At 57.9% G+C, this 107,149-nt stretch carries 92 protein-coding genes and 1 pseudogene (1 of these 93 running past the window's edge); 46 read left to right on the top strand and 47 right to left on the bottom strand.

Features of this window, described 5'->3' with window-relative positions:
- Positions 1-597 precede the first annotated feature (597 nt).
- Genes minC through minE form a run of 3 tightly spaced genes read left to right on the top strand, consistent with a single transcriptional unit; the run spans position 598 to position 2,441 of the window.
- Entirely contained in the window at positions 598-1,341 is a 744-nt protein-coding gene (minC, locus tag JNB85_RS26610; RefSeq protein WP_220337419.1) for a septum site-determining protein MinC, read from the top strand.
- Between the two features lie 30 nt (positions 1,342-1,371).
- Positions 1,372-2,187 (top strand): septum site-determining protein MinD, encoded by an 816-nt coding sequence (minD, locus tag JNB85_RS26605; protein ID WP_220337418.1) that lies wholly within the window; start codon positions 1,372-1,374, stop codon positions 2,185-2,187.
- The gene (minE, locus tag JNB85_RS26600) at positions 2,184-2,441 is read left to right on the top strand and encodes a cell division topological specificity factor MinE (RefSeq protein WP_220337417.1); all 258 of its coding nucleotides are present in this window, start codon (positions 2,184-2,186) and stop codon (positions 2,439-2,441) included. Before minD ends, minE begins: the two co-directional genes overlap by 4 nt.
- Before the next feature lie 79 nt (positions 2,442-2,520).
- On the opposite strand, the gene JNB85_RS26595 is transcribed toward minE, so the two are convergent.
- From JNB85_RS26595 to JNB85_RS26570, 6 genes are all read right to left on the bottom strand, one after another.
- A complete protein-coding gene (locus tag JNB85_RS26595; RefSeq protein WP_220337416.1) occupies positions 2,521-3,408 on the bottom strand; it encodes a MurR/RpiR family transcriptional regulator in 888 nt (295 codons plus the stop codon).
- Between the two features lie 38 nt (positions 3,409-3,446).
- A complete protein-coding gene (locus tag JNB85_RS26590; protein WP_220337415.1) occupies positions 3,447-4,493 on the bottom strand; it encodes an ABC transporter ATP-binding protein in 1,047 nt (348 codons plus the stop codon).
- Positions 4,490-5,239 carry a glycerophosphodiester phosphodiesterase family protein gene (locus JNB85_RS26585; RefSeq protein ID WP_220337414.1) on the bottom strand — a complete coding sequence of 250 codons (750 nt, stop codon included), beginning with the start codon at positions 5,237-5,239 and terminating at the stop codon, positions 4,490-4,492. The genes JNB85_RS26590 and JNB85_RS26585 overlap by 4 nt, the downstream gene beginning before the upstream one ends.
- Positions 5,240-5,262: 23 nt before the next feature.
- Positions 5,263-6,072: a carbohydrate ABC transporter permease gene (locus JNB85_RS26580; protein ID WP_220337413.1), complete on the bottom strand. Its 810-nt coding sequence runs from the start codon at positions 6,070-6,072 to the stop codon at positions 5,263-5,265.
- Positions 6,062-6,931, bottom strand: coding sequence for a carbohydrate ABC transporter permease (locus JNB85_RS26575; protein WP_220337412.1), 870 nt, complete (start codon positions 6,929-6,931; stop codon positions 6,062-6,064). Before JNB85_RS26575 ends, JNB85_RS26580 begins: the two co-directional genes overlap by 11 nt.
- A 63-nt stretch (positions 6,932-6,994) precedes the next feature.
- The gene (locus JNB85_RS26570) at positions 6,995-8,254 is read right to left on the bottom strand and encodes an ABC transporter substrate-binding protein (RefSeq protein WP_220337411.1); all 1,260 of its coding nucleotides are present in this window, start codon (positions 8,252-8,254) and stop codon (positions 6,995-6,997) included.
- Positions 8,255-8,583: 329 nt separating this feature from the next.
- Here JNB85_RS26570 and JNB85_RS26565 point away from each other — a divergent pair, with 329 nt between their 5' ends.
- Positions 8,584-9,648 (top strand): acyltransferase family protein, encoded by a 1,065-nt coding sequence (locus tag JNB85_RS26565; protein WP_220337410.1) that lies wholly within the window; start codon positions 8,584-8,586, stop codon positions 9,646-9,648.
- Between the two features lie 456 nt (positions 9,649-10,104).
- Here the strand turns inward: JNB85_RS26565 and JNB85_RS26560 are convergent, their stop codons facing one another.
- Positions 10,105-11,283 carry an acyltransferase family protein gene (locus JNB85_RS26560; RefSeq protein WP_220337409.1) on the bottom strand — a complete coding sequence of 393 codons (1,179 nt, stop codon included), beginning with the start codon at positions 11,281-11,283 and terminating at the stop codon, positions 10,105-10,107.
- Positions 11,284-11,958: 675 nt separating this feature from the next.
- On the opposite strand from JNB85_RS26560, the gene JNB85_RS26555 reads away from it, so the two are divergent.
- On the top strand, positions 11,959-13,080 hold the full coding sequence (locus tag JNB85_RS26555) for an acyltransferase family protein (protein ID WP_220337408.1): 1,122 nt from the start codon (positions 11,959-11,961) through the stop codon (positions 13,078-13,080).
- Entirely contained in the window at positions 13,080-13,709 is a 630-nt protein-coding gene (locus JNB85_RS26550) for an SGNH/GDSL hydrolase family protein (RefSeq protein ID WP_220337407.1), read from the top strand. The genes JNB85_RS26555 and JNB85_RS26550 overlap by 1 nt, the downstream gene beginning before the upstream one ends.
- An 80-nt stretch (positions 13,710-13,789) precedes the next feature.
- Here JNB85_RS26550 and JNB85_RS26545 read toward each other — a convergent pair whose 3' ends face one another.
- The 3 genes from JNB85_RS26545 to JNB85_RS26535 are packed head-to-tail and all read right to left on the bottom strand — an operon-like array spanning position 13,790 to position 16,790.
- Complete coding sequence (locus JNB85_RS26545) at positions 13,790-14,338, bottom strand: serine O-acetyltransferase (RefSeq protein ID WP_220337406.1); 549 nt, start codon at positions 14,336-14,338, stop codon at positions 13,790-13,792.
- A 19-nt stretch (positions 14,339-14,357) separates the two neighbouring features.
- On the bottom strand, positions 14,358-15,794 hold the full coding sequence (locus JNB85_RS26540; protein WP_220337405.1) for an oligosaccharide flippase family protein: 1,437 nt from the start codon (positions 15,792-15,794) through the stop codon (positions 14,358-14,360).
- 51 nt (positions 15,795-15,845) lie between these two features.
- Positions 15,846-16,790 carry a glycosyltransferase family 2 protein gene (locus JNB85_RS26535; RefSeq protein WP_220337404.1) on the bottom strand — a complete coding sequence of 315 codons (945 nt, stop codon included), beginning with the start codon at positions 16,788-16,790 and terminating at the stop codon, positions 15,846-15,848.
- A gap of 389 nt (positions 16,791-17,179) precedes the next feature.
- On the opposite strand from JNB85_RS26535, the gene JNB85_RS26530 reads away from it, so the two are divergent.
- Positions 17,180-18,037, top strand: a complete 858-nt coding sequence (locus tag JNB85_RS26530) for an alginate lyase family protein (RefSeq protein WP_220337403.1) — start codon at positions 17,180-17,182, stop codon at positions 18,035-18,037.
- Between the two features lie 11 nt (positions 18,038-18,048).
- On the opposite strand, the gene JNB85_RS26525 is transcribed toward JNB85_RS26530, so the two are convergent.
- Both JNB85_RS26525 and JNB85_RS26520 read right to left on the bottom strand, forming a co-directional pair.
- Complete coding sequence (locus tag JNB85_RS26525; protein WP_220337402.1) at positions 18,049-18,543, bottom strand: acyltransferase; 495 nt, start codon at positions 18,541-18,543, stop codon at positions 18,049-18,051.
- The gene (locus JNB85_RS26520; protein WP_220337401.1) at positions 18,488-18,766 is read right to left on the bottom strand and encodes a hypothetical protein; all 279 of its coding nucleotides are present in this window, start codon (positions 18,764-18,766) and stop codon (positions 18,488-18,490) included. Before JNB85_RS26520 ends, JNB85_RS26525 begins: the two co-directional genes overlap by 56 nt.
- A gap of 32 nt (positions 18,767-18,798) precedes the next feature.
- Here JNB85_RS26520 and JNB85_RS26515 point away from each other — a divergent pair, with 32 nt between their 5' ends.
- The 4 genes from JNB85_RS26515 to JNB85_RS26500 all read left to right on the top strand — a co-directional run bounded on the left by JNB85_RS26515 (position 18,799) and on the right by JNB85_RS26500 (position 25,704).
- Positions 18,799-19,728 (top strand): endonuclease/exonuclease/phosphatase family protein, encoded by a 930-nt coding sequence (locus tag JNB85_RS26515; protein ID WP_220337400.1) that lies wholly within the window; start codon positions 18,799-18,801, stop codon positions 19,726-19,728.
- A 157-nt stretch (positions 19,729-19,885) separates the two neighbouring features.
- The gene (locus JNB85_RS26510; protein ID WP_220337399.1) at positions 19,886-22,264 is read left to right on the top strand and encodes a calcium-binding protein; all 2,379 of its coding nucleotides are present in this window, start codon (positions 19,886-19,888) and stop codon (positions 22,262-22,264) included.
- Between the two features lie 362 nt (positions 22,265-22,626).
- Positions 22,627-24,399 carry a type I secretion system permease/ATPase gene (locus JNB85_RS26505; RefSeq protein ID WP_220337398.1) on the top strand — a complete coding sequence of 591 codons (1,773 nt, stop codon included), beginning with the start codon at positions 22,627-22,629 and terminating at the stop codon, positions 24,397-24,399.
- Between the two features lie 48 nt (positions 24,400-24,447).
- Positions 24,448-25,704: an HlyD family type I secretion periplasmic adaptor subunit gene (locus JNB85_RS26500; RefSeq protein ID WP_262928194.1), complete on the top strand. Its 1,257-nt coding sequence runs from the start codon at positions 24,448-24,450 to the stop codon at positions 25,702-25,704.
- 173 nt (positions 25,705-25,877) lie between these two features.
- Here JNB85_RS26500 and JNB85_RS26495 read toward each other — a convergent pair whose 3' ends face one another.
- Together JNB85_RS26495 and JNB85_RS26490 are read right to left on the bottom strand one after the other, a co-directional pair.
- A complete protein-coding gene (locus JNB85_RS26495; RefSeq protein WP_220337396.1) occupies positions 25,878-27,131 on the bottom strand; it encodes a glycosyltransferase family 4 protein in 1,254 nt (417 codons plus the stop codon).
- A 68-nt stretch (positions 27,132-27,199) separates the two neighbouring features.
- Entirely contained in the window at positions 27,200-28,465 is a 1,266-nt protein-coding gene (locus JNB85_RS26490) for a nucleotide sugar dehydrogenase (protein ID WP_220337395.1), read from the bottom strand.
- A gap of 834 nt (positions 28,466-29,299) precedes the next feature.
- Here JNB85_RS26490 and JNB85_RS26485 point away from each other — a divergent pair.
- The 3 genes from JNB85_RS26485 (at position 29,300) to JNB85_RS26475 (ending at position 33,737) form a co-directional block, all read left to right on the top strand.
- Positions 29,300-30,154: a calcium-binding protein gene (locus tag JNB85_RS26485; RefSeq protein ID WP_220337394.1), complete on the top strand. Its 855-nt coding sequence runs from the start codon at positions 29,300-29,302 to the stop codon at positions 30,152-30,154.
- A gap of 540 nt (positions 30,155-30,694) precedes the next feature.
- A complete protein-coding gene (locus JNB85_RS26480; RefSeq protein ID WP_220337393.1) occupies positions 30,695-31,894 on the top strand; it encodes an O-antigen ligase family protein in 1,200 nt (399 codons plus the stop codon).
- A gap of 511 nt (positions 31,895-32,405) precedes the next feature.
- Positions 32,406-33,737: an SGNH/GDSL hydrolase family protein gene (locus JNB85_RS26475; RefSeq protein ID WP_220337392.1), complete on the top strand. Its 1,332-nt coding sequence runs from the start codon at positions 32,406-32,408 to the stop codon at positions 33,735-33,737.
- 205 nt (positions 33,738-33,942) lie between these two features.
- On the opposite strand, the gene JNB85_RS26470 is transcribed toward JNB85_RS26475, so the two are convergent.
- The 3 genes from JNB85_RS26470 to JNB85_RS26460 all read right to left on the bottom strand — a co-directional run bounded on the left by JNB85_RS26470 (position 33,943) and on the right by JNB85_RS26460 (position 38,256).
- Positions 33,943-35,259, bottom strand: a complete 1,317-nt coding sequence (locus tag JNB85_RS26470; protein ID WP_220337391.1) for a UDP-glucose dehydrogenase family protein — start codon at positions 35,257-35,259, stop codon at positions 33,943-33,945.
- 102 nt (positions 35,260-35,361) lie between these two features.
- Complete coding sequence (locus JNB85_RS26465) at positions 35,362-36,789, bottom strand: mannose-1-phosphate guanylyltransferase/mannose-6-phosphate isomerase (RefSeq protein WP_220337390.1); 1,428 nt, start codon at positions 36,787-36,789, stop codon at positions 35,362-35,364.
- A gap of 42 nt (positions 36,790-36,831) precedes the next feature.
- On the bottom strand, positions 36,832-38,256 hold the full coding sequence (locus JNB85_RS26460) for a phosphomannomutase (RefSeq protein WP_220337389.1): 1,425 nt from the start codon (positions 38,254-38,256) through the stop codon (positions 36,832-36,834).
- Between the two features lie 301 nt (positions 38,257-38,557).
- Between JNB85_RS26460 and ung the strand changes: the two genes are divergently transcribed.
- From ung to JNB85_RS26445, 3 genes are all read left to right on the top strand, one after another.
- Complete coding sequence (gene ung, locus JNB85_RS26455; protein ID WP_183743487.1) at positions 38,558-39,250, top strand: uracil-DNA glycosylase; 693 nt, start codon at positions 38,558-38,560, stop codon at positions 39,248-39,250.
- A gap of 129 nt (positions 39,251-39,379) precedes the next feature.
- Positions 39,380-40,312: a VOC family protein gene (locus JNB85_RS26450; protein ID WP_220337388.1), complete on the top strand. Its 933-nt coding sequence runs from the start codon at positions 39,380-39,382 to the stop codon at positions 40,310-40,312.
- A gap of 14 nt (positions 40,313-40,326) precedes the next feature.
- Positions 40,327-40,935, top strand: coding sequence for an alpha/beta hydrolase (locus JNB85_RS26445; RefSeq protein WP_220337387.1), 609 nt, complete (start codon positions 40,327-40,329; stop codon positions 40,933-40,935).
- Positions 40,936-40,995: 60 nt separating this feature from the next.
- On the opposite strand, the gene JNB85_RS26440 is transcribed toward JNB85_RS26445, so the two are convergent.
- Complete coding sequence (locus JNB85_RS26440; RefSeq protein WP_220337386.1) at positions 40,996-43,269, bottom strand: polysaccharide biosynthesis tyrosine autokinase; 2,274 nt, start codon at positions 43,267-43,269, stop codon at positions 40,996-40,998.
- Between the two features lie 571 nt (positions 43,270-43,840).
- Here JNB85_RS26440 and JNB85_RS26435 point away from each other — a divergent pair.
- Positions 43,841-44,674, top strand: a complete 834-nt coding sequence (locus JNB85_RS26435) for a metallophosphoesterase family protein (RefSeq protein ID WP_220337385.1) — start codon at positions 43,841-43,843, stop codon at positions 44,672-44,674.
- A gap of 14 nt (positions 44,675-44,688) precedes the next feature.
- On the opposite strand, the gene JNB85_RS26430 is transcribed toward JNB85_RS26435, so the two are convergent.
- The 4 genes from JNB85_RS26430 to JNB85_RS26415 form a co-directional block, all read right to left on the bottom strand.
- Positions 44,689-45,459, bottom strand: a complete 771-nt coding sequence (locus tag JNB85_RS26430; RefSeq protein ID WP_220337384.1) for a hypothetical protein — start codon at positions 45,457-45,459, stop codon at positions 44,689-44,691.
- 149 nt (positions 45,460-45,608) lie between these two features.
- Positions 45,609-46,163: a hypothetical protein gene (locus tag JNB85_RS26425; protein WP_223216614.1), complete on the bottom strand. Its 555-nt coding sequence runs from the start codon at positions 46,161-46,163 to the stop codon at positions 45,609-45,611.
- A gap of 237 nt (positions 46,164-46,400) precedes the next feature.
- Positions 46,401-47,612, bottom strand: a complete 1,212-nt coding sequence (locus JNB85_RS26420; RefSeq protein WP_223216613.1) for a polysaccharide biosynthesis/export family protein — start codon at positions 47,610-47,612, stop codon at positions 46,401-46,403.
- 251 nt (positions 47,613-47,863) lie between these two features.
- Entirely contained in the window at positions 47,864-49,297 is a 1,434-nt protein-coding gene (locus JNB85_RS26415) for an O-antigen ligase family protein (protein ID WP_222858799.1), read from the bottom strand.
- Between the two features lie 334 nt (positions 49,298-49,631).
- Between JNB85_RS26415 and JNB85_RS26410 the strand changes: the two genes are divergently transcribed.
- Positions 49,632-50,225 (top strand): transglutaminase-like cysteine peptidase, encoded by a 594-nt coding sequence (locus JNB85_RS26410; protein ID WP_220337381.1) that lies wholly within the window; start codon positions 49,632-49,634, stop codon positions 50,223-50,225.
- Positions 50,226-50,319: 94 nt separating this feature from the next.
- Here JNB85_RS26410 and JNB85_RS26405 read toward each other — a convergent pair whose 3' ends face one another.
- Complete coding sequence (locus JNB85_RS26405; protein WP_220337380.1) at positions 50,320-51,366, bottom strand: substrate-binding domain-containing protein; 1,047 nt, start codon at positions 51,364-51,366, stop codon at positions 50,320-50,322.
- Positions 51,367-51,653: 287 nt separating this feature from the next.
- On the opposite strand from JNB85_RS26405, the gene JNB85_RS26400 reads away from it, so the two are divergent.
- From JNB85_RS26400 to JNB85_RS26375, 6 genes are all read left to right on the top strand, one after another.
- Positions 51,654-52,688, top strand: coding sequence for a Gfo/Idh/MocA family protein (locus JNB85_RS26400; RefSeq protein ID WP_220337379.1), 1,035 nt, complete (start codon positions 51,654-51,656; stop codon positions 52,686-52,688).
- A gap of 11 nt (positions 52,689-52,699) precedes the next feature.
- The gene (locus JNB85_RS26395; RefSeq protein ID WP_220337378.1) at positions 52,700-53,602 is read left to right on the top strand and encodes a sugar phosphate isomerase/epimerase family protein; all 903 of its coding nucleotides are present in this window, start codon (positions 52,700-52,702) and stop codon (positions 53,600-53,602) included.
- Between the two features lie 65 nt (positions 53,603-53,667).
- Complete coding sequence (locus tag JNB85_RS26390) at positions 53,668-54,900, top strand: ABC transporter substrate-binding protein (protein ID WP_220337377.1); 1,233 nt, start codon at positions 53,668-53,670, stop codon at positions 54,898-54,900.
- A gap of 103 nt (positions 54,901-55,003) precedes the next feature.
- Positions 55,004-55,906, top strand: coding sequence for a carbohydrate ABC transporter permease (locus JNB85_RS26385; protein WP_183743004.1), 903 nt, complete (start codon positions 55,004-55,006; stop codon positions 55,904-55,906).
- Positions 55,903-56,730, top strand: coding sequence for a carbohydrate ABC transporter permease (locus tag JNB85_RS26380; RefSeq protein ID WP_183831039.1), 828 nt, complete (start codon positions 55,903-55,905; stop codon positions 56,728-56,730). The genes JNB85_RS26385 and JNB85_RS26380 overlap by 4 nt, the downstream gene beginning before the upstream one ends.
- Complete coding sequence (locus tag JNB85_RS26375) at positions 56,727-57,797, top strand: ABC transporter ATP-binding protein (protein ID WP_220337376.1); 1,071 nt, start codon at positions 56,727-56,729, stop codon at positions 57,795-57,797. The genes JNB85_RS26380 and JNB85_RS26375 overlap by 4 nt, the downstream gene beginning before the upstream one ends.
- 57 nt (positions 57,798-57,854) lie before the next feature.
- Here the strand turns inward: JNB85_RS26375 and JNB85_RS26370 are convergent, their stop codons facing one another.
- The 3 genes from JNB85_RS26370 to JNB85_RS26360 form a co-directional block, all read right to left on the bottom strand.
- Complete coding sequence (locus JNB85_RS26370) at positions 57,855-58,046, bottom strand: hypothetical protein (RefSeq protein ID WP_220337375.1); 192 nt, start codon at positions 58,044-58,046, stop codon at positions 57,855-57,857.
- Positions 58,047-58,152: 106 nt separating this feature from the next.
- Positions 58,153-59,763: a DHA2 family efflux MFS transporter permease subunit gene (locus JNB85_RS26365; protein ID WP_223216612.1), complete on the bottom strand. Its 1,611-nt coding sequence runs from the start codon at positions 59,761-59,763 to the stop codon at positions 58,153-58,155.
- A gap of 1 nt (position 59,764) precedes the next feature.
- Positions 59,765-60,724, bottom strand: a complete 960-nt coding sequence (locus JNB85_RS26360) for an HlyD family secretion protein (protein ID WP_338050360.1) — start codon at positions 60,722-60,724, stop codon at positions 59,765-59,767.
- 57 nt (positions 60,725-60,781) lie between these two features.
- Here JNB85_RS26360 and JNB85_RS30820 point away from each other — a divergent pair, with 57 nt between their 5' ends.
- Genes JNB85_RS30820 through JNB85_RS26350 form a run of 3 tightly spaced genes read left to right on the top strand, consistent with a single transcriptional unit; the run spans position 60,782 to position 62,884 of the window.
- Positions 60,782-61,051 carry a hypothetical protein gene (locus tag JNB85_RS30820; RefSeq protein WP_223216611.1) on the top strand — a complete coding sequence of 90 codons (270 nt, stop codon included), beginning with the start codon at positions 60,782-60,784 and terminating at the stop codon, positions 61,049-61,051.
- Between the two features lie 40 nt (positions 61,052-61,091).
- Positions 61,092-61,541 carry a DUF2231 domain-containing protein gene (locus JNB85_RS26355; RefSeq protein WP_220337374.1) on the top strand — a complete coding sequence of 150 codons (450 nt, stop codon included), beginning with the start codon at positions 61,092-61,094 and terminating at the stop codon, positions 61,539-61,541.
- Entirely contained in the window at positions 61,538-62,884 is a 1,347-nt protein-coding gene (locus JNB85_RS26350; RefSeq protein ID WP_220337373.1) for a PQQ-dependent sugar dehydrogenase, read from the top strand. The genes JNB85_RS26355 and JNB85_RS26350 overlap by 4 nt, the downstream gene beginning before the upstream one ends.
- Positions 62,885-62,955: 71 nt before the next feature.
- Here JNB85_RS26350 and JNB85_RS26345 read toward each other — a convergent pair whose 3' ends face one another.
- Both JNB85_RS26345 and JNB85_RS26340 read right to left on the bottom strand, forming a co-directional pair.
- Positions 62,956-64,617, bottom strand: a complete 1,662-nt coding sequence (locus JNB85_RS26345) for an alpha-amylase family protein (RefSeq protein WP_220337372.1) — start codon at positions 64,615-64,617, stop codon at positions 62,956-62,958.
- Positions 64,618-64,900: 283 nt separating this feature from the next.
- Positions 64,901-65,134 carry a DUF6894 family protein gene (locus tag JNB85_RS26340; protein ID WP_220337427.1) on the bottom strand — a complete coding sequence of 78 codons (234 nt, stop codon included), beginning with the start codon at positions 65,132-65,134 and terminating at the stop codon, positions 64,901-64,903.
- 119 nt (positions 65,135-65,253) lie between these two features.
- On the opposite strand from JNB85_RS26340, the gene JNB85_RS26335 reads away from it, so the two are divergent.
- From JNB85_RS26335 to JNB85_RS26325, 3 genes are all read left to right on the top strand, one after another.
- Entirely contained in the window at positions 65,254-65,973 is a 720-nt protein-coding gene (locus JNB85_RS26335) for a Crp/Fnr family transcriptional regulator (protein WP_183831046.1), read from the top strand.
- Positions 65,974-66,019: 46 nt separating this feature from the next.
- Entirely contained in the window at positions 66,020-66,241 is a 222-nt protein-coding gene (locus tag JNB85_RS26330; RefSeq protein ID WP_220337371.1) for a hypothetical protein, read from the top strand.
- Positions 66,242-66,381: 140 nt separating this feature from the next.
- Positions 66,382-66,684 (top strand): hypothetical protein, encoded by a 303-nt coding sequence (locus tag JNB85_RS26325; RefSeq protein ID WP_220337370.1) that lies wholly within the window; start codon positions 66,382-66,384, stop codon positions 66,682-66,684.
- 5 nt (positions 66,685-66,689) lie between these two features.
- On the opposite strand, the gene JNB85_RS26320 is transcribed toward JNB85_RS26325, so the two are convergent.
- A complete protein-coding gene (locus JNB85_RS26320; RefSeq protein WP_220337369.1) occupies positions 66,690-66,932 on the bottom strand; it encodes a DUF6074 family protein in 243 nt (80 codons plus the stop codon).
- A gap of 224 nt (positions 66,933-67,156) precedes the next feature.
- Between JNB85_RS26320 and JNB85_RS26315 the strand changes: the two genes are divergently transcribed.
- The 3 genes from JNB85_RS26315 (at position 67,157) to JNB85_RS26305 (ending at position 70,833) form a co-directional block, all read left to right on the top strand.
- Positions 67,157-67,936 carry a DUF1194 domain-containing protein gene (locus JNB85_RS26315; RefSeq protein ID WP_220337368.1) on the top strand — a complete coding sequence of 260 codons (780 nt, stop codon included), beginning with the start codon at positions 67,157-67,159 and terminating at the stop codon, positions 67,934-67,936.
- 683 nt (positions 67,937-68,619) lie between these two features.
- A complete protein-coding gene (locus JNB85_RS26310) occupies positions 68,620-68,766 on the top strand; it encodes a DUF1127 domain-containing protein (protein ID WP_220337367.1) in 147 nt (48 codons plus the stop codon).
- A 576-nt stretch (positions 68,767-69,342) separates the two neighbouring features.
- The gene (locus JNB85_RS26305; RefSeq protein WP_220337366.1) at positions 69,343-70,833 is read left to right on the top strand and encodes a glycosyltransferase family 39 protein; all 1,491 of its coding nucleotides are present in this window, start codon (positions 69,343-69,345) and stop codon (positions 70,831-70,833) included.
- A gap of 35 nt (positions 70,834-70,868) precedes the next feature.
- Here JNB85_RS26305 and JNB85_RS26300 read toward each other — a convergent pair whose 3' ends face one another.
- Together JNB85_RS26300 and JNB85_RS26295 are read right to left on the bottom strand one after the other, a co-directional pair.
- On the bottom strand, positions 70,869-71,798 hold the full coding sequence (locus JNB85_RS26300) for a transglycosylase SLT domain-containing protein (RefSeq protein ID WP_220337426.1): 930 nt from the start codon (positions 71,796-71,798) through the stop codon (positions 70,869-70,871).
- Between the two features lie 32 nt (positions 71,799-71,830).
- Positions 71,831-72,142: a DUF982 domain-containing protein gene (locus JNB85_RS26295; protein WP_220337365.1), complete on the bottom strand. Its 312-nt coding sequence runs from the start codon at positions 72,140-72,142 to the stop codon at positions 71,831-71,833.
- A 303-nt stretch (positions 72,143-72,445) separates the two neighbouring features.
- Between JNB85_RS26295 and JNB85_RS26290 the strand changes: the two genes are divergently transcribed.
- The 3 genes and pseudogenes from JNB85_RS26290 to JNB85_RS26280 all read left to right on the top strand — a co-directional run.
- Positions 72,446-73,216 (top strand): siderophore-interacting protein, encoded by a 771-nt coding sequence (locus JNB85_RS26290; protein ID WP_220337364.1) that lies wholly within the window; start codon positions 72,446-72,448, stop codon positions 73,214-73,216.
- A 146-nt stretch (positions 73,217-73,362) separates the two neighbouring features.
- Positions 73,363-73,545, top strand: coding sequence for a hypothetical protein (locus tag JNB85_RS26285; protein WP_220337363.1), 183 nt, complete (start codon positions 73,363-73,365; stop codon positions 73,543-73,545).
- 31 nt (positions 73,546-73,576) lie between these two features.
- Positions 73,577-73,786 (top strand): annotated as a pseudogene (locus JNB85_RS26280) (DUF2934 domain-containing protein); the annotation flags it as partial.
- Positions 73,787-73,819: 33 nt separating this feature from the next.
- Here JNB85_RS26280 and JNB85_RS26275 read toward each other — a convergent pair.
- From JNB85_RS26275 to JNB85_RS26245, 7 genes are all read right to left on the bottom strand, one after another.
- Complete coding sequence (locus JNB85_RS26275; protein WP_220337362.1) at positions 73,820-74,194, bottom strand: hypothetical protein; 375 nt, start codon at positions 74,192-74,194, stop codon at positions 73,820-73,822.
- Positions 74,195-74,259: 65 nt separating this feature from the next.
- Positions 74,260-74,478, bottom strand: coding sequence for a hypothetical protein (locus tag JNB85_RS26270; protein ID WP_220337361.1), 219 nt, complete (start codon positions 74,476-74,478; stop codon positions 74,260-74,262).
- Positions 74,479-74,647: 169 nt separating this feature from the next.
- A complete protein-coding gene (locus tag JNB85_RS26265; RefSeq protein WP_220337360.1) occupies positions 74,648-76,651 on the bottom strand; it encodes an aldo/keto reductase in 2,004 nt (667 codons plus the stop codon).
- Between the two features lie 33 nt (positions 76,652-76,684).
- Entirely contained in the window at positions 76,685-77,770 is a 1,086-nt protein-coding gene (locus JNB85_RS26260) for an ABC transporter ATP-binding protein (RefSeq protein WP_220337359.1), read from the bottom strand.
- An 11-nt stretch (positions 77,771-77,781) separates the two neighbouring features.
- Positions 77,782-78,618, bottom strand: a complete 837-nt coding sequence (locus JNB85_RS26255; RefSeq protein ID WP_220337358.1) for a carbohydrate ABC transporter permease — start codon at positions 78,616-78,618, stop codon at positions 77,782-77,784.
- Positions 78,615-79,475, bottom strand: coding sequence for a carbohydrate ABC transporter permease (locus JNB85_RS26250; protein WP_220337357.1), 861 nt, complete (start codon positions 79,473-79,475; stop codon positions 78,615-78,617). Before JNB85_RS26250 ends, JNB85_RS26255 begins: the two co-directional genes overlap by 4 nt.
- Before the next feature lie 80 nt (positions 79,476-79,555).
- On the bottom strand, positions 79,556-80,830 hold the full coding sequence (locus JNB85_RS26245) for an ABC transporter substrate-binding protein (protein WP_220337356.1): 1,275 nt from the start codon (positions 80,828-80,830) through the stop codon (positions 79,556-79,558).
- Between the two features lie 85 nt (positions 80,831-80,915).
- Between JNB85_RS26245 and JNB85_RS26240 the strand changes: the two genes are divergently transcribed.
- Together JNB85_RS26240 and JNB85_RS26235 are read left to right on the top strand one after the other, a co-directional pair.
- The gene (locus JNB85_RS26240; RefSeq protein ID WP_220337355.1) at positions 80,916-81,824 is read left to right on the top strand and encodes a helix-turn-helix domain-containing protein; all 909 of its coding nucleotides are present in this window, start codon (positions 80,916-80,918) and stop codon (positions 81,822-81,824) included.
- Between the two features lie 89 nt (positions 81,825-81,913).
- Positions 81,914-82,198 carry an acylphosphatase gene (locus JNB85_RS26235; protein ID WP_220337354.1) on the top strand — a complete coding sequence of 95 codons (285 nt, stop codon included), beginning with the start codon at positions 81,914-81,916 and terminating at the stop codon, positions 82,196-82,198.
- Positions 82,199-82,201: 3 nt separating this feature from the next.
- Here JNB85_RS26235 and JNB85_RS26230 read toward each other — a convergent pair whose 3' ends face one another.
- From JNB85_RS26230 to JNB85_RS26210, 5 genes are all read right to left on the bottom strand, one after another.
- Entirely contained in the window at positions 82,202-83,182 is a 981-nt protein-coding gene (locus tag JNB85_RS26230; protein ID WP_220337353.1) for an ABC transporter ATP-binding protein, read from the bottom strand.
- 2 nt (positions 83,183-83,184) lie between these two features.
- Positions 83,185-84,009: a carbohydrate ABC transporter permease gene (locus tag JNB85_RS26225; RefSeq protein ID WP_220337352.1), complete on the bottom strand. Its 825-nt coding sequence runs from the start codon at positions 84,007-84,009 to the stop codon at positions 83,185-83,187.
- Positions 84,006-84,869, bottom strand: a complete 864-nt coding sequence (locus JNB85_RS26220; protein ID WP_220337351.1) for a carbohydrate ABC transporter permease — start codon at positions 84,867-84,869, stop codon at positions 84,006-84,008. Before JNB85_RS26220 ends, JNB85_RS26225 begins: the two co-directional genes overlap by 4 nt.
- A gap of 62 nt (positions 84,870-84,931) precedes the next feature.
- Positions 84,932-86,212 (bottom strand): ABC transporter substrate-binding protein, encoded by a 1,281-nt coding sequence (locus JNB85_RS26215; RefSeq protein ID WP_420852295.1) that lies wholly within the window; start codon positions 86,210-86,212, stop codon positions 84,932-84,934.
- 66 nt (positions 86,213-86,278) lie between these two features.
- Positions 86,279-88,612 (bottom strand): alpha-L-rhamnosidase, encoded by a 2,334-nt coding sequence (locus JNB85_RS26210; RefSeq protein WP_220337350.1) that lies wholly within the window; start codon positions 88,610-88,612, stop codon positions 86,279-86,281.
- A gap of 141 nt (positions 88,613-88,753) precedes the next feature.
- On the opposite strand from JNB85_RS26210, the gene JNB85_RS26205 reads away from it, so the two are divergent.
- Together JNB85_RS26205 and JNB85_RS26200 are read left to right on the top strand one after the other, a co-directional pair.
- Positions 88,754-89,773, top strand: coding sequence for a LacI family DNA-binding transcriptional regulator (locus JNB85_RS26205; protein WP_220337349.1), 1,020 nt, complete (start codon positions 88,754-88,756; stop codon positions 89,771-89,773).
- Between the two features lie 463 nt (positions 89,774-90,236).
- A complete protein-coding gene (locus tag JNB85_RS26200) occupies positions 90,237-98,729 on the top strand; it encodes a glycoside hydrolase family 94 protein (RefSeq protein WP_220337348.1) in 8,493 nt (2,830 codons plus the stop codon).
- Between the two features lie 64 nt (positions 98,730-98,793).
- Here JNB85_RS26200 and JNB85_RS26195 read toward each other — a convergent pair whose 3' ends face one another.
- The 3 genes from JNB85_RS26195 to JNB85_RS26185 all read right to left on the bottom strand — a co-directional run bounded on the left by JNB85_RS26195 (position 98,794) and on the right by JNB85_RS26185 (position 101,151).
- A complete protein-coding gene (locus tag JNB85_RS26195) occupies positions 98,794-99,852 on the bottom strand; it encodes an adenylate/guanylate cyclase domain-containing protein (RefSeq protein WP_220337347.1) in 1,059 nt (352 codons plus the stop codon).
- A 125-nt stretch (positions 99,853-99,977) separates the two neighbouring features.
- Positions 99,978-100,424: an SRPBCC family protein gene (locus JNB85_RS26190; RefSeq protein ID WP_220337346.1), complete on the bottom strand. Its 447-nt coding sequence runs from the start codon at positions 100,422-100,424 to the stop codon at positions 99,978-99,980.
- 232 nt (positions 100,425-100,656) lie between these two features.
- Positions 100,657-101,151 (bottom strand): GXWXG domain-containing protein, encoded by a 495-nt coding sequence (locus JNB85_RS26185; protein WP_220337345.1) that lies wholly within the window; start codon positions 101,149-101,151, stop codon positions 100,657-100,659.
- A 299-nt stretch (positions 101,152-101,450) separates the two neighbouring features.
- Between JNB85_RS26185 and JNB85_RS26180 the strand changes: the two genes are divergently transcribed.
- Positions 101,451-101,636: a hypothetical protein gene (locus JNB85_RS26180; protein ID WP_220337344.1), complete on the top strand. Its 186-nt coding sequence runs from the start codon at positions 101,451-101,453 to the stop codon at positions 101,634-101,636.
- Positions 101,637-102,141: 505 nt separating this feature from the next.
- Here JNB85_RS26180 and JNB85_RS26175 read toward each other — a convergent pair.
- Positions 102,142-102,501 (bottom strand): DUF2000 family protein, encoded by a 360-nt coding sequence (locus JNB85_RS26175; protein ID WP_338050358.1) that lies wholly within the window; start codon positions 102,499-102,501, stop codon positions 102,142-102,144.
- A gap of 417 nt (positions 102,502-102,918) precedes the next feature.
- On the opposite strand from JNB85_RS26175, the gene JNB85_RS26170 reads away from it, so the two are divergent.
- The 4 genes in view from JNB85_RS26170 to JNB85_RS26155 are tightly spaced (at most 19 nt apart) and all read left to right on the top strand, a layout consistent with a single transcriptional unit that may run on beyond the window.
- Complete coding sequence (locus JNB85_RS26170; protein ID WP_220337343.1) at positions 102,919-104,613, top strand: ABC transporter substrate-binding protein; 1,695 nt, start codon at positions 102,919-102,921, stop codon at positions 104,611-104,613.
- Between the two features lie 19 nt (positions 104,614-104,632).
- Positions 104,633-105,613 (top strand): ABC transporter permease, encoded by a 981-nt coding sequence (locus JNB85_RS26165; RefSeq protein ID WP_220337342.1) that lies wholly within the window; start codon positions 104,633-104,635, stop codon positions 105,611-105,613.
- The gene (locus tag JNB85_RS26160; RefSeq protein WP_220337341.1) at positions 105,613-106,515 is read left to right on the top strand and encodes an ABC transporter permease; all 903 of its coding nucleotides are present in this window, start codon (positions 105,613-105,615) and stop codon (positions 106,513-106,515) included. The genes JNB85_RS26165 and JNB85_RS26160 overlap by 1 nt, the downstream gene beginning before the upstream one ends.
- A protein-coding gene (locus JNB85_RS26155) for an ABC transporter ATP-binding protein (protein WP_220337340.1) crosses the window boundary here: on the top strand, positions 106,512-107,149 show its 5' portion. Its footprint extends 178 nt past the window's final position; 638 of the gene's 816 nt are visible here — the first part of the coding sequence; it begins with the start codon at positions 106,512-106,514; its stop codon lies off the right edge, out of view. The genes JNB85_RS26160 and JNB85_RS26155 overlap by 4 nt, the downstream gene beginning before the upstream one ends.

Raw genomic sequence — 107,149 nt, 5'->3', positions numbered from 1 at the left:
TTGTTTAACCGAGTCCAGAGAAATTTCGCATCGCAGCAAACTTCGCAGTTGCGTTAAGTTTATGCAAAATCAGGAGTTTTAATTTTCAACCGGGGTTTTTATTAGCAATCTTATGTGCTTGGCCGATTTGGGACGGCAGCCGGGAAGGTGTGATCGCCACGGCCTGCGTCGCGCCAAAACGCGCCATTCCCCGGCAGGTTCACAGCAATCCCGGTCCGGCCGGGATCGAATATGGCGTCTGTTGTGCCGCAATGAGACTGGGCGGATGCCGCGGTCCCCACAGCTGCGAGATGGCGTCGCCCGCATCAAGGCTGTCACTTGGGGCTTGGCGATATCAATGTCGAGGCAGTTGCGGCCGGCCTCGATCCGGCAGTCGCTCGATTCGCACTGCCAATCTATGGGCTGTTGAAGGGACGCAGCGAGTCTCTCACATCGGACTTCAAGCGGCGGCGCTTGCAGGCTCCCGTCGGGTGCTGCGACATATGGTGTCTATGAACAGAAAGACGCATTTTGCGTTAAAGCCGGACCGAATGTTAACGGTTTGTTAACCATGAAGCGGCTAATCCTTTTAAATCGAAATTAACCAAGTTTACTAACGTGTTAACCGACGCACGCTCTATTCGCATCAAAGGCAGATCGTTTCTCGCGGTCGTGCTGACGCCCGATCTGCCGTTCGAGGACTGGCTGGTTCGCCTCGACGACCTTGCTGCGCGCTCCGCCGGGTTTTTTCTCGGCAGGCCAGTAGTTCTCGACGTGACCGAGCTTTCGCTGGATCGTGCCGCGCTAAAGGCGATGGTGCAGGCGCTGGGAGAGCGAGGAGTGCGGGTCATGGGTATCGAAGGCGCGCGACCGTCGCAGCTCGATGCCAGTATGCCCCCTGGCATGGTCGGCGGCCGTCCGGCGGCGGATGTCGACGTGCCGGCCGCAGAGGCCCAGATCGAAGGGCAGGCTCCGCGTAAGGCGGAGGCTGCAAAGGTGCAGGAGGTTGTTGCCCCGGTTGTCCGCGCTGCCCCGCCGTCTCTGGTGTTGCGTGAACCGGTTCGCTCCGGCCAGTCCATTATCTTTCCCGAAGGCGACGTGACGGTCATAGGGTCCATCGCATCGGGGGCAGAAGTGATCGCCGGCGGATCGATCCATGTCTATGGCGCGCTGCGTGGACGCGCGCTCGCCGGATCGGTCGGCAATTCGGCGGCGCGAATCTTCTGCCGCAAGCTTGAGGCCGAGCTTCTGGCAATCGACGGGATCTACAAGACGGCAGACGATCTGCCCGCAGATCTGCGCGGTCAGGCTGCACAGCTATGGCTGGAGAACGACGCGATCATGGCATCGCGACTGACTTAACTGGGTGAATGGTTGAAACAGGAGAGGGATATGGGAAAAGTCATTGTTGTAACCTCGGGTAAAGGTGGCGTTGGCAAGACAACCTCGACTGCAGCGTTGGGGGCAGCGCTTGCGCAAAGGAATGAGAAGGTTGTCGTCGTCGACTTCGACGTCGGTCTTCGCAACCTCGATCTCGTCATGGGCGCCGAACGTCGGGTCGTCTACGACATGATCAATGTCATCCAGGGGGATGCGAAACTCACTCAGGCCCTGATCCGTGACAAGCGACTGGAGACACTATTCCTGTTGCCGGCATCCCAGACCCGCGACAAGGACTGCCTCACCGAAGAGGGCGTCGAGCGCGTCATCAACGAGCTGAAGAAGCATTTCGACTGGGTCATCTGCGATAGCCCCGCCGGTATCGAGCGCGGTGCGACGCTGGCGATGCGCCATGCCGATATCGCCGTCGTCGTCACCAATCCGGAAGTCTCCTCGGTGCGTGATTCCGACCGCATCATCGGTCTTCTGGATGCCAAGACGGAAAAGGCGGAGAGGGGCGAGCGCATTGAAAAGCACCTGCTTCTGACCCGCTACGATGTCACCCGCGCCGAACGCGGCGACATGCTGAAGGTGGATGACGTGCTCGAGATCCTGTCGATCCCGCTGCTCGGCATCATCCCGGAAAGCATGGATGTGCTGCGTGCTTCCAACCTCGGCGCCCCGGTGACGCTTGCAGATCAAAACAGCGCCCCGGCAAAAGCCTATTTCGAAGCAGTCCGCCGCCTCAACGGTGAAGTTCTCCCGGTGACGGTACCAGGCGAGAAGCGCGGCCTGTTCGGCAAGATCTTCGGACGGAGGGCAGCATGAGCGTATTCGATTTCTTTCAGAAAAAGAAAACCGCGCCGGTTGCGCGCGAACGTCTCCAACTGCTTCTGGCGCACGAGCGTATCTCTCCCGGTTCAGATCTCGTGTCTCTTCTTAGAGAGGAAATCCTTGCGGTGATCGCTAAGCATGTCGAAATCGAAGGCGATCGCCTGCAGATTAGGATCGATCGCGGCGAGAACGTCTCGATCCTGGAAATCGACGTCGAGATCCCCGCCAAGGCCGCCCGGGCGGCTTGAGGTTCGAATTGATTTATCCGGGAGATCGAAATGTCTCCCGGGAAATTCTCATATTTCTCACGATGGCGGATTTCTGGCCCTACAGGATCACCGGCGATAGACCGCAGTCCGCACGGAACGCCTTGAAACCACTGAGCGCGCGCAGCGAACGGCCGCCATCGATGGCGGCGAGGTCGAGAATGACAGTGTTGGCGATGGTCATGGGAACGACGAGCGATTGGGATTCGCCGGCTTCACCGCGAGAAACGGAGATCTGACGGTCGGGTGCCGGATCGATGCGGGCGCTGAGCAGATCGGTCAGCGCCAGGACCTTAGCGCCTCTTTCTGCGGCAATCTTCCTGATCTGATGGATGAGCGGCGAGGCCTTGCGGAAGGCGAACAGCCAGACAACGTCGCCAGGCCCCAATGTCGCCAGCACTTCGGCGATCAGATGCATCTGGCTGGCGAGATCGACTGCCGGATAACCCGAGCGATTGAGCCTCAGCGCGACGAGGGAGGCGAGGGCGGCGGAATGGCCACGCCCGAAGACAAAGACCCGCCGGCAATCGAGCAGCACTTCCGAAAAGCCTCTGACATCGGCGTCCGAAACTGCGTTGCGTACCTGCTGGAGGGCTGCAATCTCGCTGCCGAGCACGGAGGAAAGCACGCCGCCGTCCTCCGCGCGAACGAGACGAGCGGCCATGCGGGCGGCCGGGCTTTCGAAATCCCCGCCGCCTTCGATGAGGTTCGCCTGCAGGAAAGTTCGGAACTCGGGATAGCCTTTGAAGCCGAGCCGGCGAGCCAGCCGCACGGCCGAAGCCGGGTGCACGCCGGCGCGGAAGGAAACGGCTTTGCCGTTTTCCATCGCCGCGCGGATCGGGTCCTGCATCATCACGTCGAGAAGGCGCGTGTCGGCCTCTGTGAGCTTCGTCGAGTTGCGACTGATAAGATCGCCAAGAAGCTGCGGGATTTCGGTCTGTCTTTCCATTGTCACTTCTCGCGGAGTCGCTTTTCCCGCCAGGGCGTCTAAATTCTGCGATCTAAGGATGAAAGATCGACGCGGCTCCCGCTCTGGTTATCGAAAAACACCGCCCGGTCAAGGTCGCACATGACCCAGAAGTTATCGGCATCGCGCGGAACATCCTTGCGCGGGCTGGTTAGCGTAATGCGGCCAGCCGGACTGTCGCAATGCAGAATGATATCAGAGCCGGTCATCTCCGACAGCATAAGCCGGACGGGCAGGGCAGGTTCGTGTGGTTCTTCGACACTGATTGCCATGGATTCGGGTCTCAGTCCCGCCGTCAGACCCTGCCGGCCCTGCCAACCGGGAAGGTGTTCGACAGGCAGGAAATTCATTGCGGGAACGCCGAGGAAGCCCGCGATAAAGCGGTTCTGCGGCTGGTCATAGATCGCCTCCGGCGTGTCGAACTGCAGGAGATTGCCGTCCTTCATGACCGCAATCCTGTCGGCCAGTGAAAGCGCCTCGGTCTGGTCATGCGTGACATAGACGACGGTGGCGCCGAGCTGGCGATGCAGCTCCTTGATTTCGGTGCGCATGGCGAGGCGCAGCGCATTGTCGAGGTTCGACAGCGGCTCATCCATCAGGAAGATGGAACTGTTGCGTGCCAAGGCCCTGCCCATGGCCACACGCTGACGCTGACCGCCTGAAAGCGCGCCCGGCTTGCGATCGAGATAGGCTTCGAGCTGCAACGTCTTTGCCACACCTTCAGCCCGTGCATTGCGCTCGGCCTTCGGCATGCCGCGCAGCTCGAGGCCGAAGGCAATATTCTCGCGCACCGTCATGTGCGGATAGAGCGCGTAGTTCTGGAAGATCATGGCGATATCGCGATCCTGCGGGGCAAGATCATTCGCGCGCCGCCCCCAGATTTCCATATCGCCCTCATCGCATCGCTCAAGCCCTGCGATGAGGCGTAACAGGGTAGATTTACCGCAACCCGATGGGCCGACGATGACGATGAATTCGCCCGAGTTGATATCCATGGAGACGCCGTGCAGGACTTGCGGCCCACCGGGGTAGGACTTTTTGATGTTGCGAAGGGTGATGCCGCTCATAGTGGGGCCTCCGCTCCGAAGCCGGTGCGAATGGCAATCGCAAGGCTCGGCCGGTCCGTTGTGAAGACCTTGACGCCGAGCGCCAGCACCTTTTCGATCTGCCGGGCCGAATGGGCGGCCCAGCAACCGAAATCGAGACCGGCTGCCGTAATTTCTGCCATGAGAGCGGAATCGGCGGTATCCACATGGACGCCGATTTCGGGGATGTCATGCGCTTTCGCGACTTCGATCACAGCTCTGGTCCCAAGCTGACGCAACACTGGCGGGCTGACGAGCCAGAGCTTCGGCTGGCTGGTGGCCGCCGACAGCGCATCCTGCGATTCCACCAGAAAGGAAGAGAAGACCGTCCTTTCAAGCATGCCGTGGCGCGCGAGCGTTTCGACGACGCGTGGCACGAAGTTCTCGTAGGGGCGGCCATCGACGCCAGGCTTGATCTCGCAGCGGAAATTTACCGTGCTGTCGGAATAGATCGCACAGAGTTCTTCCAGCGAGATCGGATGTCCGCCGGCCCCATAGTTGATGATAGCGGCTCGGACCTCTGCTTCGCTCATGGCGGCGATCGCGCCGCTGCGATCCGTCGTACCGTCAAGCGTTGCGTCGTGATGGACCATGATCGCGCCGTCGGCTGTCGGATGGACGTCGAATTCCACCTCCTCCAGCGGCATTTTTGCCGTCGCAGCAAAGCCTTGCGGCGTGCTGTCGCCAAATTCCAGAGTGCCGCCGCGATGCGAAGCGATGCGTGTCATTCTATGCTTGTCCTTGTTCATGATTACTTGACCGCGCCGAGCGTGATGCCACGCACGAGATGGCGCTCGACCAGCAGGAAGCCGAGCAACACGGGCAGCATGCTGAGGGTGCAGGCGGCCATGACGAGGGGCCAGTCGACCAGACCTTCGCCAGGATTGATACGATAAAGGCGAGCAAGGCCGATCTGCAGCGTGTAGAGGTCTTCCTTGCCCACGGCCACCAGCGGCCAGATGTAGTTGTTCCATTCGGTGATGAAGATGTAGAGGCCCATCGAGAAGATGGCAGGCTTAGCGATCGGCACGATCACCCGCCACAGCACCTGCAAGGGTGTCGCGCCATCCATATAGGCGGCTTCATCCAGTGCCTTGGGAATGCCCTTGATGTACTGGCGCAGGAAGAAGGCAGCAAAACCGTTCGAGATCGCTGGCAGGATGAGGCCTGTATAGGTGTCGAGCAGGCCGGCTTTGGCAAGCGTCAGATAGTTGGGGATCAGGCTGATGTGGCTGGGGATCATCAATGTGGCAACCGTCGCGCCGAAGAGCAGGTTGCCGCCGCGGAACTGGAAGCGGGCGAAGGCAAAGGCGGCCATGGTGGCGACCGTGATGCCAAGCAGCGTCACTAGGCCGGAAACGATGATGCTGTTCAGAAGATAGCGAGCAAAATTGTATTCGCCGATGGCACGAACATAGTTGTCGAGCGTGAACTCGTACTTGCCTGTGTAATAGGATTGCGCCGTCTCGAAGGACATCCAGATCGAATAGAGCACGGGCGACAGGAAGATCAGCCCGCCGACGAGCGCAAGACCGGTCACGACAGGGTTTTCAAGCTTCATAATGGACTCTCCGGCCGATGACGAAGGATTTGATCAGTGCCAGCGCGATCAGGAAGATGAAAAGCAGAACGGCGAGCGCCGAGCCTCGGCCGATGTCGAAGAGAGTGAAGCCTACGCGATAGAGCAGATTGACGAGCATGTCGGTCGCACCCGCAGGGCCGCCATGGGTCATGATGTTGACGATGGTGAAGACCTGGAAAGCCTCGATTACGGAAATCACCAGCAGGAAATAGGTGGTCGGCATGACAAGCGGGACGGTGACCCGGCGGAACACATGGAAGCGCCGGCCGCCATCGACGGCGGCGGCATCATAAAGTTCCTGCGGTACAGCCTGCAGGCCGGCAATATAGATGACGATGTCATAGCCGAGTTGCTTCCAGGTGTTGACTGTTATCAGCACCCAAAGGGCAAGCTGCGGGTCCTGCAGCCATTGGACCTTGCCGATACCGAGTGAGGTCAGTGCAGCATTGACCATGCCGTAGTCGGTGGCAAAGACCCAGGAGAAGACGACGGCGATCGAGACGGTCGAGGTTACGGAAGGAAGAAAGAGCGCACCGCGCAGAAGCCGCGAGGGTAATGTCTCGCGGACGAGATAGCTCGCGACAGCGAGTGCCAGTGCCAGTCTGATCGGTACTGAAATCAGCGCGAAGATGGCGGTGACTTGCAACGAATTCCAGAAGTCGCGGGAGTTCAAAAGCAGGCGGTAATTCTCAAAGCCGACGAAAGGCATTGTCGGCGACAGGAAGTCCCAGTGCCGGAAGCTGAGGTTCACACTGGCAATGACGGGAATATAGGTGAAGACCGCGATGAAGATCATCAGCGGTGCGACGAGAAGATAGGGTGTGAGTTTGCGCAGCATCAGACCGGTACAGTTGAGACGACGGGCCGTTCAAGACACGCCGTCTTGGCTCGAGGGAGAGGCTCAGTTGCTGGAACGCTTGGCTTCGTCGCGGGTCTGGACGGCGAAATCCTTCATCGTTTCCGTGACATCGCGCTGGCCGAGTGCCATGGCTTCCCACATCTTGTATTCTGTCGAGCGCATCCAGGTGACGACGGGCGGACGGGCACGGCCACGAGCGAAATCGAGCTGCTTGATGGCAACATCGATGCCCTGTTTCTTGGCGAGCGCTTCGGCGGCAACCGGCTGGGCGGCGCTCTTCTTGTTGATCGGCAGGTAGCCGGTTGCGGCAAACCAGAGGGAATTGGCTTCCGGCGAAGCAGCGTAACTGATGAACTTGTATGCGGCATCCTGGACCTCCTTCGGTGAGGTCGAGAGGATGCCGATACCGGCGCCGCCGATCGGAACGGAGCAGACCTTGTTGCAGGGCATCGGACGGACTTCGAGCTTTTCACCGAGCGCCTTCCTGGCGCCACCATAATCACCCGTCGAGTTGAGCGAGATGCCGACCTTGCCGGCGAAGAAAGCGTCGCGGCCGACGTCTTCATCGGTAACGCCATCCGGAGAGGCGACCTTCTGGGCGTGCACGAGCGATGCCATCCATTGATAGGCTTCGATCGTGTTCGGCGAGTCGAGCAGGATATCGCTGGTCTTGGAATCGATGAGCTCGCTGTCATTGGACATGACGAGGCCCCAGCGGGCGAACTGGCCGGGGGCCGCAATGCCGGTGATGCCTTCCGCGCCGAGCCTTTCGGTGATTGTCTTCGAAACGGCAAGAATATCTGCGAAAGTCTTCAGTGACGGTTCCGTCGCGAATCCGGCACGCGTCAGGATGTCCTTGTTATAGTAGAGGACCGGCGTGGAGGAGTTGAACGGAACGATATAGTTCTTGCCGTTATAGACGCCGACTTCGCGCGCGTAGTCGTAAAGGTCGTCCTTCAGCGGATCGGCGTTGAAATAGGGCGTGAGATCGATCAGCGCGCCGCGGTCGGCGAAGAGCCCGTAGCGGGTGACTTCCATAATGACGGCATCAGGCGCACGTCTGGCGGGAATGGCCGCCTGCAGCTTGGCGACGATATCGTTGTAGTCACCGACGAATTCCCCTTCGATATGGATGCCGGGATTGGCGGCTTCGAAGTTAGCGATGATCTTGTTGAGCGCGTCGCCGGAGGTTTTGCTGAAGCTGTGCCAGAACTTCACGGTCGTATCGGCATGTGCCGAACCGACCATGGACATCAGAGCGACAAGGCTGACCGCAGTTGTGTTCTGCAATTTGTTTGTCATAATTTTCTCCTCTGCAAAAGAAATTGCAAACCGTTTGCGACGATTAGCGCGCCCACGAGACAGTTTCTTGAAGGCTGCGTGAAGTTTTGATGACCGAAGGATCCTCGACCGTTCATAAGCATGAGCGGGGATGGATTCCCTCTAGCTGCCATCCCGCGACACTGCGTATGGCGCGTGGAAGAGCGTTCGTGTGGAAAAGGCCGCACCACACGGCAGCTGTTCTCGCCTGGCTTTGTGTGCGCTGCGGTAGATTATGCTTTAAAGGTCGACAGCGACATGATATCCCGCTGTCTGCCCGTCTTTCATCGTCAAGTGCAAACAGAGATCATATGCCCCAGCAAGAAGACACGGCGAATGTGTCGCAGATGAATGCAGCCCAGCAGCCCGCGGTCAGGCCTCAGCGGAAATGGTTGGCTGATATCGAGCGCCTCAAGGGATTGGCTATCATCCTTGTCGTCTGGGGGCATACCTACGACGCCGCTTTCCCGGCGTGGGCCATTGATCTGCGACAGGCAATCTATGCTTTCCACATGCCGCTCTTTATGTTCCTCAGCGGCTATGTCTTCGTCTATGTCGGTGCCCATAAATTGAAGGGTTCGATGGCGACCTATGCGGCGAAACGCGCAAAGCGGCTACTTATTCCGTTTTTCATCATGGCGGCGATCGTCATTTTCGCAAAGTTCTTTGCGGGGCAGTTTGTATCGGTCGATAAGCCCGTCAACGACCTATTGCTCTCGGTTCAGCACGTCTTCATCCATACCGAGCAGAGCCCGTCGATGTTCGTATGGTACCTGATCGTCCTTTTTTACCTTTCGATCGGTACGACGTTTCTCTTCTCGCGCATGAACGTAAGCCTGAATATCTTGTTTGCGGCCTCGATCATCATGTTCGGCCTGCATGTGCTTATGTTCTACAACGATGCGATATTGGACTACATCTACATCAATCGCATCTTCATGTTTTATGCCTTCTTCATGGCAGGCTGCATTGCCTGCCTGCACAGAGATGCCTGGGAGCCATTTGTCGAGCGGTATTTCATTCCGGCGGCCGCCGCCTTCCTCATCCTTCTCTACGTCTCGTTCAATTCCGAATGGCGCTACTTCCTCGTCGGCATGACGTCTCTCGTCGTGTTCCATGGGCTGATCCGCTCCCGGCTTTGCAACCAGAGCCGGTTCCTGGAATTTATCGGCCAGAACGCTTTCGCAATCTATCTGCTGAACACGATATTCGTCGGTTTCGTGAAGGCCGTCTTCGGTCGGTTCTTTTCGGTCAGCGACCAGACGCTGCTGCTTCTCGTGAGCGCGACGATCGCAGGCGTCGCGGGGCCAATCGTCGTCAAATATGTAATCAGTCGCATCGGCTCGCTGCGGCCAATCGCAGCTGCCATGGAATGAGAAGAAGGGCGGGGACGCGATCTGCCGGCATTGGTGCGAGAGCCGAAATCGATTTTCGGAAGTCCGATCCGTAGATTCAAGGAGTTAGAGCCTCCTTTGTGCGCCCGAATGAATACGCGGTGTTCACCACCTTACGGCGCTGAATTCAATTCCCGGTCTTCAGGTCGGTTCCCGGGCTTGTATTCTGCGACTTGCCCGGGAGTAGTTGTCTCAAAGAACAAAAACCATGAGCCTGGCCTCCGCTATAGGCGAGCGTAAAGCTCTCTCAACGGTTCGGCAAAGCCTCGAATGCGCTTCGGGTAATACTCTTGTACGAACGAAAGTTCGCTCGGAGGGCTCAACCGCTTGGCGCATCGCCATTGCAATGTTGCAGCCACCAAGGACAAACGAAAGCCGGAGCATCATATCCTGCGCTCCGGTCTTTCAATGTATGAGTTTCTTTCGCAGTTTTGCTGTCTAACCGGGTACGCGTTTGCTCGATTCAGGAAGCTTGGTTTCATCGGCAGTCGATACCGTCTGGTAAACTTTCTGGCGTTCGTCTTCGACGCTCTTGCTGCCGACTTTCTTGGACCAGCGCTTGGTCACTGACGTCGTCAGACTGTAAAAGCCGTAGGCGACGACGATTGTCAGAACCAAGCTCGTCGAGAACTGAAGCCAGTAATTTCCAGCAAAAAACAGCCCGACGATAAACCAAACATGGAGGTGCCAAAGATACATTTCATAGCTGATGCGCCCTCCCATCTGAACGGGCCGCCACTCTGCCAAGCGAACGAGGTTTTCCGTAGCCCTTCCAAAAACGAAGGCGTTGATCAGCAGGAACATGCCGAGACCGTGGACGGTGTAGCGGAAAGTATCCTGGAAAAACTGATTACGGAATGCGATGCCGGCAAGCAGGAGAAAGATGGCGAGCACGAAAGTCTTCCAACCGCGAAGCTTCACCAGATAGATTTTGGCCGATTCATTCGCGAGCGCGAATGTGAGCAGGCAACCCCAGGCGATCGAATCCAGGCGCGTGAAGGTAAAGTAGTAATTGAAGCTTTCCGGATCCGGAACCGTATAAGCGGCCAGGATGCGCAGCGCCAAACTGAAAACCAGCACCCCAATGAGGACAGCGACACGGGAAGACCAGCCACGCAAAGCCAACAGCACGAACGGGAAGAACACATAAAAATGCTCTTCGACGGCGAGCGACCACAGTGGACCGTAGCCATGAATACCTTCGGGCAAAGGTGTGAAGACATTGGCTACGATCGAAACGTTGCCCAGATAAAAGAGTGCCAGCAGGATCTGGCTCATCAGAACGTGTTCGCGATCAAAGATCAAATAGACCGGCAGCGTCAACACGATCACCAGCACGAGCGGAGGCATCAGACGTAAGAACCGTCTTGCGAAGAAGCGCGGCAGGGATATTTCCCCGTAATGCCGTTCTTCGGACAACAACAGCCTGGAAATGAGAAACCCGCTGATCGCAAAGAACACCGTGACGCCAAAGCCACCGGGTATTGCTGCAGACAAGCGGAAATGCGCCACAACTACGATCAGCACTGCGGCAAGCCGCAAGCCGTCAAGACCTCTTATGTAACCATAGGCGGGATTATCGGCCGGTGGTGGCGATACAGGTGCTAGCAGCGTCATCGAAAGCCTTTCGTTCGCTCGATTTTCATCGATGATTCAAGCAATATTGGTACTGCTCTCATCCATGCCCATCGGTTCATGCCTCCGCGTGGCATATAGTGGCAGCGGTGAAGTCTGTCGGTGTCTAAGGAGAGGCAAGATGATTTTATCCCTGCTTCTTAGGACCCCAGGCCCAACGCGTCCAGACGCTTTTTCTCTACCAAGGTTTTCCGCCGTCCTCTTTAGGTTCGGCAGCAGAAGTTGGGGGCGGGTCGCCATTTAATTTTGTGTGATGCCGCGCTGCAACATGAAGGTTACGACGGTAAGTTGACAACCTAAACTGTCCTGTGTTCACGAAAACGTGAGCCGCAGATAGCTCGGCCGCATATTTCTCGTAATTGTCACAATCTCGTCGCTCGCGCCTTTTCTTATCATGCTAGAAAAAGCTTCAATAAACGCCAGCGGTTCTCTCTTTCCCGATCGGGGCCAATGCCTTGGCATGACTGTTTTTCGCTGATAGTCTTAAACCTCATTCGACAGGAAAAGCTGGAGAAGCGCCTGACCGCCATCCTCCCAGAGGCTCCATAAACGTTAAAGCTGCCGCTGAGGCTCTCGGACGTCTGTCGCTATTGATATCAACGGCGAGCGTCAGGTGATCTCTTCGGTCTGGCATAAGCTGTTCGCCAAGGAAGCAGTATGCACGAAATCTATCAGAAGGTATTCGGTGTTGGCAAAGCCATCAGGGGTCTGGACGGCCTGCGGGCCATATGCGTTCTTTTGGTTCTGACCGATCACGCGGGGCTGACCAAAACCTCGGAGACAGGCACTCTTGCCGTCTGGGTATTCTTCGCCCTGAGTGGCTTTCTCATCGTGCCGATCCTGTTCAAAGCGCGGCTGCGCATAGAGGCAGGGAACTCTGACGGTCTGACGGAGATCGGCCTTTTCATGCGCAATCGGGCTTTGCGGATATTTCCGGTCTATTATCTGACGCTCGCGCTGATCTTTTTGTCGACAATTACTGTGGTCTCGGGAGACAACGTCGGCAAGTTTTACGAAAGCATCAGCTGGCTCCTGACCTACACCACGAATATTTATATCGGCTTCGTGAGGCATGATTGGCTTGGGCCGCTATCGCACCTCTGGACTCTTGCCGTTGAGCAGCAGTTTTACGTGCTTTTCCCGCTATTGTTCATTTGGCTGCCGTCGCGGTTCTGGCGATCGGCCCTTCCGATATTGCTGCTTTTGATGCTTACAGTTTCGGCCTTTTTGGTATTCGATGACGAACTTATGTTTCGCGTCAATTCCCTATCGGGCTTCTATGCCATCGCCGTCGGTGGGATTTTTGGCCTCGCCGCCAAACGGCTCGGGGCGGTCGAACTTCGATTTTCCGGGTTAATTATCCTTGCGCTCGGCGTGGTTCTGATTCTGCAGCACCTCTATTTCATTTTTGGAGGACATCCGAACGCTGCCTTGATCATTGCGCCGTTGCTGGCCGGGTTGCTGATAATGCTGGTGACAGTTTGTCAGAACTCGGCTGCTACGCGATTTCTTGAGCTTCCGCTGATCCGAGGCGTGGGAGTCGTCAGCTATGGCTTCTATCTGTTCCATGGCCTGCTGCTGGGGCCGTCGGGGCGAATTGTCGCCGTGGCAACAGGGATGCGAGAAGGAACGATCTTCCAAGGCATGCAGATCATTACCGCTTTCATTCTTACAATGATTGTGTCGATCGCCTCATTCATCTTCTTCGAAGAGAAGATCATGCAGTTGAAGAAGCGGCGCGCTACCCCCATCACTGTTGCTGCCGGCTCCAACGGCTGATGAAATTCGCTGCCAGCCTCGTCTGTTTCCTTCTCTTGTCTGGTGTCGACGTGATGGCTTCAAATTTGAAGATTGTGACGTTTGGGACATCACTCACGGCGCGAGGCGGGTGGCAGATGAGCCTTGAGAATACGCTTGAGGAATGCCTCCATCGCCCTGTTGATATCGCTGTCGTTGCAAAGAGCGGTTCAACGACAGAATGGGCGTTGTCTGCCGTCGACAGCGTGATTGCAGAGCGTCCGGAGATCGTGCTTGTCGAGTTTTACGCCAATGATGCCGCCTTGAACCGCTGGATGAGCGTAGACGTCAGCAAGCGCAATTTTTCAGCCGTCGTTGAAAGGCTGAGGATGAAATTGCCCGATGCACGCATCTTCATGATGGTGATGAATCCGATGTCGGGCTTGCGGGGCGCGATCAGGCCCTTCCTCTATCGTTATATCGCGGCCCATCGGCGTGTCGCGGCAGAATGGAATGTTGAGATCGTCGATCACAGCGCCGGGTGGGCAAAATTGTCAGCTGAAGAGCTCTCTGCGGCCATTCCGGATGGCGTCCATCCGACGGGTTCGATGGCGGCTAGAATTATGGTGCCGACAATTGCAAAGGCCATCGCCGGCACGTGTGTCGAGTGATGCTGATCCGACTTCTGACACCGCCCTTTGCAATGCCGGCGCCTCTTTTACTTGCGCGCTCGCCAGCTTATGTTGGAATATCAATCCTGATGTTCGATCGCGGTTGAAACCTTGGCAGTATCCGCCGTCTTTCGATACTTAATCACAGCAGGTACGCCGACTGCAATCGCTCCAGCCGGAACGTCTCTGACGACAACCGCGTTCGCGCCGATGACAGCACCTTCTCCAATGACGACCGGTCCGAGAATTTTTGCGCCGGCACCTACGTCCACCCTGTTGCCCAGGATCGGCACTTCGTTTGGTTTGTCGGCCGATTTATTGCCGATCGTCACGCCCTGGCGAAGGCGAACCCCGTCACCAATCCGCGCTTCAGAATGAATGATAATTGAGCCGAAATGCTCTATGACGCATCCGGAACCAATCTTGGCATTCGCACCGATGTAGATTCCGAAAAACACTTCGGAAAACTTAATCAGGAAGAAATGCACGATCTTCAGCGGGATGCGTATCGGTGCAAATCGGATCGAACGGACGGTGCTTCCATATCTGTGGAAAGCAAGCGCCCAGAAACCCTGCGCAATCAAGGCTCTTTTGTGGCTTCGGTAATCTTGGGCAATTTCTCTAAACATGACGCGCTCTCCTCGGAAATTACGCTTGTTTCCAGGCTCTAATCTTTCTTGCTTTGTTCAGCCAACTACGCAGCGCGTCTCGATCAAGTACCCCGATACCTGCGACATAAACGATCACAAAGAGGGGTGCTAGGATAATCGCCCGCAGTAACGCAGGCGAGGCGGGCATCGCATAGGCTCTTACCAAATACACCGCGGCCAGGCCGGCGAAGGATGCCAGGAAAAACGCTCCGCATTTGGCGAACATCGTCTTCAGTGAGACGTGCGTTTTTCGCGATCCGTAGAGAATACCTATCGATATGACGAGGATGTGGCAGCAGACGTATACTGCCACAAGCGTAAACACGGAGCTGTGCTGAAGCACCGTCAGGATGATCGCAATAAGCACGGCCGCGCAGACCTGCATGCGCAAAACGATGCGTGGCAGGCCCCACGCGTTCAACATGACCTCATTGCTATAACCGATCGACTGGGCAGCGCCCAGAATAGCAGCCGGAAACATGATGAGTTCTGAACCGAACCCGTTACTTCCAAAGCAAATTCGCGCAATTTCCGGAGAAAGTGCCGCGATGGAGATGAAAGCGGGAGCGGAAATCATCGAAAGCGAGCGCAGGCTTGAATAGAATGCTTCCTTCATTTGCGCAGGATTATCGACGAGACGCGATAAATGAGGAAGATTGACGTCCACCATCACGGCCGTCAGCATCTGCGCTACCACGGCTGGCACGCGTGAGCCCATGATGTAGAGGGCAAGCGCTGCCGGTCCGAAGAAGATCGGAATCACGATCTCGATCATTCGCAGGGACGCATAATTCAGGACGCGTGACCCGAAGACGCCGAAGGCAAAATGGAGAATGTGACCGATTCCGGCGAACTGGGGGGATGCCGGCCGCAGGACCGCAGGATACCACAGGAAGACGACGTTTATTATAGTTGTGGCCAGGAGCTGGCCGACCATGCTGTAGACGCCGAAACCCAGGAATGCCATTGCCAGGCCGGTCAGCGCACCGATGACGGTCGAGGCCAGAGAGCGAAAGGCGAGGCGCTTGAACTGGAATTCTTTGCGCAGCAAAGCCTGCGGGACATAGCCGAAACTGTTGAGGACCAGAGACAGTCCAACGAGTTGCAACACCGGCTCAATGCCGCTGACGCCAAGCAGATTGCCGATTTCGGTCGAGAAAACCGTCAGTAAGGCATATATGACAAGGGCAAGAGCGAAGTTCAGGATCAGAATGCTGGTGGCAATCCCGCGTGTTACGTTCTGCGTCCGGACAATAGCGTCACCGAAACCGTTATCGGCAAATAACTCGGTCAGCGACACAAGCGCATAGGCGGCCGCAAACATTCCTATTTCGGTTTTATCGAGAATACGCGCCAGGACGAAAAACGTGACGATCGTGCCGAAGCGCGGCCCCCAGTTGCGAACAGCCGACCAGATAACCGAACTGCGATTCATTGGCGCCTCGTTTTACCATGGAACGGGGACGTCAAAGATCTCTCCCTGCGATTATGCATTGCGCACCGCGGCGATATAGCTTGATAGCGTCAGCTTGCCGCTCGCGACCAACGATGCTCCGACAAGAAGTTTGCGTGCAAACGCGATGATGCCCGGGAGGCTTCGTGTCTTGTGAGCGCCAATGGCATAAAGCGTGCCAGGGAAATATTTCGGTTTGAGACTCGAATCATGGTCACGGTGTCCGACGAGGGGGGAGTCGGTGAAAAGAGTGCCACGGGCAAGATAGAAAGCCCGGATCGCGTAATCCGTGTCTTCGCCGCCGTTCAGACGCGCGCCCACCCCCAGTGCCTCGTCGAATGTCTGCAGTTCGGGCAGCAGTCGTCCGCGGAAGAAGAACGTGTTCGATGATGCCCGCGATATCACTTTCTGCAATGCTGGCCTTTCGGTTGCCAAGGCGCTCTTTACCTCGGGGGTCGAGCTATAACGGCAGAACCAGAAATCGATCTCCGGCTTATCGAGAAAGAGATTAGCGACAAGCGTGAGAAGTTTTTCGGGATACCAGCAATCGTCGTCGGGGAAGGCATATATGCTGTCGGCAGTGACAACGCCCGCCTTCACGACTTCCCGCATAAGAAGATTGCGGGCCGCCGAGAGCGAAATCTGATGATTGATTCGTCTTGCACTGATCCAATCCGGAAATTCGGGATCGGCGGCATCGTCGGGTACATTTTGCAGAAGAAGATAGAGATGGACATCGATCGATGGATCTTCGACCCTGGCACGCGCAATCGAGTCAACCATCCTTTGGAGGTGCTCGGAGCGGCCTTGCCTGAGATTGCTTGTCGAGAAAAGCGTAATTTTCGGCATGACTACTCTGTTGTTCGGGAACATGTCGGTGGAGCTGCGAGCCCTCAGCGAGCGGCACGGCTGGCGACCCCCATCTTGCGGTGCAACATAGACATTGAGGTCTGGGTTGAAAAGTAGAAAATAACCCATACAGGTTAACTTCGCTGCAAACACCCGTTTATGGACATTGCCACAACTGGCAGTGGCGATCACCGGAGTTGGAGAAACATATGTCTATGACTTCGCGGAAGGCGAAACCTTTCAATCGCACGGTTTCGGGGCTCGTTTTCAGCCTTCTCATATCCGCGACGTCGGCGGCTGCCGAGCAGCCGCTCCGATACATTTTCGAACCGGTAGCCAGGAATGTTCAGGACGCAGGTTCTGCCAAAACAGCCCGACCTTTCGTCTGCTCAGTTCCGATTGCTCCACTGGTCGATATGAGCAAGCTGTTTAGCTTTTATAAGCCAAGTCATACGCAGTCAGAGGTCGATCCGGCAGCGATGAAGGCTTTCGCAAAGCGTTTGTGGCCGACAGGTGCCGTGACGAAGAAAATGCTGGAAATGATGGAGACGGCACTCGATGCGCCTGGGCAGAGCAGGAATGCCGGAAACTGCATCATACGGCAGGCACGCATCTGGGCGGATGCGAATGCTTTGCTTGGTGGTGTCGAGGACAATGATCCCCTCGGACATCGTCAGGCGGTTCTCGCCGGAGGGTGGACAATCATTTCTTTCTCGAACGCCTATGCCGTGGCTGAAAAAGTCGCGCCACCGGCAAGCTCTGTCGATGCTCCCATCAAGGCTTGGTTCGCGAAGCTTTCGGATATGATCGTAGCAGAATTCACACCGGTACCCCGTGAGCCAAAATATGCCTGGCTCGACGGCAATAGCAATCATCGATACTGGGCTGCCGCTGCTGTTGGCCTGATAGCAGTGCATCTGCAGGACCGCAAGCGGTTCAACTGGTCGATGGATATCTTAAAGTCGGCGCTGGATGAAGTCCCTGCTGACGGCGGGCTGCCGCGCGAGCTTGCCCGCGGCGGACGGTCGCTGAAGTATCAGAATTTTGCCATGGACGCGATCGCGATCCTCGTGCGGCTCGCCGATGTCAATAATATTGCACTCAATGCCGATCAGGAAAAGAAGCTGCAATCAGCCGCCGGCTTTGCTGCCACCATGTATCTTCATCCCGACCTGTTGGAAAAGCGAACAGGATATCGTCAGGATGTCGAGCCAGGGATGATTGCCTGGATTGACGTCTTATCGCCTCATTTCAGGAGCCGCGACCCGGAATTCGCCAAACAGCTCAATGTTATCGCGCAGCCCTTGCGCCCAATGACCGATACGTTCATCGCCTTGCCTACGACCCGTTTGATCGGCGACGGGGGCGCCGAGTAAGACGTTAAGCGCTACGTCTTCCGCACGGCCGTGCCGCTCTTTTTCTGATCGGCTGCTCTTTCAGCTTCCGGTATGTCGGCAAACAGGAAGCGGCCGTAAGGGCCGACTTCGATATTTTCCCGAATGACGGTTGCCGGATTGCCAGCGGCGATGCAGCGCGACGGGATATTCTTCGTCACCACGCTGCCAGAACCGATAACGCATTCGTCGCCAATCTCAACGCCTGGCAGAATGATGCTTCTCGCCCCGATGAAGCAGTGCTTGCCGATCTTGGTGTTGCGATAGACGCCCCGCGTTCTGTCGTGAGTGAGGATGGCGACATCGAACGCGACATACGATTTCTCGCCTACATGAATGCCCTTGGGATATGTTTTATCAAGGCGAACACTCAACGAGAACGTAGCGGTCGGGTGAATATTCATCCCCCAGAACTTCGTGTAGTAATGGTACTTAGCTTTTACCAAAAGCGATCTCAGCCAGAGAAATTTGTTCAAGCTGCGTGCCATTAAACACCATCTCCTTGTTGCGCGAACTTTCAGTCTCGTCGGTGCCGAACGCGGGGCATATAAAGCATGGACGAAACGCCAGTGGAAGCTGCTTTGTGTGCAGTGCAAGAAAAAGCTTTGGATTTTTGACCCGATTTCGCATGATGCCAACGGCAATTTCGATAGCCGTGTATTTCTGACAGGACGGGGTTGCCGTCCATCGCCCAGCCGGATTTCCTTTCATCTGAAGCATTTTCCGCATCGCAGGACCCGTGAATGAGACATACCTTTTTTTGCGTCGCATGCACCGTGGTTTCCATCGTGCTGCTCACCATTTGCCTTCGGTATGTCTCCGATATGTGGCCTCTGACGATCGTCGGTGCGCTGCAGATGCAGATCGGTGCGCTATGCTTGGCGATTGTTTTGCTCTCCAGTCTCTTCGTGCGACACTGGTATGGCCTGCTGCTCGGCATTGCTTCTGTCGTGGTGGCCGCTCATCCCATGCTGATGCTCGGAGAATTTGCCGGAACGCCGGCACCGGGCGCGGTACCCGGCCTGCGTCTGCTCTCGATCAAGATCCTCGATGATGCGCTGGACGATGCTGCACTCAAGCAAACGATCGACGAGGCGAATGCCGATCTCCTTGTCGTGACCACCACCGGCTCTCTTGCCGGAAGGCGGGGTCTAATGCGCCAATCCTATCCATTTCGCGTCGGTTGCGGCGATCCGACCTATGCACGCTGTACCGTTATGCTTCTGGCGCGCCGACCGCTTTCGAATCTCCGCGTGCAGCAGTTAAGTCCGGTCGGCAGTGAATTGATCTCCGCCACCGTTCCGGTCGAAGGCCGGCGTGTACGCGTTTTTGCGACCCGGCTTTCGAAGACATGGTTCGATACGTTTCACAGCTTCGAACTCTTCAACATCACACGAGTTCTGCGGCAGACGCATGAACCTGTGCTGCTTGCTGGAGATTTCAGTGCGCCCGTCATCGTCGCAGACATGCGCTGGTTTCTCGGCAATAACAGGTTGAGCAGCGTCTATCCCGAGCCCGCGACGTGGCCGGTCTCGCTTGGACCTGTCGGCATCAGCAACGATCACGTCTTTTTCAAAGCGCCGCTATCCGTTCTTTCCGTCAACCGCACGGACGGAAATGGCCGATCCGGCTATATTTCGATTCTTTCTAACATTTTGATAGAAGGAAATTAGAATCCCGTTGAGGTTGTATGTTTCCCGGCCTAGATGCTTTTTGTGAAGATTACTCAGAAAAACGCCGCTTGGTTAAACCTTTAACGATCCTTGTAGGAAGATCTTAACCCTGCTCCCCACAGGTTGGCCTTACAGCTTTGTTGAGCAGGAGTTTCGAATGCCCACGACAATCTATCTCGATGCTACAGCCGGTGAAACCGAATTGCGCAAGGCGCTAGCAACTGTTGCCAATGAGGGTGGAACGGTTGTTCTGGCCAAGGATGCCGACATCACCCTCAGCAAGACGATTTACCTTTCGGTCGGATCAGGTGACGTGACCATAGATCTCAATGGCGGCACGCTGCACCAAGCCACAGCCTCCGAAAGGGTTCTCGGCGTATTCGGCGCGGAGTCGCCGCTGCAGACCGTCGCGCTCGGATCCGATGCAACGAACAATGCAACGGTCACCTATGCGTCCTTGCCGCAGAACATAACGGTCGGCAGCTGGATAAAGGTCACCGCAGACGACAATTTGCCTGGAGATCATGTCGACCCGGGCGACGTGGGCCAGACGACCAAGCTTGGCCAGGCAGCCAAGGTCATCGCCATCAACGGCAACACCGTCACCCTGGAGGGCTCGCTGGTCGAGCAGAACCTCTACGCGACGAATGTCCGCGCCACGGTCTATGCCGAGGGTCAATTTACGATCAAGAACGGCACCATCGATGGCGCAGCCGGCGAATATAACGCAACCACTGCCGATCTCCTTCATATACGCAATCTGGTCGATACCGTCGTAGACAATGTCACGGTGAAAGACGGCGGCTTCGGCGTCAACGTCGTTAACAACGTCAACGCCACTCTGACTGACATTACGGCCACAAATCTCTACTGCGGTATTCATACAGGCTCATCGCTGAGCACCGAGATCAACGGCCTTTTTGCCGAACATGTCGGCCAGGGTGTTGTAGTCCAGGGTATAGGAACGGCTCTGAATGCCTCAAGTGCGGCGAGCTATGGGGCGGAGATCGGTTTTCTGACCAAAAATTCGGTCGTCTACGACGCGGCGAATTCAGCGTATGATTTCCATTCCGAAAGCCGAAACGGCGTTTATACGGACGATCTCTCCTTCAATTCCAGAATGTTCGGAGATTTTCGCGGCATAGGAAACGCCTTCACAAATAGTGGAAGTGCTGGCGACGCCTACGGCATACAATTCTACGAATATGGCGACGGAGACGGACGCAATTCACTTGTAGACAACCTGATATTGCGTGAAATCAAGAACTACGCGTTCCTGGTATCGAATTCGCCCGAGGCGAATATCGTCATGAACAGCATCTTCGAGAGCTATCTGGAGGGATACAACATTCCCGAATCGATGGTCAAATTCATCAATACGCAGATTCTGACAAAGGTCGTGCCTGGCGATGATACGCTGGTCGGCACGGCGGCAGCGGACAAACTTCTCGGCGGTCGCGGCGCCGACAATCTATCCGGCGCTGACGGTGACGACTATCTGTGGGGTGGCGACATGGCTGATCTTCTGACCGGCGGCGCCGGACATGATCGCTTCGCCTATCATGCATTGAGCGAAGGCGGCGATATCATCACCGACTTTCAGGTTGGCGGCAATGGCGACGTTATCGATGTTTCGGTGCTCGCCGCGCGGTTTGGCTGGGGCAGCGGAAGCGACCTTATTGCCGATGGCCATATCCGCGTCGTACAAAGCGGGACATCTGCCGTCGTGCAGGCCAATGACGGCCAGGCCTGGTCGACGCTCGCCACGCTCCAGAATGCGAGTGCATCGGGCTTCGATACACGCAATCTCCAGACCTCGCTTTCGGCGACCGCGCAATGGAACGCTGACGATCCTTCGGCGTCGTTACCGTTGCCTACTCCGCACACCGGTACGGATAAAGCTGACAGCTTTGCTGCGGCCAAGGGGGCCGATCTTTATTACGGTTCTGCCGGCGACGACAGCTATGTCTTCAATGACGTGCGAGATCATGTCACAGGGGAACTGGCAGCTGGCGGCAAAGATGCGATATGGTCAAGCGTCAGCGTGGATCTTCGCAATGAATCGTTCGTCGAGAACTTGCGGCTCAGCGGGAACGCTGAAATCGATGGGATCGGCAACGCGCTTGGCAATCTGATCACCGGTAACGCGCAGAGCAACACCATTGCCGGCGCTGGCGGCATCGACTCTCTCACTGGCGGTGGTGGGGCAGACACTTTCTATTTCTCCGAGATGGGCGCTACCAACAAAGATTCGATCTGGGATTTCAGCGAAGACGACAAGATAGCCTTGTCGCAATCAATATTTGCGGGCCTTGATGCGAACGGCGACCACATTCTCGACCAGTCGGCATTTGTGGTAGTCAGCAAGCTCGGAGCGCTTGCGACGGGCGTCGGCCCGCAGATAATCTATAATTCGGCCAACGGTATCGTATCTTATGATGCCGATGGATCGGGTGATAAAGCTGCGCAAGATATAGCCTTTATCGGAGCCAATAAAGCATTCTTCAGCTACGATGACGTACTTCTGTCTTATTGAAGACAGGTCGTCCAAATCAGGTGCTGGATTTTGCGGCTGACAGCCCGACGGTCGTGCGGGGGCTTTGCCGTTACGGCAATTCGGCCGTCGGCGGCACGTTTCAGCCAAAAAGGCGGCTCTGAAATGGCTTTTTACCTCCTTCAAGTTACCCTCCAGGTCGCGGAATACTCGCGGCCGAGAGTATCAGCATTAAACCTACGGAGCGATTTTGTCTCACCGTCTGTTTATTTTACTTCATTTTCTGTGGCATGAGATGTAACTCCAGTAACGTCAATATCGTATGTCTTGAAAGACGTCTTGGGTGAGTGACAGTAAATCGCCTACGGGATTTCGGAAGGCAGAGTTGTAGAGGGTGTCGAAGGTTGAATAACGTTATAGCGGGCTTCATACGACAGCCGAAGAAGGATCCAGGGTCCGAGGCATTTTCGCGCTGCAAAAGCGCGCTGGTGGCAATCGCGCTGGCAAGCGCGGTCGTCAATATCCTTTATCTCACGGGTTCGTTCTTCATGCTGCAGGTCTACGACCGGGTCATTCCCAGCCGTAGCGTCCCCTCGCTGATTGCTTTGTCGCTGCTGGCGCTGCTTCTCTATATTTTCCAGGGCGGCTTCGAAGTCATGCGCAGCCGCATGTTGGTCCGTGTATCCGGCGTCTTCGATGAGGTGCTGAGCGCGCGTGTTTTCAGGGCGGTCATGAAGGCCCCTGTCAAAACAAAGGTCGAAGGCGATGGATTGCAAATGCTCCGGGATTTCGACCAGGTCCGCAGCTTCCTCTCGAGTTCAGGTCCGGCCGCCTTCCTGGACCTGCCGTGGATGCCGCTCTACATCGCCATTTGCTTCATGTTTCATCCGATCATCGGCATTATTGCCATTGCCGGTGCGCTTGTTTTGATCGCCCTGACATTCCTGACACACAGAAGCGCTCAGACCTCTTCGAAGCAGGCGACCGAACTTGGCAACCGGCGGAATACGTTTCTCCAAGCTGCCCAGAGAAATGCCGAGGTCGTTCAGGCGATGGGAATGCGCAAAGATTTGGCCGAAAGGTGGCTGGATCAGAATAATGCCTATCGGATGACCTCGCGGACGGCGTCCGATACAGGCAATGTTTATTCGACCATCTCCAAGATTTTCCGCGCGGTGCTGCAATCTGCGGTTCTTGCGACCGGTGCCGTTCTGGTCATTGAAAATCAGGCATCCGGCGGCATCATCATCGCGTCGTCGATCCTGACTTCCCGGTCGCTCGCGCCGGTGGAGCAGGCGATTGCCAATTGGCGCGGCTTCGTTGCGGCCCAACAGGCCTGGGGTCGGCTCAGGGGCGCCTTCCGCGACCTGCCGGAGAACGACAGCCCGCTCAAATTGCGCGCCCCTTATCGCCAGTTGACCGTCGAGCAGCTCGTCAGCGGACCGCCTGGCAAACAGGAGATTACTATTTCCGGTGTGAGCTTCTCGATCAATGCGGGCAGTGCGGTCGGGGTGATCGGTCCCAGCGCCTCCGGCAAGTCATCGCTTGCACGCGCCGTGACGGGCATCTGGCCGTCCTACCGCGGTTCTGTCCGCCTTGACGGCGCCACGCTGGACCAATGGGACGATGGTGATCTCGGTGCGCATATCGGTTATCTCCCGCAGGATATCGAGCTTTTCTCCGGCACTGTCGCCGAAAACATCTCGCGCTTTCAACATGCGCCGGAGGCGACTGCAGTGATTGCCGCTGCCGAAATCGCCGGCGTGCACGAGATGATCCTGCGGCTTCCAAAGGGCTATGAAACCCAGATCGGTCCAAGCGGCTCGATGCTTTCTGCCGGTCAGCGACAGCGCATTGCGCTGGCGCGTGCTCTTTACAAGGATCCTTTCCTCGTCGTTCTCGACGAACCGAATTCCAATCTTGACAGAGAGGGCGAGGCGGCTCTCGCTGAAGCCATTCTATCCGTGCGCCGGCGGGGCGGCATCGTCTTCATCGTCGCGCATCGGCCGAGCGCACTGGAAGGCTGCGATCTCGTACTGATGATGAGTGACGGGAAGCTCGCGGCATTCGGGCCCAAGGATGAGGTGCTTGCGCGCATCTTGCGTCGCGACATCAAGCCGATCCACGCAGATCGATCGCCGACGCTCAAGGTGGTTGGCGATACGCAGGAGCAGTAAGCTGTGGTGATGTCACAATCTCAACATTCACTTCGGCGCCATGCCGTGATGGTCATCGCAATGGCAATCGTGCTTGTGGGCAGCATTGGCGGCTGGGCAGCCACGACGACGCTTTCGAATGCCGTCGTCGGTGACGCGACTGTCATCATCGACGACAACGTCAAGAAGATTCAGCATTTGGTCGGCGGTATCGTTTCTGAGATCTCCGTCAGCGAAGGCGAGCACGTGCAAGCGGGTGATATCTTGCTGCGACTCGACGGGACGTCGGTAAAGGCCAACCTCGGTATCATCAACAGCAGCCTTGCCCAGCTCTATGTTCGTCGAAGCCGGCTGCAGGCAGAGCGTCTTGGGGCTCCCAGTTTCTCGTTCGAGGAACTGGAGGCGAAGGGCGTCGATCTGGAAGCGAACAAGCTGCTGATCGACGGTGAAATGCAACTCTTCAAGACGCGCCAGTCTTCGATGGTGGGGCGTAAGAAGCAGCTTGAAGAGAAAACGGCGCAGCTCGCCGAAGAGATCAAGGGCGACACCATACAATTGCAGGCGATCGACGAGGCGACAGCGCTCGTTGACGAAGAGCTGGCAGCGACTGAAGAGCTTTATGCCAGAAAGCTCGTTACGATGCAGAAGATCAATAGCTTGAAACGTGAGAAGGCCGATCTTGATGGCAATCGTGGCGGCCGGGTTGCTGCTCGTGCGCAGGCCGAAGGTAAGATCGCAGAAATCAAGCTGCAGATACTGCAGCTCGATGCTGATCAAAGTGCCGACAATTCCAAGGATCTGACGGATGTCGAAGCCAAGATCGCAGAGATGGAGGAGCGGCGGATTGCTGCTCTCGATCAGCTCCAGCGATTGGATGTGAAGGCGCCGTTGACAGGCAGAGTCTATCAGCTTTCAATCCATACGGTTGGTGGTGTCGTTAATCCGGGTGAACAGCTCATGCTGCTGGCACCGGACAATCGCGCGCTGACGGTGGAAGGCAAGATCGCGACACGCAATATCGATCAGGTGCATGTCGACCAGGACGTGGATGTTCGATTTACTGCTTTCGACCAACGCACCACACCTGAAGTTCGGGGCAAGGTTCTTTCGGTATCTCCGGACGTCGTTACCGACGAACGCACGGGCGCAAAATTCTACCCTGTGCGTATCAAGCCGGAACCGGAAAGCCTCGCGAAACTGCAGGGCATGGCGCTCTATCCTGGCATGCCGGCCGAGATTTTCATCAAAGTCGCTGACCGCTCGGTCATATCCTATCTGACCAAGCCGTTGACAGACCAAATGAACCACACGTTCCGCGAGGAATAGCCGACACGGGGCTTGAAGGCTGATCGGCTCCAACCCAAGACAACGCTTCTAAGATTGCGAATATAGATGGAAGGAAATACGCCATCTGAGCGGCTTTCCGGCCACGCGCAGGCGGGCAACAAAAAGCCGCATGACGATTGCTCATGCGGCTCTTCTTTGTGCTTATAGAGTGCTCAGGCCTGACGCTTTACCTTCTTGTAGGCTGCGATCAGGTTGGGGATCTGGTAAGGCCACGCAAGGCTGCTAGCGACGCGCTGCCTGCCGATAGCGCCCATCCGCGCGCGCTCTTCGGGGTTCTCAAGGAGAGCGACGATTTTCTCCGCAAAATCCTTCGCATCATTGGCCTTTGCATAAAGCGAAGCCTCTTCGGCGCTGCGCCTGCCTTCCGTAACGTCGAACTGAACGATCGGTTTGCCGAGCGCCATATACTCGATGATCTTGTTCATCGTCGACTTATCGTTCATCGGGTTGACGCGATCAGGATTGACGCAGACATCCGCCGTTGAAAGCACTTCGAGAAGGTCGTGGTCGGAGACGCGTCCCGTGAAGGTTACGCATTCCGAAAGGCCCATCCTTTCCGCATCGGCCGCAAGGCCCTTGGCGCTCGGACCGCCTCCGACGAGAACGAACTGAATGTCATCACGGCCCATCTGATTCTTAATGTATGCAACTGCGTCCAGAAGGATATCGACGCCTTCCTGGGCACCCATAACGCCAACATAACCAACCAGATATTTCCGGCCCTTTTTAAGCGACGGGTTGGGCTCGACGGCGACGAAACGAGAAAGATCCGGACCACTCCTGACCACGTAGATGTCGTCGGCTTTCTTGCCTCCGCGCACCTGAGCGATCTCCCGGTAGCTTTCGTTCGTCGAGATGACTACACGCGCGCTTTTGAAGGTGATCCATTCGAAACAGCACATCAGCCGCCAGAAGAAGCCGCGCTTTTCATATTTGGCTTCGTAGAGTTCCGGATTGATGTCGTGATGGTCGAAAATATAGGGAACGCCAAAAAGCCGGAACTGCAGAGCAACCAGGAAAATCAGATCCGGCGGGTTGCAGCCATGAACGGTGTCGAAGCCGTGTCGGAAGAAAATCTTCCAGGCGAGGACAGTTTCCCAAAAGAGGGCAACCCCATATTCCAGCAGGTAACCCAGCGCGCCGCTCGCATCAAGCGGCAGCGGGTGCCGGTAAACGTGGATACCTTCGATGCACTCGTAGCGTTCCGTGAAGCCCTTTCCTGTCGGGCAGATGACGCAGACCTGTGCACCGGCCGCCGTCAAAGTCCGGGCTTCCTGCCAGACGCGACGGTCGAAGGGAACCGGCAGGTTCTCCACGATGATCAGTACTTTCCGCCCTTTCAGGGGTAAGGCGCTGACGTCTGTCGCGTCATCAAGGGCTGTATCGAACGTTTCCTGAATTGCCATCGATTGCCTACTCTTGGTAACTCTTAAAGAGTCGGCCCCCGAAGAGGCCGACGGCGTCTTCTTCTGTTTTAGCGCAAAGTATTTGTGTCAACCGTCTTTGCGGCTTTCACGTCTATCTTTGCCAAGCTGCCGTTTGTATCGATCACCAGATCGTATTCGGTGCTCTCTACGTCTTCCTTGGAAACCATGATCTCGGAGATGGATGGAAGATGTGAGAAGGCATAGCCCATATTTTGGCCCAGCAATTGCGTCGGTTTGACGGCTGGATCATAAATGCTGAGCTTGTAGCCGGCCGTGATCAACTTATGCGCAAGGTTAAGCTGGGGGCTTTCACGAAGATCGTCGCTCTCCGCCTTGAACGCCAGCCCGAGCATGAGGATATTCGCCTTCGGAGCGATATCGCGTGTAACGTAGTCGAAGATGAAGCGCTTATGCGCTTCGTTCGAACGCAGCAACGAATCGACCAGGTGGTTGAAGGCGCCGACCTCTTCGGAGATATGGGCCAACGCCCTGACATCCTTGGGAAGGCAGGAGCCGCCGAACGGACCGCCGGGACGCATGTAGTAAGGCGAGATGTTCAGCTTGGTGTCCGAGACGAATATCTTGTGCACGGTCTGCGGGTCGATATCGAGCTGAACGCACACACGCCCGATTTCGTTTGCAAACGCAACCTTGACCGCGTGCCAGGTGTTGTCGACGAATTTGGTAAATTCGGCTTCGCGATAACCGGTGACGAACATCGGCGCGTCGATGTTCTTGTAGAGCTCGGTCATACGCTCCGAGGGCTGGCCGTTCTGGGTTCCAACAACGATCTTTGGCGGATTGAAGTAATCCTTGATCGCAACGGATTCACGCAGGAATTCCGGATTGTAGACAATTTCCACCGCCTTGGCGAAGTCCTTGCCGAGATGCGCCCGGAAGATCGGCGCGATCAGCCCGTCGATGGATCCCGGCCGGATCGTGCTGCGGAAAACGACCGTCAGCGGTTTTTCGCGAGAGGGGTCCACGCTGAGAGCGATCTGGCGCGAGACCTCTGCGATGAATGTCATATTGTGCGAGCCGTCGGCCGCGCTCGGCGTGCCAACGCAGACGATCGCAAGGTCGCATTCCGAGAGCAATTTGCCGACCTGCGAAACGACCGTAAGACGATTATCGGCCAGGCCCATCGCCAGCAGATCGTCCAGTCCCGGCTCGTAGATTGGCGAATGGCCGGAAAGGATGAGTTTTACCTTGTCTTCGTGAGGTTCCACGCCGACGATCGAATGACCTTCTTTGAGCAGGCATCCGGCACCTGTGAGGCCGACATAGCCAAGGCCAAAGATTGCAATTTTCATTCGCACGCTCCTGCTGTTTGTGACTTTGCGGCGATAGTCGAAAATTTACACCGATTACGCAACCGCAAAAAAATGAACGTTCCGTCGATGATCAATTTCGATCATGTTTGTATAGGGCATATGACATTTTCGAAATAGCCACCACGGGATTTTTTTAATAAAGCGTACCGTCAAAACGCGCCTAAACATAAAAAATGCATTGATTTCAATGAGATGATCTTCGCGTTTCCGCTGAGCTGGATTAACTTTTACACGTCTACCGCGCTACCGTGAGACGTTTTCGGGCGTCTCGGATTCTGTAGCGGGAGCGGTTTGCAGTGCAGCAAATATATGTGAAGCAATCGACTAGCTTGCCGATATCCACCTCTGAGGCAGGCCAGCCTCGCTGGCGGAATCCCCAAAAAAACGGCTGAGGCGCTGACAGTCTGAAATCAACTTTCAGGATATCGAGCGGGCGCCTGAATCGCTCTAGCCAGCCACGAAGATTGGGGAATTTGAGAGCATATCCGCAACTCGGAGAAAAACGGAGAGGCGCTAGAAGGTTCTTGCGTCGGGCAGGTCCGCACGCGAGCGCTGCGGCAAATACGGGTAATCGTGAAATCCTGCACGTGTGACAGTATCATGAAGAGTATTTCATAAGCATCAAGCGTCTTAGATTCCATATACGAGGATGCAATTTTAACGAGCGAACGAGCGTTAAGTATATCTATTCCAATAGGCATTTTTCGTTCGTCATCAGGGTTTACAATATATTAAATATCCAATAATCAAATCCGCGAAAGCCAGTAGCGCTTCAATATAAATATGTTGATTTTGTTTCAAAGGGAGAATGAAATGGCTAACGTTCTGGGTACCAATTCAGACGACACTCTCGCAGGTACGGCCGATAGCGACGTGATTCGAGGACGTGATGGTGCTGACACCATCTATTCTGGCGATGGTGGCGACAAGGTGCTTGGCGGTGGAGGCAGCGACCATATTGGTAGCGGCGCTGGCGCAGACGCGATTTACGGCGAAGCAGGCGACGACATCATTAATTCGGGAGCGGGCAACGATGTTGTATTCGGCGGCGCCGGCAATGACATAATCGTGTCGGGTGACGGCAACGACAATGTTCGGGGCGGTGAGGGCAACGACTCAGTTTATGGCGGTGCAGGGGACGATTACCTGAGCGGCGGCGAAGGTGCAGATACTGTTCGGGGTGGAGTCGGCGCCGATTTTATCAACGGCGACGCTGGCAACGATCGCGTTTATGGCGACGAAGGTAACGACATTGTCCATGGCGGCGCTGGAAACGATTACGTATACGGCGGTATCGGTAACGATAAGGTTTTTGGCGATGAAGGAAATGATTTCATTTACGGCAACGACGGGGACGACAGCGTCTACGGCGGGGCTGGGGATGACTTCCTTTTCGGCGGCGCCGGCAATGACTATCTCGTCGGGGGCTCCGGCAATGACACGTTCGTGTTCGAGAGCGGCTCGGATCGCATCGCCGATTTTACGGTCGGCGAAGACAAGCTGAAGTTCGGTGCCTTCGGTGTCAGCCAATACAAGTATCAGGACGTGGTAGACCATATGTCACAGGTTGGCGCAAACACTGTCATTAATCTTGGTCCTGACCATGTCATCACCCTGGAAAACGTAAATATGGCGGATCTTCACGCTTCGGACTTTCTGTTCGCATAACGGTGACGCGGCGTTTTATGCCGGATTGTTTCATCACGTTGGAACATTTCCTGTGAATTGCCTTTTGAGGTTTTGACAGGAAGCTTAAGCACAAGGGAGGGCATATCTCAGGATATGCCCTCTTCTGTTATGGCCAGGTTCTTATCAGCGGGTTTGTTGCAACAGATCATAAGCGGCAGACATCTTGCGCGCGCTGCCAGCAACTCCCGCAGGTGAGCGTCTCCGGCCATCACGTTGACACATACTTTGGGATATTGTTCCGGCAGTCGAGCCCGAACCCCGAGGGTTATGACCCTTGACGGCCTCGGACAAACAATGAAGGATTGCGATGATAGCAAGCACGGAAGCGCTTGCGATTGTCGCCAATGTTTCGATCTCGCTGCATGAATCCTAGCGTAAACACGTCGGTACCCGCGGGCAGGTAAACTGGATCTTCTGACGCTCAATCGGGTGGTTCAGCGCCTGGGTGGAGACTATTTTACATTCACTAGGAGGGTGTAGGTGATTTTCGGTGAATTTAGCTCGTAGTGGAAATAATGGATGGCATTCAGAATAACTTACATTGCTTCCCTAATATTGTTGATATTCAATGTCGGCGCTGCACTGCATTTCTCTGGCAGTAATGCAATTGAGAAGGCCTTTTTCGTTTTGGCTGCGTTCGCGATCCTGGGACGGGGAGGCGCAGATAAAACAATTTTAATGCTTCTTGGGGCGGAATTGGCGCTTGTATTTGTGCTTGCTGTACTTACGCCATACGAGGATTTCAGCTGGTCGATATTTTTTGTTTCTCTTAATCAGATAATTATCCTGTTTGCCCTACTTGCCGGTAAAACCGGATATCGAGATCAGCAGGCGATCTGGAAAGCTACTGCAATTCTACCAGTGATTTGTGCACTCTTAGGTTTTGTCTATCAATTTGCCGGCATTAAGCCAATGGTTGCAACGGAGTTTGCGACGGGTGTGCCGCGATATCTAGGATCGTTGTCGGCAGCAGCTTTTACGTCCGCACTCGGGATGTGTGGAGTCTTTGCGGCGATGCAGCTTGTGCTCTCGGGCCGTAAAGCCTACGTGGTATTTGTGCTGACTAACTTACTGGTTTTGTTTGCCGCCGGTGGCCGAGCCACGCTAGCTGTTTGTGTGCTAGTGACAGGTGTTTCACTTCTTATTCATAGAGGGGTCACCATTACCACCAAGCTCTCTTTGATTGTTCTTGGATCGGTAGGCAGCCTCGCCATTGTAGCAGTCTTCTGGAAAAATTTCGCTACCAGATTTATCGAAAGTGGCGACAGCGGCCGATCGGTAATGTGGGATTATCTTCGGACGGTCATCGCCCAATATCCATTCACAGGTATCGGCTTCGGACATCAATTTTACGTCACACCGCATGAGATCGAAGTCATGCTCGGTTCGACTTCTGCGCACAATGATTACATTCGGCTGTCTGTCGAGCTCGGTACTCCCGGGATGATCATTTTCTACGTGTTACTCACAATGGCGGTACTCAAAGCCTGCTTTCGAGGGCGGCGGCCGAATGTGGTCGCTATCTTGGCGTATGCGGGATATCTGTTTTTATCGAATTCAGACAATGCGATAGCGTCTCCTTTGGAATTTCCGTTGATCTTTCTAGCCCTGCTTTCACGGCACGAGAAACCCTTTCCTCGAAGGCTCCCCAGGGCGCCGAGTATCAGGCAAATGCGCGGGGAGAGGCGACCTGTAGCCATGGCTTCTGGGGGGAGCTGATCGGGGGGATCTATGGCAAACTTCCCAGTCTCGGAATTCGACGCGCGGCTGGGGTATTCAGTGCCAATCATAACTTATCGAAATGATTATCCGTTCGGGGGAGTGAGCTGCTGTCAAGCCGATCTAGGTCGTGAACGCGCCTTGACGAAAGCGCAGACGGAACCGTGGCAGCTTGCGATGTTTAACAAGCAGCTATACCGCATAGGAGGAGGGCGTGGTAATCACCGCCGGCGTTTGCTGCAGAGAATTCAAAGCGGGTAGTTTTCTAATTAGTTCCTAATTCTAGCCACAGAAATGTCAGCTTGCGTTGATCACTTGTGCGCCGATCAGTTAGCGTAAAAGGTGTTTTGCTGTGAATTTGCGATCATATCTTACGTCAATCACCCGCCGTCGCTTTTTGACGGGAACATTGGCAGCCACTGGCGCCTATCTCGTTGAAAATTCTCCCGCATTGTCCTCGTCCTCATCTCGTGCATTACCGTCTCTCCCACTTAAGACTGGCGCCAAGGTCATGGCCGTAGGCCATAGCTTCGTTGCCAATAGCGGTTACACGGTAATCTATCCTGGAAGCCCGACGCCACGCATCGATACGGTCACCGCGAACTGGCTCGGAACCATCGGCCCGCTTCGCAACATAGACAACCGGTTCAATCTCGATTGCTGGTATGATCCCAAAGTTCCGACTGCGGCCGCCCCGACTGCAAGGCTCGCCGGGGCGATATCGGGTCGTGGCGGGGAGCACATGCCGCAGACCTTGGCGCGACTGCCGTGGTGCCTGGAGCGGCAGCCGGACATCGTCCTCCTGGATATCGCAACCAATGATATTGCCAGCGATAAACTCACCCTGGAGGAGGCTGTCGAGCGTTATGAAGCCTTGTTGAAGCCTCTCCGGGAGGCGGGGATCTGGGTTGTCTGCCTGTTGCCTGTGGATAGAATTGGCAAGACAAAAGGGACTTGGGCGGCGGAAGATGCTCGACACACTCTGAACAGCGGCCTTACTGAATATCTGGTTTCGATCGGCGGCCGCGAAGGTATCAGGGTCGTGGACGATCGCGACGTGCTCGCGAAAGCAATTCAGCAAGGTATTGCTATTACCGAAGACGGCGTTCACTTGAATACCGATGGACAGTGGCTGCGCTATTCCGTGCTGCTTCCAATACTGCGCGATATGGTAATGGAAGGCGACTTCTATAGCCGGGATGTGAAGTTGGCCAATCTCTCGCCGCTTGGCGGTTTTTCGGGAGATGCCGGCAAGCGCTCGGGTGTGACGGGCGCTGTCGCCGATGGCCTTGTGGCAAGACGCGGCAGCGGTCAGAACGATACGATTATCGGGTCAAAGGAGCCTTTAGCCGATGGTATCGAGAGGCAGGTGTTCACGATCGGCCCGGCCGATAATGGCAATGATTCTCGGGTATGTACTTTGACGCTATCTTGGGCGGATATGGATTTTGAGAAACTCGGTCTCGTTGAAGGGGATTGGGTCGAGGCTGGGTTCGATTACGAGTTGTCAGCGAGCAATAGCTGGCTCGGGCTTGAGTTTAGTCTCGAGGCGAACAGCCGTCCCGCGACATGCCGTTATTCAGCGGTCGGCGGCATGGTCGTGCGTCTCAACACCACCCAAGACGGGCCACGATTGACGACGCCGTTGTCCGGACGGGGAACCATACCGCGGTTTAAATTGCTTGGAGCTGATGATGTCGCAGCTCCGGCGGATTATTTCCGAACCTCGCTGCGGCCAATCCGCCTCCACTGGAACAAGAATGCGACGGAGACGCTCGTCGCGAAATTCTCTCCATTCATCATCCGCAAAAGCACAGATCCTCGCCCTGCCTGGAATCTGTGACGTTATCGGTCTCGCGGTACTGCACGAATGAGATAGTGCTCGGTCCTGCAAGGCCCTCTTGCGCCGGGCAGTGTGATGACGTCGCAGGTTGCCGTAAGTCTGCTTCGAGAAACCGCTACCCTTTCGTTTCCGTTACCGCCTGAATAGCGGTTGGCCTCAGGATGGAGTCCTTTGAAGCTTGTTTTTCGAAACGAAGTAGCGGATCTCACCTCTTTTCTGGTTTTTTGCCGATGGCAAAATAGCCGAATCCGTGTTTGGTCACTTCGCTGACCGGGTATATGTTCCTGAGATCAACGATAATCGGATTTTTCATAACCGTCTTCAGGCGCTTGAGGTCAAGTGCGCGGAACTCATCCCATTCGGTGACGATTACGATCGCGTCGGCATCCGCGGCGATCTCGTAAGGATCGTTGCCGTAGGTGACGGGGCCGAGCATATCTTTCGCCGCTTCCATGCCCTCCGGATCGTAGGCGTGAACCGTTGCGCCGCCATCCAGCAGAGCCTGGATGATGCTGATCGACGGCGCATCGCGCATGTCGTCGGTATTCGGCTTGAAGGTGAGGCCGAGGACAGCAATCTTCTTGCCACGCACATCGCCATCGCAGGCAGCGATGACCTTGCGGCCCATCGCGCGCTTGCGATTGTCGTTGATCGCAACGGTCGTCTCGATCAGACGTACCGGGCTGTCAAAGTCCTGCGCCGTCTTGACGAGAGCGAGCGTATCCTTCGGGAAGCATGAGCCGCCATAACCGGGTCCCGCATGCAGGAACTTGTCACCGATGCGCTTATCCATGCCGATACCCTTGGCGACCTTCTGGACGTCGGCGCCGATTTTTTCGGAAAGGTCAGCGATCTCATTAATGAAGGTGATCTTCATTGCCAGAAAGGCGTTGGCGGCATATTTGATGAGTTCAGAGGTACGGCGTTCGCAGAAATAGAGCGGCGCTTCATTGAGATAAAGCGGGCGGTAGACCTCGCGCATGACCTCGATAGCACGCGCATTCTCAGTGCCGATCACGATACGGTCGGGACGCTTGAAGTCGGTGATAGCTGCGCCTTCGCGCAGGAATTCCGGATTGGAGACGACCTCAATATCCTTTTGCGGAAATTCTTCTCGGAAGATCCGTTCGATTTCGTCTCCAGTACCGACCGGTACGGTGGATTTTGTCACGACGACCGTGAAGCCTCTGACAGCGGCGGCGATCTCTCGCGCCGCTGCATAGACGTAGCTCAAGTCCGCGTGGCCGTCTCCACGGCGAGACGGCGTGCCGACAGCGATGAAGACCACGTCGGCTTCACCGACGGAAGGGGCGAGATTCTTCGAGAAATCGAGGCGGCCAGCGCTGCGATTTTGCTGGATGATGGCTTCGAGGCCAGGCTCGTAAATCGGCACTTCGCCCGCTTCAAGAGCGTTGATCTTTGCTTCAGATTTGTCGACGCAGGTTACATGGTGGCCGAAATCTGCAAAGCAGGCACCGGAAACGAGGCCAACATAACCCGAACCAATCATCACAATGCGCATGGCGTAACCTTCATTCAACAAAAAGTGGTCCGACCATAAAGGCGGACCACTATCCGTTACAGGGGCGGAGAACCAAGTTCAAGACCGCCAAAAAGCTTAGGTTCAGGTTCTGCCGAACTCGTCGACGATACGGATGATATCGTCTTCGCCAAGGTAGGAACCGGTCTGAACCTCAATGAGTTCCAGCAGGATCTTGCCAGGATTTGCGAGGCGATGGACCTCACCGAGCGGGATATAGACCGACTCGTTTTCGCGCAACATCTGCACATTGTCGCCGATCGTGACTTCCGCCGTTCCCTTCACGACGATCCAGTGCTCGGAGCGGTGATGATGCTTCTGCAGCGACAGTTTCTTGCCAGGCGTTACGAAGATACGCTTCACCTGAAAGCGATCGCCGTTGAAGATCGAGGTATAGCCGCCCCACGGACGGTAGGACGTGGGATGCGTCTCCGTCAGCTTCGACGTCTTCTTGTGGCCGGCAAGGAGCTTAACAAGCTTGCCGACTTCCTGGCTTTCCCTCAAGGGGCCGACATAAACAGCATCCTCGCTGGCAATGACGGCGACGTCGTCCATTCCCTGAACAGCGAGATGAACGCCGTGGGTCATGACGAGCGAGTTGCGGGTGTTGACAACAGTCGTATTGGCGGCAGCAATATTACCGTTTTCATCCTGCAGCCCGGTTTTCCACACGGCATCCCAGCTGCCCATGTCCGACCACTTGAAGGCCGACGGAACAACTGCAGCCTTCGACGTCTTCTCCATGATGGCGTAATCTATGGAAATATCGGGGCTTTTGGCGAACTCTTCTGCGTCCAGGCGCGTGAAGTCCAGATCTCGCGTCGCCCTTGAAAGAGCCTTGGTGGCCGCCGTCAGCACGTCTGGTGCGTAGTCTTGCATTTCAGAAAGCAGTTCGGCGACCGGGAACATGAAGATACCGGAGTTCCAGTAGAACCCGCCGCGGGCCAGCATTTCTTCCGCCTTTTCACGAACAGGCTTTTCAACGAAACGCTTGACCTCATGTGCGCCGCTCGGCAGCTGCTTTCCGACCTCTATATATCCATAGCCTGTGGCCGGCTCCGTTGGCGTGATGCCAAAGGTTACAAGCTTACCCTTGGCCGCCGCATCGCGCGCCGTGCGGATGGCATCGAAATAGGCTTCGTCTGCAAGGATCTCGTGGTCAGAGGCAAGCATTTGAATGATGGCTTCTTTGCCAAAATGCTCGGAGGTGAGGCTTGCAGCCGCAGCCACTGCCGCGGCCGTGTTGCGAGCAACAGGCTCCAGCAATACCGCGGCGAGGGGAATATCAAGTTCGCGAGCCTGTTCCGCCACGAGGAAGCGAAAGTCCTCATTCGTCACGACGACCGGGGCTTCGTAAAGCGCCGGATCGGAAACGCGAACCAGGGTTTCCTGAAACAGCGTCTTGTCCCCGACGAACTGGATGAACTGTTTCGGCGCGGTCGCGCGCGAGAGCGGCCAAAGGCGCGTGCCCTTGCCGCCAGCCATGATCACGGGGACGATTTTCTGTGTCATAGGATACTCTTCCTTGAAATGAACGGACAGGTTGTCGCATGCTTACCGGGCTTCTGCCCAGCGCTTAATTCGGGTCAATCCCGTATTCAAGAGTTCTAAGGCGGCTGCCTCTCCTCCGGCTTCCACGTAGCAGCGCATTTCCGGCGCATTGCCTGACGGACGAAAATGAATGATACGGCCATCGCGTAACGTCACGCGCAAGCCATCAATATCGCTTTTCGAACCGACCTCGCCGATGGGCTGCAGGAATTCCGTGAGATTAGCATCGGATTCACGCAGGTATGTCATCAACGCTGCGCTAGTTTCGACCGGGAAATTCTCGAGGCGGTCGGCCGCAGCAAAAGGCAGTTTATAGGAGGCCGCAACAATCGAAAGCGGCTCCTTGCGAATTGCGGCGAGCAAAAGCGTTGCCAGCATCGGCAAGAAGCAATCACGCGTGGGCAGTGCCCGGACACTGCTACCGTTGATATCGAAGGATGTTGCCGTCAAGAGCCCGCCATTCGCCTCGAAACCCATCACGAGGTTCTTGCCGGCGGCGACGGCCTCTTCCATTCCGGCGATGACGAAGGGAGAGCCGACGCGGGTGCGAACGACTTTGAAAGATCCCGCGGCTTCAATTCCGGAATTGGAGGTAACTGGCGTGACCACGGTACCGGCGCCAAGGAAATTCGCTGATATCAGCCCCAAAAGATCTCCGCGCAAGGGCGTCCCGGTCTCGTCGGCGACCAGGGGACGATCGCCATCGCCATCTGTGGAGACAATCGCATCAAGGCCGTGGGTTGAACTCCAGCCTTGGAGGAGGGCGACCGTTTCCTCGGAGACCGCCTCCGTATCAACTGGAATGAAAGTCTCGGATCGGCCGAGCGCGACAGTCTCGGCGCCGTAGTGGGCGAGGATATCGACCATCAGGTCACGGGCAACTGTGCTGTGCTGATAAATGCCGATCTTCATGCCTGCAAGCGCGCCCGACGGCAGGAGGGCGGCATTGCGTTCAAAGAAGAGTTGCAGGCATTGCGCCGAGTGGTCCTCCACGGCGGCGGCCTCGCTGACAACGACTTCGCCGGAGGTTTCGATTGCGGTTGCAAACCGGGTAATCGCGGCTTCGTCCGCCTTGTCGATCTCGCCGTCCGGACGATAGAACTTGATGCCGTTACGGTCCGCCGGGATATGCGAACCCGTTATCATCAGGCAGGCGGCCTTTCTTTCTAGGCCGTAGAGCGCAAGGGCCGGAGTCGGGACGGTGCCGCAGTCGAGAATTTTGAAGCCGAGGCTTGCAAGGGCGCCTGCGCAGTTACCGGCAATCTCCGGGCTGGACTCCCGGAAATCGCGGCCGATCAGGATGACGTCGCCCTGTGCGGCTTTGTTGCTCTGCAGCAAATATTTGCCGAAAGCCATGGCATAAAGCGCCGATGCCCGTCCCGTAAGATCCACCGAGAGACCACGAAGGCCGCTTGTTCCAAACTTCATGCGAAGCACCCCGCGCTGTGAACCACCAATTTCTACTGTGCTGATTTGCTTGGGTAAACAGCAAAATTAAGGCAGAGTTAAAACGGCAGATGGGCATTAGGGAAGTATTGCCATCATTTGCGCATCGTTGCCAGCCCTTTTGGTAACGGCCGAGAATTTCCGATTTATGACAGCCCGGAGCGTTCTTCGCATCTGCGAGATGACGAGGCATGGCATCGCAATTGCCGCGTATTGTGGCTTTGCATATTTTTGTTAGAACGGTTTTTCTACAGGGGCTGTATCGATCCGGGAGGTTTGCGTCGTGAACGACACGTCAGTCACTCTTGAAGAGAGCTGGAAGACGGCTCTCGCCGGCGAGTTCGCGAGTCCATACATGCAGCAGCTCAAGATCTTTCTCGTGGAGCAGAAGCAGCTTGGCCGGCGAATTTTCCCAAAGGGCGGCGAGTATTTTCGTGCCCTGGATCTGACGCCGCTTGCGAAAGTGAAAGTCGTGATTCTCGGGCAGGATCCCTATCACGGCGTCGGCCAGGCTCACGGGCTTTGCTTCAGTGTTCGCCCCGGCGTGCGTATTCCGCCTTCGCTCGTCAACATCTATAAGGAGATGGAGACTGATCTCGGTATTTCGCCCGCACGCCACGGTTTCCTGGAACATTGGGCAAAGCAGGGTGTGCTTCTGCTCAACAGCGTGCTGACGGTGGAGGAATCGCAAGCCGCTTCCCATCAGGGCAAAGGCTGGGAGCGATTCACCGATGCCGTCATCCGTAAGGTAAATGACGAATGCGAGGCTGTCGTTTTCATGCTCTGGGGCTCTTATGCTCAAAAGAAGGCGGCTTTCGTTGATGCACGGCGACATCTGGTGCTGAAGGCACCCCATCCATCGCCGCTTTCGGCCCATAACGGTTTTTTTGGATCCCGGCATTTTTCCAAGGCGAACGCGTTCCTGCAGACGCACGGCCGCGCCCCCATCGATTGGCAGCTTCCTGCCAGTCCGTGAACGCTTGCGTATTGTTGTTCACAAAATGAAGACAATGCGTGCCGTCTTGTCGGGCTATGACTTACGGCGCAAAAGGATCATCTAAGGCCTATCGAAAGCCCGCCCGATGCGGGCAGAAAGGGTCTAAAAATGCTTGATCAGATCAAGGGTCTGCACCACGTCACATCAATGGCAGAGGACGCCCGAACCAACAATCAATTCTTCACCAATGCGCTGGGCCTGCGCCGCGTCAAGAAAACAGTCAATTTCGACGCGCCTGATGTCTATCACCTCTATTATGGTGACGAAACCGGTTCCCCCGGCACGATCATGACCTACTTCCCATTCCCAAAGATGGCGCAGGGGCGTCCAGGAACCGGCGAAGTCGGCACCACGGTCTACTCGGTTCCCAAGGGTTCGCTCGGTTTCTGGAGTGACCGCCTAGCGAAGCTCAATGTCACCGGCCTGAAGACAGAAGAATCGTTTGGCGAAAAGCGCCTGAATTTTTCCGGTCCGGATGGCGACGGCTTCGCGCTCGTCGAGGTCAAGGACGATATCCGCGCTCCCTGGACGCATGGGGGTGTCAGCGAGGATCATGCCATCCGTGGCTTCCACTCTGTCGCGATGCGATTGAGGGATGATGGCGCCACGGCCGAACTTTTGAAGTTCATGGGCTATGACCTTCAGGAGGAGCAGGATGGCGTGAAGCGTTTCGTCATTCCCGGTGGCAATGGTGCCCATCTGGTCGACCTTGAAACCATGCCCAATATGGCTCGCGCGCTTCCCGGCGCCGGCTCTGTTCATCATGTCGCCTTCGCCGTCGAGAATCGCGAAAAGCAGCTTGAAGTGCGCAAGGCACTCATGGATACCGGCTATCAGGTGACCCCGGTCATCGACCGCGATTATTTCTGGGCGATCTATTTCCGCACGCCAGGCGGCGTGTTGTTCGAGATCGCTACCAATGAGCCTGGTTTCGACCGTGACGAGGATACGGACCATCTCGGCGAGGCATTGAAGCTGCCACAGCAGCACGCCCATCTGCGCGCCCTCATCGAGCAGCATCTGCAGCCCCTCGAAGGCTAAACGGAGCTAGAAAAATGACTGATAATGGCTATGTGCACCGGCTGCATTCCGGTGCGTCCGGCAAGCCTATCCTCTTCGTACTTCACGGAACGGGTGGCGACGAGAACCAGTTCTTCGATTTCGGCAGGCGGTTGCTGCCGGAAGCGACGATTGTGTCGCCGCGTGGCGATGTCTTCGAATACGGGGCAGCCCGCTTTTTCAAGCGAACCGGTGAAGGAGTCTACGATATGGCCGACCTTGCGCGGGCGACCGAAAAGATGAGCGCGTATGTCCAAGATCTGGCGTCAGCACAGGGCGCATCCAGAATCCTCGGGCTAGGATTTTCGAACGGCGCCAACATTCTGGCGAATGTACTTATCGAGAAAGGCTTGTTCGATGCGGCAGCTCTGCTCCATCCGCTCATTCCTTTCCGGCCTCGCGCAAATCCCGATCTGAGCGGCCGCAGGATATTGATCACGGCAGGCCAGCGTGATCCGATCTCGCCCGTCGCCTTGACGGAAGCGCTTTCGGCCTATTTCGAGGGTCAGAAGGCGCAGGTGCAGACGGAATGGCATTCGGGAGGACATGACATCCGCCCGAATGAGATCGAGGCAATCGGTAGGTTCTTTTCGGAATGGATGTGACAAAAAATTATGCGGCGAAATTCGCCGCATAATCCAGTCCAGTTCGCTGGAAAAGCGCTTCTACGCCTCGTGGTAATAGGCGGAGTAGCGATTGTAATAGTACTCGCCGGAACCGTAGGTGCGATAGAGCTTCAGCTTTTCCGTATCGACCTTGTTCAGCACGACGCCGATGCACTTTTGCATGAGTTCCGGCTGAACTGCGAAGGTCGTGCGGACGACGCGACGCGAGGTACGGCCCCACTCGATGACGGCGAGTGAGGCGTCGAGCATCGGGCTGATCGCGCGGGCATCGACAACCGGGCCAACCGGCGGCAGGTCGAGAACGATATAGTCGAAATGTGCTTTCAGTTCTTCCAGCATATTTGCCATGATGGATGAAGAGAGCAGGTCGGAGGAATGGGGCACACGACGCTTGACCACAGCCGGCAGAAAGGCGAGCCTTGTCTTGCTATCGAGCAGCAGCAGATCCTTGAGCGGCTTTCCTTCCAGCAACGCCTCCAGAATGCCCTGTTCGGCATGCCGGCCGATGGCGCGTGTTGCCCCCGGATTGCGAAGGTCGGCGTCGATCAGCAGGGTGCGAGCGCCCTGCATCGCGAGGAGCTGAGCAAGGTTGATCGCAATAGTGGACTTACCTTCACCCGGGAGGCAGGAGATGACACCGATGACTTTGCTGCGCGAGCTCGGATTTTCCATGTCGACTGCGATCTTCGCACTGCGCATCGTTTCGGCGAAAGCCGACAGCGGATGGTTAACCACATAGTTGGTAATGCCGTTGCCGGTCTGCACCCCGCGGGTCGATTCCAATTCGCTGGCGCCGCTCGCGGCCTCCTTCGCGTCGACGATCGGCACATGGCCGATATATTCCAGCGACAGGACATCCCGAACCTGGTCGCCTGTTCGGAAGAAGCGGTCGCGGAATTCGCGGTAGGCTCCAATGCCGCCGCCGACGAGTGAGCCAAGTACCAGGGCAAGAGCAAGCACCAGGGGTTTTTTCGGCGCACTGGCGGATGTCGGTACCTGCGGTCTGGTAATGACGCGCGCTTCCGTGATCGGGAAGGTCTGCTGTTGGGTTGCCTCCTGGAAGCGGGTAAGGAAAGTTTGATAAAGATTCCGATAGGTATCGGCGGTGCGCTCGAGTTCGCGCAACTGCACTTGCGTTTCGCCGGCGGTGGCCGATACGCTGCTTGCTTGCGTGACATTTGCCTGAAGGGCCTTCTCGCGGGTTTGCGCGACCTGGAGCTCGCTTTGATAGCTTTCCGCGATACGATTAAGTTCTTCGAACATCAGCCGTTGGTATTCGGCCATTTCGCTCCGCAAGCGAACCGCTTGAATGTGATCTGGCCCCAGACGGGCAGATATTTCCGCCTCGATCTTCGACGCCTCGAGATATTTTTTACGCAGATCGTTGGAGATCGAATTATCAAGAACATCGGTTACGATTGCATCCGTGCGCTTGTTGTCGATGATCGATTTGACGCGGTCGTATTTTGCTTGCGCCTTTGCCGTTTCGGCTTGTGCAGAGATGAGCTGGGTCGTCAGCTCCGAAAGCTGCTGGTCGCTGAGAAGCTGGAATTGGCCACCTGAGTTGAGGAGCCCGTGTGCCGTGCGGAATTTTTGGACCGCAAGATCGGAGTCGAGTGCCTTTTGTCGCAGCTCCTCTATTCGTTCCTGGAGCCAATCACTCGCGCGCCGTGTCGCCTCGTATTTCGAATTCAGCTTATCCACGAGGTAGGCATCAGCAATCGAGCCTGCAATCTTGGCTGCCAGATCCGGCGAGGTCGAGGTGTAGCTGACTGAAAGAGCGTAGGTACGACCGACGCGGTCGACATCCATATTGTCGACGATCTTTTGCGCTGCATCTCGTCGTTTGGAGTCGGCATCATCGTCGTCGACATCGTCACTTGCAAACCAGTTGCGGAACTTAAGCAATGAACGAAGCATGCTGATCGGCGAGTTGTCCGGCGAGGAAAACTCAGGATTATCCAGTAGCTTCAACTTGTCGATAACGGCCGAGCTGATCGTATCGGACTTGAAAAGCTCGACCTCGCTTAGCACCGACGCGTCATCCTCTACAGGAACGCCGGCGTTGGAAAGTTGGCTCAGGAGTTCGCTGTTTCCACGATCGATAAGCACGCTTGTTGAGGCGGTATATTTCGGAACTGCCGTAACAATGTAGATAATTCCCAATACGAGAAACAGAAACGCGGAGAGTGCAACCGGACGCCATTGACGCACCGCAATCGCAATCAGCTTTTCAACATCAACAGTGCTTCGCGATTCAGAGTGCTCCCACTCTTCGTTTGAATGTTCCGTGACCTTATCTGGTGAAAGCAATCCGAGGCCTCCGTTGGTTGAGTCATATCGGTGAAAGGTCTGAGGTGCGCTTAATCAAATGCTTCCAGGAAGCCAATCGAAAGTGGGCGCACGCTACATGATGGAGTGGCGTCAATCAATGTTTAAGCTCAGACCAGGACAAAGTGTTCCGACTTCGATACCGTCAATCGCTCCACGCCCTCTTTGCGCGGCAGATGATTTTTAGTGATTATCTTGGCAAGCTGCAACATCGCTGTGACACCCAACCTGTCCGGATTTTTTTAGAGGGACTTAACTTTCTCACGGTGTGTACGGAGTCTATTCATGTGTTGAATGGTAATAGCGGGTATCGCCGCGGGGAATATAAACTCGCAGTCATCGTTTTGGGGCGTAAATTTATATCAAATAGTGCACAGGAATTAAGGTGGTGCGGATCTGACAAACAGTAAATACCGTCAACGATGACGTAGGATTGCGAGATATTGTAAATATTCCGCAGTACTTTGTGACGCAAAATCGAGAGGCCATTTATTGTGCATGTAAAAACTCCGAATGAGACCCATAGTTACATGGCCTTTGGGATCTAAAAAGCATGCCGAATTCCCATGCGAAGCGCTACAAAAGCTCTATAAAGCCGACGCTATCTGGGGTATTCCAGAAGCTTATAGGAAAAAGAACGCCTCTTCCGGCAGTTCGCGACCAAATTCGGCAAAGGCTCCATTTCGACGCGGCTGATTTCTCTGTTATCTACGCTATCGGCGACATACATGGCTGCTACAGCAAACTCCTCGAAGCAAAACGGAAGATATTCGAGGACTTTTCAAGATGTACGGGTACCGCGTTGATAGTCATGCTCGGGGACTACGTGGACCGTGGTCCGTCTTCCATGGATGTTATTGAGCATCTCTGCAAGTCAACACCGGCAAATATAAAACAGGTCACGTTGTGCGGCAATCACGACGATGCATTTCTGCGATTGCTCGAGGAGCCGGATCTGTTTCCGAGCTGGTATCGCTTTGCCGGCTCGGAAACGCTTAAATCATATGGGATCGATGTCGCCTATTTGCTGAAGCATGGCAGCAATGGGGCGATAGAGCGTGCGATCAACGATGCCGTTCCAGATCATCATAGAAAGTTGCTGGCTGAGATGCCGTCGATGGTCACTGTGGGGGACATTGTTTTCGTGCATGCCGGGATCAGGCCGGGCATTGCTCTTTCCGAGCAAAGAAACAGGGATTTATTCTGGATTCGCGAGCCCTTTCTATCGCGAGGGCCCGAGCTGCCTTTGCTTGTCGTGCATGGTCATACTCCGGTCGCTCAACCTTTTTTTGGTAATGGTCGCATCGCCATCGATACCGGCGCGTTCGCCACCGGCAGGTTAACGGTGCTGCGCATCATGAACCGCCAAGCAGTCGTCCTGCGCTGACGCGGCTGCCTGCCCTAGGGCAGCTTGTCAGGATTGAAGCCGAACCAGGTGAGCGAGCCCTTCTTGCTGGCCGGCAATTGTGTGCCGGCCTGCTTAACATAGGGCAGTAGGGCAGAGCTGATCCTCGTCAATGCGGGCGCTACTCTCCGTGAATCTCCAAGCTTTAAGAGCAGGCTGACATCGCTTTCGACGGTGGTTTGTGCATTTTTGAGCGTTGTCACGTTCAGATGGTTCCAGAAGTAGAGACGGGCGAGAAGAGCGAACTCGTCTGCGGGTGCGAGACGGGCCGACATCGTCATCAGCCGGGCAATTGATTTTGGTTCCTGGGCGATCACGGCACGAACGACCGCGAGCCGGAGCCAGAGGTTGCTTTCCGTCGGCATACAGGAGACGGCGTGGCGCATATACCGTTCGGCGTCGTCTGCAGCCTTGGCCCAGGCCTCGTAGCCGGTGATCTCATTGGCCGTATCCAGCCTATCCAGGACGAGTGTCGTGCCTGCCATAACGATATCGGAGCGGCAATAATCTCCGGAGACGATCGTGTCGGTGTCGGCCGCCGTCCTTGCAAGCGTTTCAGGGCTTACCTGTTCTGATTGCTCAAGTCTCGTCGCGACCAGAAAGATATCGGCAAATCGTGCCGATTGCCTGATATCGGCAACGGCAAAGGTTAGCAACGTGACGGCAGTCAGAATGAAAAGGAGGCCTAAGGGAGAAGGAATTGGCAGCGCGATCGGGGCCGCGCTTCTTCGCCGCGTTTGTCTGCTTGCGTTGACGTGATGAGACATGTCCTACGGATCCGACCTGCTTCAGGAACGATCGGCTCCACCGCCTGCATGGCTCGCGCGAGATAGGAGCTTTTCTTTAAATGCTGAAGGGAAAAGAAGAGAGGCCGAACGGCCCCTCTTGAATGCACTACGCTAATTTCGAAATCGGATTAGATGCTGCCGCTGACAGAATTGTTGAGAATAGTCGTAAAATTGCCGCCGCCTGAAGCACCCGTCTGGAGCGAACCCGGGCCTGAAGCGTTCGTCTGGAGCGAACCTCCGCCCTGGGTCGCGCCGCCACGATTCGCGCCAACCGCCGGTCCACCCAAACCTGATGCACCAGGACCGCTGATATCACCGCCGCCTGCAGCGCCCGCGCCCGCGCCGCCGAGTGCTGCAACAGCTGTCTGGCCGATCAGCGAAGCTTCAAATGCCGTGCGGAAGCTCCCGAGCGCCGGGTTGCTAACGATTGCCGCTGCGACAGCTGCCGCAATCTCGTCAGCGAGATCGGGGTGCAGCGGACGGCAAACGTTGACGGCGCGCCCGAGGCCGGCGCCAATAGCTGCTCTTTGGGCATCCGTTGTCGCTGGTTCGGCTGCCAGCGTCAGCAGCGTTGCCGTCAGGGTTGTTTCGGTTGCTGCGAGAGTGCGAACTGAGCCAGCGAGAAGACCGTCGGACGGATTGCCCGCAAGAATGCTTGCCGGAGCGGCTTTGAAGGCGTCCATCTGCAAACTGCTCGCCGCGCCTGGATGCGAAATGCAATTACCTGCAAAAGACGATGTCGCAAAGCAAAGAGCGCCGAATGCAAGGGCGGCCATGCCTTTTACTAGGTTGTTTGCGTTTATCATGCCTCAGGGCTCTTAAAGATAGCGGACTGTCAAAAGATAACGGAACTCATAACATAAGTTCCGTTACGCGCCAGCCCGTTCGATATCAGGTTCGCCAAGTATTGCTCAATATATTTAATCTCCAAGATCTCGGATCGCGTCGCGGGTATCGAGGGCATCGTTAGATACGCCTCTGACCGTGGAGGTAACCGAGTTCACGATGTCGAGGAACTTCACGAGCTCAACAGAATCCGAGTTGGAGATATACAGGACGTCCTTGTCCATCATGCGGAACTCCTGAACCGCGAACAAAGTTGCCGGATCGCGCAGGTTCGCTCGGAAGATGACCGGCACCTGGTCGTCCTTGAAGCGGCCGGTGTCGATGTTCAGGCGCTGAAGAATACCGCGGTCGACCTTACGATAAACCACGACCTCCCGCGGATCCGCTCGCGTATCGACGAGGCCGCCGGCCTTAGCCATAGCTTCGCCAAGGGTGAGGTTCGAATCCTCGAAGTCGATGCGGTTGTTGGTGCCGGAAGCACCAAGCGCGATGAATGTGCGGCGCTCGTGCTCGACCGAAACCGTGTCGCCCGGCGCAAGGTAGATGTTTTCGGACGGGTTCTTCAGCAGAGTTTCGTAAGCGACAGTTGCCGTTTTGCCGCGGCGCTGCAATGTGACGTTGGTCTCGATATTCGGGGTCGTAAGGCCGCCTGCCTGGGAGATCGCATCGAGGATACGATCACCGGCCGGCGAAAGAACGATCTTTTGCGGATCATTGACATCGCCGACGACGGCCACTTCGGAGGAGCGGCTGCTGTTGGTCGTCAGAATCACCTGAGGTTCGATAGCGCGGCTTGCCAGCCGGTCTTCGATCTCCTGCTCGACCTGTTCTTTCATCCGACCGGCAGCGGGAACCCGGCCTGCGTAAGGAATGCTGATCGTACCAGCCTTGTCGATCGTCTGCTGAGGCAGGGTAATGTAATTGCCGGGACGGCTGCCGGCATCGGATGGAATGAAGAGACCACCTGACTGAGCTTCGAAAATTGAAACCTGCACGACATCGCCGAAACCAAGCGGGATATCCGGGGCTCCGCCGCGACCACCGCCGAAACCGGTGCGCAGCGAGCTCGTCGGGATCTTGTCGAAATACGGTAAAATTCCCTTGTTTAAGTCAATCAGCACGTAGTCGATGCCGACCTTTCGGTTGGGTGTCGTGACCTTAATTGCTGCAGCGCGGTCGATTTCCGTGTGGTCCGGACCGGACCGAGGGAGAGAAGTGCAGCTGGAAAGCGCGATCAGCATCGATACAATGATGCCGCCGCGTCGAGTTACAGGAATGCCCATCATGACCCTATCTGGTATAGCACTAAAACCGTTTAGCCCGGTGCTAGCTTAAAACACAAGTAGATATCCGCCCCCATCAGATGCTGCATACCTAACAGAAGGTTATTGTGGCAATAGGGCAACTAGGATTGTCTGGGTTATGGTAAATTAGCAGAGGGCGATACGTAGGGATTCTGCAATAATTGGGATGCAACTAGAACGAATATTTGGAGTCTTCTTGATGGCGAATTTATGTGATGTCGGCCTTCAAACGGTCATATTTCAGAAATCTCAGCCGAGCGCTCGATTCGCAGGCCCGCCGGAACGTCGCTGTTGTTTTCGCTGACTCTTTCTTCGCGACTGCAGCAAATTGAAATGACCGGCGCCAGAAGGCCCGTAAAGAAGATGGCGAAACCGGGGATCTGAAGCGAGAAATCGACAGCGGAATGTGTCGCCGCCAATAAAACCGAGGCGCAACCTAGAATTGGATAGTGCCTCTGACGACGACGAGCCCGGTAGCCGTTCCAAAAAGCACGCGCGAGGACGAGAAAAATCAGGATAACGCCGATTGGGAACATGATCCCAAGCGTCAAGAAGCCTTCCAAGTAGGAATTATGCGCCCTGTCGACGATCCCACCGATCCCGCAACCGGGCGTACGATAGGCCGAAAAGACGGTGCGGAACGTGCCGAACCCGGTCCCCTGCAGCCAGTTCTGAGAGAGAGCGTGCATCGTACCGGACCATACACAAAAGCGGTCATCGTCCGCCCCCCTCTGGTCGGCACGCAAGATCGCTCTCCCGCCAAAAATCATCGCGAAAACGAGGATGACGGCAATTGCGCCGGCTGCGGGCAGCCATTTCCGGGGCGGCGATCTGCTCGCTCGCGAGGGAAGCCTGGAGCGTCTGCTCTTCCACTGGCTGGCAAGATAGGGGAGGTACAGGAGAGCGCCGATGCCAGTTGCGGCAAGCCCGGCGCGAGATTGAGTAAGCATCAAAGCGGTCAGGCAACAAAGGCCAAGGCCGGCGAAAAACCAGAAAGCCAGGCCTTCGTTGAAACTTCCGGAGGGAGCGGATGAGAAACCGAAATAGGCGCGGCCGTTTTCCGAAGCGAATGTTGCAAGCAGCAGAAAACCAACCCCCAGGAAGGTCGCTGCCGTGTTGCGGTTGACGAAGACGGCGGTGAGGCTGTCGAGATAATAGCGCTTGTTCTCGGTCAGCAACATCTTCGGAAACATCAAGAACTGACCGAGGCCGAACAGCGAAATCAAGCCTGCACCAATGGCAAGCACGAGTAAGATACGACGCGCCCGCCTGTCTGTATCGGCAATGATGAGGCCGGTCAAAAAGGTCATGGCCGGCAGCGCTATATACAGGAGGGAGGCGAGTGTGTCGGCCGGCGCGACCGAAATTGTATCCCTCGATAAGCCGGCGAGGAGGTTTGCGTCCTTCCAGATTGGATTGGCAAGAAAGGGCCAGGGTATGTGGACCGTTTGGATAACGATCCAAGCCGAGGTGACGATGAAGAGCTGCAGTGCAAAGACGAAGACCCAGCGGCCGCGCCGGGGCTCTCCGAAGAGCAGCAGGGAGGCTGCGCTCAGCGCAAACATGCAGATGGCGACCGCGGCGAAAGGTCTGGCGTCGACGAGGCCGAACGGAATGACGGCAGCCAGCACGAGAGTGCTGTAAAGGCCGGCAAAAATGGTCTTCAATCTGTCCGTCACAGCCACGGTGAATAACTTTTTAGATGGCGATCGCCCCTCCGGCACCGCTACGCCTGTCTCTGCAAGAATTAATCGAACTTTGCAACCCTGTCCTATGCCGATGCGGCATTCGGATCGGAAGCGGCCAAAGTGCGTTCAACTGCCGCCAAAAACAGGATCCGTTAAAATTGTTCGGATTGATTTAAAGGGATCGAGATTCCTTCCCCGTATGGTCCCGGTCATCGGTCGAAGCTGGATAGAGCTTCAGCCTAAGGATTAGAAAACCGGCTTTAACCGGCATGTGCATCTGACCGCACCGCGGTCGTCGAAGCGGGGTAAGAAAATGTTCAAGCATGCACTGATTGCGACGGTGGCGCTTGCATCTCTGTTTGCGGTTCAGACTGCTGAGGCTGCTGGTCCCGGCGGCTTTGCCCGCGCGCTGAAAACAGCGCCGGCAATCAGCTATATCTCGGAAAAGCGCCGCACTTCAGCCCCTTTCGCGCATGTGATGTTTTGCGCACAGAATCCAGACGAATGTGCTGCTGGCGGCGGCGCGTCCGAAATCTTCCTGAGCCCTTTCGCAGACAAGCAGCTTCGGGCCGTCAACGCCTCCGTCAACCGCTCGATCCGGCCGGTCAATGACAGGCCCGATCAGGGCGATGTCTGGCAGGTGAATGTGAAGTCCGGCGACTGTGAAGATTTCGCGCTGACGAAGCGTGACCATCTCATCGCCATGGGCTGGTCAGCAAAAGCGCTTCGGATCGCCGTGACCAAGACGCCCGCTGGCGAAGGGCATGCGGTTCTCGTCGTCAAGACCGATCAGGGCGATCTGGTGCTCGACAACCGCTCGAACGCGATCAAGGGCTGGAAGGATACGGATCTTCGCTGGCTGATGATCCAGTCGGGAGACAACCCGCGGGTTTGGTACCAACTTTGATTGAATCTGCCGTCGGCGAAACGGGCGGCATGAAGGGATTTGCGTGAGACCGTTCGTCTCTTGTCGAAATATGGATCGAGCGACGCATATTGCGTCACGTTTTAGGTTCTCTGAAGAAAGCATCGCTTTCCCCGGGCACAAGCTCTAGCGGCCAGATCCGGTTGCGCGCGCCGTTGCGGTAGATCTCGGAATAGGCCGGCATGCCTGCAAGCAAGGTTTCGGCAAGTGCAGCGCCGAGGTCGGGCAGCGACATGCGGAAGCATGTCAGCGTGGGCTGGAGGAATTTTGCGCGTGGTTCCTCGCGAAAGCCGATAACGGCAAGATCCCGGCCTGGGACAACGCCGGCTTCAACAAGGCGGCGGTAGAGGCCGATCGCCATCAGTTCGTAGATGAGAATGATGGCCGTCGGTCTGTCTTCGATCAGCAGCAACTCCTGGCCGGCCTGGTAGCCGCCCTGTTCGCTTGATTTCACGCGGATCACCAGCTTCGGATCATATTTGATCCCGTGCGTCTCCAGAGCCTTTCGATAGGCGTCCACGAAGATATAGCCGAGATTGATCTCGCCCGAAGGAGCGGCGATCGCAATACGACGATGGCCCTTGGCGACAAGCCGGTCGACGGCGCTGGTCGCAACGCCTTCGAAATCAAGGTCGATCCAGGTGAAGTTGCCGCCGCCCGAAGAGCTGCGGCCGAGCGCGACGAAGGGGATTTTTGCCTTGACGAGCAGATCGATCCGCTTGTCGATGCGTTGTGTCGCGGAGATGATCATCGCGTCGACGACGCGGCGCGCCACCATGCGCTTCAAATATTCGTAGGGGTCCTCGTCGCTCGGGCAGGGGAGCATGACGAGATCGAGCTTGTGGCGTGAAAGCACGCTCTGCAGCCCGCCCGTCACTCCGAGAAAGAAGTTGTCGCTATTTTCGACCGTTTCCTTGCTGGTCTCGATCATCAAGCCGATAACGTTAGTCGTGCCTTGGCGAAGGCTGCGGCCAGACTGGTTGGCGACATAACCAAACTCTTCGGCCGCAGCCAACACGCGCTTTCGCGTCTCTTCATTGACATCAGCCTTGCCGTTCAGCGCGCGCGAAACCGTCCCGATGGATATATCGAGATGTTCTGCGAGCTGGCGGATACCCTTCATCGCGGCGATCTTTCTTCCGGAACGTGTTATCGATCTTATTGCCATGAGAAAACGTTTACGGAAAGCGTCAGCAGCGAGAAAGGGGCCCCATTTTGCAAGGCCCCTCAAATAAAAATAGTGCTGCATTGCGGAAGGTTTTCGGCTAAGCGCCCGTTCGTATTGCGATTTTCCGCAGCATTTGATCCATCCTCATAGGCATTGACAGCAGTAAACGTTTCCGCTTACTATCGTAAACGTTTACGGAAGGCGTTTCGGGAGGATTCTGAAGCGCACCGCTGGAGGAAATCGTGAAATTGAATGCCGTTCTGTGCGGGTGCGGAGCTATGTCTAAAGGCTGGCTGCGTGCTATCAAGGAAACGCCTGATCTTGCCGAGGCAATCGAGATCGTCGGCCTGGTCGACGTCAATCCGGCTGCCGCCGAAGCGCTTGCTGAGGAATTCGGTTTGAGCGCAGCTCGGGTCGGCACTGACCTTGCTGAGATCATTGGTCAGACCAAAGCCAATATCGTCTTCGACGTCGTGATCCCGACCGCACGGTTCAATATCGTTTCGACGGCCATGAAGGCCGGCTGCCACGTGCTCTCCGAAAAGCCGATGGCGACCTCGCTTGCAGAAGGGGCGGCGCTGATCGATCTCGCCGCCGAAACCGGCAAGATCCATGCGATCATTCAGAACCGTCGCTTCATTTCCGGCATCCGCCGCCTGCGCCGTTTCGTCGAAAGCGGGGCGATCGGTGAGCTGACCGGCATACATTGTGATTTCTTCATTGCTCCCCATTTCGGCGGCTTCCGCGAAGAGATGGACAATGTCCTGCTCCTCGACATGGCGATCCACACTTTCGATGCCGCCCGCTACGTGGCTGGCAAGAAGCCGCTCGCCGTCTACTGCGTCGAGCGTAACCCCAAAGGGTCCTGGTATCGGCACGGCGCCTCGGCCAATGCCACCTTCGAATTCTCCGACGACGTGGTCTTCACCTATCGCGGCTCCTGGTGTGCCGAAGGTGAGCGCACGAGCTGGGAAAGCCAGTGGCGTATCGTCGGCTCGAAGGGAATGCTGACGTGGGATGGCGAGGATGGGTTCAAGGCGGCTGTTGCCGGCAATGAGCCGGGCCTGCTCCATGGTTTTTCACCCGTTGAAGTTCCGGCGCCTGAGCGCGTCGAAGAAACGCACGGCCATGCGAGCGTGATCGCAAGCTTTGTCGAGGCGATCCGCACCGGAAAGCGGCCGGAGACGGTCAGTTCCGACAATATCAGAAGCCTCGCCATGGTCTTCGGTGCAATCGAGAGTGCCAAGACCGGGCGTCGCGTTGACATTTCAGCATAAGGATTAATGACGTGAGCAATCCCGCCAAAGCCATTCGTATCGGTACCATGGTCAGCGCCTCCAAGGGTGGTGCCGACAAGCGTATCGCCCAGATCGCCGATATAGGTTTCGAAAGCTTCGAGCCTTTCTTCTGGCAGACCACCAACGGTCAGGATCTTGCCGAACTCGGCAAGCGCAGCGTGGAAGCGATCGGTGATCGCGACATCACCATTTCAACGCTCGGCATGTTCGGCAATCCGCTCGAGGAGACCGAAATGGACCTGCAGACACTGCAGGGCTGGAAGGATTGTATCGACAATGCGCATCATTTCGGCGCCACCTGCGTTGCAGGCTTTACAGGCCGCATCCGCAACAGGCCGCTGACCGAGAGCCTGCCGCGCTACAGGCAGATCTGGAGCGAGCTTGCCAAGCGCGCTGCCGATAAAGGCATCAAGATCGCCTTCGAAAATTGCGCCATGGACGGCAACTGGGCGACCGGCGACTGGAACATCGCTCACAATCCGGATGCCTGGGAACTGATCTTCAACGAGACGCCCGACGACAATATCGGTCTTGAATGGGAGCCGTGCCATCAGATGGTTTATCTGATCGAGCCGCTGCCGCAGATCCGCAAATGGGCGAGCAAGATCTTCCATGTCCACGGCAAGGATGCGACCATCCGCTGGGACGTGATCAAAGAACACGGTATCTTCGGCAAGGAGAAATTCGTTTTCATGCGCACGCCGGGCTTCGGCGACAGCAATTGGACCGACATCATCTCCGAACTGCGGCTTGCCGGCTGGTCCGGCTCCATCGATATCGAGGGCTGGCATGATCCGGTCTATCGTGACGCCCTGGAAATGACCGGGCAGGTCCATGCTCTGAACCATCTGAAACATGCCCGAGGCGGTGATTTCGTCGTCGATCCGGTGTGAGTGATATGGTCGGCGTGGAGGAAATCGCCGGCCATTTTAATGGATAACCACAAAGGAGGAGAACCATGGCTATCCGCAAATCCGTAATTTTCGGCGCGCTGGCGCTCGCAGGCGTCTCGCTCTTTGGCCTTTCCGCCAAGGCGGAAGACGTCAAACTGACGCTCTGGTCGCTGGACAAGGACACCCAACCGGCGCCGACCCTGGTCAAAGAATTCAATGACCAGCATAACGGCATCACCATCGAATATCGCCTCATCCAGTTCGATGATGTCGTCACCGAAGCAATGCGCGCCTATGCCACCGGTCAGGCGCCTGACATCATCGCCGTCGACAATCCCGAGCACGCGCTGTTTTCATCGCGCGGCGCCTTCCTTGATCTCACCGACATGATCAAGAATTCGAAGGTCATCAAACCCGAAAACTACTTCCCCGGACCGCTGAAGTCGGTCGAGTGGGACGGCAAATATTTCGGCGTGCCGAAGGCGACGAACACGATCGCGCTCTACTACAACAAGGACATGTTCAAGGCCAAGGGGCTCGATCCGAACAAACCGCCGCAGACCTGGGACGAACTTGTCGAGGGCGCCCGCAAGCTCACCGATCCGGCCAAGAACGTCTACGGTCTTGCCTTTTCGGCAAAGGCCAACGAGGAAGGCACCTTCCAGTTCCTTCCCTGGGCGCAGATGGGCGGCGGTAGCTACGAGCATATCAATGCCGATGGTGCGGTAAAGGCGCTCGAAGTCTGGAAGACCATCATGGACGAAAAGCTTGCGTCGCCGGATACGCTGACCCGCGGCCAGTGGGATTCGACCGGCACGTTCAATTCCGGCAATGCCGCCATGGCGATCTCTGGTCCATGGGAGTTGGACCGGATGTTGCAGGAAGCCAAGTTCGACTGGGGTGTCACGCTGCTGCCGGTTCCGAAGGAAGGTGCAGAGCGCTCTTCCGCAATGGGTGACTTCAACTGGGCGATCTTCTCGACCAGCAAGCATCCGGCCGAAGCCTTCAAGGCGCTCGAATATTTTGCCTCGCAGGACGACAAGATGTTCAAGAACTTCGGCCAGCTGCCGGCCCGTTCTGACATCTCCATCCCCGAGACCGGCCAGCCGCTGAAGGACGCCGCGCTGAAGGTCTTCCTCGAGCAGCTGAAATACGCCAAGCCGCGCGGCCCACATCCGCAATGGCCGAAGATCTCCAAGGCGATCCAGGATGCCATTCAGGCTGCGCTCACCGGCCAGATGAGCGCTAAGGATGCACTTGATCAGGCAGCCGACAAGATCAAGGCAGTCCTCGGCTGATCTCTCGCATCACCGGATGGCCTGACGGCCATCCAAGATTTTCCTCCCGGAAGGGGCTGCTGCGGCTTGGCCGGGCAGCCCCGTTCGGAGCAATGGAGGACCCATGAGAAGGATCCTTTCCAGCGTCAGGGATGGCCGCGGTTTCGATATCGTGCTTGTCGCCTTTCCGCTTGGCTTTCTGTTTCTGATGGCAGGTCTGCCGCTTATCTACAACGTGGTGATGAGCTTCCAGGAGGTTGACATGTTCAGCCTCGGCACCTTCTCGCGCCCGTGGGTTGGCTTCAAGAACTACACGGATCTTTTCGCCCAGCCGGAAACGCTGCCGATCCTCTACAATACTGCGATCTTCGTCGTCGGTTCGATCGCCGGCCAGTTCCTGATCGGCTTCGGCCTGGCGCTGTTTTTCTGGGTCAATTTCCCCGGCGCATCTTGGCTGCGCGGTCTCTTCCTCGTCTCCTGGGTCATGCCGGGCCTCGTCGTCGGCGCGATCTGGAACTGGATTCTCTCGGGCGATTTCGGTGTCCTGAACTTCATCCTCAAGGAAAGCGGCATCATCTCCGGCAACATCTTCTGGCGCTCGGATCCGCATTATTCGCTTTACGCCGTCATCATCGCCAATATCTGGCTCGGCACGTCCTTCAACATGATCCTGCTGTCCGTTGGCCTTTCCGGTATTCCTGGCGATCTCTATGAGGCCGCCGAACTTGACGGCGCCACCGCCTGGCAGCGCTTCTGGACGATCACGCTGCCGATGATGCGCTCGACGATCGGGGCCATCATTGCGCTCGGCCTGATCTTCACGCTGCAGCAGTTCGACCTCTTTGCCGCCATTACCTCGGGTGGCCCGAACAACTCCTCCAACGTCACGCAATACTGGGCCTGGGATTTGTCTTTCCGCCAATATGATTTCGCCAAGGGCGCGACCATTTCCGTCATCATGATCGTTTTCGTGATGTTCGCTTCTGTGGTCTACGTCCGCTCGACCCGCCACGAGGTGCGCGGATGAGCGAGACTGCACGCAACCGCCTTATGCTCGCGATCGCCATCATCATGGCGGCGATCTACCTTTTCCCGCTCTATTGGATGTACATCACCGCGCTGAAGAGCGGCTCTGAGATGTTTGCCACACCGCCAAGTTTCTGGCCGACCTCTGCGCAATGGAGCACTTATGCCTATGTCTGGGAAACCCGGAACATGGGCCTCTATCTCTGGAATTCGCTGTTGATAGCGATCGGTGCTGTCGTCATCATTACGGTGCTCGGCGTCGGCTGCGCTTATGTGCTGGCGCGCTACCGTAATATCTGGGTGGATATCGGCCTCTTCCTGATCCTTATGCTGCAGGTTCTGCCGGCTTCGCTGATGATCACGCCGATTTTCGTCGGCTTCTCGCAGATCGGCATGCTGAATTATCCAAGGCTTGCCGTCATCATCGCCATTGCCGCAAAGAGCATGCCGTTCTTCGTGGTGTTGGTGCGGGCCACCTTCATGGCAGTTCCGATGGAACTCGAAGAGGCGGCCCTCGTCGATGGCAATTCGCGTGTGGGCGCCTTCTTCAACATCGTGCTGCCGCTTGCCCGCAACGGCATTCTCGTCAGCGCCATTCTCATCTTCATGCAGGCCTTCGGTGAGTTCGTCTATTCCAAGTCCATGATCCAGGCCGCCGAGCTTCAGCCGGCAAGCGTCGGGCTCAACTCCTTCATGGGGCCGAACACCAATGAGTGGAACAATATCATGGCCTACGCCACGATGTATGTGACGCCGATCCTTGCCATCTTCGTTCTTTTGCAGCGCCGCATAGTGTCCGGCCTCACCTCGGGAGCCCTCAAATGACCCCTCAGATCGAGCTTGCCGGCGTCAACAAATATTACGGCGTCTTCCATGCCCTGAAGAATATCGACCTGTCCATTGCCAAGGGTACCTTCGTGGCGCTTGTCGGCCCCTCCGGCTGCGGAAAGTCGACGCTGCTGCGCTCGCTGGCCGGCCTGGAATCCATTTCCGATGGCAGCTTGAAGATTGCCGGCGATCTGATGAACGGCGTGCCGCCACGCAAACGTGATGTCGCCATGGTGTTTCAGTCCTATGCGCTCTATCCGCATATGACCGTCGAGGAAAACCTCACGTATAGCCTGCGCATGCGGGGCGTCGCAAAAGCGGAGGCGAAGAAGGCAGCCGAGGAGGTCGCGGCCACGACAGGCCTTTCGCATCTCTTGAAGCGCTATCCGCGGGAACTCTCCGGCGGCCAGCGCCAGCGTGTCGCCATGAGCCGCGCCATCATCCGCCATCCGAAGGCTTTCCTTTTCGACGAGCCGCTATCCAATCTCGATGCGGCGCTGCGCGTCCATATGCGCAAGGAGATCCGCGCGCTGCACGACCGTCTGGGCGCGACCTCGGTTTATGTGACGCATGACCAGATCGAGGCGATGACGATGGCTGACCACGTCGTCGTCATGAAGGACGGCGTTATCGAGCAGCAGGGCCGGCCGCTCGACCTTTACGACAAGCCCGCCAACAAATTCGTCGCCGGTTTCATCGGCTCGCCCGCGATGAACTTCATTCCCGCAATTGCCGACGAGGAGGGAAAGAGCCTGACACTCGAGCTCGGCGTGATCAGGCAGCCGATTGCCATCGATCATCAGATTCAGCCCGGCAGCAAGATTACCGTCGGCATCCGTCCCGAGCATATCGGCATCACGAATCAGGGGCAGGGGAATTTTGACGTGCCGGTCGCGGTCGTCGAATCTACGGGCTCCTCGACCTTCATCACTGCGGCGACGACGCCTGAGTTGACGATCGTTGAAACCGGCAGGGGAACCGTTCAGCCGGGCCAGACGATCGGCGTGGCGGTGGCTCCGGCGCAGGTGCATCTCTTCGATGAGGCGAGCGGCGTCAGAATTTGAGATCCGGCATCTGCCGGATCAATTTTCGCAGCGGTCAGCCGCAGGACATTACCGTTCTTACCGAGCGAGCGAAACCGGCGTAGCTTGTTTGGCTGCCACCTCTGTACCATCAGGCTGTTCGCTGGAGTTTGCCCACATGGCCACAGCAAGTCCGGCGACGATAAAGTAGGGGAGTTTGCTCGAAAGCTTGAATTTGCCGGAAACGACATTGCCGCGGGTGCATTCAAAGCCGGACATTTCTGGAGTCATCAGTACCTGTCTCGTGCGAGTATCACGCCGCATACATAGTACATGCGGCGATTCGAATGAACCCCCAGATAAGGGGATATACAAGAAGTTGCCGACATCAGGCAGATCAGTGTCCGCCCTGATGGCCGGAACCCTCACCAAGGTCGATCCTGCGCAGGATGAAGGCGAGCGGCAGAACGGCAAGCGACAGCCACATCAGCACGTGGAAAACGTCGATATAGGCAAGATAACTCGCCTGGATCTGTACCTGCTGGCCGACCCAGCCCATGGCCTGCGATTGTGCATCGACAGCTCCTGCCCCTTTGCCGGCAAAATATTGCGTGGCGCCCTGCAGCGCGTGGTTGTAGGTGGGATCGGAAGGGATGACGTGCTCGACCAGCCGGCTTTGATGCCACTGTTCCCGATGGGCAAGCACGTTTGACGCAATCGCAACGCCGATCGAACCACCTGTGTTGCGCGCCGCATTGATGAGGGCCGATGCCTGGTCCGTCTGGTCGGGTCTCAGGCCGTCATAGGAGGCTGCGGTCATCGGGATGAAGATCAGCGGCAGGCCGAAGCCGAGATAGATGCGCGACCAGACGAAGAAACCGAAGTTCAGCTCGGCATTGAGGCGCGTCATGTCATACATCGCCGCTGCAATGATCGCGGTGCCGATGGCGATCAGATATTTCGGCTGGATCTTGTTGGAGATCCGTCCCGCCACGAACATCATGAACATCGTAACTAGGCCGCCGGGCGAAAGCGCAAGGCCAGCCCAGGTCGCCGTATAGCCGAAATTCTGCTGCAGGACCTGCGGAATGAATTGGGTTGTGGCGATCAGGATCGCGCCCGTTGCCAGCATGACGATGAAGCAGGAACCGAATTGCCGGCTTGCCAGCAAGCGCACGTCGACGACGGGATTGGCCGTTTTCATCAACCATGGGATCGCAAGAAGAAAAGCTGTGATGCAGATGGCCGTCGCGCCAATGATGAAGTTCGAGCCGAACCAGTCTTCCGTCTGGCCGCGGTCGAGAACCAATTCGAGCGCGCCGAGAAAGGTCGCAACCAGCAGGAAGCCGACAATATCGAAACGCACGCCTTGCCGGCGCATCCGCGCGCGCTCCTGGCGCAGCGAATCCGGTTCGTCCACGAGGAAGTAGACGAGAATGAAGGCGAAAAGGCCGACCGGTCCGTTGATCAGGAAGCACCAGTGCCAGGAGAAATTGTCCGAGAGGTAGCCGCCGAGCGTCGGGCCGACTACGGGGGCGACGACCACGGCGACGCCGAACAGGGCAAAAGCCTGGCTGCGCTTCGATGGTGGAAAGGAATCGGCGAGGATCGACTGGGAGATCGGCACCATGCCGCCGCCGGCAAAGCCCTGGATCATCCGGAAAATCAGCAGGGATTCCAGATTCCAGGCAAGGCCGCAGCAGATGGAGGCGATGGTGAACGTTGCAAGGCACAGAAGGTAGAAGCGCCGTCTCCCGTAGCGCTTGGCAATGAAGCTGCTGGCGACGAGAATGATGGCATTGGAGACGAGATAGGTCGTGACGACCCATGAAGCTTCATCGGCGCTGACGGCAAGGCCGCCGGAGATGTAGCGCAGCGCCACATTGGCAATTGTCGTATCCAGAACTTCCATGAAGGTCGCGAGCGAAACCACCAGGGCAATCAGCCACGGATTGACAGCCCTGGCACCGGATGCCGGCATGCCATCCGCTGTTGTGGCATCACTCATGTCAGTTCCTCGGCCGCACGGTTACCGTCGGAACCACGGACATGCCGGGACCGATCGCCACATCCTGCGGCCAATTGTCGATAACGATCTTGACCGGCACGCGCTGCGTGACCTTCACATAATTGCCGGTAGCATTTTCGGCCGGTAGCAGCGAAAAAGCCGTGCCCGAACCGGGTTGGACGGAATCGACGCGGCCGCGAAGGGCATGATCAGGATAGGCGTCGATCGTCACGTCGACAGGTTGGCCCGGCCGCATGTCCGTCAGCTGGGTTTCCTTGAAATTGGCCGTCACCCAGATCTCGTCGGGCACGAACATTGAGACTGCCTGTCCGGCCTGGATATATTGCCCCTTCGCCCCGCTGAGCTTCACGACGCGACCTGGTTGGGCGGCCGTGATCGTCGTGTAGCTGAGGTTCTGTTCGGCCGTCTCGACCTGTGCTTCCGCCTGATGCAGATTGGCGACCGCGCTTTCCCTTTGGGCCTCGGCAGCCGCCTTGTTCTTGATGGCGGAGGTAACGCTTGCCTTTGCCTGAGCGGTGCTCGCCTCGTTCTGACGCAAGGTAGACGCTGCCTGCTGGGCTGCCTGCTCGGAGCCCGCACCGCTTTTGACTAGTTGCTGCTGTCTGTTGTTCTCGTCCTTGGCATATTGAAGGGCGGCCTCTGCCGATGTCAGCTGCGCCTTGGCCTCGTCAATTGCCGCTGCTGCCGCGGCGATCTGGGCTTCGGCGCTGGAAATCGCTGCCTTTGCGACATCGACCTCGCCGCGCGCCTGATCCAGAGCGATCTGGTAGTCGCGCGGGTCGATCTTGGCGATCACCGTTCCGGCATCGACATGCTGATTGTCGGAGACAGGAACATCCGACACGTAACCCGAGATCTTGGCCGCGACGGAGAAGCTGCGCGCATCGACGAACGCATCATCCGTCGTTTCATAGGGATGGAAATAGATAAGCCAGACCACATAGCCGATGGCAGCAAGGGCAATCAGCGCAAGAACGATGAGAAGAGCGGCAATCGGATGACGCCTGATCACGGAGGGTCGCTTTTCCTTCTCCTGGTCCTGTTCGGTACTGTTTTCTGCCTCTTTGACTGGGGCTTCATCTTTTGTGGGAGCGGGGGATTGCTGCTGCCTGGCGGCGGCGCGCTGGTTTTGGGGCACGGCAAAATCTCTCATCTTGAAACCGGAGACCAACGCCGGATCATCGGCTTCGGTTCCGGTCAAAATGCCACAACCTGGGGGGAAAGCTACTTTTTCAGTTCGCGTATCCGGAACAATTTCCAGTGGTAGTGGTTAGGCAAGCGCCGGAGAACCTTTACGGATCACGACCATGACCTACCCGATCACGCGCTCTTACGTTGCAATCGCGGCGCCACCTCTGCGCTCGATTCCGCTCCATTTTTCCGCTGCCTGCCTTACCGGCGCGCTTCTGACCGACATTGCCTATTGGCGGACAGCCGAGATGATGTGGACGAACTTTTCCGCCTGGCTTCTCACCTTTGGGTTGCTGCTCGGTGCTCTGGCGGCCATTGCCGTCCTCATCGACATCTTCAGCGGGCGGCTTCTCCTGCGGGGCGGTTTGGGCTGGCTCTACATCATAGGTAACATAGCCGCCTTTGTTGTGTCGCTCTTCAACGCCTTCATACACAGCCGCGATGCATGGGCCTCAGTCGTGCCGACAGGGCTGACCCTCTCGATCGTTGCTGCTGTGCTGATCGTGATCAATGCTTGCCTCGGCTGGGCCATTATACGCCAGCGCACAGGAGGTCTCGAAGAATGAGCCGCTCCCTTGCTTTATTCCGTTGCAATGTGTTGGCGCTGATCCTGCTCTGCGGCGGCGGCGCGCTTCTGGCTGGCTGTAGCGACAATGAGCCCGACCCGACGAGCGAAATCGGTCCCAATCCCAAGCTGCCGGAACAGGCGCAATATCTCATACCCTCGATGCACATCGCCTCGGTCATCGGATGGAAGGAGGGCGAAACGCCGAAAGTCGCCGACGGGCTGCAGATCAAGGCGCTGGCGACGGGGCTGAAACATCCGCGCTCGGTCTATGTCCTGCCAAACGGCGATGTACTGGCGGTCGAATCTATTGCGCCGCCTGCCGCGTCGATCAAGCGACCTAAGGATCTGATCATGGGCTGGATAGAATCCATGGCGACCTCGGGCGGCGGCTCCAGCACCGAGGGAAGCAACCGCATTACCCTGCTGCGCGATGCCGATGGCGATGGGGTCACCGAAGTCAAGGAGACCTTCCTCGACCATCTCAATTCGCCCTTCGGCGTGGCACTTGTCGGCAACGAACTCTATGTCGCCGATACCGATGCCATCAGGCGTTATCCCTATCAGGAGGGCGAGACGAAGATAACCGAGCCCGCCACCGTACTGACCGAACTCCCAGGCGGCCCGATTGACCATCATTGGACGAAGAGCCTCGTCGCCAGCGAAGACGGCAACAAGCTCTATGCCGGCGTCGGCTCAAACAGCAACATCACGGAAAACGGCATCGAGGCGGAAAAGAATAGGGCCGCTATCCTGGAGGTCGACCGGCAGACCGGCAGCTTCAGGATCTTTGCCGATGGGTTGCGCAATCCCAACGGCCTCAGCTGGGAGCCGCAGACCCATGCGCTGTGGACGGTCGTCAATGAACGCGACGAGCTTGGCCCCAATCTTGTTCCTGACTACATGACCTCCGTCAAGGACGGCGGATTTTATGGCTGGCCCTACAGCTATTTCGGCCAGAATGTCGATCCGCGCGTCATGCCGCAAAGGCCGGATCTCGTGGCAAAGGCGATCGTTCCCGACTACTCGCTGAGCTCGCATGTGGCGCCACTCGGCATGGCCTTCTACACCGCCGACAATCTGCCGGCGCAATATAAGGGCGGCGCGTTCGTCGGCGAACATGGAAGCTGGAACCGCCATGAATTCAATGGCTACAAGGTTGTTTTCGTCCCATTCCAGAATGGCAAGCCGAGCGGCAAACCGCAAGACATCGTCACGGGCTTTCTTCAAGGGGACGACCAGACGCATGGCAGACCGGTCGGACTGGCAGTCGACAAGGCCGGCGGCCTGCTGATCGCCGACGATGTCGGCAACACGGTCTGGCGCGTGACCGCCGCGAAGTAAGCCGCGCGTTCCCACCGTTGCTCTTGACGCCTGCCTTGCCGCGTTTAGGTGGACGATCTGCCTGCCAGCCCTCAGATCTCGGTTCGCCGCAGCAGATAATCCAATCCCCCGACCCTGAACCACCTGTAGGCATAAGGCTCCAGGAGCAGGCAATGTCTACCGCGATCGTCGGCTTCGCTGTTGTCGCCATCGGCGATGTCGATCAACAAGTGTCCTTGTTCGCCGATATCAGGATCGATTTCAACTTCCACGGGCTTCGAATGCAGATTGTGGACTATCAGCACGGCGTTGTTTCGCCAATCGTACCGGATAGCGAGCACGCCTGGATCACCGGCATCGAGGCAGGTAAAGTCGCCCCAGCCGATCTCCGGCGCCTCCTTGCGCATGCGGATCAGGCGCTCTGTCCAGTTCAGCATTGACTGTGGATCGCGCCGTTGCGCCGCAACGTTCACGTGCTGGTATCCGTAAGGGCCTTTCGCAATGACCGGCAGGACAGGTTTATCGTGTTTGGTGAAGCCCGCATTGGGCTCTCTTGACCATTGCATCGGCGTGCGGGCGCAATTGCGCTCCGGCAGCGACAAGTCATCGCCCATAGCGATCTCGTCGCCATAGCGAATAACAGGGGTTCCCGGCAGCGAAAACATCAGACTATAGGCCATGCGAATGTGCGGGGCGCTATCCTTGAGCATCGGCGCCAGCCGGCGCCGGATGCCGCGGTCGTAAAGCTGCATGGATTTGTCCGGTCCAAAGGCGGCAAACACGGCCTGGCGCTGTTTTTCGCTCAGTCGCCCAAGATCGAGCTCATCGTGGTTACGCAGAAACAGACCCCATTGCGCTGTTTGCGGCCGGGCGCGCGTCTTTTCCATGGCTTTGACGAGGGGACCGGTGTCTGTGGTTGCAAACGCATAAAAGAGCGCCTGATTGACCTGGAAATTGAACATCATCTGCATGCGGTCGCCATCTTCGCCGAAGTAATCGAGATCGGTTTCCGGCAGGACATTGGCCTCGGCCAGGATGATCGAATCGCCCTGCCGCCACTGCAGGAATTCGCGGAAGGTTCTCAGCATGTCGAATTGCTCCGCCGGCTTCTTCACATCCGCTCCCTTCTTGGCAATGATGAAGGGGACGGCGTCCATTCTGAAGCCGGAGACGCCGAGCTGGATCCAGAATCCCATGATCTTCAGGATTTCGGCCTGGACATGCGGGTTGGCGGTGTTGAGATCCGGCTGACAATCGTAGAAGCGGTGGAAGTAATAGGCCTTTGCGGCCTCGTCGTAGGTCCAGGTGGATTTCTGCACTCCCGGAAACACCATGCCTTGATCGGCATTCTCAGGCTTTTGCTCGGACCAGACGTACCAGTCGCGATAGCGAGATGCCGGATCTCGTCGCGCCTCCTGAAACCACGGATGCTGATCGGACGTGTGGTTGACCACAAGGTCGATCAATACGCGGATGCCGCGTTGCTTGGCACCGTGCGTGAATTCGACGAAGTCGCCCAGCGTGCCGTAGCGTGGATCGACATTGTAGTAGTCGGATATGTCATATCCGTCGTCTTTTCCGGGAGAGGCCTGAAAGGGCATCAGCCAGATGGCAGTAATGCCGAGGCCTGCGAGATAATCGAGCCGGCGCATGAGGCCCTGAAAATCGCCAATGCCGTCGCCATTGGCGTCCATGAAAGTTTCTACCGACAAACAATAGATGACTGCGTTCTTATACCAGAGGTCGTTGATCATCGCTTTCTCCTCGTTCGCAGGCCAAAAGGCTGTCATCGACGGATTGTTCCGGCCCCGCGGAAATGGCGCTGTCAGACGATCTTTTTGATGGAGTCGGTGGACATGCTGAGCCGGCCCGCCGGCATCTGGAAGCGGCAGCCGGTTGTGTCAAATTTAAATGCCGGCAGATGGACTGCCAGTTATGGTCCCGCCGCAGGCATGGTCTTGCATGTTATGTCGGGGGCGCGAGTTTGGCAGGTTTGATCCGTTATTTATGGGCTACACAGCCTCGCATGGTGCTAAATCAATCCAGCCATTCGTTCGAAAAAGCGAGACTCGCGACGGAAATCGGTCGCTCTTCGGACCGGACAGTCACCGAGATAATCGTCCTCTCTCCGGCCGGCAGTTCATCACGTGCGATATCGACGAGAATTCGCGCCATTTCCTTGAGCACCTCGTCTCGTGACGCAAGTTCCGTTCCCGCATCGTCCCGAATCGGGCCGTCACCGTTGTGAAGGTCAAAGAAGTATCGGGCCATCTGCTCACCCCATTGAAATGTTTCATCATGAAGTGCCGACCGGTCAAATTGTTCCATTCGCCTATTCTGTTGGGAAGTCACCGTTTTTCCACTTTCGTCCTATGCGGGGAGAGCCGTTCTTGATCGAGCCGCTCCTTCTCAATCTCGAAAGTCACGATGTGCTTTCCACAGCGGAGATCGAGCTCTTGCGCGCGATCGTCGGACGGGAAAGATCCGTGGCCGCGGGCGAAGATCTCGTATCGGAGGGAAGCAGGCCCAATCATTCGACGCTGCTGCTGGATGGATTTGCGGCCCGCTATAAGGTTCTGGAGGACGGCACTCGCCAAATCACCGCGTTGCAGGTTGCCGGTGATTTCGTCGATCTGCATGCCTTCCCACTGAAAGTGGTGGACCACGGTGTCCTAGCGATCTCCAACTGTCGCATCGCCTCCGTCGATCATCAGGAACTGAAGGCGATTACCGAAACCAATCCGCATCTGACGCGGCTGTTGTGGCTTGATACCCTGGTTGACGGTGCAGTGCACCGCGAATGGATCGTTGCCATGGGGCGGCGGTCCAAGAAAGCGCATATCGCCCATCTCATCTGTGAACTCTACGTGCGGCTTCGCACTGTGCGCCGGACGAACGGGCCGAGCTTTCAGTTGCCGCTGACGCAGAACGCCATGGCAGATGTTCTCGGTGTTTCCCTGGTTCACTTGAACAAGACGCTGCAGTCGCTCAGGAAAGAAAAGGCTTTCGCCTGGGAGGGTAGGGTTATCACCATTCTTGACTGGGACAAGCTGCAGAAGATTGCCGGCTTCGACGCGGGATATCTGTCGTTGTCGATCGAAGCGCGTTAGGAGTAACTGTGCCAGAAACCTGTCGGGTCCAACGTGGGAACGCATCATGATCAGCCGTTACATCAAGCCTCGCGACGAAGCGTTGACATCGGATGATCTCGCCGTTTGCCAGAAGGTGCTGGATGCTGTGAAGGCCGAATTCAAGTTTGCCGATGACGAGGAGGAGGTGAGCCGTTCGGCTGCGATCATCATCGAACTCTACCGCCAGGGCGTCCACGACGAAGAACAACTGAAGGTACTGGTCTTTGCCACGCGCGGCAAGATCTGAAGCAACCGTATCATCAATATGGTGCGTCGATCTGGTGTGCCATCCGCCCAAGTCCTACCTTTATCGCGCGACTGTCAGCGCAGCTGTTGCCATTGAGGGCTGTAAACGCTGCTGCCAACCTGTCCGCATCCGGAGGTCTTATGAGAAGTCTGATTCTAGCGGCCGCCCTTCTGGCCCCCACGGCTGTCTTTGCTCTCGACGCCGTGGAGGTCAATGCGCGCGACCATTCCTGCCGCGAACTCCGGCAGATTATCCAGCAGAAAAAGGCCGTCTTCGTTCGCATGGGCATCGGCGGCAGGAGCTTCCGTTACCCGCCTGCGCAATGTCGGCTCGGCGACAAATATGATGTCGCAAGGGTGCGCGCCGCCAACGGGGAGATGTGCGTGCTCGACTACGAGTGCGTTTACGACCCGCAATCCTTCTACAACCGCTTTCCCAAGTAAGTTTTCTACAACTCTGCCGCTGTGGCGTAGGCGACCTGAAGCTCCATCTGTACCGCATCCATGAACAGGGCGGCCTGCCGCGACAGTTCAGCGTCGCTGCAGCCCTGTTCTCTCAAATTGGCCGCGAACCCGGCCATTTCCGACCGCCAGAAGCGGTTGGCGGCCTCGCCGTGAAGGGTCTGAAGGGCCTCGGCGCAGCGCCTGATATCGGCTGTGCGTCGGTCGGCGGGAAACTGCAGAAGCGGCATGCTATCTCCGTCATTGTGCTGGGCGAATCGCCACGTGTACCGCAGAATGGCTATGAGTTCTTCACAAGTGGTGAACCAACCGTGGACACGGCCCCTCGCATGGTGCCCGTTCGTTCGCTGGCGACAGATCACCGAAAATTGACAGAATACATCTGGCAGCAGTCGCCGCCGTCACGCCGAGCTATGTTAGAGTTCTCCCCATGACGCAGTGATGGGAAGTGATGATGCTCACGACACTTGCGATCCTCGCGAGCCTGTCTGGCGCTGCCGCCACGATCGCGCAGTTAAGCCAAAACGAAGTCGATGTCGAGCTGGTGCTGGCCGTAGATACGTCCCGCTCGATGGATTACGAAGAAGTCCGCATCCAGCGCGAGGGCTATGTCGAGGCGTTGCGGCACAAGGAATTCCTCGACGCTGTGCAAGGAGGCCTGACCGGCAGGATTGCTGTCAGCTATTTCGAATGGGCCGGCTATGTCGTGCCTGGTTCCGTCATCGATTGGCAGGTGATCGAGACGCAAAAGGATGCGCGTGATTTCGCCGACAAACTGGAGATGCGGCCGATCGCTACCCAGCGCCGCACATCCATATCCGCAGCGATTGTTCAAGGGGCGTCAATGCTTGCCGCGAGCCCGTATAAGGGGCATCGCGAGGTGATCGACGTCTCCGGCGACGGTCCCAATAATTCCGGCGATCCGGTTACACCTGCGCGCGATGCGGCTCTGCAGGCGGGCATCGTCATCAACGGGCTGGCCATCATGCTGCGACCATCCGATGTGCCCGAAGGGCTCGACAAATATTACGGTGACTGTGTGATCGGCGGCCCCGGCTCCTTCGTTTTGCCTGTCCACAAGATCGAGGATTTTGCCGTTGCCGTTCGCAGAAAGCTGGTCTGGGAAATCAGCGGGCGCGAACTGCCGGCAGAGATCGGCAAAATTGCGATGAATCCTCCGACAACAGACTGCCTGGTTGGCGAGAAACTCTGGCAGAATTTGTTCGATCGTTGACCGCCGGCCCCAAAATTATCGAGACGCCTGCAGCTCTGCCGGCTGGTCCAGCCGTAGCAGAACCACCTCGGCGATCCACCCAAGATTTGCGGCAGGATGAGATGCTGTGGCTACCAGAGAGCGACCCGCGCACTCGCGAGAAATTGTTCGAAAGCGGAAGCGACCGCGGGGGCGACGGCCATGATCTCCTCATGGGCGGTGAAGATCAACAGCCCCAGCAGTGATATAGCTGATCCGACTTCCAGGGCAGATATCGATCTGACCTCGGGCACTGGAAGGCTTGTGGGTAGAGCGACGACGACGGTTGGCCGGACCGCATTTTGTCTGTTGTCGTTCGCGGGATGGAACAGGCGGACAGGACGAGGGTGCGCGAGACGGGATTTACTGCATATTCCAGGGTAGGCTTCGCAGACTGATTTAGACATCGAATGTACCCCTGATCGGCTTTGGAAGGATCGTAGGGATCACATGGGGCTTAAGCAGGCGTCGTTCAAACTATACTCACGGATAGGACGGTGCCTCAGAAGAGGCCATCAGTCTGCCTGGTCATGCATTTTGTGCATAGGTGAACTGTAGTCTGAACGCTACTCCTTCTGGCGCCCCCATATTATATATCTCTCATCAAAGCGAACGAAGCGCCGCTACCTGGCAGCTGTCGCTGGACCCAAGGAAAGGGGATTAAAATGAGCATTGCACGCACCTTCAACAACTGGCGCAAGTATCGTCAAACCGTTACTGAGCTTGGCCGTATGTCGAGCCGCGAGCTGAACGACCTGGGTATTGCCCGTAGCGATATCCGCGACGTCGCACGCGCCGCCGTCGGCCGCTAAGACCGGTTCTTAACGAATACCAAACGCGCTCGCCCGAGCAAGGCGGGCGCGTTTTTCGCATCATATGAGCTCTTCTTCTGGCGCATAACGCATGGCACCTTTGCAAATTTATGCCTGGAAAACTGGCACCGATCGGCCCATATTCTAATTGAACGAAGCGATGAAACTCCTCCCTCGTCGCTTTGTCTAAGACGCGGCTTAGCTCCTCCCAAGCCGGCGTCAACGTGGTGGCCTCCTCCTCGCGCCGCCACGCGTCATGAAAGGCATCTGCCGGATCTCCTCCCTCGGCAGATGCCTTATTCTTTTTAGGCGACGGCCTCGGCCTCTCCAGACTCTACCCGCCATACGGTTTCCCTCTCTTGAACCCATTTAGACTTTCATCAGGCGGAGTGGCCTGCTATTCAGGGTAGCGCTTACAGGGGGAATGCCAGGAATGCCTCGAACAGAAGTCCCAAAGTTTCGACAAGCCATTCGAGAAGCTGCGGATTATGCTGTCGTCAGATCGGTTGTCAGATCGTGAGCGTCGAAAGCATCCCTTTTCTACCGCCTGAGAAAAGCGACACGGGCCGGCGATCGATGCTGTTGCGGATCGGCAGCAGCCTTCCTGCCGCAATGTTGTTTCTGGCTGCCTATTTTATCATCCACGCACTCATTCGGATCGCGCTTCCCGACACGCTTGGTCTTGATGAATCCGAGCAGGCGTTCTTCTCGCAGTATCTCTTCTTAGGCTATGGCCCGCAGCCGCCCTTCTACAATTGGCTGCAATATGCAGTGGTCTCGGTCGCCGGCCTGTCGATATGGACGCTGGTGATCCCAAAAAACATCATTCTTTTTCTCTGCTACGTGTTCTATGGGCTCGCTGCTCGAGAGGCGTTGAAGGACAGGGCGCTTGCGGCAGTCGCGATGCTAAGCCTCATCACCCTCCCACAGGTCGGCTTTCTTGCGCAGCGCGAGCTGACCCATACCGTGGCGCTGCTCGTCGCGACGGGGCTGTTTCTCTATGGCCTGTTCAGAACGCTGCAAAAGCCGACATTCACTTCTTATCTCCTGGTCGGCGCCGCTGCCGGCATCGGGGTGATTTCCAAATATAATTTTGCCATCCTGCCTGCCGCCGCCCTGCTCGCGGTGTTGGCGGATAGGGATTGGCGTCGCCGCCTGTTCGACTGGCGCGTGCTTGCTGCAATTGCGATCGGCGTTTTGATCGTCCTGCCGCACGCGCTCTGGCTGAAGGACAATATCGACAGCGCCTCGACAGCGACCCTGCAGCGGATGACGGCAAGGCACGAAGCCTCGAGCGCCATCCTGCGTATCGGTCAGGGGCTCGTCTCCCTTGTCGTTGCCGTCATCGGCTTCTCAGCCTTGCCGGTCGTGCTGTTCGCCGCCGCCTTCCGCCGCGACCTCTTGCGCGCGCTCAGGGCGACGAGCCCGATGATCCGCCTGATCGAGCGGATGATGGCGGCAAGCCTGCTTGCCGTAGCCCTCGTCGTTGTTGGTGGTGCAAGCCATATTCACGAGCGCTGGCTTGACCCGTTTCTGCTGGTCCTGCCCATCTACATGCTGTTGAAAATGCAGGCCGCAGGCATCGACCTGTCCATCGGGATTCGTCGTTTCCTGCCTGTTGTGCCGGTGGCAATGGTCATCATCGTGACAGTCCTGACCGTCAGGATCGTCGGGGCCCAATATGTCGGCAACTATCCGATCCTGAACGCCCCCATGGCGGGTTTCGCATCAGAGCTGACGGCGAGCCGCAAACCGAACCTCGTCATCGCCTCCAACAAATACCTTGCCGGCAACTTTCGTCTGCAATTGCCAGACGTGCCGACCGTGCTTCCGGACTTCCCGGACACGGCAGCGACCGACTACGCCAATACGAAAGGCCCTGTCCTCGTCCTTTGGCGCGGCCCCAGCGATAAAGACGCGACGATGACGGCAGATTTTGCCGCGAGGCTTAAAGCCGCAGGCATCGAGGTGACGCAAGCAAATACTCTTGCAATGCCCTATCTCTTCGGACATTGGAAACACACGTTTGCCATTGGCTACGCCTGGATCGAAGGTGGGGCGAAGTAGCCCCGCCACTGTTCGCAAATTCGCCAAATCCACCTTCAGCGGTTCCGGAAGACAGTGCAGGCAACCCCTGCGGCGCGAATGGTGCTGCAGAGCTTGGCCGCTTCGGCGCGAGTCTCTCGGCCGATTCTCGCAGCATAGCGGGGGCGGTAGCCGAAATTTCCGCCCCTCTGGCGCACGATCAGGGCGCGCTCGGCGTTCAGCGGCTCAGGAAGCTTAGTAAGCGATACGGTAAAGAGCCGGTCCGCCACGGAAGGATTGTAGTGGGCGGCAAGCTGTACGCCCCATGGCGCCCAGTCGGCCGATTCGGTCAGCACCGGCTCGTTCATCTGCCGGGTCTCTGCGAGCGCTACGCATGCTTGGTGGAACGGCATACCCTCCCGCAGCTCCGGCGCAGCCGTTTCCGGAGGGCTGTCCCGCCAGGTTTCGACTGTCTGGCCGGTAATCGCGAACACATAGTCGCGGGTTTCGATCGGCAGGCGGCCGGAGGTGAGAAACCGGCTGAGGCCGGATTCCCCGGCATTATAGGCAGCGGCAGCAAGTCCTAGATTGCCGAAACGAAGCCTGAGCTCGTCGAGGTAGCCGGACGACGCCTTGAGCGCCTGGACGACGTCAAAACTGTTTTCGAGCGATCGCAACCGGGCGGTACCCGGCATGAATTGCGCAATACCCTCTGCGCCCTTCGGACTGACCACTTCCGGGCGAAACAGGCTTTCGCGCCAGATGAGGCGGGCGAAGAAGGCCGGCGGAAGGTTGTGGATCGCCGCGAAACGGTCCATGACCGCGCAGAGATCGGTATTGAAGTGATCTTTTCGAATGCAGAGCGTTTGTCCGTCACCGGCGTCACCCTGGTATAGGCAAGCCGCTCCGGAAGCGGACGGCTCGCCAGCGCTGGCCGTGGCCGCCACGATACCCCACGCTGCGCAAACCAACGCCACAGCCATCAAGCCTATGCCGCATCTCATCATCGCCAACCTTGCTGACGACATCGTCGCGGTTTTCAGGCAAGACGGCAAGCGTCCTTGTCGGTCCGTTGCTCCTGGCGATGCGCTTGCACAACCGTCAAGATGCCAATGCCAGCCTCAGCTGCAGCACGGCGAATAGCGTCCTGCAGTTCACTCACATCGATCTGCCCGGTGATCGCATCGACGCAAGCCTTGACGGCCACGACATATTCCTCGCCGTCCTCGGACGGCCAATCTGCTATCAAAACCTCAGCGGCGTCTCTCAACGTCCTAAGGACCCTGTATTTTTCCCGGCCACCCAGCATCAGCACCAGAGGGGGAAAGCGCTCGTATATGTTCCATTCCATTACACTTGGTCTCTCCAACGTATGGATATTGGTAACGTTGCAAGAACCATACCGATTGCGTGCGAAAGATAATGTACATGACAACTTCAAGGTGGCTCTGTCGGCAATGTCAAAAATGGAGAATATTATTCAAGTTTTTATTGCCTCTTATTCAGGCCTTCGCTATAGGAAACGCCATTGGCCGATGACCTTTCGGCCACGTAAGCGTTAACGTCACTCAACGCGTATGATCGAACGGCTTTGCGGCTTCGATCTGCGCGACTGTGTCCTGCGGATCGTCTCCTGAAGCCCCGGAAGGACATGATGGACAACAATCGATCCACAAATCATCAGTTTCCCGCACCCGTTATCGAGCGTGTCCGCCACGAATTGCGCCGCCGTTCGCTGACGGTCGAAAGCGTCACCGATATCACCCCCGGTATGCGGCGCATCGTGCTGACGGGAGAAGACCTCGCCGATTTCACCAGCCTTGCGCCTGACGACCACATCAAAATCATCGTGCCAGGTGTCGACGGCGCCGAGGAACGGCGGGATTACACGCCACGCCGCTACGACAATGCGGCCCGCAGCCTGACGATCGACTTCGCCCTGCATGAGGCGGGTCCCGCCACGCAATGGGCGATCGACGCCCAGCCCGGGACGTCTCTTGAGATCGGAGGCCCGCGCGGCTCGGCCGTGGTGGCCGACAGTGTGAAGAGATGGCTTCTGATCGGCGACGAGACGGCTCTGCCTGCCATTGGCCGGCGCATCGAGGAGAGCCGGGCAGATACGACCATTGTGGCAATCGCCGCAGTCGCAGGCTCGGAAGAAGAGCAATCCTTCGAAACAGCGGCAGCGCTCACAACGCGCTGGGTCTACCGTCCTCTTTTCAACGTGACGGATGCCGACCCGCTGATTGCTGCTTTGGCAGGCATCGATATCGTGCCCCAGACATTCGTCTGGATCGCAGCCGAAGCGTCGGTGGTGCGGTCCGTCCGTGCCTATCTTGTCGAAGAACGCGGCTATCCGCTGAGCTGGATCAAGGCCTCGGGCTACTGGGTCAAGGGCAAGGCTGATACGACCGAGAAGTTCTGACAGCCCGGAAAATTCCCGGCTCCGCCCTATCGCTCCTGCCGATTGGTTGGAGCGATAGGGAAAGCAGCCTGCTGCCCAGCACTCATTTGAATTCGGCGGCGGAACCTCGAACGAATGCCGGTGTTTCCTAGCAAAGGAGATGCGTCATGGGCACGAAGGATACCAACGCCAAAGCCGAACAGCGCCGTCCCAGGGATGTCGGGCCGATTGTGGAAGCGCCAGAGCGTGCGGATAAGGAGTCCATCGCTCCCGCGACGGTCCAGCCGCCGGGCGCCAGGGATGAAAGCGAGCGGCCAATCGTCGATCCGATCACCGGCGTCGCCCAATGACGAGAGGAAGCCGGCAGCTGGAGGTAAGAGAATGGCCAGAGACAAGGAAGAAGCAATTCGGCAGCGCGCCTACGAGATTTGGGAGCAGGAGGGCCGTCCGGAAGGAGCCGCACTTCGCCATTGGCTGCAGGCATCCGACGAGCTCAGCGAGGATGACGAACACGAGACGATGCAGGAGTTGATCGACGAAGACGATCGCGACGATGCGGCTCTGCTCCAAGGCGCCGGCGAGAGCGGTGATATTCACGGGCGCCGTTAGTCACGTACAGGTAGATTATTTCTCACTACGCTCCAGCAGAATCCGGGCTTCCTCGAAGCGACGCTTTCGATCGGCATCGTCTTCGCTCGGCGAGTAACAGGTATTTGACACGCAGAACCGCGTAAGCTGATGCGGCTTGCCGACCTTGTCGAACTCGCATTCGAATTCATCGGTCATCTCGCCCGGCGCAGTCCCCTGCCGCGTCGAGTAGGTCATGCGAACACCCGGTGGCTTGAGTTCCGGAAAGGATTGAACCATGCCGATCGAAAGCTGATCGCTCATGAAGAAGGCCTTGGCGACGGATTGACATGTCGCCTCCAAATCCGGGGATTGCGCGAAAGCTGCTGCCGGGAACACGATAATGCCGAATAATACTAGATGTTTACGCAAAGGCGTCGCCTCCTGATATCGTCCAGAGTGAGGTAGCGCCAATACGGCAAAAACAAGTAGGCGCCTCAGGCGGCGCCGGAAAAATCTTCTGAGAGCAGACCCAGCAATTCGGCGCGATCCTGCACGCCGAACTCGAACCAGTCGACCAGCGCTTTCGCCTTCGCCATTCCGAGGCTGCTGCTACGGCTGCAACGCGCAGCCGAGCACCATTCCTGGTGAATGCCGTCGAGAAAATTCATCGTCTCCGACGTCAGCGCTTCCTTCGGCCAAACCGTTCGCGTCATCGCGTTGCTCCCTGGTGCAGCTCCACACTAGATGACCTGTGGTTGACTGCAATGGCGAGAATGCAACACCGATGGATTAGTTGTTGCTGACGCTACAGCGTCGCACACCACAAAAGCGGCAGGCGCTCAGGCTTGCCGCTTGTCGTCATGCCGTCTTTGGAAGAGGCAATCAGCTTTCCAGCCATTTCACCTGTTCGGCCGTCAGCTTTATGTCCAGCGCCGAAAGGCTGTCTTCCAGCTCGGCGATCGTGCGCGGCCCGATCAGCGGGATGACGGGGAAGGGCTGAGCGATGACATAGGCGAGCGCGATATGGATCGGATGACGGCCAAGCTCCTTGCCAAGCGCGATCGCGCGGTCACGGCGTTCGAAATTGCGATCCGAATACCAGCAACGCACGATCTCCTCGTCGTCACGCTTGTCGCGGCCGGCCCGATCGGTGAAGAAACCGCGGCCCTGGCTCGACCAGGCGAAGTTCGGGATCTGCTTTTCGTTCAGCCACTTCTTCCACTCATCATCAGAGGCGGCGACGCAGCCGGCCCAGATCGGATCGAGCATTTCGGCGAGCGAGAAGTTGTTGGAAAGAGCGGCAGGTGCTGCCTTGCCATTCTTCCGGGCATAGGCGATCGCCTCGTCGAAACGCTCACGCGTCCAGTTCGAGCCGCCGAAGATGCCGCGGATGCGGCCGCGCTTGACCTCGGCATCCATGGCGTCGACGAATTCGCCGACCGGCACGTCGGTATTGTCGCGATGCATGAAGTAGATATCGACATAGTCGGTCTTCAGGCGATTGAGCGACTGGTCGAGTTGTCTGCCGATGACATCGGGATAGCAGAGCGGCGAGTGGGCACCCTTGCCGATCAGCACGATCTCCTCACGAGGGACCTGCCGGCTCGTATGCCAGTCGCCGAAGATGCTCTCCGTCTTGCCGCCGCCATAGACAAAGGCTGTGTCGAAGACATTGCCGCCCGCTTCATAGAAGGTGTCGAGCGTGAGTGAGGCGGCCGCGAAATTCGGGAAGAATTCGAAGCCGAGGGTGACGACCGAGGCCGGCTTGGAAATGCCAGGGATCTGGCGCTGCGGTATGGAATTGCCGCGCCGGACAACGTCGCCGACGATGTTCCGGGTGCGCCTGGCGGCTTTTTCGACGCCGTATTCGAGACCGACCGAAGCGCGCCATTGGTCGAGGACCTTGAGGTTATTGATCGAATCCGCCCAGCTCATGCCCGGCGAGCGGAATTCCTGCTCGCCGGCGCGGATCGCATCACCGGCGGCATCCGCCTCGAAGGAATAGAGCCAGCGGTCTTCCTTGATCTCGATCGTCTCCTGCTCACCGTTTTTGAAGATTTCGATCTTGCCGACGCCGCCCTTGTGGCCGGAGGCAAACCAGAAATCTTTGACCTCGATACGGCCCTGCGAGCCGATGATGCGCAAGACATTGTCCTGCTGTGCCATGATCGAGCAAGAGACTTCGGCGATGATCTCGTTCGGGAATTTCAGCACGGCCGATGCCCACTCGTCGACGCCGGACTGGCCGAGATGGGCGACACCCGAGACCTTTTCGGGATCGAGGAACGGTTTTCCGGCTGCGGCACCGGCAATCAACCGGGCCATGGAAACGGGATAGCCACCGACATCGAGAATGCCGCCGCCGGCCGTTTCATTGGCAAACAGGCGATGTTCCGGCTTGTATGTCCCCATGCTGAAGCCGAAGCTCGAGCGGATGATGCGGATTTCGCCGATCACGCCGCTCTTGACGAGTTCGACCAGCTTTTCGGTCTGCGGGTGGACACGATACATGAAAGCTTCGCCGGCAAAGACGCCGGCCTTCTTCGCCTCGTAGTAGATTGTCTCGGCGTCATAAGCCGAGAGTGCGATGGGCTTTTCGACCAGCACATGTTTGCCAGCGCGGATCGCCTTGATGGCCCATTCGGCATGGCCGGTATGGGGTGTAGCGATATAGATCGCGTCGACCTCCTTGTCCGTCAGCAGGGTTTCGTAGCCGTTGACGATACGTGCTCCCGGAAAGCCCTCGGCAAGGCCGGGCTTATCGGGATTGCGGGTGGCGATCGCCACGAGTTTGCCAGTGCGTGAATGCGCGACGCCATCGGCAAAGGTGCGGGCGATTGTGCCGGGGCCGATGATGCCCCAGCGGATCGGATTATCTGAAGTCATACTATCCTCTTTCGTCTAAGTCTTGGGATCAGGTTAGCGGAGCCGCTTGCCAGCGGTGTCGAACAGGAAGGTGCGGGCGGCGGGCAGGGAGACCGTCAGCGTCTCGGTCTTCCCAAGATTGCGGGATTCAGGCTGCTCGATGATGAGCTGCTCGCCACCGAAATTGGCGTAGATGTAACTGGTATTTCCAAGGTGCTCGGCAACATCGACGGCAACGGTCAGATCAGCCTCGCCCTGGCCCGCCTCGCCGAAATGTTCGGGCCGGATACCGAGCGTCACTTCCGCGCCTGATGTTACGGACCGGTCGGAAAGGGGCACCTCCATCCGAACCGTCTTGTCGCCTGTAAGCACGACCGTTGCCCTGCCGGCCTTCACGCCAGTCACCTCGGCTCTGAGGAAGTTCATTTTCGGCGAACCGACGAAGCCTGCTACGAACTGGTTGGCCGGGTCGTCGTAAAGATCGAGCGGCGCACCGATTTGTTCGATATTGCCGGCGCGCAGCACGACGATCTTGTCGGCCAGCGTCATCGCCTCCGTCTGATCATGGGTGACATAGATCATCGTCGTGCCGAGCTGCTTGTGCAGTCTGGAGATCTCGACGCGCATCTGTACGCGCAATTCCGCATCGAGGTTCGAGAGCGGCTCGTCGAACAGGAAGACCTGCGGTTCGCGCACGATGGCGCGGCCGATCGCCACACGCTGGCGCTGGCCGCCGGAGAGCTGCTTCGGCCGGCGCGTCATCAGTTCCGTGATCTGCAGGATCTCCGCGACATGGCGGACGCGCCGTTCGGTATCGGCCTTCGGATTGCCGTTCATGCGCAGGCCGAAGCTCAGGTTTTCCTCGACGGTCAGATGCGGATAGAGCGCATAGGACTGGAAGACCATGGCGATGCCGCGGTCGGCGGGTTCGACATCGTTGACGACGCGCCCGCTGATCTTCAGTTCGCCGCCGGTGATATCCTCGAGGCCGGCGATCATGCGCAAGAGCGTGGACTTCCCGCAACCGGAAGGGCCGACGAAGACGACGAATTCGCCGTCTTTCACGTCCAGATCGGCGCCGTGAATGATTTCGAATGAACCGTAACGTTTGACGATATTGTTGAGTGAAAGCTCTGCCATGGGCTCCCCGATTATTTGATTGCGCCGGCCGCAATGCCGGCGATGAAGTGGCGCTGTAGAGCCACGAAGACGATGAGGATCGGTGCGGTCAAAAGCACCGCACCGGCCATGATGCCGCCCCAGGAAACTTTGGTGAGGCCAATCAGAACGCCAAGCGCTACCGGAGCCGTCATCATGCCCGGCTTCGAATTGATCAGCAGCGGCCAGAGATAGTTGTTCCAGGAGGCGAGGAAGAGGATGATTGCCAGCGCCGCCATCGTGGGCCGGGCAAGCGGCAGGGCAATGCGCAGGAAGATCTGCCACTCCTTGACACCTTCAACGCGTGCCGCATCGAAGAGATCGTTCGGCATCATGGAAAAGGATTGCCGCATGAACAACACACCGAGCGAATTGAAGAGCGGCGGCACGATGAGGGCAATCCAGGTATTGGCGAGCTTGAACTCGCGCGCCACCATGATGAATTGCGGAATGACCACGACGAAATAGGGAAGCGTGATCGTGCCGAGGATGATGGCGATGACCAGCGAGCGGCCGACGAAGCGGTAGCGGGCGAGCGCCCATCCGGCCATGGAGGTCAGGAGCACGGACAAAACGGTATAGACGGTGGCGACGACGATGGAGATCACCATCGCGCCGACGAAGTTCGTGTCCGCCTGCAGGTTCTGGAAGTTTGCGACGAAGTTGGTCGATGGCCAGAGCACGATTTGCGGGCTGAAGATGCCGTAATCGGGCATGGTCGAGAAGACGAACATCATCCAGAGCGGAAAGAGCCAGATGATTGCGAGCGGCAGCAGCAAGGCGTGCAGGGCGATCTGGCGGACGAGAAGGGATTGCGACTTGGATCTCATTTCGCCTCCCTCCCGACCCAGAGATTGAGAAGCGAGATCGCGACTGCGAGCGCTGCCATCGTATAGGCGATCGCCGAGGCATAACCGAAGTTCAGCGAGGTAAAGCCTTGGCGATAGAGAAGCAGGCCGAGCGTCTCCGTGCCGCCGCCCGGCCCACCGCGGTTGGTGATTAGGAAGGGCTCGGCGAAGAGCTGCATCGTGCCGATGACGGACAGAACCACGCAGAAGAGGATAATCGGCTTCAGGAGCGGCAAAGTGATATGGAAGAACTGCTGCAGCTTACTGACGCGGTCGAGTGTCGCCGCCTCATAGACATCTTCCGGGATCGATTGCAGGCCGGCCAGGATTATAATGGCATTGTAACCCGCCCAGCGCCAAGTCACGGCGATGACGATGACGACCATGGCGGCATTGGCATTGTCGAACCAGGAAACAGGGGCAAGGCCGGCTACGCCGATCAGCTTGTTGATGATTCCGAAATCGAGGTTGAACATCAGCCGGAAAACGGCTGCATAGGCGACTTCGCCGACCACGACCGGCGCGAAGAAGGCGAAGCGAAACAGGGCGCGCGCTTTCAGAAGCGGTGAATTGAGCAGCACCGCCATGATGGTCGCAAGGGCGATCATGACTGGCACCTGGATGACCAGGATGACGAGCGTATTATAGACGGCATTGTAGAAGGCCGGGTCGGCAAAGAGGCGCCCCCAATTGGCCTGAAAGCTGAATTTCCATGGATTGATGCGCGTGTTCTGGAACGAGATCAGAAACGAGTTGATGATCGGCCAGACCCAGAAGGCGGCAAAGACCAGAAGATAGGGCGCAAGGAACGCGTAGGCGCTCCGGTTTCTGACCGGCATGGTACCTCCTTACCGAAACGAATGTGCCTGCCGCCTCCCGCGGCAAGCGAGGCCGGGCGCTGAAACGCCCGGCTGGCCATTCATTGTGCGATCGAAAGACCCGTCGCCGAAGCGATCTGCTTGGCGGCATCGTCGAGGGCCGCCTTCGCATCGGGATAGCCGCCGGCGAAATACTTCGTCTGCGTCGTCTTGTAGATGGCATCTGCATCCGTCTGGAAGGCCGTGCCGCGGCTCGGCACGATCTTCGGGAGGGTAGCGAGAATGTCGGCCCAGATCTTCTGCCCGCCCCAATAGGGCTGCGGCTCGTTGACGAAGGGATCCTGAACGGCCGACAGGAGCGATGGCACGAGGCCGAACGACTTCAGCATCGTGACCTGGCCCTCATTGGTCGTGAGCGCATAGGTCAGATATTTGAAGGCTGCTTCCTTGTTCTGCGAATTGGCGTTGATGGCAAGCGACGAGCCGCCGAGGTTGGCAGCGTGCGGGCTATCTGCGGTCATGCCGGGCATGGCATAGACGCCCCACTTGCCTGAGAGATCGGGAGAGCCCGAACGGATCGTGCCTTCATACCATCCGCCGAACAGCTGGCTTGCCACTTTGCCGGCGGTGTTGGAGGAGATCTTCTCATCCCAGTTTGCCGCCGTCAGCGTGCCGGCATCCTTCATCGCCTTGACTTTTTCCAGCGTCTGGACGCAGGCCGGCTGATTGATGGTGATCGACTGGCCATCGGTCGAGAAATAGCCGCAGCCCTGTTCATTGGCGAGCATGCGGAACCATTCGCTGTCGCCGTTGAAATCGGCCTGGCCCATCACGACACCGGGATTGGCGGCAGAGATCTTCTTGCCGGCAGCAATGAAGTCGTCCCAAGTGGCGATCGATTTAGGATCGACGCCAGCCTTTTCATAGTAATCACGACGATAGAAGACGGCGACCGGGCCGGAATCCCAAGGCATGGCATAGGCGACATCGCCGACCTCGAGTTCGGTGCGCTTGAACTCGGGGAATTTCGCCTGCATGTCGGCGTTGTAGCCGAGGTCTTTCAAATTGGCGAAGCAATCCGGAAAGCGGCTCCAAAAGATCTCGGCCTCGAAATTCTCGACCGTCACGATATCGGGAAGCCCGTCGCCACCGGCGGCGCAGGCAGCGAGCGTCTTGTCGAAGACCTGCTGATTACCAAGATCCTGAACATCGACCTTGATGTCGGGAAACTGCTTGTTGAAGCCTTCGACCGTGGATTTGAGAGCCGAAGCTGCGACATTCCAGCTCCAGATAGTAAGCGTCGCGGATTGTGCGTAAGCAGATCCGGACGCATGCAGCACAAGCGCTGTCGTTGCAGTGATGAGTTTAGAGCGCATGAAAATCCTCCCTTTTCAATTGCCGTCGCTGAGCGAACGTGGCTAATCTAGCGCCGCGGGAACGGCTGTCTCATAAAAAGGGAATATGGAATTGGCGGAAAGTAAGGTCGTCGGCAAACCTGTTTATCAGCCCGGTGCGAGCACCATTGAAGGCATGCCGATGGCGCTTCAGATGTTTTATGCCCATCCGCCGGTCATGGCGATGCCGCACTGGCATGCGCAGGTTGAGGTCAATTACATCATGCGCGGCAATGTTCACTACCGCATGAACGGCCATGAAGTCAGCCTCAGGGCTGGCCAGATGTGTCTGTTCTGGGGCGGGCAGCCGCATCAGATGGACGAATCCTCCGATGATTCTCTCTATGCCGGCGCGCATCTGCCGCTCGTTTATTTCTTCAAGATGCGCCTGCCTCCGACAATAGGTACGCGCCTGATGAAAGGAGAGATGCTGCTGACGTCTTCGACCGACGCGGCGGATGAAGCGAATTTCCCGCGTTGGTATGATTATGCCAGGTCCGGCGACCCGCGGAAGACGCAGCATGCCGTGGATGAACTGCTTCTGCGCATCGAGCGGATTGCGCTCGATTCCTACTCGATGATACCTGGAAATATCGCCGACGAACTTGAACAACCCAACGCGCAATTGTCCCGCAGCGTTGCTCGCATGTGCGACTTCATTGCGAGCAATTTCTTGCAGGATATCGATACCGTCGAGATTGCCCGCGCGGTCGATCTCCATCCGAAATATGCGATGAACCTGTTCAAGAAGACGACCGGCATGACGATCAGCAAATATCTCAATCTGCTGCGTCTTTCGCATGCCCAGGCACAGTTGATGGGCGAGGGCTCGAATGTGCTCCAGATCGCGATGGACAGCGGTTTTGGATCGATCAGTGCCTTCAACAAGTCGTTCCGGAATATTGCCGGCATGTCCCCGTCCGACTTCCGCCGGGATATACGCTCAGTGATAGGGAATATCTCCGTCGCCGGTTGAGATGCCGTGAACATGGCTCTCAGAACAGGTCGCGCTTGGAACGAGCGACAGCCGCGCATCATTGTCCTGATGTCAGGGAGGACTTCAAAATGACGATCAGTCAGGATGCCTTTCGTGTGTGCATCACCGGTGGCGTGCAAGGCGTCGGCTATCGCGCCTGGACCCGCGGCCAAGCCTTGCAGCTCGGCTTAACAGGCTGGGTGCGCAATGAGGCCGACGGCTCCGTCAGCGCTTTGATTGTCGGCTCTCAGGACGCTACCGGTGCCATGCTGGAGCGTTTCTGGAGCGGTCCCTCCGGCTCCTCCGTATCCGACGTGAAGGCGGAGGAAGCAACGCTTGATGAGGTGCCGAATGACTTTCGTATCGTCCGATAACGATCAGGAAAACCTATGTTCCTTGCCGATGAGCGGTGAGGCGAATTGCGTTTCGCCTGTTGTCACCGGCCGATCGCCGTCCGTGCGTACGACAAGCGTCTGCAGTTCCGGAACGTCGAGATAGACCACAGTGTCGGCGCCGAGCCGCTCGATATGGCGCACCTTGCCCTGCCACTTTCCTTCGGTGGATGAAAGCGCGATATGCTCGGGCCGGATACCGTAGATCCGGCAGCCTTCCCGCGCGGCAATTGCTCCCTCGAAAAGATTCATCTTCGGTGAGCCGATGAAGCCTGCAACGAAGGGGCTGGCCGGATTGTTGTAGAGCGTCATCGGCGTGCCGACCTGTTCAATCTGTCCGCCGTTCAGGACGACGATCTTGTCGGCCATGGTCATCGCCTCGACCTGATCATGGGTGACATAGATCATGGTCGCACCGAGCTTGGCATGAAGCTCGGTCAACTCGATGCGCATCTGCGAGCGCAGTGATGCATCGAGGTTCGATAGCGGTTCGTCGAACAGAAAGACTTTCGGATTGCGGATGATTGCCCGTCCGATCGCGACACGCTGACGCTGGCCGCCGGAAAGCGCCTTCGGTTTCCGATCGAGCAGATGCGCGAGCTGCAGAACGTCGGCGGTCTGCTTCACCCTTTCGGCAATTTCTGCCTTGGGGCGCTTTGCAAGCGACAGGCCGAAGCCGATGTTCTCCGCAACGGTCAGATGCGGATAGAGCGCATAGGACTGGAAAACCATGGCGATGCCACGCTCGGAAGGCTCGGCATGGGTCACGTCTTTGCCGTCGATGAACACTTGCCCCGATGTCGTCGTCTCCAATCCAGAGATGATGCGCAGAAGGGTCGATTTTCCGCAGCCGGACGGGCCGACAAAGACGCAGAACTCACCCGGCTCGACGGTGAGATCAACGCCCTTCATGACCTCCAGGCTGCCGAAATTCTTGCGGACACTTTCGAGAACGACTGATGTCATGGCTATCCCTTGACTGCACCGGCGGTCATGCCTGCTACGATCTGACGGTTGAAGAAGATGAAGACGATCAGGGGCGGAATGGTCACCAGCAGAATGTTCATGAACAGCAGATTGAACTGGGTCTGGAACTGTCCCTGGAAATTATAGAGCGTCAGCTGCACGGTGACGTTCTCGCGGCCGGGCAGATAGTAGAGCGGGTTGGTGAAATCGTTGAAGATCGCGATCGATTGAACGACGATAACAGTTACGGTAACCGGTTTCAGAAGCGGCAGGATGACGCGAAAGAAGATCTGAAACGGCCTTGCCCCGTCTATGATGGCGGCCTCGTCGAGATCCCGCGGGATTGTTGCAATGAAGCTGCGAAACAGGAGAACCGTGAAGCCGAGGCCATAGGCGACCTGGATCAGCACCATCCCCGACAGTGTCTTGAAGAGACCAAGCAGCTGCAGCACCCAGATGGTCGGAACAATGGCCGGCGGGATCATCAGACCGGCGAGCACGCAGCCGTAGATGACTGTGTTCCAGCGTGAGTGGCGGCGCTGCAGCACATAGCCGACCATGGCGCCGAACAGCACCAGCAGGGTGACGGCGGCCACCGTGATGACGGTGGAGTTGAAATAGGCAAGCAGCAGCATGTAGTTGCGGGTCTGCAGGACCTCCATGAAATTCTGCCAGAGCTGCCACTCGACCGGCCAGCTGAATTTCAGCGCAGCCGCGTCCTGTTTCGTCTTGGCGGCCGTGATGAAGATGAAGAGGAAAGGCAGCACGAAGCTGACGCCACAGGCGGCTAATGCCGCAATCCCGGTGTAGAGCTGGCGGCGGCTCATAGGTCCACCTCCTTGCGGTTGAACCAGGCCGTCAGCGGCAGGACGATGAGGCCGATGAGCAGGAAGAGGATCACGTTACCGGCGGTCGACAGGCCGTAGAAACCTGCCTGGTACTGCTTGTAGATGACGCTTGCGAGCACATCCGACGAAAAGCCGGGACCGCCGCGGGTCATCGCCCAGATCAGGTCGAAGCTTCTGAGCCCGCCGATCAGCGAGAGTGTCACAACCGTCACCGTTGCGGGCCTGACCAGCGGAACGGTCACGCGAAAGAACATCTGGGTGCGGGTCGCGCCATCGATACGGGCGGCCTCATAATAGTCGGGGCTGATCGAAGCGAGCCCCGCGATATAGATCACGGTGGCAAGTCCGATACCCTTCCAGAGGTCGACGAAGACGATGGAATAAAGCGCGAGAGCCGGATCGGTCAGCCAGCCGGGGCCGTGGACGCCGACGGCGGCGAGCGCCACGTTGATCAGCCCGCGGGTCGGATGCATGAGCACGGAGAAGGTGATGCCGACCCCGATCGTCGAGACGAGGACCGGAAAGAAGATCACGGTGCGCAGCAGGCCTTGCCCCCAGAGGCCGGAGGTCAGCAACACGGCGAGCAGCAGACCGAGGACGGTCTTAGTGCCGGAGGTCAGGACGGCATAGATGATCGTGTTCGTCAGGCCCTGGATCAGAAAGGGTTCGCGGAAGAACTGCCGGTAGTTTTCCAGGCCTATGAACAGCGTGGTAAATAGATCCCAGCGCGTGAGGCTGAACCAGAAGGAAGCGATCGTCGGCACCAGGAAGAGGACGGTGAATATCACCGCTGCCGGCAGAACGAACCAGTAAGGATAAGGCGACTTGCGTGTTCTCATACGGACACCGTGAGGCGTCCCCACCCCGGCTCTAGGAGAGGAGTGGGGGATCGGCTGGAAGGTTACCAGTTCGGCAGACCGAGTTGCTTGGCCTGCTTCTCGACATCCTGGTCGTAGAGGGCGGCCGCATCCTTGGCGGAGCGTATGCCGGTTCCGACCTCGACCGTGATCTGCTCGAGCGCCGGTCCCTTGACGGGCGAGAGGAATTCAAGTGCCGGACTGTTGCGTCCCTCAGTATCGAAATAGGGCAGCATATCGGAAACAACCGGCGGAATGTCCTTTGGAAGTTCGCATCCCTTGACGAGATAGGGACCGGACGGAACGGCCTTCGCCATCAGGTCGCAGGCTTCCTTGGAGCCGACGAAATCAAGGAATTTCTTTGCCTCCTCCAGGTTCTCGGACTTTGCGGAAACATAGAGCGCCGAGGGCATCCAGACGGTCAGCCCGTTCTTGGCAGCATCAGTTCCGGGTTGAGCGAAGAAGCCCAAGTCCTTGAGGTTGTCAGGGAAATTCTGTTGAACGTTGCCGATACCGAAAGTGAGGTTTGGATAATGGGCGGCTTCGCCGGTAGCGACCATGCGCATGCCGTCATCAAAGGTCGCCGCTCCGAAGTCCGCATTGAGGTAGCCTCCCTTGGCCACCTCCTCGAGATGCTCAAAGCCGCGCAGCGCTGCCGGCGTATTGGCGTATTTGACCTTGTTGGCCGTGTAGTCGTCGGCGAAGTTCGGAACCTCGGACTGCACGTTGTAGAAATCGGCCAGCACAAAGAGCTGTGAGGTCCAGGTCGTGCCGTAGGTCTGCGCCACAGCAACCTTGCCTGCCGCCTTGATCTTCTCGTTATTGCTCATGAACTCCGCCCATGTCTTCGGCGGAGTCAGCCCCAGATCGGCGTAGATCTTTCTGTTGTAGAAGATGCCACCGCCCATCGCCGAGCCGAAGGGGATGCCACGGACATGCCCGTCAGGGCTGGTGACGACCTTCTTGAAGCTGTCCAGAATGCCGGCTTCCGAGGGAAGATCGGAAAGATCCGCGATCGTTTCCTGCGGTTTCAAAGCCTGAAAGAGCGAGCCGCTGTTATATTGGAAGACATCGGCCATTTCGCCGGTCGCGAGTCGGGTCTTGACGATGTTGTCGCCCTCAGAGCCGCCGGCGCGCTGTTCGACGTCGAAGGTGACGTCGGGATACTTTTCCATATAGGCCTTGGAAACGGCATCGAACGAGGCAATGGATTCCGGATTGGTATCGATCAGCACGCTGAGGGTCACATCCGCCTGTGCCACTCCAGCGGCAAGGGCCATGATGCTGGCTGCAAGGATGCTGCACTTCGTCATTCGCATAGTCATTTCCTCCTCTTGAAGACCGGAATGCGTTGGCTGCCTGCCCGCGGGATTTCACCGCGGGCGACCACATCAGATGGAAAATGTTATTTTATGCTCCCCCGCAGCGAGCCTAAGATCCTGACCTTGCTCGACTGTGGCGCCATTCGCCTTCAGCGCCTTACGGTCGCTTCGGCCGTGAAGGCGTGCAGCAACACCCGGCGGCAGCACCAGACGGCACGTGACGAAACCCTCCTCCAGGGTCCATCCAGCTTCGATACGGCCAAAACGCGTGTCATGCCAGGCTGAAACCGGCGAGAGAGCAGGCAGGATCGCCGGATCGAAGACGACTTCTTCGAAGCCGGGCTTGTCTTCCAGCGGCTTGATGCCGGCAACATCTTCGAAGAGCCATTGGCAAACGGCGCCATAGGCATAGTGGTTGTAGCTGTTCATATCGGGATCGTAGATCGTCCCATCTTCGGCGAGTGCATCCCATCGCTCCCAGATCGACGTCGCGCCGCGCTCGACCTGATACAGCCATCCCGGAACCTTCCGGTTCAGGAACATCTTTTCGGCGAGGTCCAGCATTCCGAGCCGGGTCAGCGCCGGCAGCAGGGCAGGGGTGCCGATGAAGCCCGTACCGATGACGCCATCTGTCTCTTCCGCTACCCCGCGGAAGTAGCCGCGAGCGGCTTCTTCATATTCGGGCGGGACAAGACCATAGAGGAACGCCAGAGACCAGGACGTCTGGTCATTATGGGCAATGCGGCCGGAGGGCGAAAAGAACTCGTTCTTGAAGGCCGCCCTGATTTCGTCAGCGCGCTTATCGAGCCGTGCTGCTTCGACAGTTTCACCCAGAATGCGCGCGATCTTTGCCGTCAGCTGCGTGGAAATGAAATGATAAAGGGTCGCTGCGCAATCGTCTGCAACGGTCGGGCGCGGCTTCCGGTTGTCCCCGACCGGCTGCAGCCAGTCGCCGAAAGTGAAGCCGTGCGCGCCCCAGACTGCCGGGGGACGGATGATCGGTCCATCCGAGATGCGCCAGAGGTAATCGAGCCAGCGAAGCATTGCAGGGAAGCATTCTTCCAAGACGGCGCTGTCGCCGTAATGGAGGTAAAGCTGCCAGGGAATGATGGTGATCGCATCGCCCCAGCCGGTCGATCCCGCCCAATCGCCGCGCCCGGCGATCGGGTGAAGCCGCGTCGGATCGGGTGAAAAATGCGGGACCGCGCCATCGGCCCGCTGGTCGTGGATCACATCGCGGAGATACTTCCTGAGGAAGGATTGGCTGTCGGCAAGCCAGCAGGCCGTGCCGGCAAAGACCTGGGCATCGCCGGTCCAGCCGAGGCGTTCATCGCGCTGCGGGCAATCCGTCGGCACTTCGATGAAATTGGAACGCTGCGACCAGATTGTATTGTCGACGAGCCGGTTGACGGCGGCAACGCCTGAGGTGAAACCGCCGGCGCTTGTTGGCACCGAGGTAACCGGCACCATGGTGATCGCGATCACTTCAGCCTGGCCCGTCAGGGTGATGCGCGCATAGCGGAAGCCCATGAAGGTGAAAAGCGGCGCATAGTCCTCTTCGGTTTGTCCGGAGAGCGTATAGGTCAGTTCGGCACGCGCGCTGCGATAATTGCGGTTGTCGAAGAAGCGATCAGGGCCGAGCACCTCGGAATGTTCGACGCGCACTTGCGCACCGGCAGCACCCGTGAGGCGCAAGCGGATATAGGCGCCTGCATTCTGCCCGAAATCATATACAATTCTGCCATCGGCTTCTGTCCAGCTATCGATGGGGGAGCGTTCGTCCAGCTCCCTGACCGCGCCGGTCTCATGCGGAACCAGCAACGCCTTATCGAAGGGGAGGACATCGACACCGTGGCTATCCTGCGGGTGGATGCGGGCGTCATAATCTTCGCCATAATAGATCCCGTTGCGCACAACGGGGGTGAAGCCGCTCTTCCAGCGGTCATCCGTCTTCAGGAGTAGCTCGCCACGGGCGCGCAATTCTGCGATCGCCGCCGTCCGGTCGCCCCAGCAATTGATGATCGGATTGGAGGCCCACATCAGTTGGCCGCGATACCAGCCGTCGCCGAGCCAGATCTCGATGCGATTGGCACCGGGTTGCAGGAGCTTGGTGACATCATAGGTCTGATAGGCGATCCGGTCGTCGTAGCAGGTCCAGCCGGGCGTCAGAAGATCGCTGCCCACACGCTTTCCGTTGAGGAAGGCACGGTAGAGGCCGAGGGCCGAGATGCGCAGTGTCGCTTCGGCCGGAACGGTGTCGAGCGCGAATTCTCGAGAGACGAAGGTGCCGGATGTCGCCTGTCCGCCATCGCAGGACGGGCCGATCATCGACGCCGCAAACTGGAAGACGGAACCGGCAAGGCCGTCCTCCGCGACGGTGCTATCGGCCGAAGCAGTCTTCATTTAGTACCTCCCTCAACCGCCAATTCCTCCGGCGGCTGCTTCGTGTGTATCGTTCTATGTATATCATTCTACACTATCGATTGCCGCGCAAGAGGTTTTGTGCCTATAATTTTCCGACACTTGAGAATGAGGCAATTTGGAATGAAAAATCAGGCCGTTAACGCGACGAGGGACAGGGTGACCATCCGCGATGTGGCACAAGATGCCGGCGTCTCCGTCGCCGCGGTATCCAAGGTCCTTCGCAATGCCTACGGCGTCAGCGAAGTCTTACGGGCGAAAGTCGAGATTTCGATTGAAAAGCTGAATTACCGACCTTCAGTCGCAGCGCGCGCCATGCGCGGCCGCACGCAGACGGTCGGCGTCTTGGTGATCGAACTGTCCAATCCGTTCCTGGCGGGGGTCATCGAGGAGGCCAACGCTACACTGGCGGAAAGCAACTTCAAGGCGCTGATCGGAATCGGCCGCTCTGCAAGTTCGATCGAGGCATCGATGATCGAATCGATGATCGATAACCGCATGGACGGCGTGTTGATCATCGCGCCCCGCATATCGGGAAAGATCCTAGAGCTTTATGCACGGCAAATTCCGATCGTGGTCATCGCCCATCACGAGCCGCATGCCAAGACTTACGACACCGTCAATTCCGATGATCACGGAGGCGCTTATCTCGCGGTCGAAGCCGCCTTGCAGCGCGGCTATCGGGACATTGCAATGCTCAGCTATGACCTCGGCGACTCCCCGCCGACCATCGTCGCCCTGCTGCGCGAGAAGGGTTATCTGGATGGCATGAAGGCGGAAGGCCTGGAGGGTCGCATCATCCGCCTGCCGTCGGTAGGAGCTGACCGTCGGGCGGCAATCAATGATTTCCTTGCGATGAGGGACCGACCCCGCGCCGTCTTCGTCTGGTCGGATCTTGATGCCGTGCCTCTGATCAATGCCGCGCGTATGTGCGGCATCCGAGTTCCGGAAGATCTCGCCATCATCGGCTATGACAATTCGCCGATGGCGGCCATTCCGCTCGTCGGTCTGACCAGCGTGGACCAGAACGCCGCTGCACTCGGCAGAACCGCAGCGGAGACGCTGCTCGGCAGGATCGATGGCCGTGAGGAAGCCAGGCATCTGCTGATCAAACCGCATGTCGAAATGCGCGGAAGCACCTGAAGGGTAGACGGGTTTTGGAACTTCGCGAGATTATGCGACAAAGTTGAGTGGTTCACGGGTACGCTCGCAGCGGCAGAACTCGGCAACCGCGCCCGCCATCGAAGGACGCAGGCGGCTGAAAAGCGTCAGGCGTACCGGTCAAAATCTACGGCATTGAGAGGCAGCCAACCGTGCGAAGCCGCCCTGGCTCCGCCTGGTTGAATGCGTATTGGAACGTGGCTGCGCAAGCGGCGACATATTCCTGTTGGCCCATTTCATTTGGTGAGCGGTCTGATTAATCGTCCGTTCATTTTACCGCCGCTATTGACCATTATCCGCCATTTCGAACAATTCACGTTTGAATGTAAACTTCCTCTTAAAAGCAATGAAGATGCCCAATTCGAAACGCTCGTGCCCCTGCTCGCATCCAGTTCCGCAAATATGCATTCGACGGACACGAACCCAGTAGAAGAGAGTAAACGCTATGACCTCTCAAAATGTTGTGGGCGCTACCAGCCCGCATATTCAGGCTCCCGCCGATCCGGATTTCGGCATCCGCGCGCCCTTGCTGTCGAACGAGCAGCTGAGGATCAAGGCTGCGCAGTTTGCAGAAAGCCGCGCCCTTGATGTGGCGAGTTTCAAGAATTTCGATTTCTTCCAGCGGCATCGGGAGAACGAAGCAGAGATATTGAGGGTCTATCGCGCCGCTGCCGCTGACGTCGATGCCGGCGAGAGCATTACGCCGGCCACCGAATGGCTGCTCGACAACCACTACATCGTCGAAGAGGCGATCCAGGAAGTCCGCCGCGACTTTCCGAAGAAGTTCTATCGGGAGCTGCGCAAGATCACGCTCGATGGGACGGAAGTGCCGCGCACGCTGGCACTCGCCTGGCTCTATATGGCGCATGCCCACAGCAATATCAGCAATGCAGGCATGACCGCCGTCACGGAAGGTTTCCAGGACAGGGAGACGCTGCGTATCGGCGAACTCTGGGCGCTGCCTTCGCTCGTCCGTTACGTTCTGATTGACAATCTTCGCCATGTTGCGGCACGGGTCCATAAGGGCAGCGAAATGCGCGGCAGCGCCAACGCAGCGGCGACCCAGGCGATTGCGCTCGGCGATTCCGGGGCCGTGGGCTTCCTGGAGACGCTTTCGGCCAATCTCGACGATACGACCTTCGTTACCCAGCTGCATTATCGCCTGCGCAATGCGCTGGAGCCGACCGAAGCCGCGCTCAACTGGCTTGAGGCCAAGCTCGTGGAGAGGGGGACGGACGCCGAAGCTGTGATGTCGGCAGAGCAACTGCGTCTTGGAGCGGCCAACTCCCTGATGGGCAGCATCATCAAGAGCCTGCGGGATATCAACGATACCGACTGGTCCGAATGGGTCGAAGAGGTCAGCACCATCGATAAGCTGCTCTGGCAGCAGACGGATTATGCCGAACTCGATTCCGGCTCCCGCAACAGCTATCGCCGCCAGATCGAAAAGCTTGCGAAGCGCTCCGACAAGACGGAGATGGATATCGCCGAGGCGGCCGTCCGCTTGGCCGACCGCGCGAAGGCGGGAAGCCAGGATCTTTCCGAATCAGCCGGCAATGTCGGCTATTATTTCGTCGGCAATGGACGCCCCGCTCTCGAAGCAGAGATTGGCTTCCGGCGGCCGCTCGGCCTGCGGTTCATGCGCGTCATTCGCAAGCTGAACTGGCTGGCAATCGCCGTGCCGGTGCTGCTCCTGACGCTGCTGGCGCTGGTCGTCACCGAAGCGGTTTTCGTCGATGCCGGCATGCCGCTTTTCGCGACGATCGTGCTGCTGTTGATGTTCGCGCTTCCGGCCTCCGAAGGAGCGACCGGCCTCTTCAACTTCTTTGCGACCTTCTTCATCACGCCCGATCGTCTGGTCGGTTACGAATTCAAGAAGGGCTTGCCGGCAGACGCCCGCACGCTCGTCACCATTCCTTGCCTGATCGGCAAGCGCGAGCATGTCGATGAGCTCGTCCGCAATCTCGAGGTCCATTATCTCGCCAATGCGCGCGGTGAAATCTATTTCGCGCTTTTGAGTGACTGGCCGGACGCACAGGAAGAACAGAGCGCCCGCGATCTCGAAGTGCTCGACTATGCAATGAGCAAGATTGCCGATCTGGACGCACGTTACGGAGAGGACGGCAAGCAGCGCTTCTATCTGCTGCATCGCCGCCGCCAATATAATCCCGCCGAAGGCGCCTGGATGGGGTGGGAGCGCAAGCGCGGCAAGCTGCATGAGCTTAACATGCTTCTGCGCGGCGAGCCGAATACGAGTTTCCTGCCGGGCGCCGATGTCGTGCCGCAGGACGTGAAATACGTGATGACCCTGGACAGCGACACGCGTGTCGTCCGCGACACCGTGATCAAGCTCGTCGGCAAGCTGCACCATCCGATCAATCGCCCGGTCTTCGACGAAAAGAAACAACGGGTCGTCGATGGCTACGGCGTGCTCCAGCCCCGTGTGACGCCGTCGCTCACGACAGGCAAGGACGCATCGACCTTCCAGCGCGTCTTCTCGGTCAACCGCGGCCTCGACCCCTATGTCTTTGCCGTCTCCGACGTCTATCAGGACATTACCGGCGAAGGCACCTTCACCGGCAAGGGCCTCTATCACGTCGATGCCTTCGAGGCCTCGCTGAAGGGCCGCATCAAGGAAAACTCGGTTCTCAGCCACGACTTGCTCGAAGGCTCGATGGCGCGTTGCGCATTGGTGACAGATTGCGAGTTGGTCGAGGACTTCCCGATCCGCTATGAAGTGGAAGTCTCGCGCCAGCATCGCTGGGCGCGTGGAGACTGGCAGCTTCTGCCTTATATCTTCGACGATCGCCGCGGCGTCACTGCACTCGGCTGTTGGAAGATGTTCGACAACCTGCGCCGCTCGCTGACGCCGATCGCCTGGTTCCTGGCATCCGTTCTCGGCTGGTACTGGATGGACCCGCTCGGCGCGCTCATCTGGCAGATCCTCTTGATCTTCAGCCTGTTCGTCGCACCGACCCTGTCGCTGATCAACGGTATCATCCCACGCACCAGCGACATCATCCTGCAGGCGCATCTCCACACCGTCTGGAAAGACATCGAGAATGCCAATGCCCAGGTGGCGATGCGCATCGTCTTCATCGCCGACACTGCCTGCGTGATGGCGGACGCCATCATCCGCTCGCTCTACCGCCTCTTCGTCAGCCGTAAACTGATGCTGCAATGGCGCACGGCCGCAAGCGCTCAGGCCATGGCCCAGACGACCATTCTCGGCCATTACAAAGTCATGTGGCGCGCTCCGGTGCTCGCCATCCTGGCATTGCTTTTCGTCATTTCCTCCGGCGACAGCGCCTGGATGGTCGGGCTTCCCTTCGTTATTTTGTGGGTCCTCTCGCCGGCTATCGCCTGGACGGTCAGCCAGACGGCGGAGACCGAAGACCGGCTCGACGTGCCCGAGAATGTCCGCAACGAATTGCGCAAGATCGCAAGGCGCACCTGGCGCTATTTCGACCACTTCGTGGTTCCCGGCCAGCATTACCTGCCGCCGGACAATGTCCAGCAGACGCCGCATGCCGTCGTCGCCATGCGTACCTCGCCGACCAATATCGGCGTCTACCTGCTGTCGGTGATTTCGGCACGCCGCTTCGGCTGGATTTCGTTCGAGGATGCCGTCAAGCGCATCGAGCAGACGATCGAAACCGTGGACAGGCTCGAGAAATATCGCGGCCATCTCTTCAACTGGTATCACACCGACACGCTGAAGCCGCTTGGCCGGCGATATGTGTCTTCGGTCGACAGCGGCAATTTTGCCGGCCATCTGATTGCAGCATCGTCGGCCTGCCGCATCTGGGCGCAGTCTCCGCTTGCTCACATTCACACCGATCTCGATGGGATCGGCGATGTCGCGGCCATTCTTCGCGAGGTACTGAACGAGCTTCGGGAAGAAGACAAATCGGTCCGGTCCCTTCACGATCGGTTGGATGGCCGAATTGCCGATCTCGAAACGGCTGTCGCCACCGGCAGGCGTGAGAAAGAATTCTCCTCCGGCCTGATCGAGCGATTTGCCGGGCAGGCCCGCGAAATCCGCGAACTCGCCGGCAGCCTCGACCGCGAAGTCAAGACGGCGCAGAGCGACGAGGTTGTCCATTGGGCAGAAAAGCTCGTGGCGACCTGCGAGCTTCATCTGACCGACAAGGCTTTCGATCCTTCGCAGGCGGATGCCATCAGCGAAAGGCTGATCCGTGTCGGCAATCGTGCCCGCGAAATCGCTTTCGACATGGATTTCAGTTTCCTCTATCGCCCTGAGCGCCGGCTGCTGTCGATCGGCTTCCGTGTCGAGACGGAAGAAGTCGATGCGGCCTGCTACGACCTGCTTGCTTCGGAAGCACGCCTGACCAGCCTGTTTTCGGTCGCCAAGGGCGACCTGCCGACGGAGCATTGGTACAAGCTCGGCCGTCATGTCGTTCCGGTCGGTTCGCGGGGGGCGCTGGTCTCCTGGTCCGGCTCGATGTTCGAATATCTGATGCCGCCGCTGGTCATGCAGGAGCGCAGCGGAGGCATTCTCAACCAGACCAACAATCTGATCGTTCTCGAACAGATGAACTACGCCCGCAAACTCGGCACACCCTGGGGCATTTCGGAAGCGGCCTTCAATGCCCGCGACCACCAGATGAACTATCAGTACAGCAATTTTGGCGTACCGACGCTGGGGCTGAAGCGCGGCCTCGGCCAGAATGCGGTCATCGCGCCTTACGCCTCGCTGCTCGCGAGCCAGTACCACCCCGTCGCCGCACTCGAAAACCTCAACAGGTTGAGGGCCGTCGGCGCGCTTGGCATGTACGGCTTCCATGATGCCGTCGACTTCACGGCAAGCCGTGTGCCTGAAGGCAAGCAATGCGCTGTCGTCTACAACTACTATGCCCACCATCACGGCATGTCGATCGCAGCGGTCGCCAACGTCGTTTTCGACGGCATGCTGCGTGAGCTTTTCCATGCCGATCCTGTCATCGAGGCAGCCGAACTGCTGCTGCAGGAAAAGGCGCCGCGCGACATTCCCGTCATGGCAGCCAAGCACGAAACCGATGCGCCGGCGACCATCCAGGGCGACCTCATGCGTCCGGAAGTGCGCCGACTGGAAGACCCGGCATCGCGCGAACGCGAATTGCTGCTGCTGTCCAACGGTCGCTATTCGACCATGCTGACCGCGACGGGCTCAGGCTACAGCCGCTGGAAAAACCTCTCCATCAACCGGTGGCGGGCCGATCCGACCGAAGACCGCTGGGGTTCGTTCATCTTCCTGCGGGATACCGCCTCCAACGAATGGTGGTCTGCGACGGCAGAGCCGCGTTCGATCGCCAACGAGCACGTGCGCGTGAGCTTCAGCGACGACAAGGCGGAATTCATCAAGACCGTCGGCGAGTTGACGAGCGAGATGGAAGTCTTCGTCGCCAGCGATCACGATGCGGAAGGCCGCCGTCTGACGATCACCAATACCGGCGCGGAAGATCGCGTGATCGAAGTGACCTCCTATATGGAGCCGGTCGCGACACTCGATATCGTCGATACGGGCCACCCGGTCTTCGCCCGCATGTTCCTGAAGACCGAGATTGCCGCTGCCGGCGACGCGATCTTCGTCGAGCGCCAGAAGCGTGGCCTGACCGATCCCGATGTCGCCATCGCGCAGCTTATCGTCGATACATCGGGCGAAAACGGCGCGACTCAATATGAGACGGACCGAATGCGCTTCCTCGGCCGCGGACGCACCCTGACCGAAGCTGCCGCCTTTGATGCTGGTGCAGAGCTTTCGGGTACCGATGGTTTCACCATGGACGCTTGCGTTTCGCTGCGCCGTACGCTTCGCGTGCCGGCCGGCGAAAAGGTCAGCTTGATTTTCTGGACTGTTGCGGCCGGTGAACGCGCCGAACTCGAAGCAGCTCTCGATCACTATCGCCAGCCCGAAAGCTTTGCCCAGGGCCTCGTTCAGGCCTGGACGAGAACACAGAGCCAGTTGCGCCAGATCGGCGTCAACTCGAAGGAGGCAGCCGCCTACCAGCGGTTCGCGCGCTACATTATCTATCCCGACATGGCGCTACGCGCCGACAGCAAGGCGGTCCGCGAGGGTCTTAAGTCCCAGTCCGTTCTCTGGGGAGCAACGCTCTCGGGTGATGCGCCGCTGATGACGTTGCGCATCACCGACGAGCTCGGCACCGATCTCGTCAAGGAACTGTTGCGGGCTCAGGGTCTCCTGCAGTCGCGCGGGGTCGAGGTCGATCTCGTGATCTTCAACGAACGTGCCGGCGAGGCGGCTGCGGAAATGCAGCGCACGGTCGACCAACTCTGCGATGCGGCGCGTCATGCAAGCGAAATTGCGGGTATCCAGCGCAACATCTATGCGCTGCGCAAGGACCTGACGACACCGGAAGCCTATGACGCCATCATTGCCGCCTCGCGCGTCGTACTGCGGGGCCGTGACGGCAGTCTCGTCGACCAGTTGCAGAAGGCTCGTTCCGTTGCCGGTTCACCCGCGCTCCTCGGCCAGTGGGGCGATTCCACTCTGGTGCCGAGGATGGTCCGCGGCCTGGCTTCGCCAGAACCGGTCGACGGCAGCGATCTCGCGTTCTGGAACGGCTATGGCGGATTCGCGGCCGATGGCAGCGAATATGTCGTGCGCCTGTCGGGCGGCGAACAGACGCCGCATCCGTGGGTCAACATCATGGCCAATGACAGCTTCGGCTTCCATGTCTCGGCGGAAGGTGCCGCCTTCACCTGGAGCCAGAATTCACGCGATCACCAGCTGACACCCTGGACCAATGATATGGTCACCAACCGGCCGGGCGAAGCCTTCTACCTGAAGGACCTCGATCGGGGCTCGGTCATCGTGCCCTATGCGTCGCTGGCGCAGCGCTCCGACACGCGCTTCGAAGCCCGTCATGGCCTCGGCTACTCGGTCTTCTCCACGGTTCAGGACGAGATCGCCCTGGAGGTGATGCAGACCCTGCATATGCAGAAGTCGGTCAAGCTCACGCAACTGCGCATCCGTAATGATGCAGGCGAGGCGCGCAAACTGCGTCTTTATGGCTATGCCGAATGGATCCTCGGCAACAACCCGACGAAGAGCAAACCCTTTATCATCTCCAGCTTCGACAGCGCGAGCGGGGCGGTCTTCGCGAGCAATCCATTCAGCGTGAGCTTCGGCACGCGTGTCGCCGCATTTGCGGCAAGCGAGGCGCCGTCGAGCGTATCCACCAGCCGCCGCGAATTCATCGGCCGGCACGGAACGATCCAGCAGCCTCGTACCGTCTCGGCCGGCTCGCGTCTCTCCAACGCTTTGGATCTCGATGGCGATCCGGCCGCCGCCATGGCCTTCGATCTTACGATCGGGCCTGGCGAGGTCCGCGACATCTGCTTCTATATGGGCGATGCTGCCTCGCAGGAGGAGGCGGCTGCTCTGATTGCTGAAATCCGTTCCGTTAGCTTCGAAGAGGTTCTCGGTCAGACCCGCGACTTCTGGAAGAACTTTACCGGCAAGACGCGTGTTTCGACACCGGATCAACGCCTCGATTTTATGGTCAACAACTGGCTGCCCTATCAGACCTATAGCTGCCGCATCATGGCCCGCACCGCTTTCTATCAATCGAGCGGCGCGTGGAACCTGCGCGATCAGCTGCAGGATTCGCTGGCTTTCCTGCTGCACTCGCCTGATATCGCTCGCAAGCAGATCCTCAATACCGGCCGGCGCCAGTTCCCAGAAGGCGACTTCCAGCACTGGTGGCTGGCAGACAGCGGCGCCGGTGTGCGCACGAATATCTCCGACGATCCGGTCTGGCTCGCCTATGCCGTCGATCAATATTGCACCGCGACCGGCGACAGCTCGATCATGGACGAGATGCTGCCCTTCGTCGAAGGAGCGCAGCTGAGCCCCGGCCAGTATGACGCCTTCCTGCAGCCGCGTGTTTCGGAGGAAACCGCATCGCTCTACGAGCATGCCGCCCTCGGTCTCGATCTCGCAATCAAGCGTACCGGCGTCAACGGTCTGCCGCTGATGATGAGCGGCGACTGGTGCGACAAGATGGACCGTGTCGGCATGGCCGGCCGCGGCGAAAGCGTCTGGCTCGGCTGGTTCCTGGCCGGTACGTTGCGCCGCTTCATCGCCTATGCTGAAAGCCGCGGCGACGCGCGGCGTGTCAGCCACTGGACCGCACATCTGGAAAAGCTCAAGAGCGCGATCGAAACGGCCGGCTGGGACGGCGAATATTATCGCCGCGGCTATTACGACAATGGCGCGCCGCTCGGCTCCAGCCAGTCCGAAGAGGACAAGATCGATTCGATCGCTCAGTCCTGGAGTGTGCTATCGGGCGAGGGCAACCCGGAACGCAGCGAGATGGCGATGAAAGCCGTCCTCGACAAACTCGTCGATGAAGATGGCAAGTTCATCCGTCTCCTGACGCCGCCTTTCGTCAAGCCGGTCAACGACCCCGGTGTGATCAGGGCCTATCCGCCCGGCGTTCGCGAAAACGGCGGCCAGTACACTCATGCCGCCGCCTGGGCAGTTCTGGCTCTCGCCCGCATGGGTCACGCCAACGATGCCTGGCGGGCCTTCGAAATGCTGAATCCGATCAATCACTCGCTCGATAAGGCGTCTGCGGAGGTCTACCGCATCGAGCCTTATGTGATCGCCGGCGACATCTATGGCGAGGGCGCGCTCAAGGGCCGCGGTGGCTGGAGCTGGTACACAGGGTCGGCCGGCTGGCTCTACCGTGTGGCAATCGAGGGCATCCTCGGCATCCACTCGGAGAATGGTCGCCTGCACGTCAAGCCGGTGCTGCCGGACGGATGGAACGGCTTCTCCGCCGAACTCGACCTGCCTGGCGGGAAATATCAGGTCTCCGTTTCGAGGGTGGATGCGGACCGCTGCTCGGTGACGATCAACGGCATCGCGCTCGATGATCTGAATGAAGGATATATGCTCGCGGCCAAATGAGAACTTGCTGCCGGGGCAGATCGACTGGTGTCACTGCCCCGGCGATCGCCGTGATCTGCGTCATTCAGTCCGTTGGCAAAGTGAAGACAGCGCAGGGATCGGTGATGCCCCGCAGCCGGTGTTCGCCCAGGGGAACCAGATGCGTCGTCGTCTCCGCGGCGAGCGCACCTGATATCAGCACGCGATGACCAAGGGACTTGCAGAGCCCTTCCAGGCGGCTGACCAGATTGACGGCTGGGCCGATGGCGGTGAAGTCCAGCCGATCGGCGGCACCGATATTGCCCCAAAGCATTTCGCCGAAATGCAGAGCCGCGCCGAAGGGTAGCGGCGGCAGGCCCTGTGCCTGCCGTGCGGCATCGAGATGGGCCATGCCGGCACTGGCGGCTGCGACGGCGCGTAGCGATGCTTCGCAGGCCTCACCGGGCGTGCCGGTGACGGGAAAGATTGCTAAAACACCGTCCCCGATGAACTTCAGCACTTCACCTCCGAAAGCGTGCACCGCACCTGCAACACGATCGAACCAGGCGTCGAGCGTTGCGATCATGGCAGGAGGCTCAGTCGCTTCGGAGAGCGCCGTAAAGTCGCGCAGATCTGCGCAGAGCAAAGCGGCGCGAATGGTTTCACCGCTGTTGCGGCCGAGCGCTCCGGCCTGCACCTGCGCGGCACTGCGTTTACCGACATAGGCCTCCAAGAGGGTTGTCAACGCCGTCCGTGCGGTTAGAGCCGACAAGGGTGCCGCTCCAAAGCGCGCTGCCTGCTGCAGGCGATCCGCCTCGGCAGGATCGAACGGCCGGGACGCGGCCCAGGCCAATATTGGGCTGTCAGCGCCCCGGCCGATCTTTCCTTCATATATTGGCCCAAAGCCGGCAAGCCAGTCGCCTGCAGACTTGTTGAGGGGGCTGCCGGCAAAGTCGAGCGCCTCGATGACGGCGCCGGTTTTTGCCCGCCATAACCAAGTGCGGCGCGCAATGATGGGATGCGGAACAGCGAGAGTGAGAGCCCCGCCCGTAAGTGGCAGGCCATCGGCAAGCAAGTGGCGGCCAAGCTCGGCTATGAATTGTTCCGGGCCGGAGGAGGCGCTGGCCTCATCGATCAGCCAAGCAAGGTGGGCGGGAAAATCCATGCTTCGATCATGCCATAGCGGTCACCTGATGCCAGCCAGGGCTGCAACAGAACGGCGAGTCAGTATCATTCGGCAAGAGGTCGTTTTCTTCATCAATTCGCTTCTCGTTCGATTTCGAAGCTTGGTTATGTCCGGCCATAAAAGGGATCGGGGCCCGGATCGCGTCCAGCTGCCACGGTACCCAGCCGATCGAGGTAGTGAGCCCAGCCCTCGTCATGGCCGGCGCATTGCTCGGCGTTGGGCAAGCCGGTATGTGTCAGACGCAGGAGTGTCCCATCCGGCTGCTCGATCAAATCGATCTCGACCAGGCTCGAGCCCGGCGGCACGACCTCGCTGCCGTCCCAGCCGAAGCTATAGGCCAGACGATGGACCGGCACCACTTCGCGAAAAGAGCCGCGAGCGAAACGTGCGCCGGTCACATTGACGAGATAGAGCCCTCCGGGCTGCGGCTCGACCTCCGCCTCCGTTCCCATCCAGCGAAGGATCTTTTCCGGATCCGTCAGCAGGGCGAACACCGCCGCAGGCGGCGCGGAAAGATGAGTTTCGCGGCGTACGACGAGAGCCTCTTGCATCGCTTTCTCCCAAATTTGGTCAGGGTCGACCGAATGTACTACGCGGTAACCTGAAGTATCTTAGGAGGAAGATCGCCCGCAGCAAGGGTATCATTCGCCGGCAGCGCTTGAATTGTGGAGAGCGCCCAGATGTCGCTTGCCGTCTTGAGTTTCATTGATTTCGAAGAAGATGGAGGCGGTGGGCGCGTCTACGAATGACGGAGTGATCGCGAATCTGCCTTTTCAACATTCTTCAGGCCTGAGCGTCGACCTTCGTGAGTTTGAAGAAGAGCCGCATCTCGTCGTCGCGCACGCACATCATCCCAGCCAGCGTGTCATCGTTTACCCTCCTGAAGTGGTCGACGATCGGTTGCTTGTCATAGATCATCGCAGCGCTCGCGGTCTGCTCGAATGTCCGAATCTCCAGAGCGGCTGTCGTAGCATGCGCGCGGAATGCCTTCTGAATATGCGAGAACAAATTTCGGGCAAGGGAGGTCCGTCCGAGCGGCGCAAGTCTGATCGCAAGCCCGACGGAGACGAAGCGCGGATCGATGGCGACGAGCCGTCCGGGAAACCATTGAAAGAGCAGGGGATCCGCCCGCATGTCGGGATGAAAGCGCTTGCCGAACCATCGTAAATTCTCAAGAACGCCGTCCAGTGGATGTCCTGACGGAACGCCGACACCTCTCCACAGTCCGATCATCTCGACGGGGTTGACAGGTTCGAGCGACTGAAACCAAGCCGTCATGTCTTTTTGCAGGTTCGCTTGCACGGGTCACCTTCTCTCATGTTCGCGCCGGGAAACGACGTAACGTCTGAACCCGAAGGTTCCGAGGATCAATTCTATCTCTATCCGGAACTTTCGAAGTCGGTGCCGGTTGAGCCGGATAGGAAAAGCACCAATCGCAAGACGGCGCCCGGTGTGTTGGCTTTATTGCAGCCTCTCATCCTGGCGTTGGTGACCGCAAGCGGCGTTCATTCCTCGAGAAACCGCTGCGGCTAGAACCGGTTCCGACATGCGGTTGGTCGGACGCAATGAGGCTGCTTATGACCCAACTCGACAAGCAACATCGCGAACATTTACAAACACCTCCCAATGCCCCGGAGAAGAAGACCGGACACGCGCCGCCTCTCAAGGAGTCGAGTGAGCAGGATGCCATAAGGCCCGGCATCAATGACCCCCGGCTGATGCCGATTGGCAAACCGGGCGTTCGCGTTCGTGAAGGGAAGTGACGATCTCCCCGTAGCCTCAGTGCAGGTCGCCATCTCGGGTGCAGGGGGTGACACCGATGTGTATTTTACGGCCTATATCCGTGACCAGGCGTTCGATTCATCGCCTTTCCGCTAGGTCTGTCCTGTTTGGGCTTGCCTTCGCGCCGCTCTTTGCTGGACCCCAGGTTGCCATCAGTCAGATGGACAGCAAAGGGCCGCAACCGGAGTGTGAAGCAGATAGTCGGTCGTCAGTCGACAAGGATCGGCAGTCGGAAAATGGAGGGTCGGAAAGCCAAACATCTCGGTGCAAGGGCGTGCTGACGCCTCCGCCGACTGGCGACCGTGGGTTGGTCGAACCGGCTCCACCCACCGAAGACATGCCGGTTATTCAACCGGGCGACCTTCCACAACAGATTCCCGGACCCAAACAGCAGTAAGCGATCCACTTGCAGAGCGACATTAAATCTCGCTTTCTCTACTTGCTCAACAGACTAGCGAAGCAACTTCAGAGAGCCCGTCAAGGATCTCACCCATTTCGCCGGTCCGCAAGGCCCAGCCCGTCAATCACCTCTTCATTCAGATCCCGGTGCGGAAAGCTGCGCTGATAGTGGGCGTAATCTTGCAGTGAGCGCGCGAAACCAGGAAACGGTACGATGGCGTGCTCCTCACGCTGATTCAGCGCCTTCAGCATAATCTGACGGATCGTCTGTCCGTCGGCCTGCAGGATCGGCACAGGTCGGTCGTCTGGAGGCACGGTCGCTGAGCCTTTCAGCGCCGAGGATGGCATCTTGGCGCCCATACCTATACCGATGGCGCTGACGGTATTTGCAATAAAGGCTGGCGGAAGCTCGGGAGACGACAAGGCAATGCGGATATCCGGGAGCATGGGAAAGAGCCGAAATTGCAGTGACGAAGGCTTCCCGGTAGGACTTTAAGAGCTGACCCAAACCAGAATCATCGGAATAGCCGTCCAGCAGACGATGGACGGCTCGATCGTGCTGAAAATTAGGCCGTCATGGCTTCAATATAGGTTGGATTAAATCATTACATTTTAACGACCTCAGTCTGGCTGGCCGCGCTTGCGCTGGGCTTTTCGCAGCGCACAATAAGTATGACAATTTAGTTTCCAGCAAGACCGGAGGTTGGCGAGCAATCTACCAGCATGTGGTTCTACGCGATAACGTTCAGATATCGGAGCGGAAATTTTAGTTGCCGCCCCGATTGACCGGATCGGAAATTTTACGCTAGCTTAATTAAATCAATTTGATTGACTCCAAAAAATAACAAGCAAGGGAACATAAAAATGGGACTGGATAAGAACCTAATCCGAGGTGTTTCCGCACGCGCCGGTTGGGCCGCGGCGGTCACCCTGACTGCGGTCATGGCATTTGGAATATCGGCTGCTTCGGCCGGCGAATCCGTTCTGACGATGCATATTGAAGAGCAGACGAGCTGGGTGCAGAACTTTAACCCGTTCGACCTCGCCGGCCGCCGGCAGAGCACCATGGACTTCATCTATGAGCCGCTCGTCATCTTCAACGCACAGGACGGTGGTAAGCCGGTCTGGCGCCTTGCCACGAACTACACGTTTTCCGACGACATGAAGTCGATCACCTATGAACTGCGTCCGGGCGTGAAATGGTCGGACGGCCAGCCGCTGACATCAGCGGACGTCAAATACACGATCGATCTGATGCTGAAGAACGCCGCACTCGATACCGTTGGTGTCGGCGAAACCGTGGCATCCGTCGAGGCGCCGTCGCCGACTAAGGTGACGATCAAGCTCAAGGCGGTCAATTCCGACTTTCCGGAATCGCTGGCCGACCTCGCCGTCGTTCCCGAGCATGTCTGGAAGGACGTCTCCGATCCCGTGGCCTTCAAGAACGAGAAGCCGGTCGGCTCGGGTCCGATGACGGAAGTTCGCCGTTTCACGCCGCAAGTTTATGAGCAGTGCCGCAACCCGAATTACTGGGATGCCGCTTCGCTCCATGTCGATTGCCTGAGGCTACCGCAGATTTCCGGCAACGACCAGATGCTGGCGATCCTGCCTGAAGGCAATATGGACTGGATCGGCTCCTTCATTCCCGAGATCGACAAGACCTTCGTGGCGCTTGACGCCGACCATAACGGCTATTGGCAGCCGCCTGCGGAAACCGTTGCCTTCCAGATGAATTTCAAAAGCAAGGATGACGGCAATCTGGAAGCCTATAAGGACCTCAACTTCCGCCACGCCTTCAGTCTTGCCATGGATCGCAAGTCGATGGTCGATATTGCCGGCTTCGGCTATCCCGTCGTCAACGAACATGCCTCCGGCCTGCCGCCCCGCTTTGAAGGCTGGCGCAACAAGGCGGCTGAAGGCGACAAGGATGCCTTCATGGGTTTTGATACCGAGAAGGCCAGCAAGATCCTCGACGACGCAGGCTACAAGAAGGGTTCGGACGGCTTTCGTAGGACGCCGAGCGGCAAGCCGATCAATTTCCCGATCATCGTTCCCAATGGCTGGACAGACTGGATCGACGCCGTGCAGATCGCCGTCGAAGGCCTGCGCGCAGCCGGCATCAATGCTTCGGTCGCGACGCCGGAATACGAACAGTGGCGCAAGCAGATTCTCGACGGCAGCTTCGAGGTCGTTATGAACTCGCGCGCCGATGGGGCCACTCCGTTTCGCGGCTATTACCAGAGCCTGTCGACGGCCTATGCCGGTCGTGTCACAGGTGCTCCCTCGCGCTATCAGAACCCGAAGCTCGATGCACTCTTCGATCAGTATCTGAAGGCGACGTCGGATGAGGATCACAAGAAGATCTTCAACGATATTCAACTGCTGGTGGCTGAAGATTTCCCCGTCGTGCCTGTCTTCAATGGCCCGACCTGGTACCAGTTCTCCAGCAAGCGCTTTACCGGCTGGGTAACGGAGAAGGACCCAGTCATGAACCCGGAAGATCATGACAACAACCGGATGCGCCTGATGCATCTCCTGCGCCTGAAGCCGGTCCTATAAGACCGGCGAGGCTAGGGATATGCGTATTTCCGGACGACGCCTCGGCGTCTACGCGGTCGCCTTGGCGTTCGCCATCGTGATGAACTTCATTCTTCCCCGGCTCATGCCGGGGACACCCGTCGATGCGATGGTCGCCCAGCTCGGCCCGCGGGCCACACCCGCAGCCGTCGAGGCGATCAAGGTACGCTTCGGGGCCGTCGATCAACCGATGCTTCTGCAATTCGTCGATTATCTGAAGGGGCTTGCGACCTTCGATCTCGGCGTCTCGGTCAAATACTATCCCCAGACTGTCGTCCAGGTTCTCGGTCGCTCGACGATCTGGACCATTTTCCTCGTGGTGACCGCCATCATCTTTTCGCTCTGCATCGGCGTCGTGCTCGGCGCGGTCTCGGCATGGCGGCGCGGTGGCCGCTTCGACACGATCGTCTCACCGCTGTCGGTCGTCATGATCTCGGTGCCGCCTGTCATTATTGCGCTGACGACGCTTTTCGTTTTCGGCGTTTCGCTGCGCTGGTTTCCGGTCGGTTACGCCTATGACCCGAATCTCGATCCTGCGTTCGACTTCACCTTTGCCGGCAGCGTCTTCATGCACGCCATCCTGCCGGTACTGACGCTGTCGCCTTTCCTGATCGGTGAATTCCAGACGACCATGCGGTCGTCGATGATCTCGATCCTCGGTGAGGATTATGTGACGATGGCCCGCGCCAAGGGTCTCAGCCATCTTAACGTGATGTTCGGCTATGGCGCGCGCAATGCCATGCTTCCGGTACTGACGAACCTTGCGCTGATGCTCGGCGCCGTCTTCGGCGGTTCGATCGTCACCGAAATCGTCTTCAACTATCCGGGACTGGGCTTGACGCTCTATACGGCGAGCGTTGCCCGCGATTATCCGGTCATTCAAGGGCAACTGCTGCTGATGACGCTCGCAACGCTCGGGGCCAACTTCCTCGTCGACATCATTTACGGGTTTATCGACCCAAGACTGCGGGATGCTGTGTAATGGGCTTCACGCTGAGATCCATCCTTCGCCAGAAGAAGGCCGTCGCCGGCCTCATTATTGTTGTCGCCCTCTGGCTTATGGCGCTATCTGCACCGATCATCGCGCCCGGCGAACCCGGCGCCCGTGTCGGCCGTTCTCACCAGTCTCCGTCCATCGAGCATGTGCTCGGCACGACGAAGATGGGCCGCGACGTCTATCGCCAGTTCGTCTGGGGTGCGCGCAGCTCCCTCACCGTCGGTTTTGCAACGGGCATTGCGATCACCGTGATCGGCACCGCCACCGGCCTCGTTGCCGGCTATGTCGGCGGCAAGACGGATGCCGCCCTCGATCTCGCAACGAACGCGGTACTCGTTGTTCCGAATATGCCGCTTTTGATCCTGCTTGCCTCTTTTGCCGGCACGGTCGGGCCGATGACGATCATGACGATCATCGCCCTGACCTCGTGGCCATGGGGTGCCCGCATGACACGGTCGCAGACGATGGCGCTGCGCAATCGCGATTTCGTCACTGCATCGAAAATGATCGGCGAGCCAGCCTGGCGGATCATCTTCGTGGAGATCCTGCCGAACCTCACGCCGCTGATCGGTATCAACCTCGTCGGCAGCATCATCTATGCGATCGTCGCGCAGACGACGCTCGAATATCTCGGCTTCGGCGATCCGCTGAAAGTGTCCTGGGGCACCATGCTTTATAATGCCCAGAACGCTTCGGCGATCATGGTCGGCGCCTGGTGGGATGTCGGTGTCCCGGCTGTCGGCATTGCCGTGACCGGCCTCGGTCTTGCACTGCTCAATTTCACCTTCGACGAGATCGCCAATCCGCAGCTTCGCTCCGGGCCGGCCTTGACGCGCTGGTTCCGGCTCAACCGTGCCCGCAACCGCGAATTAGAGGCAGGCCGATGAGCGGAAATTTGCTGGAAATCGAAAAGCTCAATGTCGATTACCTGCTCGACAAGGGCGAGTTCCGCGCCGTCAGGGATGTCTCCTTCAATATCGGCAAGGGCGAGATTTTCGGGCTGGCTGGTGAATCAGGCTGCGGCAAGAGCACCATCGCCTATGCCATCACGCGCCTTTCCAAGGCGCCAGCCTGGATCAGCGGCGGCAGCATCCGAATGGACGGGCAGGATCTTCTCAAAATGCCGGAGCGGGAGCTGCAGAACATCCGCTGGAAGCGTATCGGCATGGTCTTTCAGAGCGCCATGAACTCGCTCAATCCTTTGATGCGCGTTGAGGCACAGTTCCACGATGTGCTCTACCGGCACACGGGCTGCTCGCGCCAGGAGTCACGGGCGCGGGGCGAGGAGATGTTCCGGCTCGTCGGCATCCCGCCCCAGCGCATCAGCGACTATCCGCATCAGTTTTCCGGCGGCATGCGCCAGCGCATCGTCATTGCTATCTGCCTGGCGCTGAGACCGGAGCTCATCATCATGGACGAGCCGACGACGGCGCTCGATGTCGTCGTGCAGCGCGAGATCCTCGAGCAGGTTGTCGATCTCCAGCGGACTTACGGTTTCTCGGTGCTGTTCATCACCCACGA

The organism is Rhizobium mesosinicum (assembly GCF_019511345.1).
In the GTDB taxonomy this organism is placed as follows: domain Bacteria; phylum Pseudomonadota; class Alphaproteobacteria; order Rhizobiales; family Rhizobiaceae; genus Rhizobium; species Rhizobium mesosinicum.
Note: the sequence above shows the minus strand (reverse complement) of the source record. Positions and strands in the feature narration are given on the sequence as shown.

Excerpts from the sequence above, each read along its gene's own strand:
- minD (WP_220337418.1), top strand. The coding sequence starts at position 1,372 with ATGGGAAAAGTCATTGTTGTAACCTCGGGTAAAGGTGGCGTTGGCAAG.
- minE (WP_220337417.1), top strand. The coding sequence starts at position 2,184 with ATGAGCGTATTCGATTTCTTTCAGAAAAAGAAAACCGCGCCGGTTGCG.
- JNB85_RS26595 (WP_220337416.1), bottom strand. The coding sequence starts at position 3,408 with ATGGAAAGACAGACCGAAATCCCGCAGCTTCTTGGCGATCTTATCAGT.
- JNB85_RS26590 (WP_220337415.1), bottom strand. The coding sequence starts at position 4,493 with ATGAGCGGCATCACCCTTCGCAACATCAAAAAGTCCTACCCCGGTGGG.
- JNB85_RS26585 (WP_220337414.1), bottom strand. The coding sequence starts at position 5,239 with ATGACACGCATCGCTTCGCATCGCGGCGGCACTCTGGAATTTGGCGAC.
- JNB85_RS26580 (WP_220337413.1), bottom strand. The coding sequence starts at position 6,072 with ATGAAGCTTGAAAACCCTGTCGTGACCGGTCTTGCGCTCGTCGGCGGG.
- JNB85_RS26575 (WP_220337412.1), bottom strand. The coding sequence starts at position 6,931 with ATGCTGCGCAAACTCACACCCTATCTTCTCGTCGCACCGCTGATGATC.
- JNB85_RS26570 (WP_220337411.1), bottom strand. The coding sequence starts at position 8,254 with ATGACAAACAAATTGCAGAACACAACTGCGGTCAGCCTTGTCGCTCTG.
- JNB85_RS26565 (WP_220337410.1), top strand. The coding sequence starts at position 8,584 with ATGCCCCAGCAAGAAGACACGGCGAATGTGTCGCAGATGAATGCAGCC.
- JNB85_RS26560 (WP_220337409.1), bottom strand. The coding sequence starts at position 11,283 with ATGACGCTGCTAGCACCTGTATCGCCACCACCGGCCGATAATCCCGCC.
- JNB85_RS26555 (WP_220337408.1), top strand. The coding sequence starts at position 11,959 with ATGCACGAAATCTATCAGAAGGTATTCGGTGTTGGCAAAGCCATCAGG.
- JNB85_RS26550 (WP_220337407.1), top strand. The coding sequence starts at position 13,080 with ATGAAATTCGCTGCCAGCCTCGTCTGTTTCCTTCTCTTGTCTGGTGTC.
- JNB85_RS26545 (WP_220337406.1), bottom strand. The coding sequence starts at position 14,338 with ATGTTTAGAGAAATTGCCCAAGATTACCGAAGCCACAAAAGAGCCTTG.
- JNB85_RS26540 (WP_220337405.1), bottom strand. The coding sequence starts at position 15,794 with ATGAATCGCAGTTCGGTTATCTGGTCGGCTGTTCGCAACTGGGGGCCG.
- JNB85_RS26535 (WP_220337404.1), bottom strand. The coding sequence starts at position 16,790 with ATGGGTTATTTTCTACTTTTCAACCCAGACCTCAATGTCTATGTTGCA.
- JNB85_RS26525 (WP_220337402.1), bottom strand. The coding sequence starts at position 18,543 with ATGGCACGCAGCTTGAACAAATTTCTCTGGCTGAGATCGCTTTTGGTA.
- JNB85_RS26520 (WP_220337401.1), bottom strand. The coding sequence starts at position 18,766 with ATGAAAGGAAATCCGGCTGGGCGATGGACGGCAACCCCGTCCTGTCAG.
- JNB85_RS26515 (WP_220337400.1), top strand. The coding sequence starts at position 18,799 with ATGAGACATACCTTTTTTTGCGTCGCATGCACCGTGGTTTCCATCGTG.
- JNB85_RS26510 (WP_220337399.1), top strand. The coding sequence starts at position 19,886 with ATGCCCACGACAATCTATCTCGATGCTACAGCCGGTGAAACCGAATTG.
- JNB85_RS26500 (WP_262928194.1), top strand. The coding sequence starts at position 24,448 with ATGGTCATCGCAATGGCAATCGTGCTTGTGGGCAGCATTGGCGGCTGG.
- JNB85_RS26495 (WP_220337396.1), bottom strand. The coding sequence starts at position 27,131 with ATGGCAATTCAGGAAACGTTCGATACAGCCCTTGATGACGCGACAGAC.
- JNB85_RS26490 (WP_220337395.1), bottom strand. The coding sequence starts at position 28,465 with ATGAAAATTGCAATCTTTGGCCTTGGCTATGTCGGCCTCACAGGTGCC.
- JNB85_RS26485 (WP_220337394.1), top strand. The coding sequence starts at position 29,300 with ATGGCTAACGTTCTGGGTACCAATTCAGACGACACTCTCGCAGGTACG.
- JNB85_RS26480 (WP_220337393.1), top strand. The coding sequence starts at position 30,695 with ATGGCATTCAGAATAACTTACATTGCTTCCCTAATATTGTTGATATTC.
- JNB85_RS26475 (WP_220337392.1), top strand. The coding sequence starts at position 32,406 with ATGGCCGTAGGCCATAGCTTCGTTGCCAATAGCGGTTACACGGTAATC.
- JNB85_RS26470 (WP_220337391.1), bottom strand. The coding sequence starts at position 35,259 with ATGCGCATTGTGATGATTGGTTCGGGTTATGTTGGCCTCGTTTCCGGT.
- JNB85_RS26465 (WP_220337390.1), bottom strand. The coding sequence starts at position 36,789 with ATGACACAGAAAATCGTCCCCGTGATCATGGCTGGCGGCAAGGGCACG.
- JNB85_RS26460 (WP_220337389.1), bottom strand. The coding sequence starts at position 38,256 with ATGAAGTTTGGAACAAGCGGCCTTCGTGGTCTCTCGGTGGATCTTACG.
- JNB85_RS26450 (WP_220337388.1), top strand. The coding sequence starts at position 39,380 with ATGCTTGATCAGATCAAGGGTCTGCACCACGTCACATCAATGGCAGAG.
- JNB85_RS26445 (WP_220337387.1), top strand. The coding sequence starts at position 40,327 with ATGACTGATAATGGCTATGTGCACCGGCTGCATTCCGGTGCGTCCGGC.
- JNB85_RS26435 (WP_220337385.1), top strand. The coding sequence starts at position 43,841 with ATGCCGAATTCCCATGCGAAGCGCTACAAAAGCTCTATAAAGCCGACG.
- JNB85_RS26430 (WP_220337384.1), bottom strand. The coding sequence starts at position 45,459 with ATGTCTCATCACGTCAACGCAAGCAGACAAACGCGGCGAAGAAGCGCG.
- JNB85_RS26425 (WP_223216614.1), bottom strand. The coding sequence starts at position 46,163 with ATGGACGCCTTCAAAGCCGCTCCGGCAAGCATTCTTGCGGGCAATCCG.
- JNB85_RS26420 (WP_223216613.1), bottom strand. The coding sequence starts at position 47,612 with ATGATGGGCATTCCTGTAACTCGACGCGGCGGCATCATTGTATCGATG.
- JNB85_RS26410 (WP_220337381.1), top strand. The coding sequence starts at position 49,632 with ATGTTCAAGCATGCACTGATTGCGACGGTGGCGCTTGCATCTCTGTTT.
- JNB85_RS26405 (WP_220337380.1), bottom strand. The coding sequence starts at position 51,366 with ATGAAGGGTATCCGCCAGCTCGCAGAACATCTCGATATATCCATCGGG.
- JNB85_RS26390 (WP_220337377.1), top strand. The coding sequence starts at position 53,668 with ATGGCTATCCGCAAATCCGTAATTTTCGGCGCGCTGGCGCTCGCAGGC.
- JNB85_RS26385 (WP_183743004.1), top strand. The coding sequence starts at position 55,004 with ATGAGAAGGATCCTTTCCAGCGTCAGGGATGGCCGCGGTTTCGATATC.
- JNB85_RS26380 (WP_183831039.1), top strand. The coding sequence starts at position 55,903 with ATGAGCGAGACTGCACGCAACCGCCTTATGCTCGCGATCGCCATCATC.
- JNB85_RS26375 (WP_220337376.1), top strand. The coding sequence starts at position 56,727 with ATGACCCCTCAGATCGAGCTTGCCGGCGTCAACAAATATTACGGCGTC.
- JNB85_RS26370 (WP_220337375.1), bottom strand. The coding sequence starts at position 58,046 with ATGACTCCAGAAATGTCCGGCTTTGAATGCACCCGCGGCAATGTCGTT.
- JNB85_RS26365 (WP_223216612.1), bottom strand. The coding sequence starts at position 59,763 with ATGAGTGATGCCACAACAGCGGATGGCATGCCGGCATCCGGTGCCAGG.
- JNB85_RS30820 (WP_223216611.1), top strand. The coding sequence starts at position 60,782 with ATGACGCCTGATCACGGAGGGTCGCTTTTCCTTCTCCTGGTCCTGTTC.
- JNB85_RS26355 (WP_220337374.1), top strand. The coding sequence starts at position 61,092 with ATGACCTACCCGATCACGCGCTCTTACGTTGCAATCGCGGCGCCACCT.
- JNB85_RS26350 (WP_220337373.1), top strand. The coding sequence starts at position 61,538 with ATGAGCCGCTCCCTTGCTTTATTCCGTTGCAATGTGTTGGCGCTGATC.
- JNB85_RS26345 (WP_220337372.1), bottom strand. The coding sequence starts at position 64,617 with ATGATCAACGACCTCTGGTATAAGAACGCAGTCATCTATTGTTTGTCG.
- JNB85_RS26340 (WP_220337427.1), bottom strand. The coding sequence starts at position 65,134 with ATGGCCCGATACTTCTTTGACCTTCACAACGGTGACGGCCCGATTCGG.
- JNB85_RS26330 (WP_220337371.1), top strand. The coding sequence starts at position 66,020 with ATGATCAGCCGTTACATCAAGCCTCGCGACGAAGCGTTGACATCGGAT.
- JNB85_RS26325 (WP_220337370.1), top strand. The coding sequence starts at position 66,382 with ATGAGAAGTCTGATTCTAGCGGCCGCCCTTCTGGCCCCCACGGCTGTC.
- JNB85_RS26320 (WP_220337369.1), bottom strand. The coding sequence starts at position 66,932 with ATGCCGCTTCTGCAGTTTCCCGCCGACCGACGCACAGCCGATATCAGG.
- JNB85_RS26315 (WP_220337368.1), top strand. The coding sequence starts at position 67,157 with ATGCTCACGACACTTGCGATCCTCGCGAGCCTGTCTGGCGCTGCCGCC.
- JNB85_RS26310 (WP_220337367.1), top strand. The coding sequence starts at position 68,620 with ATGAGCATTGCACGCACCTTCAACAACTGGCGCAAGTATCGTCAAACC.
- JNB85_RS26305 (WP_220337366.1), top strand. The coding sequence starts at position 69,343 with ATGCTGTTGCGGATCGGCAGCAGCCTTCCTGCCGCAATGTTGTTTCTG.
- JNB85_RS26300 (WP_220337426.1), bottom strand. The coding sequence starts at position 71,798 with ATGATGAGATGCGGCATAGGCTTGATGGCTGTGGCGTTGGTTTGCGCA.
- JNB85_RS26295 (WP_220337365.1), bottom strand. The coding sequence starts at position 72,142 with ATGGAATGGAACATATACGAGCGCTTTCCCCCTCTGGTGCTGATGCTG.
- JNB85_RS26290 (WP_220337364.1), top strand. The coding sequence starts at position 72,446 with ATGGACAACAATCGATCCACAAATCATCAGTTTCCCGCACCCGTTATC.
- JNB85_RS26285 (WP_220337363.1), top strand. The coding sequence starts at position 73,363 with ATGGGCACGAAGGATACCAACGCCAAAGCCGAACAGCGCCGTCCCAGG.
- JNB85_RS26270 (WP_220337361.1), bottom strand. The coding sequence starts at position 74,478 with ATGACGCGAACGGTTTGGCCGAAGGAAGCGCTGACGTCGGAGACGATG.
- JNB85_RS26265 (WP_220337360.1), bottom strand. The coding sequence starts at position 76,651 with ATGACTTCAGATAATCCGATCCGCTGGGGCATCATCGGCCCCGGCACA.
- JNB85_RS26260 (WP_220337359.1), bottom strand. The coding sequence starts at position 77,770 with ATGGCAGAGCTTTCACTCAACAATATCGTCAAACGTTACGGTTCATTC.
- JNB85_RS26255 (WP_220337358.1), bottom strand. The coding sequence starts at position 78,618 with ATGAGATCCAAGTCGCAATCCCTTCTCGTCCGCCAGATCGCCCTGCAC.
- JNB85_RS26250 (WP_220337357.1), bottom strand. The coding sequence starts at position 79,475 with ATGCCGGTCAGAAACCGGAGCGCCTACGCGTTCCTTGCGCCCTATCTT.
- JNB85_RS26245 (WP_220337356.1), bottom strand. The coding sequence starts at position 80,830 with ATGCGCTCTAAACTCATCACTGCAACGACAGCGCTTGTGCTGCATGCG.
- JNB85_RS26240 (WP_220337355.1), top strand. The coding sequence starts at position 80,916 with ATGGAATTGGCGGAAAGTAAGGTCGTCGGCAAACCTGTTTATCAGCCC.
- JNB85_RS26235 (WP_220337354.1), top strand. The coding sequence starts at position 81,914 with ATGACGATCAGTCAGGATGCCTTTCGTGTGTGCATCACCGGTGGCGTG.
- JNB85_RS26230 (WP_220337353.1), bottom strand. The coding sequence starts at position 83,182 with ATGACATCAGTCGTTCTCGAAAGTGTCCGCAAGAATTTCGGCAGCCTG.
- JNB85_RS26225 (WP_220337352.1), bottom strand. The coding sequence starts at position 84,009 with ATGAGCCGCCGCCAGCTCTACACCGGGATTGCGGCATTAGCCGCCTGT.
- JNB85_RS26220 (WP_220337351.1), bottom strand. The coding sequence starts at position 84,869 with ATGAGAACACGCAAGTCGCCTTATCCTTACTGGTTCGTTCTGCCGGCA.
- JNB85_RS26215 (WP_420852295.1), bottom strand. The coding sequence starts at position 86,212 with ATGACTATGCGAATGACGAAGTGCAGCATCCTTGCAGCCAGCATCATG.
- JNB85_RS26210 (WP_220337350.1), bottom strand. The coding sequence starts at position 88,612 with ATGAAGACTGCTTCGGCCGATAGCACCGTCGCGGAGGACGGCCTTGCC.
- JNB85_RS26205 (WP_220337349.1), top strand. The coding sequence starts at position 88,754 with ATGAAAAATCAGGCCGTTAACGCGACGAGGGACAGGGTGACCATCCGC.
- JNB85_RS26200 (WP_220337348.1), top strand. The coding sequence starts at position 90,237 with ATGACCTCTCAAAATGTTGTGGGCGCTACCAGCCCGCATATTCAGGCT.
- JNB85_RS26195 (WP_220337347.1), bottom strand. The coding sequence starts at position 99,852 with ATGGATTTTCCCGCCCACCTTGCTTGGCTGATCGATGAGGCCAGCGCC.
- JNB85_RS26190 (WP_220337346.1), bottom strand. The coding sequence starts at position 100,424 with ATGCAAGAGGCTCTCGTCGTACGCCGCGAAACTCATCTTTCCGCGCCG.
- JNB85_RS26185 (WP_220337345.1), bottom strand. The coding sequence starts at position 101,151 with ATGACGGCTTGGTTTCAGTCGCTCGAACCTGTCAACCCCGTCGAGATG.
- JNB85_RS26180 (WP_220337344.1), top strand. The coding sequence starts at position 101,451 with ATGACCCAACTCGACAAGCAACATCGCGAACATTTACAAACACCTCCC.
- JNB85_RS26175 (WP_338050358.1), bottom strand. The coding sequence starts at position 102,501 with ATGCTCCCGGATATCCGCATTGCCTTGTCGTCTCCCGAGCTTCCGCCA.
- JNB85_RS26170 (WP_220337343.1), top strand. The coding sequence starts at position 102,919 with ATGGGACTGGATAAGAACCTAATCCGAGGTGTTTCCGCACGCGCCGGT.
- JNB85_RS26165 (WP_220337342.1), top strand. The coding sequence starts at position 104,633 with ATGCGTATTTCCGGACGACGCCTCGGCGTCTACGCGGTCGCCTTGGCG.
- JNB85_RS26160 (WP_220337341.1), top strand. The coding sequence starts at position 105,613 with ATGGGCTTCACGCTGAGATCCATCCTTCGCCAGAAGAAGGCCGTCGCC.